Origin of the sequence: Chitinophaga niabensis (assembly GCF_039545795.1) — a bacterium.
Taxonomy (GTDB): Bacteria; Bacteroidota; Bacteroidia; order Chitinophagales; family Chitinophagaceae; genus Chitinophaga; species Chitinophaga niabensis_B.
The window spans coordinates 1,792,818-1,908,160 of sequence record NZ_CP154260.1 but is presented as its reverse complement, the minus strand read 5'-3'; the positions used below and the strand labels follow the sequence as shown (position 1 = coordinate 1,908,160).

Genomic DNA, 115,343 nt, shown 5'->3' with positions numbered 1-115,343 from the left:
AGCAACCATCTCTTTCTTCTCAATACCACTCTTAACAATCTGCCATATTCTTCTTTAACAACTTCAAGAAAGTACTCGAACTTCAAATTCATCCTTCCCCAAATACTTTTTGCAGACAAATGTTCCAGTTTACCGAATCTGCTTGCCAGCAAAGGTGTGATGGTAAATGATACAAAGAGGCTCATCAGTGTTGAAAAAACAACAACGAGAGAAAATTCCCGTAAAACTGATCCAATCATACCGCCTGCTAATGCCAATGGCAGAAACACCACCACATCCACCAATGTGATAGCTAAGGCTGTAAAACCAATCTCATTTCGCCCTTCCAATGCTGCCTTTCCCCTACCGGCCCCCATCTCCATATGGCGATAAATATTCTCCAGAACCACAATTGAATCGTCCACAAGGATTCCCACTACTAAAGACATGGCCATTAACGTCATTAGATTCAGGGAAAATCCCAGCAGGTACATGGCGATAAATGTAGGGATGATAGAAGATGGAAGAGCGATCAGCACAAATGTTGCACTTCTGATACTATGGAGGAAAGCCAGCATCACAATACCTACAATTATTACAGCCAAAAACAGATCGAACATCACTGCATCAGCTGCATGCAATGTATACACACTCTGATCCGAGGAAACATTAAATTTCAGTTTCTGCCCCTGGTATTGTTTCTCCAACTTATTAAAACACTTCTTTACCCGCTCGCTCACTGCCACCGCATTTGCATCGCTCTGCTTAATGATTTGAATGCCAATTGATGGTATCCCATCTATGTGGTTGATGGCGATAGGCTTTGCTGCCCCATCTGACACATCAGCAACATCGCCTAATTTTATGGCGCCCAGCGTGGGGTGCTGCAAAATGATCAGATTACGAAGCTCCCCGATCGAATCCACATTTGCATTGTATCGGATGGAAAGCTGTCTGTTTGTTGTTTCAATGCTCCCGGCAGGAAATGAAAGGTTTGCATTACCGATAGCATTTGTCACCTGCCCAATGGAAAGCCCATAAGCCAAAAGCCTGTCCTGCATTACATCAACCTGGATCTCTCTTTTTTCCCCTCCGATAATGTTAACCTGCCCCACTCCGGGAACGTTTTGTAATACAGGGCGCAACTGGTTATCGACCAGGTCAAAAGCTTTCCGGGGAGGCAGATCTCCCGTAACGCCGGCCTTAATAACCGGAGTTTCGTCCAGGTTAACCTTACTTACCCTCGGCTTTTCAGCATCAGGTGGTAACTCACTGATAATTTGATCGGCTTTTCGCTGAACATCACGTTCTGCCTTATCAACATCAGTTCCTGGCCTGAAAGAAATTGTAATTATTGAAAGATTTCCCTGGGAAGTTGAACTAATCTGATCCAGGCCCTCAACCGAGGAAACCGCATCTTCAAGTTTTTTTGTAACATTGATCTGAACTTCAGCAGCTGCCGCCCCCGGGTAGATGGTGCTGATAGAAACTGTAGGAACCTCAATTTTAGGCAGGAGATTGTAGTTTAAACTCAGGTACGACTGAATTCCAAACAGGATCAGTACTGTAAAGATCACAATAAGCAACAGGGGCCGTTTTATGGCGATTTCAGTAATTGACATACCTCTTATTCTTTGTTAGTAACCTTAATTAAAGCACTGTCCTTCAGGTTAACCTGACCAGCAGTAACAACCTCCTCCCTGTCTTCCAAACCGCCCAGTACCTCTAGTTCCTCCCCGTAATTTTTACCTACACTGATCTTCCGCAGGATAGCTTTGCCATTTATCACCACATAAACAGCCGCATTGGAAGTACTTTCGATGAGGGCCTCCCGCGAAACAAGTAATACTTTCCGCCCGGTTTTCTTTGAGAAGTCAGCATTAACAAATGTACCTGCACGCAGCAGCATGGATTTATCATTAGGGGCAGTAACCTCCACCTGATAGTTGAATGCCTCATTAGCCTGAGGACTAATGAAAGTCACTACCCCGGAAATAATCCTTTCCGGATAGACATCTGTGGTGATGGCAATTTTCTGGCCTTTCGCCACTTTGTAAACTTCGTCCTCCGTCAGATTTACCTGTACCTTCAGCGATGACATATTCACTATGGAGGCTACTTCTGTTCCGGCTGCTATGAATACACCCTGTTCAACCGGCCTGGAAGCAATAACACCATCATCCGGCGCTTTAATACTCGCATCGGCTATCTGTTTTCGTATCTGTTGAACAAGATTTAGCGCGTCATTATAGCTTTGTTGCATACCCTCCACCTTTTCAAGGGTAGCGGCCTTTCCTTCCAATAGTTCCCTGTAATTATTAAGATCCCGTTCCAACTTTACAACATTCGTCTCGGCCTTTTGCAAGTCGAGCGCAAGCAATCTGCTATCAACAATAGCGAGCAACTGGCCTTTCTTTACATGATCTCCCAGGCTGAACATCACGCTCTGTAGCTGGCCGCCGGAAGCAGATAACACCCTGGACGCTCTTAAAGGCGCCAGTGTGCCAGTTTTCACCAGGCGTTCCAGCATGATCTCCGACCTCACAGCGGAAGTAGTGACAGGTATGCGGATGTCCCCAATTTTAGGAGGTGATTTTTTCTCCGCAATTTTGCTTTTATTGTATGCCAGCTTGACCACAATGGCAATTAGCATTGCAGTGATAACCAGTATCAATATGATCCTTCTTTTCATCTCAGTTAAAGAGAATTTAAAAATGTTTTCAATGTACCCGCGGCTTTCTCAAGATCAACCCGGGCCTGGTAGTAACTATAGATAGCGTTCAGATAATTATTTTGCGCTGACTGGAGGGAATTCCGGGTAATTAACCAGTCGTTCAGATCAGTGGTGCCCTTCTGAAATTGAAGATCTGTTATCTTAAATACTGATTCGGCCAGGTCCATATTTCGTTTATCATTTTCCATATTGGTCCGGGCCTGTGTCACTTTCGTCTGCGCATTTTCGAATTCAACGCTGAACTTACTTTCAGAAAGCTTCAGGCGCTCCTCTGCATTGATCCGGTTCACCATGGCCTGCTTATGCCTGGCATTACGTTTATAGAAGTCTAATATTGGGATCGTGAGTTTTAAGCCGACTGCAGAGTATGGCAATAATTCATCATAGGCTCCTCCCAATTTGTCGCCAAATCCAACAGCGCCATAACGCACATATCCTGTTAATTTGGGAAGCCCCTCGGCCTTAATGCGAGCCTGTTCTATCTCTAATAATCTAATATTAGCGGATGATACCCGATAGTCGATCCGGGCTGCCGGAGAAAACCTGGCCAGCGAATCTTCAGTACCAACCAGCGGCGCCACAGCAGCTACCAGATCAACCTGAAGTTTATCATCGATGGGATATCCCATCTCGAATTTCAACTGATTTTCCGCCAATTGAAAATTACTTTCAGCTACCCTGATCTGCGACATGGTGTTATTGAAATCCACGGACACCTTATCAAGGTCTTTCTGTAATACAATACCTTTTTCCACCTGCAACCGGTAGATCTCCATCTGTCGTTCATAGGTCTTACTGTTAAACTGCAACAGCAGAATCTGTTGCCGGTAAACCAGTAATTGAAAATAGGCAGCGCTGATATTGTAGATAATTGATTCCTGACCCTGCTGAATGTTAAGATCAGCCAGTTCCCTGTTGAATTTATTTGCTTTGAGTCCCGTCAGTAATGACTGATCGTATAATACCTGGTCGAGTTGTGCAACGGCATTCGAAGTAAATTTTTGTGTAAGGGACACCTTGATTTCATTCGGCCCGAGAACTCCGGCAGGAATAACATTTTGCTGCAATTTGAGATTGTTGTCCAACATTGAGGTGAGACTCGCTTTTGGAAGATAATCTGCAAGCATCTCCCTGGCTTTAGCATCTGCAGCGATCTTCTGATTAGCGTAGATTCTGGCATTCCGGTTATTCTGCAGACCATACTCTATGCAATGCTTCAATGTCCAGCCCTCCTGGGCCTCAGCTTTGACATATACGCAAAAGATGAATAGTATTAGAAAATTTTTAGTCATACATTCTAACTTAATCCTTCGTCTGTAAAAGGATCTCTGATAAAATGCTGCTAAAATAGCTTATAGGGGAACGGCTAAAATTCATTTTATACCAAACCGGCTGTTTTTTATACAAAAGAAGGTATTGGGGAGTTTACCTGTTCGCAATCTTTTTGGTCACAAATTCATTGAAAAAGAAATCCCTGTAAATACTTCCGATAGGGATTTCGTTTGTACCTATGTACACCGTGTTATTATCCACTGAATCGATATGTTTAACATTGATGACATAGGATTTGCTTACTCTTACAAACATATCTTTGGGTAGCTGATCATAGATTGTTTTGATGTTCATCGCCGTAACTACTTTCTGATTTTCGCTGTGCATCACAACATAATCTTTTAAACCCTGAATAAAAAGTATGTTATTGAAATAGACTTTAAAAATCCTCCGGTCTGCTTTCACAAAGAAAAAATCGTCTGCTACCTGTTCGATATTGTTATCAGCATAATCTGCCTTGAATAATTTGGCGTAGGTCCGGGCCTTTTCAACAGCCTTTTTAAAACGCTCTAATTTTACGGGTTTTATCAGGTAGTCAATCGCATCTACTTCGTAGCTGTCGGTAGCAAATTCAGAATAAGCGGTGGTAAAGATCACAAATGTTTCTTTCGGAATGGTCCGGGCAAATTCAATTCCGTTAATTCCCGGCATTTGTATATCAAGAAAGATTAATTCAACTGTATTTTTTTCTATAAAATCTGCGGCGCTTTCGGGGCTGTTGAACGAACCGGTCAGATCTAAACCATCAGTTTGGTTGATCAACATCTCTATGGCTTCCCTCGCCAATGGTTCATCATCTATAATTATACAAGTCATAGCTTTATAGTTAAAGTTACGCAATACCTTTCCGGGTCATCTTCGATATTCAGACTATGTGTTGCCGGGAACAAAAGTTCCAGTCTTCGTTTGACATTTGCTAACCCCAATCCGCCTGTATTATTAACGGATCTAAGCATTGGTTTGGAGTTGATGCATCTGAAGAAAAGTTCATCGTTCCTGACATCAAAATACAGGTTTACATAAGACGATTTTGTTGCATCATTGTTGTGCTTCACAGCATTTTCCACAAACGAAATGAACAGCAAAGGGGGAATCTGCACCCCGCTCAGATCTCCTTCTTTAGAAATCAGGAACTCAAAACTATCCCGCCTTATTTTCTCCAAATTTAAAAAATCTTCCAGGAAACGAATATCCGAAGTCAGCAACACCTTATCTCTTGCACTGTCATAAAGCTGATAGCGAAGCAAATCACTCAGTTTCATTAAAACCTGAGAGGCTTTTTCGGGATCTTTCTTCGTTAGAACATTGGCATTGTTTAGCATATTAAACAAAAAATGCGGATTGATCTGGTTTTTCAATTGTTCCAGTTCTGCATATGTTTTCGACCGTTCCAACTCGTAGATCAATTGCCTGTCCATCATTCCCTTCTGAAACAGTTTTACGGAAGATGAAGCCGCTAGCAGCAGCACGGTAAAGAAAGAGAAAAGCGGGATATTCAGCTCGTTTTGTTCATTGATAGGATTGAAAAAATAACCACAAACAGCCATTACAACAAGAATGCTGATCACAGATAAAAAGTATTTAATATTCTTATTCTTAAACAAAAGCTTTGGCACCAGCACGTACATATTTACATAGAATAATATAATGAAATATACAAATAACGCTACCGGGTGGGCAATTACGGAAGTACTGTTGTACAACACAGCACCTATGAAAACAATGAGCAGCAGATGCCGGAATATCCTGCGGTCAGGTGAGATGAGAAAGCGAAAAAGCACGTTTTCGCTAATAAACTGTTGATGGGTAAAATCATTCATTTATAAAATGTGTATAGAACAAATATACCGCTTAAAGCTATGGCCTGACCTGCTTTTTATACGAAAGTCCGTGCTTTTTATACGAAAGCGGAAGCATTATAAAAACGCATAAAACAAAAAATATATTTGGTAGTACCCCCACATACTTTGCTATAAAAGATACCCCATTTGGTATAATTAAGAAAAAGGCGGTTATCCGAAGGAATAGTTTTGTGTTCAAACTGCAATTGTTAAATCTATTTTTTCAAGATGAGATACAAGATCATTTATACACTACTGTTAATAACCATGTCATTCGGGGCCTATTCACAGCAGAAAGTCACATTAAGCGGAACAATCACCATGAAAACAAGCACCGAAACAATAATCGGCGCAAGCGTTTTCATTCCTGAAGTAAAAGCTTCAGCAGTAACCAATGCGTATGGTTTCTATTCTATCACCCTGCCTAAAGGAGAATATACGATCGTTATCAGCTATATAGGGTTTGAGAGTATTGAGGAACATATCATTTTGACAGGAAATAGCAGGAAGGATTTTTCGATGCTTGAAAAAAGTAAAACTTTAGATGAAGTAGTGATAAAATCCAATAGCTCAGCAAGCAACATCCAAAAACCGGAAATGAGTGTGAATAAACTCTCCATCGCCACCGTCAAAAAGATGCCGGCAGTTATGGGTGAGGTGGATATTTTGAAAGCCATTCTGCAACTTCCGGGAGTCTCCACTGCACAGGAAGGAGCAACAGGCTTTAACGTCAGGGGCGGTTCGGTTGACGGTAATCTGGTATTGTTAGATGAAGCCGTTGTTTATAACACTTCACACCTGTTCGGCTTTTTCTCCGTTTTTAATGCTGATGTGATCAAAGATCTGAAATTGTATAAAGGTGGAATACCTGCTAATTTCGGTGGGCGCACCTCCTCTGTTCTGGATATTTATCAAAAAGAAGGGAATAACAAAGAATATCACATAACGGGTGGAATTGGAGCGGTTTCAAGCAGATTACTGGCAGAAGGTCCTATTGTAAAAGATAAAGGTTCGTTTGTGGTTGCCGGCCGTACTTCTTATGCTCATTTACTTATGAAATTGGCGGACAATGACAATTCTGTTTCCTTTTATGATTTGAATGCCAAACTGAATTACAAGATCAATGACAATAACAGGATCTTCCTTTCCGGATATTTCGGTAAGGACAAAATGGATTTCAGTAATTTTTTCAGCAACAACTATTCAAACTCATTCTTTAATCTTCGCTGGAATCATACTTTTTCCGAGAAACTTTTTTCTAATGCATCGGTCATTTACAGTAAGTACGATTATGGCCTGAAGATAAAATTTGTTGGTATTGACTGGACATCGGACATCCGTAATTATAATCTGAAGTACAATTTCAGCCATAACCTGTCTGATAAACTGGTTTTGAATTATGGCATCAACTCCATCTACTACCAATTCAACCCCGGTACAATAAAACCTATGGATGCTAAATCGCCGATCAATGCAGACCAGCTCGAAAAAAAATATGCCTGGGAAAATGCATTGTATATCAGTGCCGATCACAAACTCACGGACAAAATATCGTTGAATTACGGACTGCGGTATAGCAATTTCCAACGGTTGGGAGAACAGAATGTAAATAATTATGCCAATGATCAGGCAGTGATCTTCAACCCCGAGTTACAAATTTATGAGGAAGGAACGCCTACCAGTGTAACACATTACAATAAAAACAAAAAGATTATTGGTTTTGGAAATCTAGAACCTCGTTTGGCAGTTTCCTATACTATAAATGACAACCAATCCATTAAGGCGGGTTATAACCGGATGAGCCAGTATATCCATTTGATTTCCAACACAGCGTCCGTTTCTCCACTCGACATCTGGGCACCGAGCGACCAATATCTGAAACCCGAAATTCTTGACCAGGTTGCATTGGGCTATTTCAGAAATTTCCGCAATGGAAAATACTCTTTGGAAACAGAAGCCTTTTACAAGAAAACTAAAAACAAAGCAGATTACATTGACGGTGCTGAATTGATTGCCCACAAAGCCATAGAACAGGTACTGCTAAACGGGGAGGCAAGGGCTTACGGACTTGAGCTGATGCTGAAGAAAAATACCGGAAAACTCACAGGCTGGCTTTCTTATACCCTTTCCAAAGCAGAGCAACGCACACCGGGAAGGAACGCAGAAGAACCTGGTATTAACAACGGCGAATGGTATCGTGCCAATTACGACAAAACGCATAACCTTTCACTCACCGCCGCTTATCAACTGACGAAAAAATGGAGTTTTGGCGGCATTTTCACTTACCAGACGGGGAAAGCTGCCACCTATCCCATCGGTAAATATCAGTACCAGGGAATTACGGTTGCCAACTACGGAGAGCGAAATATTAATTCACTTCCGGCTTATCATCATTTGGACCTATCCGCAACCTATATACGAAAACCTGACAGTAAAAAAAGGTGGAAAGGTGAATGGGTGTTCAGTCTTTACAATGTTTACAACAGAAGCAACGCCGCATCTATGATGTTCGAGCAAAACAGGGAAACAGGCTTGAGCGAAGCAAAGAGGATATCGATCTTCAGCATCATTCCGGGTGTGACTTACAATTTCAAATTTTAATGCTAACAATACAAAAATGAAAAATACACTTAAATACCTGATTGTCTCATCCTGTTTTTTTATACTGTCTTGCACAAAAGTAGTGGATGTGGACCTGGAAACAGCTGAACCGAAACTGGTAATTGACGCATCGATTGATTGGGTAAAGGGAACGACAGGCAATGAGCAGAAGATCAAACTCTCCACTACAACGGGATATTACAGTACCGAATTCCCAACAGTTTCAGGAGCGGATATAGTGATAACAAATTCAGAAAACACTGTTTTTCGTTTTACAGAAAACCCCGGAACAGGAGAATATATCTGTTCCAATTTCCTTCCGGTTATCGGGGAAACTTATACATTAAAAGTAGTTTTAAATGGGGAAACCTATACCGCAACCGAAACTTGTATAGGTGTGCCGCATATTGAAAATAATATTGAACAGAATAATGCCGGCGGATTTGGAGGTAATGAAGTGGAAATCAAATATTACTACCAGGATAATGGCAATGAGGAAAACCACTATCTCCATCGTATCCTGTCGCCTGTATCAAAGTATCCGGATTATAAAGCTAAAGATGACAAGAACAGTCAGGGCAAGCTGATGCAGGAATATTTTTCTGACGAAGATCTGGATTCCGGAGATCTGATAAACATCAGGCTGTATGGAATTTCCAGGAGATATTATGATTATTTCAGAAAACTGTTAGCAGCATCCGGGGCTGGTAACGGCCCGTTTCAAACAGCACCAGGTTCGGTGAGAGGAAATATCATCAATCAGGCCCATTTCGAAAACTTCGCTTATGGATATTTCAGATTATCGGAAGTGGACGTAAAGGATTATACGATACATTAATATGGGCAATGTTCCTATACTTGCCTGGGTAGTTCAGATCAGTCTTATTTTGTCTCAATGACGAAAGCTTTCAATTCGGCCATCTTGCCATCGCGAAATCGCCAAACGTCACAGTAAGCGTAATTGACTGTTTTCCCGTCTTCGTTCTTCAAACTGATCTTACCAACCGCCGTAACAAAGTCACCTTCTGCAATCAAATGTTCAACCATGAATTTGGGCGGCTCTGCGTACGTTGTTGCCATATACTGCCTGACAGCTTCCTTCCCTCGTAAGGTCCTGTCGCCAACAAATGTCCACTCCGTATCCTCTGTGCAGAAAAGCAGGAATCCCTCATTGTTTCCCTCTGTGATGGCAGCATTTGCTTTTTCGAGTATTGCTTTATTATTCATGATTCATCGTGCTTTTCTCAACATGGGGCGTAAAACAGGCGAACTGCCGGATTGAATTTCGCCGATAACCTCGAAACCATGCCGCTGATATAATGAAATATTCCTGGGATTTGAAGATTCGAGATATGCGATTGATCCGTCACGGTCAACAGCCTTGAGCGCTTCCGTCATCAGTGCAGAACCTATCCCCCCACCCTGATGCGCCGGATCCACACCTATCATGGGCAAATACCAGTGCGGTTCGGTTGGATGATATTTTTCCATTTGCTCAAAAATTCGCTGCATATCCTCTTTTATATCATCATTGGTGTTCTCATCGAACAACCTCTTTAAGGATTCTTCATCAGATTTGGCACCTGGCGGCAGCCATAAAGCAGCGCCGGTAAAGCCATTGGCAAGGTAAGCCGTGCCCTTCCCGAACGCGCTTCCGCCGAAAGCCTTTGTTATTGAGGAGAAAGTTGCCAGATATTTTGCGGGGTCCGGCAGGGACCATCTGGCCATGGGGTCAACGCTGAATGCCAACGTTAATACACCAATGGCGCCGTTTTCATCTTGTGCCAAAGCTGTTTTTACTGTCATATCAGTTGATTTGAACTGATCTATTCAGTACAAGCTTTGGGCCAAATCGTTTTAGATGCCGATTCCAGCATATTCTATTCTTGTATGCGATAGGATGCTTAACCAGTAGCGTGCTAAACTATGCTTTATTAGCCCTAACGCAGGCCCGTTCGATTAAGATACTGTTCAAGTGTCTGGTATTCTGCCCAATCCAGGTCAGCAGGCAGGTTATCAACTATAAGTTTATAAGCGGTTGGAGCATCTCCTTTGCCGATACAATTATGCACCCCCTTTCCATAATCGTCCCTCGCCATTTCTTCTGTTCGTACTTCAATTATTTTGTCCTGAATTTTTGCTCTTAGCAGATCGTTTTTCAGATCATTGCCATAATTTCCAATATGTCTACTTAATCCAAAGTCCCATAACTGATGAAAAGTCATGAGCTTTGTAATTGTAGAATTATCTTTGAGCAGTTCGATAAATTCATTCTCAGTTTTTGTGTTACCATACACCAGATGCTGCCAATGCCATTTAATATATTGCTGACTGCTTATTTCAATCTGTTTTCTCTTCTCCGGAAATAGAACTGATGGAATTTCCTTTTCAATAAAGCCGCTATTTTCTCTGATATCGTTCCATAAATAAGCCGCATTTGTTGCAGCAGGTATATCCTTAAGAAGTTGTGTGTGCCAGCAAATTCCGTTTTCCCAAAAGTCAATACTGATTGAGCCGTCTGCAAGCCCTGTAATTATCTGGGATTGCCTATTCTTGTCAGAGATCAAAAAGCCATTTTCTAAAGGAAGCCTTGAATTAAGTCTTGTAAGTTCGTTTTGAATAATTAAGGCCTTATCAGGTGGGGCAATCATTTTTCTGAAATGATCCAAACCATCCTTCCATGTCCATTTTGTTTTTTTAGAGATATCCATAGCAAAGTGGGTAGCTAAGTTTATGGCTAATTACGATATAAAAACGGGAAATTAAAACGTATTAGCACAAATTTCACAGCAAATGAACTTTATATTTCTAGACGACCACTTGGTTCTATTTATAAATGATAATAATTCCGGTACAGGTAAGAGGAAAATCAATCGAACGTAAGAGACCTTCAGCGTCTGAAAGATGGAAAAACTCTCATTTATTTCAAACAATAGCTCCATCTACATTCAAAAAGTAATTGACCTCAAGGAATTTCGTAGTGCTTTCTTCATCCTTTTTCAATTTCAGTTCCTTTAAGACCCCAGCTACTTTAATTTGCTGTTCCGGTAGTTTTTCTTCTCCTCTGGCATGGGCAATCAGAAAGGTCTCAGCTGATATTTCATCCCTTATTTCATAAATATCGTATTTATCAATAATGGGGACCGGAACAAAAGTCATCGCCTTCCCGGTGCTGATCGGAATCAATATAAATCCGTTAAGATCTGATTTGGATTCCCGCATTTTGGGAAATCCGGTGATGATTGCATTGGAGGAAATGACGCCACGATCATTGGCTTCAGAAGGCAATAGTTCCTGGGCCTTATACTTTTGATAACTGCGTTGCAGGTTACTGTCCAATTTTGAAATTAATTCAGCTTTAGCTGCTGGGTCCAGTGCTGAAATGGACAATTCCAGGAAGAGTATCATTTTTTGCTTTTCATTAAATAGTCCTCCGACTTTTCCTACTTCAGCGGGAGAAATTATCCCATCTTCTGCCTGCGTAAGGATGTTGTAAAAGCGTCCACCATTATCCAGCGAAACTATTGCTTCATTAATACCTGTATAGGGTTTGATTTGTTGCATTCTTTTGATTTCAGTTTGATATAAGTTATAGATTCAGTCCTGTAAAAACAAATTTTTTCGTATTTGACCTGAAACGAAAAAGCCCTACCAGTATGAACTGATAAGGCTTTGCGAAGTGACCCCCCTGGGGCTCGAACCCAGGACCTACTGATTAAGAGTCAGTAGCTCTAACCAACTGAGCTAGGGAGTCAAAAAAACCCACAGCATTTTCGCTACGGGTGTGCAAATGTAATAAAAAAATAAAATTAAACAGGCAATATTCTATACGCACAATGCCTCGCTCCTTCTATCGCATGATCCAATCTTTCAACAGTAGCCCATTCTTTAAAGATCTGCTGAAAGGTCTGCAATTCCACTTTACAGATATCATGGCAGGCATTCGCCGCCGCACAGATCGGGCAGTGATTCTCAATCATCAGGAATCCATCCCCCTCGGCCCTATATTCCGCCAGGTACCCATCCGAAGACCGCAAAGCCGTAAATTTCCGCACCTTGCCCTCCAGCCCTTCTTCCAGCCTGATAATGTCATAGTAACGTAAAAGTGCTTTGTGCTCCCGGGCGGAGATCACATTTCCCAAAGCCTCATCTCCCAATACATCCCGGATGGTATTGATCAGCTGCACTGTCAATTCAGCATGGGTATCCGGGAAACGGCGGTTCCCCCGGTCGGACAGGCTCCATATTAAAGATGGGCGGCCTACTCCCTTGGAGCTGGACTCAAAAGCTACCCAACCCTCCTCCGCCAGCCGCTGTAGCTGCTGACGTGCCCCCTCGCCGGTAATTCCCAGCTCCTGAGCAATGCCATTTGTTGAAAGCGGCCCTTTGGTCTTGAGCAGCAACAACATACGGTCAGATGAAGAGGTATGATATGCCTTGTAGTTTTCCAAGTTTTTACTTGCTTTATTAGCAAATATCGTAACTTTGCGGAGATTTCAATGCATGTATTTGGTTACCATAGCTGAAATTCCCTCCTTATATTGATAATATACCGCTTCGGACGACCTATCTTTGCAGTATCATCTCACATAAAAAGGGGAATTCTGAACGATTTTGAAGAATAAATTGATAGAGAAGCAAAATATATGAACGCAGAACAAGACATATTGCAGGAACTGGCAGGCCGCGATTACGAGTTCGGTTTTGAGACGCAGATCGAAATGGATATTGCACCTCCGGGCCTGAGCGAAGAGATCGTACGCTTCATTTCTGCCAAAAAACAGGAGCCCGAGTGGCTGCTGGAATGGCGGTTAAAAGGTTATCAGCTGTACCAGAAACTGACTATGCCCACCTGGCAGAACTTTAAACTCCCTGAAATTGATTTTCAGAGTGTTTCCTATTATGCCGCACCTAAAAAGCAGGTGAAATATGAAAGTCTGGATGAAGTAGACCCTGAACTCCTCCGTACTTTTGAAAAGCTGGGTATTCCACTGGAAGAACAAAAACTCCTTTCCGGTGTTGCCGTGGACGCTGTATTTGACAGTGTATCCGTAGCCACCACTTTCAAGAAACAACTGAACGAACTGGGCATTATCTTCTGCTCCTTCAGCGAAGCTGTTAAGGAACACCCTGAACTGGTGAAGAAATACCTCGGTACAGTAGTCCCTCAATCAGACAATATTTACGCCGCCCTGAACTGCGCAGTCTTTTCAGACGGCTCCTTTGTATATATTCCAAAAGGCGTGCGCTGCCCGATGGAACTTTCCACTTACTTCCGTATCAATGCCAAAAACACCGGTCAGTTTGAGCGTACGCTCATTGTGGCAGATGAAGGCAGTTATGTAAGTTACCTGGAAGGTTGTACAGCACCTATGCGTGACGAGAATCAACTCCACGCAGCGGTGGTAGAACTCATTGCTATGGATAACGCAGAGATCAAGTACTCTACCGTTCAGAACTGGTACCCAGGTGATAAAGACGGTAAAGGCGGCATCTACAACTTCGTTACCAAACGCGGTATCTGTAAAGGTCATCATTCCAAGATCTCCTGGACCCAGGTGGAAACCGGTTCTGCGATCACATGGAAGTATCCGGGTGTAATTTTACAGGGAGACTACTCCATTGGTGAATTCTATTCTGTTGCCGTAACTGCTAACAAACAAGTAGCAGATACAGGCACCAAAATGGTACACATTGGTAAGAATACCAAAAGCCGTATCATTTCCAAAGGTATCTCCGCAGGCCACGGTCACAATACTTACCGCGGTCTTGTAAAAGTAGGCCCTAACGCAGCCAGCGCCCGTAACTTCACACAATGTGATTCCCTGCTGATCGGTGATCGTTGCGGAGCACATACTTTCCCCTACATCGAGTCAAAGAACAACACGGCGATGGTGGAACACGAAGCCACTACCTCCAAGATCGGGGAAGACCAGGTGTTTTACCTGAACCAACGTGGAATTGACAGCGAACAGGCAGTGAATATGATCGTTAACGGATACGCAAAAGAAGTTCTTAACCAGCTCCCCATGGAATTTGCCGTGGAAGCGCAAAAATTATTATCCATTACCCTGGAAGGTAGTGTTGGATAACATAAACGACAAAGAAATGCTTAATATTAACAATCTGCATGCGGCAGTAGAAGGAAATGCTATACTGAAAGGCATTAATCTGAATGTGAAAGCGGGCGAAGTACACGCTATCATGGGGCCTAACGGTTCCGGTAAAAGCTCTCTCGCATCTGTACTCGCTGGCCGCGAAGCTTATGAAGTAACAGAAGGTTCTGTGGATTTCGATGGTAAAGACCTGCTGGACATGAGTCCTGAGGTACGCGCACGTGAAGGTCTCTTCCTTGCCTTCCAGTACCCGGTAGAAATACCCGGTGTTTCAAACATCAACTTCCTGAAAACAGCGGTGAACGAGATCCGCGCTTACCATGGCCAACCGCCCATGCAAGCCAAAGCGTTCCTGGACATGCTGAAGTCCAAACAAAAGCTGATGGAATTTGACGCCAACCTGATGAACCGCTCCCTCAACGAAGGTTTCTCCGGTGGTGAAAAGAAACGTAACGACATCTTTCAAATGGCTATGCTGGAACCTAAGCTGGCTATCATGGATGAAACGGATTCAGGTCTTGATATCGATGCCCTCCGCATCGTATCTGCAGGGGTGAACAAACTCCGCAATAAAGACACTGCTTTCATCATCATCACCCACTACCAGCGTTTACTGGAGTACATTGTTCCGGATTTTGTACACGTACTGTACAACGGTCGTATCGTGAAATCAGGCACCAAAGAACTGGCCCTGGAACTCGAAGAAAAAGGCTACGACTGGCTGAAAGAAGACATCCGTTTAGAAGAACCGGTACAATAGGTAAAAACAACATGACGACCATCGCATCTAACATATCATTAATTGACCAGCTGCCGGAACAGTTCTCTGAACTGAGCAGCAAAGCACAATGGCTGGATGACAGGAAAGCTGCCTTTGCACGCTTCCAGGCCCTGGGCGGATTCCCTACAGTTAAAACGGAGGATTGGAAATACACCAATGTTACGCCTTACCTGAAAAGCGGTATCAGCCTTCAGTTACCGGCCGCTCCTGCCCTTTCTGCAGAACAACTGGAAGCCACCGGCCTCCTGCTGCCGGATACTTACCGCGTAGTATTGCTGAACGGCGTGCTGCAACCGCAATTCTCTCAACTGCCTCCCGCTGCACAGGTAACGGTTTGCAAAATGAGCGAAGCGGCCAACGAATCTGCCTTCATTCAATACTTCAATAAAAGCAAGAAACTGGAAGAACATCACTTTGCACAACTCAATACTGCATTGTTCAATGATGGTCTTTTTATTGAAGCAAAAGCCAAAGTGCTGGTAGAACAACCCATTCATGTTATTCACCTCTATCACAATACAGGCAACCTGTTCGTACAACCCCGCCATCTGTGGGTAGTGCAGCCGGGTGCTCATTTACAGGTCATAGAATCCGCCGCAGGTCTGAACCTCGCAGGCAGTGTATTTGTGAACAGTGTGATAGAAGCCGTAACATCTGAACGTGCACAGCTGGATCACTACCAGTTACAAACAGGCTGCCAGCAAACCCGCGCCATTAATCAAACACTGGTGCAGCAACATGGCAAAAGCCTTTACAACAATTATACTTTCACTTTGTGTGAAGCAGACCTTGTTCGTAATAACCTGAACATCTCCCTGGACGCGGAACGTACAGAAACACATCTCTACGGGTTCTACATCGCCACCGGTAATCAGCTGGTAGATAACCATACCTCTGTTGATCACCGCATGCCGCATTGCGAAAGCAATGAACTGTACCGTGGTGTGATGATGGACAAAGCAACCGGCGTGTTCAATGGCAAGATCTATGTACACGAAGACGCACAGAAAACCAACGCTTTTCAGCAGAACAATAACCTGGTGATCAGTCCTACTGCCAACATTTACACCAAACCGCAACTGGAAATATTTGCGGATGATGTGAAATGCAGCCACGGTACTACCATCGGCCAGGTGAGCGATGAAGCGCTTTTCTACCTGAAGGCACGCGGTATTGGTGATGAAACTGCCCGCATTATGCTGGTGAAAGCCTTCGCCTTTGATATCACGGCCCAGGTTAAAATACCTGCCGTACGCAAACAGGTGGAGCTTTTAGCTTCAAAATACCTCGCTGCTGCGGTGAACAACTAAAAACCGCGATCAAATGGAAACCACCGCAACGCAAAATATTATCTGGCCGGATGTGGAGTTGATCAGGAACGAATTTCCGATCCTTCAGCAGACTGTGAATGGCAACCCGCTTGTGTATCTGGATAATGGGGCTACTACCCAAAAGCCCGTGCAGGTGATCCGTTCCATGCAGGAATATTATACCGGCTACAACAGTAATGTACACCGCGGTGTACATACCCTCAGCCAGAAAGCTACTTCCGCTTATGAAGCTGCCCGCCACCAGGTGGCCAGCTTCATTGGCGCTGATCATACTGAAGTTATCTTCACAAAAGGTACCACAGATGCCATCAACCTGGTGGCAGCAGGTTTCCGCAAAGAATTCCTGAACGAAGGGGATGAAGTGATCATCTCCACCATGGAGCATCACTCCAATATCGTTCCCTGGCAACTGGCCTGTGAAGAAAAGAAAGCGCACCTCAAAGTGATCCCTATCACGGATAAAGGTGAGCTGGAAATGGATGTATTTGAGTCTATGCTCAATCCCCGCGTGAAGATCGTAGCCGTTACCTGGATCTCCAACTCCCTCGGTACCATCAACCCGGTAAAAGACATCATCAGGCTGGCACATGCACAGGGTATCCCTGTATTGCTGGATGCGGCCCAGGCTGCACCACATATCCAGATCAGGGTGCGCGACCTGGATGTTGATTTCCTCGCTTTATCCGGTCATAAAATATACGGCCCTACCGGCATCGGTATCCTTTATGGTAAAGAAAGCTGGCTGCATAAACTGCCGCCTTACCAGGGTGGTGGAGACATGATCAAACATGTTACTTTCGCCAAAACCACTTATGCTGATATTCCGCTGAAGTTTGAAGCCGGTACACCTGCCATCTGCGAAGCAATTGGTTTAGGTGCTGCCATGGCATATGTAACACAGCTGGGGATCCATAAGATCCAGGCATATGAGCATCAGCTCACCAGGTATGCCATCGAACAACTCAGCACCATTCCGCAACTGCGTTTCATTGGAGAAGCCAAACACCGCGCAGCCGCTATTTCCTTCCTGATCGGCGACCACCACCCTTCCGATGTGGGTGTACTGCTGGACCAGCAGGGAATTGCCGTACGCACAGGCCATCACTGTACACAGCCACTAATGGAAAGATTCAATATTCCCGGCACCGTGAGAGCTTCTCTCGCTGTGTACAACACCACGGAAGAAATAGACCGCCTTGTGCAAGGTGTGCGTAAAGCCGTAACTTTGCTGGGATAATTTAAAACCCGGAATATGACTATCAAAGAGCAACAGGACAGGATCATAGAAGACTTCGAAGTGTTTGGAGACTGGATGGAGAAATATGAATACATCATCCAGCTGGGAAAAGACCTGCCGCTCATTGACCCGAAGTATAAAACAGACGATAACCTGATCCGTGGCTGCCAGAGTAAAGTATGGCTGCATGCAGAATTACAGGATGGCAAACTGGTATTCTCTGCAGACAGTGATGCCGTGATCACCAAAGGCCTTGTAGGACTGGTGATACAGGTACTCAGCAACCAAACGCCGAAAGACATCGCAGAAGCAGAGATCTATTTCATAGATGCCATCGGCCTTACCAGCCATCTCTCCCCTACCCGTTCCAACGGCTTGCTGTCCATGCTGAAACAGATCAAACTGTATGCTATAGGATACCAGGCTAAATCAATTCAAAACTGACGTTATCATGGAAACAATAACACTCAGAGACCAGGTGGAAGAAGCGTTACACACAGTGTACGATCCTGAGATCCCCGTGAATATATACGACCTGGGCCTTGTGTACTCAATAGATGTGGCTGATGGAAATGTAGTGGTGATCATGACCCTCACCGCCCCCGGATGCCCTGTGGCAGGAAGTATTATGCAGGAAGTGAATGATAAGATCATGGCTATTCCCGGCGTTACCAATGCAGACGTACGCCTTACTTTTGATCCGCCATGGACAAAAGATATGATGAGCGAAGAAGCGAAACTTGAATTAGGATTCCTCTAATTTCCTTTATGGCAGAAGATCTCAGCATTATTAAAGGCACAAAGGAAAGCCAATACCAATCCCTTCTCCCACAGATCAAAGCACTGATCACCGGTGAACCGGACCTCATTGCTAACCTCGCCAATATTGCAGGCGCACTGAAAGAACAGTTCGGCTGGTTATGGGTAGGTTTTTATCTCGTAAAACAGGATGAACTGGTGTTAGGCCCTTTCCAGGGACCGGTAGCGTGTACACGTATCCGTAAAGGGAAAGGTGTTTGCGGTGCCAGCTGGGCAGAGGCACAAACCCTGATCGTGCCGGATGTAGAGGCTTTTCCGGGGCATATTGCCTGTAGCAGTTTATCACGGTCTGAGATTGTGGTGCCGATATTGCAGAATGGAATAGTTACCGGTGTATTGGATGTGGATAGTATTGAACTGAATGAGTTTGATGAAACAGATAAGCAGTATCTGGAAGAGATTGTTTCCTGGATCCAATAAAAAAGCCCCCAGGCTATACCACCTGAAGGCTTTTTTATAATATGTCTTACTGCTTCCTCACTACTTCTGGTATGCTTCAAAACGAAGTCATAGGAATCGACTTCCTCTCTGTTGCAGGCTTCGCAGATGTACCCTTAGCCAATATCCCCTCTGCCTCCTTTTGCGCCTCAGGACTAAAGCCCGTAAACCTTGTAATGATATTTCCCTGCGGATCGATCATATACATGGTGGGAATACCTGAAAACTGGAACATCTCCATCGTTTTATCCTTATCATCACTCAACAACTGCATCCAGCTCATCTTTTCTTCTTCCATTGCTTTCCTCCAGGCTTTTTTATCTGTATCGATAGAGATGCTCACTACCTCCAATCCCTTCTCCTTGTATTGCGTGTACAACTCCTTCACTCTTGGAATTGCCTGACGGCAGGGACCACACCAGCTGGCCCAGAAATCTACCAGTACATATTTGCCTTTGTATTGCTCCAGGCCTTGTAATTTACCCAGGTCATCAGGATAAGCGATGGTAGGAACAGGCTGTCCTGCTTTGAGTTTCATGGCTTGTGCCTTGTTCTTCAGGATGGTGGTTTTCATTTCCTTCGCTTCTGTTAACCAGGGATATTTTGCAATCAGGTTATCCAGTTTGGTTAATACGGCTGCGTATTTCTCTCCGTCTTCCGTACCTGCCATACCACGCAGGGCATAGATCAATACCGGGCGGTCCTTATAGATCTCCATGAGCAGTTCTTCGCGCATTCTGGCGTCTTCTCTCATGGGGTTATAACGCTTGCGGGTTTTGAGGTAACTGATCCAGGCGGAATCGCCTTTTTCATCCTTGTATTTTTTAGCGTAGTACTCTTCATTCAATTCATCTACCATGCGGAGGTAACCATTGGTATTGTTCAATTCTATCTGGTTGATGAAATTGTTGTCAGAAGAGCCTTTTACAAGATAGAAGTGCGGGATCTTCATTTTCATCTTCGCAGTATCGTATCCGCGGGAATCAACAGTTACATCAGCATCGCTCCAGAAGCTGATATGGTCCCATTGCATGATGTTCAGTTTATAGATACCGGGATGATCCTGTTTGATCTTAAAAGAATAGGTAAGGTCGGCTCCGAGAACGGCAGAATCCACTACCACAGCTTTGCCTGTACCATTATCGCGGGAGAGCCAGATCTTTCTGAAACGCTCTTCCGGCGCGGCAAACTTTACACTCCCTTTTACGGTGATCTGTTTCGGGAGGGCCGTTTTCTGTGTTTGTGCCATCAGGGCCATTGGGCTCATCAGGGCTGCCACAACTACTAATTTTTTCATTGTTTAGGTTGGTTGTTGATTAAATGAAACGATTATACCAAAGTAAACAGATCTGCATTCCATCCCATTAAAATAGTACGTACAGGCATTCTGAATGTACGTTCCGGCACCCTGCAAGTATGAAAAAAAACACTCCTGTAATCGCCCAAACTCCGCGTGGATACTGTAACTTACGGGGCTAATGCTCAGCAGCAAACCATACCGTTATCTCGTACACCTGGCCATCTGGATGGCGCTGGTAATGCTCTATATTTCCCCGCAGCTCCGGGCAAATTTCAGTTCTTCTTTTGGTATGCAATGGATATTGGTAAGATACATCGGTTATGGGTTTATCAATTTCCAGTTGTTCTACCTGCTTGTATTTGTAGTATTCCCCTTAAAGGGCAAAAAGGCGATCGTTGCAGTTGTTGCTACGCTGCTTGCTTTCTGCCTGATCAAATATGGTGTTGGGCTCATCTTCGCTGATATTGTATTACAGAAAGCTATAGCCCTGATAGGTATAAAGAAAACCTACTTATCCTTCTTCGCCTATTCACGTATAGCCCTGCAAACCAGCCTGCTGGTTACTTTTGTAGCATATGCTTATTACATCTTCATCAACTGGCGCTCGAGCGATAAAAACAGTCGTGAGCTGGAAAAGGCCGTAGCAGATGTTTCCCGGCAGTATGAGCGGATGCATTTATCCTCGCAGTTATTATTACGCAAACTAAAGGCATTGGAGGATGTATTGAAGGTGGAAGAGAAAAGAGATCAGGAAGGTGTTGAATGTATCCTGCAATTATCAGAACTGTTGCGGTATATGTTGTACGATAAATCTGTTCAACGGGAGAAGGCCAGCCTGCAAAGGGAACTGCATTTTTATGATATCTACTTAAAGCTGCATAACCGCCTCTTTCCGCAACAGGTGATCAGCTTGCAGATCAATGGCAGCACAGCCGGTTTCAGTATAGAACCCTTGCTATTACAATCTGCCACAGAACAACTCTTACAACAACAATCCTCCCCGGCTCCTATCATGGTGGAACTAAATATTCAATCTGATTCCTTATCCCTGAAGGCAAAACATAAAGCCTTTAAAACACCCTTATATCCTGAATTAGCCTGATGCCCGCACGCTTTACATATCGTCCCTTTGTACTCCTCGCGATCTGGATGACGCTGATGTATGGGATGACCATTTTAGGTAATCCAGGTCCTCTTACAACTTACATTCATATTAACAACGGCCTGTTCGGTTTTATTAGCTTCTTTCTGTTCTATGTTACTATTATATGGCCTATCCCGGTATTCCTCCGTAACAGGAACTGGTGGGCTTTGCTGGCTAAATTGATCCCGCTGATCCTGGTCTTTATTCTGTTTAAATATTTCATAGCGCATTTCTTCTTCCGGGAAGAGGTATTACTGATGGGCACAAGGGGCAATGCCAAAGTGTACAGAACTTTCGGCCAGTTCTTCTTCAATGGGCTCTGGAGCAATACCCTGGTAGTGCTGGCCGCTGTTGCTTACGTGCTCTTCTTTTCCTGGCTGGAAGAAGATAAACGCAGGAAGAACTTAGACCAGCAAAAACAGCAGGCAGAATTTGCCTTCCTGAAAATGCAACTCAACACCCACTTCCTGATGAACAGTCTGAACAGCATTTATTCGCTGGCGTTGGTACGTTCGCCACAGGTAGTGGATGCCACACACACCCTTTCAGATATACTGGAATACATGGTAGCGCAACCGCCTGTTACCAGCTACCGCAGTAAACTGGTGGATGAGATCCGTTACCTGGAAGATTATATCGCATTGCAACGCTTACGGACCGGCTGTGATGAATGCATCCGCCTCACCATAACCGGGGACCCGCAAGCTTATGAAATAGCGCCTTTGTTGCTGGTGCCCTTTGTGGAGAATGCATTCAAACACGGGATCGCTAACCAGGCAGCAAAGCCTGTTACCATTGATATCACCTGTAATGAAGAGGAATTACAGTTCGCTGTATTCAATTTCAAATCAGGTGCCCGGAAAGATAAAACGGGAGGCATTGGCCTGCACAATGTGCGCAAGCGGCTGGACCTTGTCTATCCCGGCCGGTACCAATTAACCGTACAGGATAACGATGCGGATTATTATTGTAAATTGAGCATACGCTGGTAAACAACGTGAATATGGCTATACAATGTATTGTGGTAGATGATGAACCGCTCGCCGTACAGGTGATCGAAGCATTTATTTCCAAAATGCCGGAACTGCAGCTGCAACGCAGCTTCTCCAATCCGCTGGAAGCATTGGCCTACCTGAAACAGGAACCATCTGTAAAACTTGTGTTCCTGGACATCCAGATGCCGGAACTCACCGGCGTGGAATTCATGCAGTTATTACAGAACCAGGTGGATGTGGTGATCATCTCTGCCTACGATGAATATGCGCTGGATGGCTTCCAGTATGAAGCCACAGACTATCTCCTCAAACCCGTGTCGTTCGATCGTTTTGTGAAGGCCGTGCAAAAGGTGGTGAATAAACAACCGAAAGATATCTCCCTTGTACAAAATGAATTCATCTTCATCCGTACAGACAAACGTATTGTGCGGGTGAACCTCAGCGAGATCTTATTCATTGAAGCCTTACGCAATTACGTGGCTATACAAACGGTCAGTCAAAAAATCCTTACCCTGCAGAACCTGCGCGGGATCGAGGAAATACTGCCACCTCAGAAGTTCATCCGTGTGCATAAATCATTTATCACTGCTATTGATAAGATTGATAGTGTGGAAAGGCAGCGCATTTTTATAGGGGCACATACGATACCCATTGGGGATACTTACGTGAAGCAATTCTTTGAAGCCATCAAACTGGGATAAAAAAAGCGGGCTGGTTAACCAGCCCGCTCTGCTATAAAAAATTATTTCTTCCAGACATTATTCAGGGTGTTGGCATCCGGCAAGGTCTTATCCGGATCTACATCCACACTCGCCACCTTGCTGCCGGCTTTAATGGGATAACGGAAACGCCATAAGGACCCGGTCTGCCAGATCTCTACCGGCAAGTTCACACGTTTGCTGGTACCATCCTCTTCTTTGATCTCTACTGTCACCGGCATCGGCAATTGCTCCAGGCATTCAATGGAAATGATAGCCGTGGTATCATTGTGATACACAACTTCCCTTGCTGCCAGGTCTACTTTCCAGTTGTTGATGATCCAACCGCGCCAGAACCAGTCCAGGCTCTCTCCGCTGCTGTTTTCTATAGCACGGAAGAAATCCCATTGGGTAGGATGTTTGAAAGCCCAGTTATCAATATAATAGCGGAATGCTTTATCGAAACGTTCTTCTCCCAATACTACTTCCCGCAGCAGGTCCATTCCCATCGCAGGTTTGTAATAAGCCAGGATACCCAGGCTGCCGCCTCTGATAACATCAGCGCGGTGATAGATGGTGCTCGCAGAATCGTAATACATCATGCGGCTTGCGGCATGGCGGTTCGGTTTACCTTTATCAGCAAATTCGCCACCATTGAATGCTTTCTCTGCAAGACCGTTAATGAAAGTATTAAAGCCTTCATCCATCCAGGCAAAACGTCTTTCGTTGCTGCCCACGATCATGGGGAACCAGTTATGACCAAATTCATGACTTGTTACACCCCACAGGCCGCCTTTCTGAGAACGTGCGGAACAGAAAACGATACCGGGATATTCCATTCCACCTACAATACCCGCTACGTTCACGGCTGTAGGATAAGTATATGGATACCATTTTTCAGAATAATGTTCAATGCAGCCTTTCACAAATTCCGTAGACCGGCGCCATGCAGAATCGCCGGCACTCTCTACAGGATATACGCTCATAGCCAGTGATTTTTTGCCACCGGGCAGATTGATACGTGCAGCATCCCAGATAAAAGCAGGAGAAGAAGCCCAGGCCACATCGCGGGTATTGGTGCATTTGAACTTCCAGGTAAGGCGTTCTTTGGCAGGGCGGGTAGATGCATCCGTGATCTCATTTACATCGCGCAGCATCACCGTTTTATCACTCTGCTCTGCTTTCTTCCAGCGTTGCAGTTGCGTAGGCGTTAATACTTCTGCCGGGTTCAGCAAAGCACCGGAACCCACTACAATATGATTAGCAGGCGCATTGATGCTGTACTCTATATTCCCGTATTCCAGGTAAAACTCTCCCTGGCCAAGGTATGGCAGGGTGTTCCAGCCTATCACGTTATCAAATACACACATGCGGGGATACCACTGTGCGATCTCATATACTTTACCATTTTTGGTTTTGAGGATCCCCATCCGGTCTGTGCCGTATTCAGGAATGTTAAAGGAGAACTTTACTTTTAACTGGATCACACCACCGTTAGCTTTCAAAGCCTGCGGCAGTTCAACCCGCATGCGGGTATCCACTACTTCATGTTCTGCTTTTTGCTCTTTGCCTAAAGCTACAATAGACACCCCGTCAATTGTATAACCGCCATTGAAATTGCGGTTTGCCCAACGGCCTCCGGCAACCGGCGTAACGGCTACACCACGGGATGCTTCGTTGTAAATGTTCTGATCCAGTTGCAGCCAAAGGAAAGGCAGGTTCTCCGGGCTATTGTTCTTGTAAGTGATCAGCACGGTACCAGCAACATTGTCCTTCACATCATCAAAGGTCACATCGATCTTGTAATCGGCTGAGTTCTGCCAATATTTACTGCCGGGTCTGCCACTTGCTGTGCGGACCTCATCTCCGTTGGCTTCATAAAATACGGGCTCAAAGGCTTTGTAAGCATTGAATCTGGAGGCGCTTTGCTGCGCTGATACTGCCATTGGCAGGCATAGCCATCCAAGGAGGACAGCTAACACTGGGTATTGTCGCTGAAATGCAGGCATAGAATTGTTTGATTATAATCGGGGTAATCTAGCAATAATATTCCGCTTTTTAAAGCCACATTGGATGAACGGATCAATCCGCCCGGAGGCTCCTTGCCGGATTAGCCAGGGCCGCCCGCATGGCATGATAGCCCACGGTGGCCAATGTGATCACTACCGCCAGCAATCCTGCCGCAGCAAACATCCACCAGCTCAAGGAGATACGGTAGGCAAAGTCCTTCAGCCATACCTGCATACTCCACCAGGCGATGGGTATAGCCATCACTGCGGCGATCATTACCAGTTTTAAGAAATCCCTGCTCAACATGCCGGTGATACTGGCCACGGAAGCACCCAGTACTTTGCGGATACCGATCTCTTTGGTCCTTTGCTCTGCTGTAAAGGCAGCCAGGCCAAACAAACCCAGGCAGGCAATGAAAATAGCCAGCAAGGTGAATAGCAGGAACACTTTGCTTTGTGTTCGCTCCGCGAAATATTGACGGGAAAAATTCTCATCCAGGAAATGTACTTCCAGGGGATATGTTTTTTCGAATTGGGCATACACTTTTTCAAGGTGCTGCAATCCTTCCGGGATATGCGCTTTATTCAAACGCACAAACAGGTTATCTTCCATGGCCGTGAACGCAGGCAGCATAATAGCCATGGGAGCTATTTTATGTTGAAGGGAATAAATGTGAAAGTCTTTCACCACTCCTATGATCCGGCGTTCCCGTATAGTATCTGCTTCATATTGTACCCGTTTTCCGATAGGATCTTTCAGCCCCATTTCCTTTACCATGGTTTCATTCACCAACATGGTAGTATATTTCTCTCCCGGAATGGCAGGGTCAAAGTTCCTTCCTGCCACCAGTTTAAGCCCCATAACAGGCGCAAAATCCGCATCTGCATAATAGCTCTGGGTGATCAGTGATCCGTGCTCAAACTTTCCGTCTTTCTCTGCTTTAAAACCATTTGCACCGATGTTGTTGTTGCCGATAGGATTGCTGGCGGCGGATACACTTTCTATATAAGGGCTCTTCTTCAGTTCAGCCTTGATAGCAGACACCCTTTCCCGTAGCCGCATATCGTTCAGGTGAAAGCTCAGGATCTGGTCCTTCGCAAAACCGAGATCTTTTTTATTGACATATTCCATCTGCAGCCATGTAACAATAGACACAGCAATTAAAATGATGGCCACTACGAATTGGAAGGATACCAATACCTTCCTGAAAGCTGCATTCCCTGTGCTATTGCCCTGCTTACCTTTCAGCGCATTAATGGTTTTGAAGCGGGACATAAAGATGGCCGGATAAGAACCTGCCAGGAAACCTGCCGCTACAGAAAACACCAGGAGTAATAACAACGTGTAACCTATGCCGTATTGCCAGAGCGATAAGGATTTACCGGCTATTTTATTGAATACAGGCAATGCCAGCGTAGTAACAATTGCCGCCAGCAGCGCCGCCAGTAAAGTGAGGATAATGGATTCTACCAGGAACATGCCCGCTACCTGGCCCTGTACAGACCCTAATGTTTTACGCACGCCCACTTCCTTTACCCTTACAGAAGAGCGGGCGGTGGAAATGTTCATGTAGTTGATGCAGGCGATCAATAATATCAGTATGGCTACGGTAGCAAAGATGTACACACTCCGTTTATTTCCGTTCGTACCTAATTCATAATTAAGGTGGGAATTCAGATGTATGTCCCGCAGCGGCTGCAGGCTCATTTTAAAGGTCACGCCCTCTCCCATGTCTCCTTTCATGTATTGCTCATAGAAAGCCTGGCTTTTGTTGCTGATCTTTTCTGCATCTGCGCCGGGTTGTAACAGGAGGTAGGTATAGATGCTGAAATTGTCCCATTTAGAGCTAAAGTCCTTCGGCAGGGTGCGTAATGCCGTAAAATGAAAATGTGTATTATGCGGCACATCTTCCATCACGCCGGTTACCAGGTCTACATCTTTATCACCATTCCAGGTTACGTTTTTACCCAATGCCGCTGCCGGATCACCGAACAACTTTGCCGCAAGGCTTTTGGTTAATACAATAGCATTCGGGGCCTTCAATGCTGTGGCAGGATCGCCGGCAATGAAAGGGAAAGTGAAAACCTGGAAAACATTGCTATCCGCTAAAAGCGCTTCACCCGGCTCAACGCTTTTATCTCCGGCGCTTAGCAAACTGCCTCCGCCCTCCGGCACGATCCTTGTCTGCGCTAATACTTCAGGAAAGTTGTTTTGCAATGCAGGTCCCTGTGGTACAGAGGAAGAAGCCACATTAAGCTCCCCTCCTTCCCAGCTGGCCGCATTCACCACCCTGTATATATTTTCACCCTTTTCATGAAAGCGGTCGTAACTCAGTTCGTCCCCTACATGCAGGAGGATGATCCAACAGGCAGCAAGACCAATGACCAGTCCTGCCAGGTTAATACCGGTATAGGTACGATGTTTCCAGAGATGGCGAAGTGCTATTTTCAGATGATTGCGGAACATGGGATTTAGATTTGGTTTTTGCAGGCCATTATCATACCAACGCTAACTTCGGTTGATAATCAGTATATTACATAAAAGGCACTGTTCATTACAGCACAATGGCTGTCCGTTATTGAACAGGCACAAAATAAACATTTTGGACTTACACTCAGGATATCCATATTCACTGATCCGGCATGGCCTGCCTTTCAATTACCCCAAACTGGAAAACGATCTTCGTGCATCCGTGGTGGTGATCGGGGGAGGCATTTCAGGCGCTTTGATGGCCCATGCACTGGTGCGGGAAGGAATAACCTGTGTGGTATTAGATGCCCGGACTGTGGGGCTGGGAAGCACCAGCGCCAGCACTTCTCTTTTACAATATGAAATAGACGTGCCCCTTACGGAATTAAAAGAGAAAGTAGGTGTTGCACATGCAGAAAGGGCCTATGCCGCCTGTGCAAGGTCTATCGACAAACTGGAGAAGATAACCAAAAGAGTGAATGCACCATATTTTGAAAGGAAACATAGTTTATACCTCGCCTCTTTTAAGAAAGACCTTCCTAAACTGGAAGCAGAATACAAAGCCCGCAAAGCCATGGGCCTGGATGTGATGTTCTGGGACCCCGGCATGCTGAAAGACCTGCTGGGGCTGGATGCCCCTGCTGCCATATATTCCCGCACCGCTGCCCAGACAGATGCCTATAGCCTCACACATGCCCTTCATCAGTATAACCTGGAAAAGGGTGCTGCCGTGTACGACAGAACGCTGGTGCAGGATATCAGTTTTCCTAAGAACGGCGTAAGGCTTACTACCGAAGAAGGCCATACGGTACTGGCCGATCATCTTGTAATAGCCACGGGGTATGAAACCCTTCAATATCTCCCTGCCGGCATTGTTGATCTGCATGCCACTTATGCCGTAGCCAGTGAACACCATGAAAAAGGGCCCTTATGGTATGAAGACTGCCTGATCTGGGAAATGAAAGACCCCTATCTCTATCTTCGTACCACACCTGAACACCGTATTATTGTAGGTGGCCGGGATGAAAAGTTCTACAATCCCACCAAAAGGGATAAACTCCTGCCGGCAAAGGCCAGGCAGCTGCAGCAGGATTTCAGTAAACATTTCCCGCATATTCCTTTCAAACCTGAATTCAAATGGACGGGTACCTTTGGCAGTACGCAGGATGGACTGCCTTATATTGGCACCTACGCTAAAATGCCCCATACCTTCTTTGCACTGGGTTTTGGCGGTAACGGCATTACCTTCAGCCAGATAGCCGCAGAGATCGTTTGCGATCAGATCAGGGGCAAACAACACCCGGATGCGGACGTTTTCTCCTTTGCCCGCTATAAGGGATAAAATGCGTAAATTTGTACCCTTAAAATTGATGCGTATGAAGATCGATATCTGGTCTGATGTAGCATGCCCGTTCTGCTATATCGGAAAAAGACACCTGGAGGCGGCACTGGAGCAATTCCCTCATAAGAACGATGTAGAAGTGACCTGGCATAACTTTGAACTGGACCCGAATGCGGCCAGGGATAATAAGGAAGACCAATACACTTTACTGGCCCGCAAATACGGGATGTCCCGCGAGCAGGCTATTGAAAATACAGACAGAGTAGCAGCATCCGGAGAAAAAGCCGGCCTTGCTTTTGCGTTCGACAAAGTAATTCCTACCAATACATTTGATGCACACCGCCTGATCCAGTTTGCGGCGCAGCATGGTAAACAGGATGAAATGGAAGAACGTTTGTTCAGCGCCTATTTCATGGAAGGAAAACATATCAGCAACAAGGAAACCCTCCTGGCTATTGCCAAAGAACTTGGGCTGGATGCTACAGAAGTGCTGAACAGTGATGCCTATACAAAGGAAGTGAGGAAAGATGAAGCAGATGCACAATCACTGGGGATCCGTGGTGTGCCGTTCTTTGTGTTTGACATGAAGTATGCTGTATCCGGCGCACAGCCTGTAGATGCCTTTACACAGACCCTGCAAAAGGTATGGGAAGAAGCACATCCTCCGGTGGAACTGATCCAGACCGGCGATAAAGGTGCTACCTGTGATGATGGTTCATGTACAGTGTAAATACCCTTTCACTGCATAAATAAAAAAGGCTTTTAAAAGAGTTATAGCTCTTTTAAAAGCCTTTTCCTATTTACCGAAAAACACTTTAGAAATTATACCCGGCTTTCAAGCCAAAGAAACCAATATTTCCGTTTTTGATCCAGGTCTCATACTTGGCCATTACATCTAAGCCCAACACACGGATACCAACACCCGGTGCAAGGATAAAAGCAGCCCCTGAATCATCTCCCGTATAGGTAGAAGCCCCGCTTTCCAGTTTCACATAGAGGATAGATACCAGCTGGTATTTGATACCCAGCCTTACCGGCACTGCAGAAACAGCAGAGATCTTATTATTCAGAGCATCCCGCTGACCACCAAACCGCATATACCCAACTGAACCTGTTACACCAAAACCCTTGATCAGTTTAATGTCTGCCCCAAGGCCTACACCATAACCGGTATTATGCGTTTTACTGAGATCTCCCACAGGGAAACCGGCTTCAACATAAGGACCAAGACTGAAACGTTTTAATTGTGCATGGCTTGCCAAACTGCAAATTAGCAGTAGCGCAATGAGCGCGGAGAATTTGTTTTTCATTTCAGGATATTTGTGAGGTTATGTTACTGATTACGAATGTATTACTTATTTGCAACACCCCCTAAACAAATTATCTGCTGATCCTCCCCTTTTCACTTTCAATCCCGCTTTTGCGATTGCGGTTCGCCTTTACATCTTTATCCCCGAAGCGATAGGTCATGGTAAGGGTCACAGCACGGTTGTCGTTATAATCAATGGTATTGATCCGCACATTCCTGTAGTCTGAGATATTGCCCATCTGCATCGTGCGGAAGAGATCCGTGATATTCAGTTTCAGGTCCATTTTCTTTTCCAGGATGCTGCGCTGGAAAGCAAGATTAACACCCCAGTAATCTTTCATCTCCTGTAAACCGGAAGATACGCGGGAAGAATAATTGAAAGCACTTTGTATGGTACATACCCTGGGAATGGTAAATGTATTGATGGTACTGAAAAAGAAACCGGGCGTTGATCTTTGCAACGCAACGGTATCGAAATTATACCGGATATAACCTCCCTGTAAAGAAGTTTGATTGCTCCACCAGCTATTGATCCTGCTGCTGTAAGAAATGCCCGCAAAATACCATTCGGAGAAAGAGAGATTGCTGTAGGAACTGTAGAGCACCTTGCTCTGAGGGTTCTGCTCATAGACTTCGGACACAACTCCATTGTAACGCATATAGGATAAGGTGGTGAAAAGCTTTCCTTTAAACACATGATTCAGTTCAACAGCATGCGCCATTTCAGGCCCAAGGTCAGGATTGCCACGGAAGTAAGCATATTTGCTTTCAAAGATGAGGAAAGGGTTCACAGCAGCGTAAGAAGGCCGGTTAATGCTCTTCCTGTAAGAAAAGGAGAACTGCTGATCGTCATTCAGGGTATATTGCAATGCCACATTCGGGAAAAGGCGGGTGTAGTTCTTCGAAAATGCCTCGTCGGAAGTAAGTGAATGCCCTTTGGTACGGGTATTTTCCAAACGTAATCCAGCCTGCAGGCCCCATTTTTTCCAGTCTTTTGCATAGTTCACATATCCTGCGTTGATCCATTCCCGGTAGATGAAGTGATTGGATTTTCCTGCATCCGGTACCCAGCCGGCAGATGTTTCCTCTTCCCAGCGTGTATCCGTATCTGTTTTAACGAAGATGGTTTTGAGGCCGGCCTCCCAATGCGGCTGCCTGTAATCCGCAGACAGGGACCGGATACCTATCTGCTGAGGAGAGTTATGACGAAGGAGATAAGCCGGGGCTGCATCTGAACGCGTATCGAAGGATTGACGGGAACGGGTATTGAACGTATAATAATCCCCGTTAATGGTCAGTTCTTTACCGGTACTATCCAGTTTAGTAGTAAAATAAGCATTGAAGGCCGGTGTAAAGAAACCGCCGGTTCCATGGTTATCAGCCACCAGGGAAGAATCCGGCCGGGAGGATTTACTGTAGAAAAGAGAATGCTGGCTGCTGGAAGTTTGCTTTTGGTTATACATGCCATTCAGCGTGAAACCCAGAGAGCTTCTTTTACTGATGGTATAATCCAGCCCGCTGCGGAAGTTATGGCTTTCTGTAGTGTTCAGGGCGGCCCCATTTCCCAGGATACTGAATTCAGGGGTATTCCTTTCACTGGCAGATTGCCGGGAACGTGTGCTGTAACTCAGATCATATCCGCCATAAACATTCAGTTTTTTTGCGCGGTAGTTCAGGAATACGGATTCATTGGTGCGGAAATGATCACCATAACCCATTCCCACCGTTACATTACCATTTGTGCCCAGTCCCTTTTCCTTTTTCATTTTGATATTGATCATGGCGCCGCCTGCTGCATCGTACTTTGCAGAGGGGTTGCTAACCAGTTCTATCTTATCTATGTTCTGCCCCTGTGTTCCGCTGAGCAATGCTTTTAATGCTGCTGTATTCAGATAGGAAGGCCTGCCTTCCAGGTACACAACCACCGGTTTACCATTATAGGTGATCCTGCCGTTTTGATCTACCTGCACACCCGGGGCCATTTGTAAAACTTCCAGTACATTGCTGCCTGCCGCCAGGGGGCTGTTGGCCATGTTCAGGATCATTTTGCCGGCTTTCATTTCAACGAAAGCCTTCTGGCCTTGAATAGTTACACCTTTCAGTGCAACAGTATCCTGCTTTTGAGCGATGGCCATATGAGTGATGAGGATCAGGGAGAGGAATAAAAAGTTCTTTTTCATATTTTCGGTTTTATGACACAAAGAAAGGATGCCGGCCCGGAGCGGTAAAGCAGGTTTCGATCAGCAGGGAGGCTTATTCGCTGAAACAGGAAAGGTTTCATTTCATCGATAAAAAACTGTTTTTGTCGATAATGGGGAGCAGGGAAAAAGATGACCCATTAATTTACAGGTATGAAAAACAAGGCAAAGTTCCCTTACATCTATGAGGCTGTTATATGGCTGATGTATGTAGTGATCTACAAGTACGATTACTATGTGGATAGTATCCACATCTCCGGCACGCCGCGCGGGTATTTCCCTTATCAGATCTTTATTCTTTTTGCCATTGCCACTTCCCTGTATATGATCCTTTACTATCGCTGGCTGGCTCCCATGCTCATCAGGCGGAAAAAGTACTGGCTGTTTGCACTGATGGTGATTGTTTTCTTCGGTTATATCTCCAAAGTGAACTATATGATCTGGTATCAGCTCTTTGATCTGCTGAACCAGGACCCTAAGCTGAACCCTTATTTTGCCTGGCAGAAAATGATGTCCATAGAAAGGTTAAAACATCTGCTGGCCGGCTGGGACCTTCGCATACTGGCTACGGACTTTGTAACCTTCACCTCCGTTTTCCTCATGCGTTACGCATATGAAACGGAAGAAAAGAAACACCAGCTGGAAACAGATAATCTTGTGTTACAGTTAAATTCCCTGAAGGCACAGCTGCATCCGCACTTCCTGTTCAATACCCTGAACAGCCTGTATGGCATGAGCCTGGTGCAATCCCCTGAAACGCCTGCTTTCATTCTCCGTTTAAGTGATATGCTGCGATTTGTGTTGTATGACTGCCAGCAGAACAAAGTATTGCTGTCCAAGGATGTAGAATTTCTGCTCAACTATATTGAAATGGAAAAGAAACGGTATCCTGATGCGGATATCAGTTTCCGGACAGCTATTCCTGAAGGGGACGAAACGATCGCCCCGCTGTTGCTGATCAATTTTATAGAGAACAGTTTTAAACATGGCGCACACCGGGTCAGGGAAAATGGTTTTGTGCGGGGTGAATTGTATTTACAGAACAACATGCTGGTATTCATATTGGAAAATGATATCCTGGACAGTACGCCTGCTGCCCATCCATACAGCGGGATCGGGATTGAAAATGTGAAGAAGCGGCTGGCATTGTACTATCCCGGGCAACATGATCTGCAGATAGAAAACAATGGACAGCTTTTCCGGGTAACACTTCGTATTCAATTAAACAACAACTTATGATCAGGTGCATGATAGTGGATGATGAGCCCATAGCACATCAGATCCTGGAACAGTACATCCTGCAAACGGAAGGTCTTACACTGGTAGCTAAAAGCCGTAATGCCATGGAGGCCTTTGCTAAACTGGAGCAGCAGGAAATAGATCTCCTGTTCCTGGACATTGAAATGCCGCTGGTAAAAGGAACTACTTTCCTTAAAACGCTCAGCCATCCGCCTAAAGTGATCTTCACCACTGCTTATGCGGAACATGCCGTGGAAGGGTTTGAATTAAATGCAGTGGACTATCTGCTCAAACCTTTTTCCTACGAGCGTTTCGCCAAAGCCGTTGCCAAACTGAAACCTGTTGTGGAAAAAGCAGCGCCTGAAACCACCTACCTGGTGATCAAAGAGAAGGATGCTTTGATGAAGATCGCACATACAGATATACTGTACATTGAAGCAGCAAAAGATTATATGAAGGTGCATACGGCAGACAGGCAGTACCTGGTGCATCAAACCATGAAAAACCTGGAAAGCGCTCTGCCTGCAGGGCAATTCATTCGTACGCATAAATCATACATTGTAGCATTGGCGCAGATCAAGCTGGTTAAAACAGACAGCCTGCTTTTGGCGAATCAGGTAAGCATTCCTGTTAGTCCTAATTACAAGGAGGCAGTGGTGGGTAGTTTCAAAAGGAAATAGTAACTTCCTGTTAATGAAACATCTTGTCTTATTCGTATTATCCTATTGCATCTGTTATCCTGTACTATCCCAGGAAACCTCCGCCTGGCAATATTATAAAGAGATCAGGCTTAACACTTCCCCCAACGGCGCCAACGTAAGCGGCGACGTAAAGGACTTCCCCCTGGCCGTTACCCTCACCACGCAAAACTTCGATTTCTCACAGGCAAAAGCCAATGGTGCGGATATCCGTTTTTCCAATGGCAATACCTTTCTCCCCCATAGCATTGAATGGTGGGACCCTGTAAACAAAAAAGCCCTGGTATGGGTAAAGGTGCCGGTTGTAAAAGGTAACAATGCCACACAAGCTATCTATATGCATTGGGGGAATGAACAGGCTGCTGATGAAGATCGCGGCAAAGAGATCTTCGCCGGTAAAGACGGCTTTGTTGGGGTATGGCATTTGAATGAGCCCGGCAATACTTTACCGGAAGGTTATAAAGATGCTACGGATAATGCAGCAGATGCCACCGGTGTAAACATGAAGCCATGGACGGCTACAGATGGCATCATTGGTAAAGCACAGCAATTCAATTACGAAGATCAGCAATGGATCAAAGTAGATTCCGATAAACGCAAACTCTTTGACCTTACACGGAAGCTTACTTTTTCCATCTGGGCAAAAGCCCGCAGTTATGCCAATAAAGGTGATGAAGCCAAACGGATAGGCCCCGGTTATGAAACCATGTTTGCGAAAGGCGATAATTCATGGCGTTTGCAGAAGTTCGGGCCAAGGTACTGGCATAAACCTGCGGCAGAATTGATAGAGATCTGCGTGGAGCAGCAACCCAAAGGAGACCTCTGCGTGGTAGGTAAAACGGATATGGTCACCGGCAAATGGTTTCACCTTACCGGCGTGCACGATTATCCTTATGTAAAACTCTACGTAAACGGGGTGCTGGATAAGGTGGAGAAGTTTGAAGTGGAATGGAAGTCGGACGATCATCCTGTTGGTATCGGCAACCAAAGTCAGTTCCCGGACAAAGGGCGTTTTTGGGATGGGTTGCTGGATGAAGCCAGGGTTTTAAAAGTAGTGAAGGATGAAAACTGGATAAAACTGGACTACGAAAGCCAGCGGGAAGGATCTGTACTACTCCTGTTCGGAAAAACACAGAAAAGGCGTTAACATATGGAAAATTTTATGTAATTTATAGAAACGATTGCCCCTGAGGGCAACACCAAAATCTAAATCCATGTATACATGCTGCCAGCCCACAAATACGGCTGGCAGTCTGGTTTAGTTGAAAATAGAAAAACACCACCTTACCTCATAAAAAAAGCCGGATCGAAACCCGGCTTTCCTACTCGTTGACCATCCTGCTTATTTCTTTTTCCTGGAACGCTTCTCGGCAATGATCCCGTTAAAAGAGATCGGCTGCCGGTTGGTGCTGGTCACCTGCAAAGAGGCATAACCATCTTCAGAAACAGACAGGAAGAATTGCTGTACATCCCGTACGTCTTTCGGTTTGATGGTAATATCCCATCCCCCTTTCTTACCCGGTGCTTCTGTATATTCAAAATTTTTGGAAATGAACTGTATACCACCCCTTGAAGGATCGATGGGCGCGGCATAAGCACGGCCGAAATAAGGCAGGTAAGAATTCACGGTATCTTTGGAAACAGAGACGTCATACCCTTCTCCCCCTATCTGCCGCGTACGGCCTGACATAGGGAAAACAGTCTGCGCCTGGAACTGGTAGTTCCGGCTGCTGATGAGTTCTTTTATCTTCTTTGCTTTTTCGGATTCTTTTGGCTTTACGGCGGTCTGAGCAAATGATCCAACGCCCAGCACTAAAAGTAACAACAGGACCGGTATAGTTTTGATGTACTTCATATGATTGGATTTATTCCATTTTTGCCTTATAAAACAAAACGCAGGCCACAAATGTTCCCTGTAATTCCCAAATAATAATTATTTTGTTAAAATTCCAGTTATGAACAGCAAATGCATTTTATTGTCTTTCCTGCTCCTCTCTTTCATGGGAGCTAACGCCCAGAACTTCAAGCCTCTATTCAACGGAAAAGACCTCAGCGGATGGTATTCCTTTATTAAATCGAAGGGAAAGGATAATGACGTGGACAAAGTGTTTTCCGTACAGGACGGCATGTTGTATATTACCGGCAAAGAGTTCGGTTATATCGCTACCGAAAAAACCTATAGCGACTTTCACCTGGTGGTGGAATTCAAATGGGGTAATAACAAATGGCCTCCCCGGGAAAAAGCAGTGCGGGATAATGGCATCTTATACCATACCGTGGGTAACGACAAAGTATGGCCCCGTGCCGTGGAATGCCAGATCCAGGAAAAGGATTGCGGCGATTTCTGGCTGATAGACAGTGTTACAGCCATCATAGATGGTGTACGCTCTCCTGCTACAAAAAACACCCACATTGTAAAGAAAAAGGATGCAGAAAAACCCACCGGGGAATGGAACCGTATAGAAGTGATCTCCCTGAAAGGAAAATGCACGCATATTGTAAATGGCGTGATCGTAAATGAAGCAGAAGATGCCAGTGTACGCTCAGGAAAGATCGCTATTCAAAGTGAAGGGGCGGATATCTATTACCGAAAGATAGAACTGAAGGTTTTGTAGTGACAGAAATTTAATTATATTTATATATATCATATCCAAAAACACTGTACACTATGACTCCATTCACATTGTTAGCTATTGCAGCAGCTGCCTTTTTTGTTGCACACGTTTTATTGCTATTCACCTCATTCGGAAAGAATGGTTACAACAAGACCAAATATTTCTGGTCGCACCTCACCCTCTGGATCTGCGGAGCTTTGGTCTTTACCATGGCATTGCTTTTTGCAGGAAAAGGAGAATCAGACATTATTGATGTATTTGACACCCCGGTAAAACGCTGGCTGATCATTGTGGTAGTACTGGTATTATCCGCAGTAGCGCACACGATAGTGAAACTACTGGTGATGCCGCGTTACCAGTCCAGGTGATCTACATCGCCTTTTTCATGGGCGTTGCATGCTGTACCATGGAAGGAATGCCTCGTTTTTGCATTTGTTTTTCAGCCCAGCAACTCAGCAACTCAATGAAAGGGATTAATTCTTTCGCTTCCCCGGTGAGAAGGTATTCAACCCGGGGAAGTACTTCCTGGTAAACCGTTCTTTGAACCAGGCCATCTTCCTCCAATTCCCGCAGGGCCTGTGTGAGCATTTTAGGGGTTATTCCCTGCACATACCGCTTCAGTTCACCATACCGCATCACCTTATCCTTCAGCGCCCAGATAATGCGCCCTTTGTATTTTCCGCCAATGCGCTGGAAAGCATAATCCACTGAACAGATTCCTTCATTTGTCATTGTTCCCGTTTTATCAAAGATACGATAATGTATATTGCAGCTATGTCCGTGCAACGTAAGATCATTCACATAGACATGGATGCATTTTATGCATCTGTAGAGCAGCGCGACAATCCGGAGTACCGTGGAAAAGCCATTGCAGTGGGAGGTTCTCCGGAAGGACGGGGTGGCGTGGTGGCCACCTGTAGTTATGAAGCCCGGAAATTTGGTGTGCGTTCTGCCATGCCTTCCAAAAGAGCGCTGCAATTATGCCCGCATCTCATTTTTGTAAGGCCACGTTTTGCCGCTTACAAAGAAGTATCCCAAAGCGTACGTGAGATCTTCAGCAGGTATACAGACCTCATAGAACCCCTCTCCCTCGATGAAGCTTACCTGGATGTTACGGAAGATAAACAGCAGATCGGTTCCGCTATTGCCATTGCACAACAGATCAAACAGGCGATCAGGGATGAACTGCAGCTTACTGCTTCTGCAGGTGTATCCATCAATAAATTCGTGGCCAAAATAGCTTCGGATATGCAGAAGCCGGATGGCCTTACTTTCATTGCACCCTCGCAGGTGGAATCGTTTATGGAGAATTTGCCGGTAGAGAAATTCTTTGGCGTGGGGAAAGTAACGGCGGATAAAATGAAAGGGATGAACCTGCATACGGGCAAGGACCTCAAGAAACTCACAGAGAATGAACTGGTGCAATACTTCGGCAAATCCGGCCGCTTTTATTACAAGATCGTAAGGGGCATAGACGACAGAGCAGTGGAGCCACACCGGGAAACTAAATCCGTGGGGGCAGAAGACACTTTTGCCTACGATCTCACCCTCATAGAAGAAATGAATACAGAATTGGATAAAATAGCGGTAACGGTGGCCAACAGGCTGGAACGGTACCAGCTGAAAGGCAGAACAGTTACCCTGAAGATCAAATACAGCGATTTTAAACAGATCACCCGGAACCAGTCCTTAGCCCAGGGGATCAATGATCTGCCCACTATTTCGGCTATTGCCAAACAGTTGTTACTGAAAACAGAGCCGGAGGATAAGAAGATCAGGTTGCTGGGGATCACATTATCTAATTTTGGAGAGGAACATCCCCCCGAAACAGCGCAATTGAGTCTTTTTTGAGTTTATCCTTGCTTCATCCTAGCTTCAAAGTAGCTTAAACCCGCTCTGGGAAGCAACATGAAGCTAGGATGAAGCAAGGATGAAGCTACCATAGCGGTTCTATGAAATCTATTTAACATAATTAAAAGAACAGCACTCAGCCGAGCCCCTTCCTGCCGTACAAGTGAGTGACACAACGGCGGCCAGGTCAGCGATCAACAGCCCGGTCACATAAAAAAACGGCACCTGGTGAAAGCGCCGTTCTTCTACTTAATATTTTGCAGCCTGTCCCGCTTTGGGAATAGACTTCTGAATGAATTCCCTTAGATGTTCGTTACTGGTGGCGAGGTCATCTTTACGCAGATACATCATGTGCCCGCTGCGGTAGCCTTCCCAGGAAAGGCGGTCTTTCAGTTTACCGCTTGGGTCCATTTGCCACATGCTGTATTTCGCATTGAAATAATCACAGGCGCCATCGTAATAACCGCTCTGGATCAGTACGTGCAGGTAAGGGTTCTGCGCCATGGCCTGCCTTAAATTCTCTCCTGTTTTGTTACCTGTATTATCCCATGGAAATACAGGGCCGAACATGTAATACTTCAGGTCTGTTTTATAGTTCAGTTCTTCTCTCAGGTACATATTGATAGCCGGTGTGAAAGAGTGCAGCCAGGAAGTTAATTCCGCATTGAAATCTACATTCTGCCCTGCATCTTTACGATCAATACCCAGGTAGCGGGAATCCAGCCTGCCCACAGTATAACCACGCTCACGCAGCAGTTCCTTCCAGAAGAAACCAGTGGGGATATCCAGGTTATTCTGCAGTACCGCTTTCTCAGAAATACCTGCATAGCGGGCTACTTTAGCGGCGATCTCTTTCCTGCGGGCATCGCTGATAAAACCACCTTCTGCCAATGCAGGGATATAGTCTTTGATGGTAAATGCTTCCACTTCCTGTAACATCACTGGCAGGTCTTTCTGCTGCAGGTCTGCCGGTAAGGCTTTATGGTACCATGCAGTAGCTGCATAATATGGTAAACGGAGTGCAGCGGCCATAGGACCATCTCTTTCAATGCCTAATTCTGTAGGCGATACCAGTACTACGCCATTTACATAGATCCACTGGGAGTTCTGTAATTCCAGTGCCAGTCCTGATACACGGGTGGTGCCATAACTTTCGCCCACAAGGTATTTGGGGGAAGCCCAGCGTTTATAACGGGTAATGAATGTATTGATCCATTCTGCGAGGTAACGTACATCCTGGTTCACACCAAAGAACTTACTGCCTTGCACATCTTTATTGGCCATTCTTGAAAAGCCCGTGTTCACAGGGTCTACGTATACAATATCCGCCACGTCCAGGATAGAATGTGCATTGTCTTTCAGGCCATAGGGCTGTACGGGATATCCTTCATCATCTATCTTGAGGATGCGCGGGCCGGTATAACCGATCTGCATCCATACGGAGGCTGTGCCGGGGCCGCCATTGAAAGAAAATACCAATGGGCGGGCATTACGGTCTGCTACGTTTGATCTTTCGAAGTAAGTGTAGAAAACGCCTGCGATCACTTTTCCATCATCGTCCCAAACAGGGATGGTACCGGCAGTAACTTTGTAAGGTACTACCTGGCCTTTGATGGTTACCTGGTGAGCGGTAGTAACGCCGGCATCCATGTTCAGGTTGCGGCTGGCGCCTCCTTTTGAGAATTTACCATCGGCTGTGTCTGTGGCCGGGGTTTTCTGAGCGTATAGGCTGGTGCAGCCGAGCAATAAGGCTGCCGTTAGGATACTTTTCATATTTTAAACATAGGTATTTCTATGAAAATATCCGATTTTTTGTGATAGTTGGGGAAGTTATTGCCAGCTTGTGTGTATAAGCATTTGTTTGGGATCCGGAAAAACACTGTCCGGTAGTTCTGAGCGGATTACACTGATAGCACGGACCTCGTAAGCATAGTCCCGATGGTCCACCCGCATACCTAAGTAGTAAGCTTTCATCAATTTGTACATCACATCAAAGTAATAAACCTTCGAGTGCTTATACCACTCTGGATTGGTAGCAATTTCCGGTGAGTAGATATATGTTTTGGTCGAGAATTTATACTTCATGATCAACCGGTTGCAGACATAACCCAGGATCGTATCTGTATTATACTCCAGCCGGGTATCCAACAGGAAGTTTCCTGCCTCGGTCAGCACATCTCCCGGATCTTCGTAGACGGAATCATCCCCGGCCAGCCTGGTATAATATTTATTGAGGTGAGGATTGAAATAAGAATAATCTATCGTGGAGCTATCCATAATTGACATAAAGCTGCCTTCTTTGAATAAAACCCTCAGGCTGTCTTTAGGCCCCAAAGCCCTCATCCCAACGGCTCTTGCACTATCCATATCTTTCGAGTCCCATTCTAAAAGCTTATAGGTAATGCTGCCTTCAAAATCAGTAGTCAGTTCTTTTTCTACTTTAGGTGCTGGCTGGCATCCCACAAATAACAGGATGCACAGCAGGGATATCATTAATTTCATAGTGCCCCAAGATACTATTACTTCGTCATAAACGTCCAGGTCACCTTTTTATCATAACCAAAAGGTTTGCCGTTTGCAGGAGCGCTCATGGACCTGTTAGCACTCTTTAACTCCACTTTTGAAAACGCTCCTTTCTCAAAGTTGAAAGTAGTACCATCATCGTCATACAAAGTAAATGTACCCGGTGCTGTACCATATACCCTTACTTCCAGCGGCAACACCTCTCCTGCTTTCGGCGCCTGCCTGCGGGCGGGAACCATAGGGATCAGACCTCCGTCGCGAACGAATAAAGGAATTTTCTCCAGTTCTGCCTGTACCGTGATCACCTGGTTCTCTCCTGCGAGTTTACCGGTATAGAAATCATACCATTTACCGGCAGGCAGGTATACTTTGCGGCTTTTTTCTCCTGCGAATACGGGTGCTACCAGAAGATTATCTCCCATCATGTATTGGTCCTTCAGATCAGACTTTGTTTTTGCCTCATAAGGGTTCAATGTAGCATCCAGTTTACCGGCCGTGATCTGTGGCGCATAAGCAAAACCATCTACCAGGTTCATGGAACGGAAAGGAGGTTTGCCTTCAAAGTGATATTGTGCAAAAGTAGAATAGAGATAAGGCAGCAGGCGCATACGCAAAGTGGCCACTTCCTGTACCGCTTTTTCCACTTCGGGGAAAGACCATGGTTTAGTGCCATCCGCCCATGCATTCAGCATAGCCATGGGGGAAAAACATACAGACTGCATCCTTCTCACCCATTCTTCAGCAGATTTGGAAGCACGTACTTCCGGCGTCCATAACACACCAATAAAGCTGCTGTTCACCAATGCCGTAATGAAATCAGGATGGGAATAATAATCGTTGTAGATCACATAGGGCAGATTACTGGCGCCTGCATTAGAAGCACGTACCAGGCCATATGTACGCTGGTTTGTTTCACGGTACCATTCATCCGTCATCTTCTGCATTTGCAGGCCATAGATCTGGCGCATCTGTTCAGCGGAGGTACCGGAAGGGAAAGTAGCTACATCCGGCCATAACCATTTATCATATCCATCGTTCTCATCCATTTTGTACCCGCTAACGCCAAGGGATATATGGTTTTTTATGAAATGTTCTTTGAAGATATTACGCGCTTCAGGAATAGTAAAGTCTGTTACGATACCATTCCAAACAGTATGTGTACCGGAAAAGGGTTTCACTTTTGGATACAGTGAACTCGTGGGCGACACATAAGGGTTCAGCCAGAGATTAGCCCTGATGCCTTTCTGCAGCAGGCTGTTGATGAAACCCTTTGGATCAGGGAAACGTTTAGCGTCCCACTCAAAAGTGCAGGGATAAGCCATAGAATGCCATCCCGGCTCTACGCCAATAAAATCCAAGGGGAAATTATGTGCTTCAAATTCGTTGGCCTCCCGGAGGATATCACTTTGTGAATATAAGGTGGGTACACGTTGTGTAAAGCCCAGTCCCCATTTGGGAGGCAGGTATCCGCCACCATTGAAGAGGTTGTACCGTTGTACGGCATTCATAGCCGTAGGGCCGCCGAAGATGTAGATGTCCACACCGGAAGCTGGCACCAGGATCTCCACTGCATCTGAGTAAGGAGAGGAATCCCAGTTCTTATTGGTGTTGCGGTCCAGCAGTTCAGGAGGGTTCTTTGTGTCCACTCTTACTGCGGTACCTGCATATACAGTAATATAACGGGCTGCATCGATCAATACGCCATAACCACGGGAAGACACATAAAAAGGTACCGGTGCATGGGTACGGCCATTGTCTGTTCCGCCATAATGGTCCATGTGCAGCTGGCTCACGCGGCCACGCTGGGCAACGGTTTTAAAGTTCAGGCCCAGGCCGAACAGTTCTTCTTCTTTTACCAGCGGAAACTTCAGGTAAACCTTACCATCCACCACCCTGCTGGTGATCTCATCTTTTGCCAGGGGGAAGGGTGCAGTTGGTAATTGCTGCAAGGCACTTTTTGCGGGCGTGGCATTGGCCACACTCAGCAAAGTGATCTTTTCCGGCACGCCGGCCGTAGCTTTCCAGATACCTGGTTCTACTTCTTTCCATTGCAATTGCGCGTTTGCATGGCTTGCAAACAAACTCAAACCTACCAGGAGGACGAATGATCTCAACATAATTTTCATATTCGTGGAAACAATGGGGCAAAAGTTAGCAAGAATTTCCACGAAACCTATGTTTTGGGAATATTCAGGTATGAAACGTTAAAATACTGTTGTTCGCGGCCATGGCTACCCGGTAAAACTCATACCCTTTTTCTGCCCTTTCCGGCGGGCAAGACCGGAAGAATATGCACCCGGGATCTTTCTTTGAATGATGCCACGGATGATATTCCGTACAAAAGGAATACCTGATAAACGGGTGGCCATTTTGAGGCCGCCACTCAGAAAAGAGAATGCATAAGGGTCTGTGAACAAACGTTGATAAGCAGGGCGGCCATATTCCAATGCGCGGAATAAAGCCATGTATTGCGCCGTTTTACTGGCTGCGGTTGCTTTCATTTATATTTTGGTGCTGTTGACGGGTTGTTTTACATCAGGGTTCACCTGGTAACTCAGCACTTCACCACTTTCCAGTAATTCCACGATCCGGTAGCCGGTATAAGGTGTTCCCCAGTTGCCACCGATATGGGCATCCCAGAAATAGTGTTTACCATTTTTCTCTTTCACACTATCCTCTATATGATCATGACCATGGAATACACCCTTTAAGTTCTGTTGTGCGGAGAACATCTCTATCAGTTCCGGACAATCGATACCATGCTCCGTCCACTTGATGGGCGTGATATGCATGAACACAAAGAGTTGTTTTTTGTGTTTGTATTTTTCGAGCTGTTCTTTCGTCCAGTTGAGATCAGGGCAGATATATTTTCCTTTGATGTCTGCTGTGTTCAGGATCAGGAAGGCCGTATCATCTACTTCAAATGCATGATGCCAGGCAATGCCCCAGGTCTGTTGCCAGATCTCCTCCTCTACCATATCATGGTTACCGTGTGAAACGTAATAGGGCATAGATAATCCATCCCAGGCAGCTTTTACTTCCGGCAGGAATTTATTGTCATCGTGGAACAGGTCTCCATTGATCACAGAGAAATCAATTCCCCGGCGGCTTTGTTCTTTATTCAGCCAGCCAACCATTTTTTTGTGGTTATCAAAATAGGTGGTTTTCGGCTGGCCGTAGTGGCCATCTGAAGCCAGGGCAAAACGCAGTTTCACCTTGCGTTTTTCAGGCAGTATAAAACTGTCTGCAGCAAAAGATTGCAGTGTATTGCCGGCACCGATCAATACGATGCCCTTCAGTGTGTTCTTGAGGAAGGTTCTCCGGGTAAGCATAGGGTTTAAAGTTAATTAACTTTTTAATTCCCCGGGAGGATATCCGAAATGTCTTTTAAAGGCTTTGGTGAAATTATGCGCCTCGCTGTAGCCGAGGTCGAATGCAAGGTCTCCTATGGTAATGCCGCCATCCAGCAGGAGGCGTTTAGCATGGTTCATTTTCAGTTCATTCAGGTATCCGAACACCGTTGTGCCGAAAAGTTCCTTAAAGCCCTTTTTCAGCTTAAAATCATTCAAACCGGCGGCCCGGGCTACCTGTTGCAGGCTGATGGCCTCAAACATATTCAGTTTAACGAACTGCCGGGCGTTATGCAGTTTATCGATATCTGCGGGTTTGATCATGAGGGGCTTCCGGCCCATGTAGTTTTCCGCCTGTTCTGCCTGCAGCATAAAAAGCTCCATGATCCGGGACTCAAAATAGAGTTCCCGCAGGTGACCGGTATAACTGCAATTGAACATATCCAGAAGCACGGCTTTCTGGCGGGAGGAAATAGGCAATGGATAAGGAGAAAGAGCAGCCGGCAAGCCTTTTTGCATCTTATCGGCCAGGCGCTGAAGGCAGTCCAGCTCATTGGACAACAGCCGTTCAAAGAAGGGCAGCTCCAGTTCAATGCCTAAGTTGTGGTTGAAGGGGGATTCTACAAGGTAATAACCATCGAAATGGGGTTTATAGCCCATTACATGCTGGTTGGAATTGAGCCGTAACGCCTCTCCCGCTGTGGAATAAGCTCCGCTGATGCCTTCTATGGAAAAATACATGCCCACGCTGGGGTTGTTATCCTGTTCCACATAGCGGACAGGCTTTTGCTGGCGGCTTTTAGCAGTGAATACATGAGCGTTCTTTAACCGGAGTTCTAATATAGAGATATGCGCTTCTGCGCCTCTGTCGTCCACATATAAAACTTCAGGCAGCATTGTATTACTCATAAGTTCAAATTTATGCATTGGCTTTAGCACCGCAAAGCACCAGTTGACCAATGCCGGTCATCATTTTTCAAATGCGTTTAAGCAAAGGAACAGGGAGCGGATGACAGCCTTATGTCAGTAGTATGTTCTTATTTTTTTGAGTAGCGGTTATACTTCTTTAACAGACGTATGATTTCCGTATGCGGCAGGGCGTAGATCACATTGCCGTTAATACCCGTCATGGTTTCAGCAGCTACCAGTACATTGAGAATGGCTTCTTCTGTAGCTTCCGCGGTAGCATAAAACAATTCATTTATCAGGTCGTTGGGTAACATATTCAGCTTGCGGAATTCTTCCCGGTGGGAGGCTTCGGGATTTGCGGTGGAAAAGGCCAGGAAAATATCGCCGGAGGAGTTTTCTCCTGCCCCGCCTACTCTGCCAATACCTAATGGCACCCGTTTTGCCAAACGGTTTAGCTGATGCGGCAGCAAGGGCGCATCTGTAGCTACGATCACAATAATGGAACCCGTTCCTGCAGGCGGTTCTCCAAATTTAAACTTCGGCCTATAGCCCTTTATTTCTTCGCCAACAGGTACACCTGCAATGGTCAGCTCATTTTTTCCGCCATGGTTTGCCTGCACCAATACACCCACCGTATAAGTGGAATCCCCGATCTTCACCAGCCGGGAAGCAGTACCTGTACCTCCTTTGAAACCGTGACACATCATACCGGTACCGCCTCCTGTATTGCCTTCTTTCACTTTGCCTGACCTTGCGGAATCCAGCGCCTGGAACACATGTTCCTTCTTCACATGCATACCATTAATGTCGTTCATCATACCATCGTATGTTTCAGCTACTACCGGCAATGCCCAGAAAAGGTCTGTGGTTTGATTGATCGTATAAAAATGCTGGTGTTTGTATTGCCATGCTATCACGGCATCCCGCACCACGCCTACTGAGTGTGTATTGGTAATGGTGATAGGCCCTTCCAGGAAACCAGATTCCGTGATCCAGGTTGTGCCGGTCATTTCCCCGTTTCCATTCAGGGCATACCAACCGGCAAATACGGGATCATATTTTTTACCGCGGGGCAAAATAGCTGTAACTCCTGTACGTACGGGGCCTTTCCCTACTTTTAAAACACCTTCTCCTTCAATGAGTGTAACAATACCAACCTCTACTCCCTTCACATCCGTTATGGCGTTAAAAGCTCCCGGCCTGCCTTTTAAAGGAATACCAAGATCACGGGCACGGACGGTTTGTGTAAAAGCAGGAATAGCAGCGGACATGCAGCAGGCAAGCATGACAATGGAACATAATTTCATATGGATCCGGGTTAAGTGTTATGGAAAGATAAAGCATCTGGCAAAATAACGCATCATATGAAAGATAATGCGTCCAGCTGTTTGCGGTAGTCGAACTGGAGGTCTTCATGCTGGGCCTCAATGGCCTTTTCTATTTTGCGGAGCTGCTGGAGGTAAATATTGTTCAGTTGTACGCTGTAATCGATCTGCAGGCCGGAGCGGCGCATCTTTTCACAAAAGAAAAGCAGTAGTTCTATCTCTGCCTGTTTTGACCCGGTGAACCGGATCTGTTTGGTGGTGAAACGGAGGATCTTCCGCAGTGTTTTTTTGGCGTGGTATAAGTGGGTGGTGGTTAAACCGTCAAATTCAATGCTGATATGTTCTTTCACGGAGGCAATATAGCCATCCAGGCTATGTGCTTCAAACAACAGGTAGGTTAACAGTTCTTTACTGTCTTTTTTGAACTTGGCAAGGCGCAGGCATAGTTCCACCAGCTCTGCCGGTGGCAGGCTGCCTAATTCCTTTTTCAGTTCCGTGATGGTGGCTGTTTTCATTCTCCCTCGTAAAAGTCTATCAGGCTGCCAAAATACGCTTCATTCCAACCTTCCACAATGTTGTCGTAATCTTCATCGGGGATGTTGGAATGTTTCAGTTCTGCGGAGGTACCTTTTTTATGAGGATGTAAAATGATGGTAACAATAGAAGGTTCTTCCTGGTCGAAATACCATTGCTGCACAATCTTTCTGCCTTTTTCGAACTCCAGGTTCTTACCGGAGATGCTGCCTTCCCACAGGGAGAATTCAGAGCCGGGTTCTGTACTCATTTCTGCTTCTTCGCCGGTCCATAACTGAATAGTGGCGGGCAGCGTCAATGCCAGGTACACCTCTTCGGGAGGTGCTGTAATAATAAAATGCTTTTTGTAATCCTTCATAAGGCGCAAATCTACCTAAAAAATCATGCTTCTGCTATCAGCTGAATACCTGTTTTGGTAAAAGTGATCTTTTGCTGTTTGTATAAATTACCGATGGTCATTTTGAAGGTTTTCTTACTCATACCAAAGAAGGTAACGATCTCTTCAGGGTCCGATTTATCATGGTAAGGGAGGTAACCGTTGTTTTCATGCAGCAGGCGGAGGATCCGGGAGGATTCGTCTTCCACCTTCTTAAAACCAGCCTGGCCGGGCACTACATCTATCCTGTTCTCTGACTTAATGGCTTTTACAAATCCTTTCAGCTTATCGCCGATATCGTAGGGTTTGAACTGGTCTGCAAAATGCAACACACCGGTGTGCTGTTTGTTGATGATGGTTACAAAACCAATATCGCTGCGGCGGTAAATGATCAGGTCAACCACGTCCTTTTCCTTTACGGTAAGGGTTTCGTTGCTGAGATATTGGTCTATTTTCTCTGTAGCGGCCACACGCCCCGTCATTTCATCGATATAGATCTTTACGAGGTATTCCTGGCCTGTACGCATTTTGCTGAGCTGCTGGGAAAGCGGAACAAAAAGGTCTTTTACCAGGCCCCAGTCCAGGAATGCGCCCTGTGCGGTGACATCTACTGCTTTGAGGAGCACGATATCCCCTGCTACGCCATAAGGCCTGTCTGTTGTGGCGATCAGGCGGTTTTCGGAGTCGTGGTACAGGAATACTTCTATTTCATCGTCTACACGGGTTCCTTTAGGCACATACCTCTTAGGAAGCAGTATTTCCAGGTTGTCCCCTCCATCCAGAAACACCCCGAAATCCGTTTCCTTCTTTACTTTCAGATGATTGTATGCGCCTATGCTGATCATGCTTTTTTCGCGAAGGTACAATAAAAAAAACCGATGAAATGGCACATATACCGTATTTACACATTCGTAAATTGATAATCTTCAATTTAAATTATATTAACGAGTGGTTAATTAGGTGTAATAGATATTTAGTATTATCTTCGCAACCATATTTTTATAATACAATACACAAATGGAACAAAAATTCACCGGAACTGTAAAGTTCTTCAATGAGACAAAAGGTTTTGGCTTCATCAAGCATGATGAATCTTCTAAAGAAACTTTTGTACACGTAAATGGTCTCGTTCACGAGATCCAGCAAGATGACCGCGTAGAGTTCGAATTGCAGGAAGGAAGAAAAGGCATGAATGCTGTAAATGTTAGACGTATTGATTAAGCTTGCTTAATATCGTTTTACAGGGCTGGTCTCAGGACCGGCCCTTTTTATTTACAGGAACCGCTTCAAATCTCCCCTGTTGAAGATCCATTCCGGGGTGAGGAGTTCTCCCTGACCAGCTGCTTCATACCAGGGGCTTTGCCCGGAAGCCGGATTCCGGAGGATATGGATGTCCTGCGCAGGCATATAACTTTGTGCCAGCAGGAAGATCTTCTGCCCTGTTTTATTGACTGCTACGTCCATTACAATTACGGCGTGGCCCGGGGAACCTCCCTGGATAAATACATCACCCGGCAATATATTATTTACTGACTGTAGTTCCCTGCTGAGGGACAGTGTGCCTGCGTAAGAGAATACAAACTCCAGGTATTGCCCGAAAACGGCCCTGTTCTCTGCTGCTGTTGCTATGCGGCTGCGTTTTAGTTTTCCGTTGCGGAGTATAAAACGGTCTCCTTTTGTCCAGCCCGCATAGTCCATTACTGTACCGTCTGTTGCTTTGAATTTTATCTTATTGAGTTCTCTGTTAGCATAACAGTATTCTGCGTAGAGGCGCATAACGGCATCGGCGCATTGCTGGAGGTCTTTTTTTCCTACGGAAATGTCCAGCACCGCGAATTGGGCAGACTGGTTGGCTTTTTTGTTGCCGTTGTAGAGGTAAACGGTGTTTTCCTTTTTAAGGGCAACCTTCCGGAGCCAGGCGCCAAAGGTTCCTTCCTGTTGCGGGATGCGGGAGTAGCCGGCTGGTAATGGGAGATCTTGTACTGTTTGAGCAGAGAGCGTGTGTACAGAAAAGAGGGCTGCGATCAGGATGTATTTTTTCAAAGGAAGCAGTTTTACAACCAGATGCAATCCCTTCTTTTTTCCATAAAAAACGCTACCTTAATCCCGTCAACCAATTCAGTTATGAAACATACGCTAACACTATCCGCAAAAGAATTAGCGGACTCATTGTTATTGACCTGGCTTAAGGCTCCCTGCAACCTGCTCGCATCTGTTAAGAACCGTATTACATTAACCCTGTTCTGCGGGGGATTCAGTTTCCTTTTCATGTACATCTTTTCCCCCTTTAACATGAACCAATGGTACGAAGGTGGCCCGCAAAGCGTAACAGGCGTTTTTGGCATCTTTGCACTCTGCGGTATGGCCGGATTGACCATCTCCCAATTCCTGCTGATCCGTTTAAAAGGCCCCAGGCCCCTTACACATATACAATTCATGGCCTGGTTCCTCGGAGAGGCTATGCTGATCGCGGTAATCGTGAACATTGTGAATGTATCCATTCACGACTACCTCCAATATTCCTGGTCGGAATACACAGATACATTGAGGTATGCTTTCGGCGTAATGATCCTCCCCTATTCCATGGCACTGGGCTGGTTTTATGCAGCGCAGCTAAAGAGCAAAACAACGGAAAAAGAAAAAGAAACAGCTCTGCACATCCGGGATGAATATGATAAACTCAGCCTTAGCCTCGCGCCTTCCAATTTATTATTACTGAAAGCAGAAGATAACTACGTACATATTTTTTATCTCAACGGATCGGTAGTTAAAAAAGAGCTGATCAGAAGCTCTCTCAAAAAACTGGAACCCCAGCTTTCCGGTTTAGGTTTTTCCCGATCGCACCGTTCTTATATGGTGAACTTATCCAGGGTGATCCTTTTTAAGAAAAATGCCAAAGGCCATTACCTGCTGATAGATGGATTGGAGGATGTGACCATTCCGGTATCCACTTCTTATCTCTCCGATTTCGTGCAGCGGTTTACCCCGGCCTGCTGATTTTCACCCCGCAGATTCCCTTCTTCACCCCAAAGCCCCGCTGAACGTAGGGCAAGACCTCCTATTTGCCTAATATCGCCTTACCACAATTACCCTGCCCATGCATAAACTGATGCTACTCTCTATCTGCTCTATGCTCACTGCGCTCAGCTCACTGCAAGCGCAGGAGGTGATCTCCGGAACCATCCGGAACAGTGTTACAAAAGAAGTGATACCTGCGGTTTCCGTAGTGGCAAAAAACACCCCCAACGGAGATTATTCGAATGACCAGGGGCATTTCCGTTTCACCACGAAATCGAAGCTTCCTGTTACGCTCGTTTTTTCCTCCCTGGGATTTAAAACAAAAGAAATTGAAATATCCTCTGCCAAACCCTTGCAAGTTGAATTAACACCCACCACCATCCTGGGAACGGAGGTGGTGGTATCGGCCAGCAGGAATGTGCAGCGCAAAATAGAATCGCCGGTAACGATTGAAAGGATCGATAATAAGGACATCATCAACTCCCCCCAGACCAATTATTACAACATGCTCCAGGGATTGAAAGGTGTAGATATCACTACTTCCAGTCTCACCTTCACCACCATCACCACCCGCGGTTTCAATACCAGTGGCAACACCAATTTCACACAGATCGTGGATGGGATGGATAACTCTGCACCCGGCCTTAACTTTCCCCTGGGCGCCGCCATTGGCTTAACGGAACTGGATGTGGACAACCTGGAAGTATTATCCGGCGCCTCCTCCGCACTGTATGGTTCCCGCGGATTGAACGGTACGCTTGTGATGACAGGTAAAGATCCTTTCAAATACCAGGGCCTCAGCGTACAGATCACCCAGGGCGTGAACCATATTAAAAAAGGCAAAGGCAATGATCCTATGGGGCCGCAACCTTATTACGACTGGACGCTCCGCTGGGCGAAAAAGGTAAATGAGAAACTGGCCTTCAAATTCAACATACAATACACCCTGGCTAAAGAATGGATGGCCAGTGATACTTCCAATACCAACGGCCCCGGCTCACGATATACAGATCCTAATTACAACGGGGTGAACTCCTATGGCAGCAAAACCTCGGTAGACATCAATCCCTTTCTGCAGGCAGCCCTGGCTGGAGATCCTTCCCTGGCCCCTGTCATAGATCCGCTGCTGGAGAAACCATCCAACTACGTATCCCGCACCGGTTATGCGGAATATGGTTATTTAAGTGATGAGGCGAAACTGCTGAAGCTGAATGCGGAAGTACGTTATAAAATAAAACCCAAACTGGAAGCCATCATTTCAGGTACATACGGAAAGGGCAATTCCGTATATAGTAATGATACCCGCTATGCCCTCACCAATTTCCGGCTGGGGCAATACCGGGTAGAACTGAAAGCAGAACACTGGTTCCTCAGAGGTTATACCTCCCGGGAAAACTCTGGTAACACGGTTATTGCCAGCCCCACAGCGCAGTTGCTGAACGAAGCCTGGAAGCCCAGCTTCAATCCCGCCACCATGGATGGCTGGTATCCTCAATATACCGGTGCATTATTGCAAGCCCTCGCCACGGGCAGTTCGCTGAACGATGCGCACCTGGCCGCCAGGAGTTTCGCAGACCAGGGCAGGCCCGCTGCCGGCAGCCCTCAGTTTAACCGGTTAAAAGACAGTATTTCGGGCATACCTACTTCCCAGGGCGGCACACTCTTCCAGGACAGGAGTAAATTATACAATGCAGAATTCCAGTATAATCTTTCTCATTTTATTAAGGTGATAGATGTGATCGCAGGGCTGAACTACCGCCTGTTCCGGCTGGATTCAAAAGGCACGCTGTTCCCGGATACAGATGGGCCCATAGATGTAGCGGAGTACAGTGCTTATGCCCACCTGGCCAAAAAACTGATCGATAATAAACTGAGATTGGGTGCGGCTTTCCGTTATGATAAAAACACCCTGTTCAGTAAACCCAGGATCACCTCCCGCCTGTCCGGCGTGGTGGAAGTGGCCAAAGAGCACTTCCTGCGTTTCTCCTATCAAAATGCTTACAGTTTCCCCTCCAATATCCAGTCCCTGCAAAGCACGCTGGTGGATTATAACAGTTTTGCCTCCGGCGGCTCCGCCAGACTGCTGTATGGAGAATATGAATTCGATAAATACCCGGCTTATACTTTAACCAGCGTGCAGGAATACCAACAGAGCAACGATCCTTCCAAACTAAAGAAGTTCCAGCTGAGTGATATCAAACCGCAGTCGGTAGACGCTTTTGAGCTGGGTTATTCTGCCCTGATCTCCAATGTGGTATTGATAGATGTTTTGGGTTATTATTCCACCTGGAAGAATTTCATCGGGTATGTGAATGTGGCCAATACGCCCGGAACGGAAGATGTGACGGCTTTTAAGGACAGGAGTAAATATATTGCCTATAATATTGCCTACAATGGTGCAGAAACTGTCAACACTTATGGCTATGCAGCGAGTGTAAGCGTTGATCTTTCCCGTAACTTTGGTGCAAAGGCGAACTTCTCTTCAGACTTCTTAAAGAACAGGAATAATAGTCAGATCAATAATTTCAACACCCCGAACTGGAAATTCAACGTAGAATTCGGCAACAGCGGATTCGGCAAACAACAGAAGCTCTCTTTCAATACCAGCCTGCGGTATAAGCCGGCTTACTTCTATTCAATCGGATTCGGCAGCGGTACTATCCCTGCTAATGTGGTGCTGGATGCACAGTTCAGTTACAAACTGATCAAAGCGCATTCAAAGATCAAAATAGGTGCAACGAACCTGACCAACAGGTATTACTATACAGGTTTTGGCAGCCCGGCTATCGGAGGGGTCTATTATGTCACTTTTGCTTACAATGTATTCTAAAACACACGTTATATGAAAAGGTATCTATCCATACTGATTGTTATCCTGGCCGCTGCCTGTTCAGCTCCCAAAGCTCCGGGAGATTATAAAACCGTGCTGAGCTTTGGCCCCGGGGAAGAGGCTAAGATCCTGGAAGCCTTCCTGTCGCTGACAGACAGCAGCAGTATTGAACTGAAAGAAGGACTGTACAAATTCGATAACCTGAGCCTGGTGCAATTGAAACACATCAGCATCAAAGGTGCAGGGCCGGATAAAACCATCTTTGACTTCTCGGGCCAAACACAAGGTGGTGAAGGTATCAGGGTATCAGAGGTAAAGGACTTCTCCATTTCCGGTATCACCTTAAGGGAATCCAAAGGAGACCTGCTGAAAATAAATAAAAGTGAAAACGTACGTATTACAGACCTGCATACCGTATGGAAGGCCATGGACTCCAGCAATGGCGGTTACGGTATCTACCCTGTGTTATGTAACGATGTGGTGATTGAAAACTGTTATGCTGAAGGCGCATCTGATGCGGGCATCTATGTAGGGCAAACCAATAAAGCTGTAGTAAAGAAATGTAAGGCTTATAAAAATGTAGCCGGCTGCGAAATAGAGAACACTACCAATGCAGAAGTATTCGACAATGAATTCTATGGCAACACTTCCGGTTTCCTGATCTTTGACCTGCCGGACCTTTCCCAGCGCGGCGGGCATGTAAAAGCTTACAACAATTATATACACGATAATAACGAAAGGAACTTTGCCAAATCAGGAAGTTTCGGTACCACCTGGGGAGTGGGCAATGCAGCACCGGGCAGCGGCGTGATCATCCAGGCCACTTCTGATATTGAGCTGTATAATAACCGCATCATTAATAATAATTCCAGTGCCATCATTATCGTATCCGGATTCTTTGTGGACAGTAAGGCGGGTGAAAAGATCAAAGCCAGCTACTTCCCTGTTTCAAAGAACATCTCCATACATGATAACACCCTGGAAATGGGGCCTAGTTTCCCGGAACCGGTATTTGCACACCATACCGGCAAGATACTCGTAGCCATTGAACAGCAATTGAATCAGCAGGATACTTCACGTAAGGGGGCACGCATCCCTTTGATCCTGTATGATGGCATTTCTACGAATGTGATCACGAACGAACAAAAAATAAATCCGGATTCCATCTGCATCAAACAGACAGGCAGTAATCTTTTTGTGAATGCGGATGCATTGAACATAGGTACAAAAAACTGGCGTCTGGGTACGGACATGACGGCATTTAGTTGTAAATAGAAAAGCGGAATGAAGCGATTGATCCTTATCAGTATGGTATTATGGGGTTGCGGTCAACCTCAGCAGCCTAAACAGGCTTTCGAATTTAAAGAGAAATTATCCGATTACGGTTTCTTTACAGGAGAACTGAAAACACTTACCGCAGCCGCCGGTGTGCAGCATTACGAACTCAGCACACCGCTGTTCACGGATTATGCTTTGAAGGACCGTTTTATTGTACTGCCTGCAGGAAAGAGCATGCAATACAGGGATTCCGGTACTTTGGAATTCCCGGACTCTACCTTCATCATTAAGAACTTCTCATATAACGATACGGCACATATTAAAACACTGATCGAAACCCGCTTGCTGTTTAAAGACCCCTTTGATCAACGCTGGAAGGTGATGAACTACCTCTGGAATGCTGAACAAACGGAAGCGGTTAAGTGGATCACCGGCAAGAAAGTTCCCATCACCCTGCTGGACGATCAACAGCAAAAGGTTTCCACCGTATACCAGGTGCCGAATACCAATGATTGCAAAAGATGCCATTCCAACAACGGGCAACTACTGCCTATCGGGCCTAAGGCCCGCAATCTCCATCCGCATTTACAACAATGGGTGACCAATGGCTCCCTGAAAGGAATGCCTGCGCTTACCCAGGTGCCGGTATTGCCGGACTGGAAAGATAGTGTGCACTATACAGTAGCACAACGGGCACGCGCCTACCTGGATGTAAACTGTGCACATTGCCATACCAAAGGCGGAGATGCCTATAATACCGGTTTATTCCTTGAATACGAACAAACTGATCCTGCACATCTCGGCTTCCTGAAAGGCCCTGTATCTGCCGGTGGCGGGGCAGGCGGACTGGATTACGACATCCTTCCCGGAAACGCAGACCGTTCTATCCTTGCTTATAGGATGAACAGTACAGAGCCTGGTACGGCTATGCCTGAGTTAGCCAGAACATTAATTCATAAGGAAGGAGTTGCACTGATCAGAACATGGATAGATCAATTGCCACGAAATCAGTAATTTCGGGTAATTTCTTTCCTAACATGCAGCAACTACTCATTGATTTCACAGGCCATATGCCTGATGGCCTACAGATCGATTCGGCTTTGTCGTTTAAGCCGTTCATGTCTTTCCTGCGAAAAAGGATAAAAGAAGAAAAAACGGTGAAGGCAGACTTCTTCAAAAGTGTATTGGAGAAGTTTGAAGCCGCCAGGCTGCCCGATGAACTGAGCATAGAACAATTCTATGCGAATGCCCATCTGCTGGAGTATTTCTATGCCACGGTATCTCCCATGGCCGCTGCAGAAGAAAACACCCTGTGGGCACTCTGGGTACCGGTGCAGCCTATCATCATCTATGGCACGGAAGCCTTTTATACAGTGCTCCAAAGCCGTAAAACTGCCTTGCATAATAAAAGCTTAGAAGATTATAAGAAAGAAAGGATAGACATGGTCTACTCCTACATCCTGAAAAAGTTCTATAATTACCATTCGCCTTTAAAACACGAACAATACAACGCCTACCAGAACGAAGAAACCGGGCTGTTCCAATACTACACCGTTCATATCAATACAGATTTTATTGAAGCTACTGCCAAAGGCCCTTTACCGGAACTTAATTTCGGCAAACTGCATGCGCACATAGCAGAGAACACCAGTTCTCAATACCTGGAAGACATCTTACCGCTTGATCTCTTTCAGTTCAGAGGCATCTCCGTTTCCACGATACAGGACGTAACAGCCGAAAAAGCCATCGATAATATCACCAAGATCAGGCTGACCCGTACTGCCGAAACAGATGATGTAGTGTATAAGAACGTGATCCAGTCTCTCAAAACACTGGTATGCAGCAGTAAGATTGAGTTCGACCTGTTCCCTTTTGTGCGGGTGAACGGCAAAATGGTGTACGGCTTCGGGCGTGGTGGTACAGGCATACTGTATAAAACCTGGGGAGATGAAACGCTCAGCCCTGAATCCTTTCAGCGCCAGGCATCTCACTATGCAGCAAATCCCAACTCCTTTTTTTCACCGGATGTGGCAAAGGAAAACATCCGGGAATTCAGCTTCCTGCAAACCTTCGTGAATGACGGGGTACGCTCTCTTGCTTTGATCCCTGTATTCCACAATGGTGTACTGGCAGGTGTACTGGCCATGCATACCTGGGCGCCGGACAGCTTTGATGAAAAAACATTCGCGAAGCTGGAACCTGCTATCCCTGCTATTGCACAACTGATGCAGATCTATATAGATGAATTCAATCTTGAAATTGAAAACATCATCAAGGAAAAATTCACCTCCATTCAGCCGGCTGTGCAGTGGAAGTTCAATGAGATAGCCTGGGAATACCTCTATCGCAGAAAGAAAGATGCGTCCATTACAGAAACGGCGCCTATCCGCTTTACGAATGTATATCCGCTTTATGGTGCTATAGACATCCGTAATTCTACGGTAGAAAGGAACCTGGCCATCCAGGCAGACCTTGAACATCAGCTCACACAACTCCTTGGCCTCTTCACGGAAGCCCAGGCGGTTCAGCGCTCTTCCCTGCTGGATGGGATGGTGTTCACCTGTAAAACGTGGCTGCAGAAAGTAGCGGGAGAACAACTCACTACTACAGAAGAAGGTGATATCACCTATTTCCTGCAGGCGGAATCTGTAGAATACCTGCAGCACCTTTCCCGCCAGGAACCGAAGTTGAAAGAACGGATTGACAGCTATATAAAAACCATAGCAGAAGTAACGGACTCCAACAAACAGGCGCTGGACCATTCCATGACCTTATTAAACAACACCATTAATAATTACCTGGAATCAGAACAGGAGCAATTGCAAAAAGGATATCCCTGCTATTTTGAGAAATTCAGAACGGATGGGATGGAATATGATATTTACATCGGGCAATCCATAGCGCCGGACCTGCCTTTTTCTCACTTTCACCTGAAGAGCATCCGGTTATGGCAGCTGACCTCTATGGCGGCTATTGCCCGCATAACAAGGGCGCTGTTGCCTTCCATGCCTAAGCCCCTGCGTACAACACAGCTGATCTTCCTGCATAACAATACCATTGATATCAGTTTCAGAACAGATGAAAGGAAGTTTGATGTGGAAGGTGCTTATAATATCCGTTATGAGATGATCAAAAAGCGGATCGATAAAGTGCATATCAGGGACACGGAGGAAAGGCTGACGCAGCCGGACAAAATAGCGCTGATCTATTTCAATGATAAGGATGTGGAAGATTACCTGCCATATATCTATTACCTGCAGGAAGAAAAGGTGCTGGATGCGGAAATAGAGGAACTGAAGCTGGAAGATCTGCAGGGGTTAACGGGGTTAAAGGCTTTGCGGGTAACGGTATTGCCGGAGTAAAAAGGGTATGGTGTTAAAGAAATAAAGCATGCCCACTTGAACAATAAAGCATAATACCGCAACGATACTATAAAGAAACAGGGCTGTCTCTTCTCAGAAACAGCCCTTCTCAGAAACAGCCCTGTTTTGTTTATTTCTCAGGCACCAGTACAGCTCTGAAATAATCAGCGCCACCCAGGTACTTCTGTGCAGCAGTTTTAACGCTCTCAGGTGTTACCTGCTCAAGACGTTCATTCTGTTTCAGCACACTTAAAGGATCTTCGTTATTACGGAATTTAGAACTGAGGTAAGACAACCAGAAGTTGTTCTCTCTCAGGCTCACTTCCATAGACCTTTTGCTTTCTGCTTTGAATTTCTCCACGTCTACCGCAGTTGCACCTTCTTTCTTGATCTTCTCAATTTCATCCAGCGCAGCAGCGATCAGCTTTTCAACATTGGCAGTAGCACAGCTGAAAGAGATCGTGAGGTTGTAGTATGGGCTCGGCAGTTTCTCATAGGAAACACCTACATTCGGACTGTACACTCCACTCTCCTTCTCACGTAAACGCTCCAGCACTTTAAACTCCAGGATATCACTCAATGCACTCAGCTGCAGGTTGTTCTCTGGTGAAAACTGGTAGTCGTGGTGGAAGTAGAGTTTCACCTGTGCTTTATCTTCAATACCTTTCTTTACAGTTCTTTCCACTTTACCGCTCAATGGCTTAATACCACGGTCGATGTATTTTTCAGGGCGATTGGCCGCAGGTAAACCTCCCAGATAAGTTTCCAGTAAAGGTTTGATCTTATCCACTTCAAAGTTTCCTACAAACACAAAGGTTTGTCCGCTGGCATCAGCGAAACGGTCTTTATAGAAAGCAAAGGATTTATCCAGGGAAATAGCATCCAGTTCTGCTGCTGTTGGTTTCTTTTCACGTATGCTGTTGGAAGAGAGTACCGCATTGATCGTATCGCCATAAACGCTTTCCGGGTTATCATCTGCATTCTGCAGCATCACTTTATAATCGTCCAGGTTCTGTTTGAAAACAACAGGATCTTTACGGGGATTGGTTGCCCTCGCATACACCAGTTGCAATGCTGTTTCCAGGTCTTTAGGAGAAGCAGAACCGCTGAAGCCCTGGTAGAGATCACTGATGTAAGCACCGGCGTTGGCGGTAGAACCTGCCAGCAGTTTCCTCAACTGGGTGTTATCAAATTCACCGATACCATCAGAGGGAATGTTGCCCGCATAGTTTACGAGCATATACTCCTTATCGTCTGCCAGGGAAGTACCGCCCTGTGCAAAGGAAGTGAAGAGGATCTGATCGTTCTTGAAAGTGGTAGGCTTCAGGTATACTTTTACGCCATTGGATAACGTGAGTTTAGTAACATCGATCCCTTCGATCTTTTCTTCGCTCACTACTTTACCGGCTACCGGTTTTTTCTCCAGCAGTGGCTTATCCACTTTATTCTCTACATAAGCAGTAACGCCTTTACCGGCTTCTTTAACAGCAGCCAGCAATTGTGCTTCTGTTGGTAATTTTGCTTTCTCTTTTTCAGGTGCCTGTACAATGATCATCATGTTTTCAGGTTTGATCATTTCCTTCGCTTTTTTGTTCACATCTTCCAGTGTGATCTCAGCCAGTAAACGTTTCACCATTTCATAACGGTAAGTAGCGTCAGGGATAGGGCTGCCTTGCAGGAAGTTGCTGAGATAAGCCTGTACATAAGCGTTGGAAGCTGTTTTATCTTTCTCTTTGAAAGACTTTTCATTACCTGCTTCCAGGTTCTTCTTAACGATGTCCAGTTCAGAAGCGGTAAAGCCGAACTGGCTCATACGTTCTGCTTCCGTCATCATACCGGTAAGTGCTTTAGCCAGTTCATCGCCGGATTTGGCAACAGCTACTACAGAAGCAGCTTCCAGGCCGGGGATCAGGCCTCCCTGGTATGCGCCGTAAGAAAATTGACCTTCCACGAAAGGCGCTGTGCCTTTTTGTTTCAGTTCGTTGATGCGGCTGCCCACCATGGAATTGATCATGCCATTAATGATACCGGTTTTCACTTCTGCAGTTGTTTTACCTACAGAGCCGCGATGACGGATCATTACAACCGCCACATTATAAGGGAATTCCTTGTCTGTTACGATCTTCACCAGCGGGTCCTTGTTATCAGGCATATCATACTTGATAACCGGTTTAGGATTGGCCGGGTTCTTCAGCGCACTGAAGTTTTCTTTGATCATCGCTTCCACTTCTGCCACATTAAAATCACCTACTGCAATAACACCCTGCAGGTTCGGACGGTACCAGTCTTTATAGAACTGTTTGATCTCGTTGTGTTTAAAGTTCTGGATAATATCCAGTTTACCGATAGGGATGCGTTCTGCGTAACGGGAACCTTTCAGCAATACCGGCAGCAGTTCTTTCTGAATACGGGATTGCGCATTCTTACCCCGCTGACGGTCTTCTTCCACGATCACACCTCTTTCATTGTCAATTTCACTATCCTCCATGCTTACATATCCTGCCCAGTTAGCCAGGATCTTAAAGCCGTTCCTGAACAGTGCGGCGCTATCTGTAGGGATAGGCAGCTGGTATACTGTTTGATCAAAAGCTGTAAAGGCGTTCAGGTCTGCCCCAAACTTCACACCGGCCTTTTGCAGGTAGTTGATCAGTTCATTTTTGGGAAAGTCTTTTGTACCGTTAAAGGCCATGTGCTCAGTGAAGTGAGCCAGCCCTTGCTGTGCATCGGTTTCCATCAGGGAACCTGCTTTTAAGGCCATATAGAGCACAGCCCTGTTCTTAGGCTCCGTGTTCTTACGGATATAGTAGGTGAGGCCGTTGGCCAGTTTACCGATCTTTACATCGGGATCGTTAGGGATCACATCCCCTGTTTTCTTTACTGCTGGCGCAGCTTTTTTCTGTGCCAGGGCGGGTTGTTCCCATAAAGAAAAAACGCTTGTGGTAGCAAGCGCAAGCAATAGAACTCTTCTTTTCATATACTGAAATGGTGGTTTGGGGGTAAATATAAGGTAAAATGCCGTACCAGCACAAAACTGGTACGGCAAGGGGGGATCATTTTACACCATTCCCCTTCACCAGGGCGAAAGCTTTATTACCGTCAATGATCCTGCAGATGGTATTGACGGTGGTGGCAGACCGCAACCCGTCTGCCGGCGTTTTTAAAACATAATCTACCAACTGATCTAGTGTGGAGGTGGCCACGTGCATCCTTGTGTCCGAAGAGGCATAATAAATGAATACCTGCCCGTCCTCATCTGCTATCCAGCCATTGGAAAATACCACATTGGATACATCTCCTATGCGCTCCTCACCCTCCGGGGCCAGGAAATATCCTGCTGGTTTATGGGTTACCCTGGCCAGGTCCTCCAGGTCCGTCATGAATAAGTACAGCACATAACGCAGGCCTGCAGCGGTATTGCGCACACCATGCGCCAGGTGCAGCCAGCCATGTGCTGTTTTAATGGGTGCAGGGCCCAGGCCGTTCTTCGTTTCGTAAACGGTATGATATACTTTAGGGTCCAGGATCTTTTCTTCATCAATCACCGGGTGCGTGATGTCTTTACAAACACCAAATCCAATGCCCCCGCCTGTGCCCGCTTCAATAAAACCATCCTGCGGGCGGGTATAGAAAGCATATTGCCCGTTCACAAATTCCTGGTGTAATACCACATTCCTTTGCTGGGGAGAGGGTGTTTTCAGATCGGGCAGTCGTTCCCAGTGTAACAGATCCTTTGTGCGAGCAATGCCACAGGCGGCAATGGCGGCACTCTGGTCAAAGGGGGCTGCGGCAGGATCTTTTCTTTCCGTGCAGAACAGTCCGTAAATGTAGCCATCCTCATGAGCGGTCAGGCGGATATCGTAAATATTCCCATCCGGATCATCCGTTTCAGGAATGAAACAGGGATATTCCCGGAACCTGAAATGATCAATGCCATTATCACTCTCCGCGATGGCAAAGAAGGATTTGCGGTCCACTCCTTCCACCCTTGCCATCAGCAGGTATTTACCTTTCCACTTGATAGCGCCGGAATTAAATACACCATTGATGCCAAACCTTTCCATCAGGTAAGGATTGGTATCCGGGTTCAGATCATAACGCCATGTCAGTCTTGTATGCGCCGCAGTTAACACCGGGTGTTTATACCGTGTAAAGATCCCATTCCCATCAGGCAGTGGCTCATTCTTACGGTTAATTAATGCTTCATAGGCTCTCTCCAGGCGATTTAAACGCTCCGTAAATTCTTTCATATCTAATTCTGGTTATTTATCGTCCTTAGTATCCCGGATTGTTTACGGTGATCTCTTTATTACCTGCAATCTCTTCCTGAGCAATAGGATATAACTTCTGAAACTCCAGTCTGTCGCGACCAGCAGCTTTCATTGTTGGTATCCAGATGCCCCAGCGGATCAGGTCCCAGCGGCGCTGGAATTCACCATAGAGTTCTTTCCTTCTTTCATCCCTGATGCGTTGACGGAAATCTTCTTTGGAAAGATTACGCGTCCAGGGAAGCAGGTTGGCACGCACACGTACTTCGTCTGCTGCATCGTAAGCCAGGCCGGTGGGGCCATTCACTTCGTTCTCTGCTTCCGCTAACAATAACAGTACATCTGCATAACGGATGATGATGGGGTTGTTGCCATTTTCATCTTTTGCCTGTGCATTGGGATCCGTATATTTTTTGGAGTATAAACGTGGGGAAGCAAAGATCTCTTTCCCGCCGAAGGTGTAAGTATCCTGTCCATAACCGGCGCCACCGCCATATTCACTTCCCCAGGTGCCGCCTGATTTAAACACAGCACCTGCCGGCAGGCGGCTTACATAGTAATAATCTTCGTTGGTATTATTCTTCCAGCTGTCCCATATAGCAGTACCAAAAGCCACGCGGTTATCGTTGGGTTCAAACTTATTGAACAGATCTATGCGCATACTCACATAACCACCACTGCCACCGCCACTGTATCTTCCCTGCGGGGAAAAATAACCGGGCAGTTCAGAACCCTGGTTGGGAGAATGTGTGGCAGGAATAGCAAAGAGTATTTCATCACTGTTATCCTGTTCTGCTTCATTGAAATTCTTCATGTAGTTCATTTCCAGTTTTGGATAACCGGAAGCTTTCGCCATATCCCTTACGGCTTTGGCAGCAGTAATGGCTTCTGTATAATAATTGGTTTGTTTCAGTTCATCGCCAGCCATGTGCATGTATACTTTCGCCAGCAGGCCCAGTGCTGCGGCTTTGGTAGGGCGGCCACGATCTGCAGTGGTGTATTTACCAGTGGTATAATTTTCAGGCAACACCGCTGCGGCTGCTTTCAGGTCTGCTTCCGCCTGTTTGTATACATCCGCAACCGGGCTGCGTGCAATGTTCTTGGATTGCTCAGGCGTGTATGCTTCCGTACGGATCGGTGCGGCGCCATATCTTCTTACGATCTCGAAATAACAGAAGCCACGGATAAATAAAGCTTCCGCTTTGATCCTGTCTATCATGGCCGCATCGCCTGTTACCTGGGCTGCATATTTCAATACCAGGTTAGCGCGTTGTACGGCATAATAGTAACCTTTCCAGGGACGTTGTATATACCACTCTCCACGCTGGTTACCAGTGTAACCGCCTGCCAGCCAGTTATCCAGCAGCAGGTCATCATCTTCACCCAGTACAGAATACCAGGCCGGGGAGATCCACATATCCCAGGTCATCAGGTTTTTGTATACACCATTTACTCCCTGCAGCAGGTCTTTATCTGTTTTATAGAAATTCTCAGGGTCTTTAAAATCGAATACTTCTATTTCTAATGCTTTCTTACAGGAGCTGGCAATTAAAAATATTAAAATGGCTATAGTCAGTAACTTTTTCATGTTGGCAGTTTTAGAAAGTAACATTAAGGCCTACGGTTAATGTGCGGGATTGCGGGTAACTACCCAGGTCCACACCACGCATATTCGCATTCTCAAAGGCGCTTACTTCAGGATCGTATCCTGAATAATTGGTGAACGTAAACAGGTTGATGGCATTCAGGTAAAGCCGCAGGTTGGATACACCTTTGATCTTTGGGAAAGTATATCCCAGCTGAATGTTCTTCACGCGCACATAGGAACCGTCTTCCAGGAACTGGCCGGAGAAACGGCTGGCTGTTGTATTCGCCTGGTTAGCCTGTATAATGCTATTGCCGGTGCCTGCTCCTTTCCATCTTCTGTCATATACTTCCTGCGGAATGTTGGCGCTGCCGTTGAGTGTATGAAAGTTCATGAGATTGGTATTGAGCACATCATTGCCCTGCACGCCGGAGATCAGTATGCTCAGGTCAAAATTCCTGTAGCTGATATTAGAGGTGAAGCCCCAGTTAAAATCAGGGTTCACATCTCCTATCTGCTGGCGATCCAGGTCGTTCAGCTGTTTATCGTTATTGAGATCCTTATACCTGGTCTGCCCGATCTTTGCATCCAGTTGTACGGCTTTGAAGGCATCTACTTCTGCCTGGTTCTGGAAAATACCATCTTCCACAAATCCCCAAACCGCACCGATAGGTAAACCTACTTTTTGGATGAAAGGCCGTGCATCCAGCCCATAACCTGCTCCTAACCTGTCTGCAAACTGTTCCTGTAACTCACCCAGGTCTGTTATCTCATTGCGGTTGAAAGAAATATTACCTGCCACATTCCACTTGAAATCACCTGTGAAGATGCTGCTACCCAGTTCCAGCTCCAGTCCTTTATTCATTACGTTACCGGAGTTCACGGTTACGGTATTATAACCGGTACTGGGTGGTTGTGTGATCTGTTGCAGCAGATCTCTTGTTTTACGTTGATAGATATTCACTGAGAAATTAAACCTGTCGTGGAAAGAGGCATCCAGCCCAAGGTTGTATTGAGACGTGGTTTCCCATTTCAGGTCTTTGTTGGGCAGGGTGGTTTCATCCACCGCAGCAATCACGGCATTGTTCATATTGGCAATAACGCCGGATAATTTTGCACGCACGCTATAGGGCGATACGGCCTGGTTACCGGATTCACCATAACTGGCGCGGAGTTTCAGGTCTGAGAAAATATTCGCTTCTTTGATGAAAGGTTCTTCGCTTAAACGCCATGCCAGTGCAACAGAAGAGAAGCCCTGCCACTTCTTGGCCAGGCGGGAAGAACCGTCTGCGCGATACGTATAGGTGAAGAGGTATTTATCTGCATAACTGTAATTGGCGCGGGCTATAAAGGATGCCAGCTGCCATTGTGAGCGGCCGGTTAAAGTAGGTGCCGTGGAGAGCCCGGAGAACAGATCGTTATAACCGAGTTTATCGTCTGCAAAATCGCGGGTTTCAGAAGTACGGTAACGGCTGGTGCTTTTCTCATAAGAGAACCCACCCAGGAAATCAAAACGGTGTTTGGCGATTTCCTGCCGGTAAGTGAGCAGGTTTTCTGTGAGCAGGCTGTAATAACTGCTATTGCTCACCAGGGCTTTACCATTGGTGGCACGGCCTTCACTTACCGTACGCGGGAAATAGGTTTCGTTCAACTGTTCAAAATAGTTAGCGCCCAGGCGGGTCTGGAACATCAGTCCTTTTACAATATCCACATATGCATTGAAGCCGCCGAAACCGGAAGTAATGGTTTGCAGGCTTTTCACTTCATCTGTATAACGAATGGGACTGGCGCCAAAACGGTCAAACATATCCTGTGATACCTCCCGGTCGTTGAGGTAGTCTATTTTTATAATATTCCCGTTTGCATCTGTTCTGTAATATGGAATAGGAGAATAATTCAGGGCAGACCTTACGATACCTCCTTCCCTTCCGCCGGTGGTGGCAGCCGTACGTACGAGTGCATTGGTAGAACGGGATACAGAGAGATTGGTAGATGTTTTCACTCTTTCGTTCACCTGGTTATCCAGGTTTAAGCGCAAACCGCCCCGTTTAAACTGTGAGCCTTTGATAGCACCTTCCTGGGCCAGGTAATTCCCCATCACCGCATAGGTGTTTTTGTCCGTTCCACCGGAAACACCCAATTCATAATCCTGCAGATATGCGTTACGGTAAATAACATCCTGCCAGTTCACACCTTCTCCAAAATTCTCCCTGATCTGGTCTGGTGAAAGCTTTCCGTTCATGCCGCTATAAGGCAGGTCTGCAGGTGCAAACCCTGCATTGGTGTATGCTTCATTAAGGTACTGTGCATATTCGTAGGCATTGAGCATGTCCAGCTTTTTGGTAATGGTAGAAATGCCCTGAGAAGTATTGAAGGTGATCTTACCTTTACCTGCACGCCCTTTTTTAGTAGTGATCAATACCACACCGTTCGCACCACGGGAACCATAGATAGCTGTGGCGGAAGCATCTTTTAATACTTCAATGGATTCAATATCACCGGGAGAAATGATAGACAGCGCATTGGTATTGGTACGCATAATATGATTCTCTTCCCTGGGCCCTGATTCTTTCAGAGAAGCCCTTGCATTCGCAACAGGCACCCCATCTATTACATACAGGGGTTCTGTGCTCCCCAGCAAGGAACTGGCACCGCGGATCTGTATACTGATGCCACCACCCGGGGCCGCATCGTTCTGTGTAACGGCTACTCCGGCCAGGCGGCCCTGCAGGCCCTGTTCCAATGAGTTAACCGCAGATTTGCTCAGCTGGTCCCCTTTAATGGAAGCAACTGTTCCCGTGAGGTCACGCTTCCTCACAATGCCATAACCGATCACTACCACATCCGTAAGGTTGGTGGCAGCGGACTTTAAAATGATGTTGATGGAACTGCGTTGCTGTACGGCTATCTCCTGTGTTTCATAACCGGTAAAACTAACCTGCAGTATGGCAGCATCCGGTACAGACAGGGAGTAATTCCCCTTTGCATCTGTTACAGTAGCAATGGTGGAATTCTTAACACGAATGGTTGCGCCAGGGAGCCCTCCGCTCGTTTCATCCTTCACTGTACCTGAAACAACTCTCTGCTGAGCGGATAGGGATGTTCCCAGCAGCAATAGGAAAATGCTGAAAATAGCACCGTGGAGTAAAAGAAATTTCATAACGAGAATTATTTGAACCAAAACTAAATTTAAAACAGATGCACTTATAGTACTTTCTTATCCCTTCATTTGTAAATTCAGACTTAACTACTACAAAAGCCCTGTTATTATCTTTTTTTGAGAAAAAGTCTACTTAATACTTTTTTATCTAGTAAATTCGGATAATTGAATGCCCGTTATGAAAAATGATATCTTCCGGGAGATCACCCCGTTGACACAGCACGACTGCTTCATGATCTTTTCCCGTACAAAGGATAAGTTCGACTTCCCGCTGCATTACCATGAGGAACTGGAGCTGAACCTGATCCTGAATGCTCCCGGTGCACAACGCATTGTAGGAGATCATATAGACAGTATTACCGATCTTGAACTGGTATTGGTAGGGTCTAACCTGAACCATGGCTGGTTCACGCATGAATGTAAAAGCAAGGCGATCACAGAAGTGACCATTCAGTTTCATAAGGACCTGATAGATGATAAACTGCTGCGTAAGAACCAGCTCCGTTTCATGCGGAGCATGTTTGAAAGCGCTGCCAACGGCATCCTCTTTTCTCCTGAAACCATTAAACAGCTAAGCCCCCGTTTGCTGACACTCAACCAAAAGAATGGCTTTGATTCCGTACTGGAATTAATGTCTATCCTGCACGACCTGTCTATATCGCGGAACATGCGCACTTTATCAGACAGTTCTTTTCAGAAAGGAATGGTCAATCATAACAGCCGGCGTATTGAAAAGGCTTTTGAATACATGAACAACAACTACGATAAGGAAGTGAACCTGGGAGATATCGCCAAGCTCACGAACATGACGGAAGTATCTTTCAGCCGCTTCATTAAGAAATGCACCGGTGTAAGTTTCATAGACAGCCTGAACGAAATAAGATTAGGCCATGCCTGCCGGATGCTGGTGAATACGCGGTATTCTATTGCAGAGATCTCTTACAAATGCGGCTTTCATAATATCTCTAATTTCAACCGTATCTTTAAAAAGAAAAAAGGCTGTACACCGAAGGGCTTCAGGGAAAGCCTTTCCGGCACCAGGACATTCATATAGCGCATGAAGCAAATACCGATCAGGCATATTAAAGCAGCAGGCTCCACAGAAAGTTTTAGCATAAGGGAGATAGGTGACATGGTGCAGGAGTTGCACAGGCATGATTTCTTTTACCTGCTGGTTTTAAAGAAGGGAAAAGGCACGCATGCGATAGACTTTATTCCCTATGAAGTGAGCGATAACACAGTGTTCTTTATGCGGCCTGGACAGGTACATGAGCTTACGCTGAAAGCAGGAAGCAAAGGTTACCTGATGGCATTTAAAGCCGGCTTTCATACTACAAAAAGCACAACAAATTATTATCAGCCAAATTCTGAAAGCTTTTACAAACTGCTTTCCGTATTGAAGGATATCTTCCGTGAATACACTGATCAACAGGAAGGCTACCAAAAGGTGATCAAAGCAAACCTTGAAATTCTCTTTATAATACTGCTCCGCCTGCATGGTAAAAGCAATGCCGCCACTTATGAACAGGAGCGGCTGGAGGAATTCTTATCATTACTGGAAACACATATCGCTGGACACAAGCAGGCCTCTCAATATGCAGCGATGTTACACCTCTCCCCCTATCAACTGAACGCCATCACCAAAGCAACGTTGGGCAAAACATGTTCTGAACTGATCAATGAACATATCATCCTGGAATCCAAAAGATGCCTGCTGGCTACAACGGAGCAGGTGAACCAGATAGCCTGGCACCTGGGGTATGAAGACGTTTCCTACTTTATCAGGTTCTTCAAAAAACATACTGGATATTCCCCGGAAGCATTTAGGCAGAAATGCCGTTAAACTGCGTAATTGTCCTATCTCTTACATTCCCTCCGCAGCTACCTTTGATCCATGAAACAGATATGGAACGAAAGATATAAGGACCAGGAATTTGCCTATGGCAAAACACCCAATTTATTCTTTAAAGAATGGCTGCCAAAGTTTGAGACAGGCACCATACTGATGCCGGCAGACGGAGAAGGCCGTAATGGTGTATTTGCAGCACAACTGGGCTGGAAGGTAACTTCATTTGACCTCAGTGAGGAAGGGCAATCCAAGGCGCTGCAATTAGCCAGGGAGCGCTACGTTTCGCTGGAGTATATTGTTGGCGACCTGGAACAACTGGCGTTCAAAGAGGAAACATTCGATGCTATCGGGTTGATCTATGCGCATTTTCCGGGGAACCAGAAATCCGCCTTTCACCGTAAACTGCATACCTGGCTCAAACCGGGCGGCATTATTATTTTTGAGGCCTTCAGCAAACAGCACTTACAATATGTGAAATCTGATCCCAGGGTGGGAGGCCCAAAAGATATTCATCAACTGTATTCAAAAGAAGAGATAAGCGCTGATTTTAAGCACTATGAAACCGTGTTGTTAGCGGAAGAGGAAATACTTCTGAATGAAGGGAAATTTCATATCGGTAAGGGTTCCGTGATCAGGTTCATAGGAAAGAAAAAAGCCTCCCGGTAATACCGGGAGGCTGGCTGTTATGGTTTGATCACCACTAGTGCAGGATTATATAATTTCTTATGCACATCATAGAAAGAGGAAACGGGATTTTTGATCACCTTTCTGTCGTAGGTCATCAACCCGTTGATCTCCACTTCCACGTCTGTGGTTTGTGTATACACTGCTGCTGAAAGCCCCTGCCGTATCAGATCTGCCAGGCGGTCTGTAAAGGTGCTGTACCTTTTAAACAGTTCTTCCGGCGTTTTAAAGCTCTGATAACCCCAGTTATCTTTCTGCTGCCATACATGGCCATCTACCGGTAAACCCAGTCCGCCGAACTCTCCCAGCACGATGGCTTGTTTGGCGCCATAGATATCAGGTTGCGGCATAGCCGGTTCAGGATAATTATGCAGGTCGATGATGTGGCCGGTGAGCACAAAGTTACCACCGCTGGCGCTGTTCACGAGGCGGGAAGGATCTTTCTGCATCGTCCACTCTGTGATCTCTGCTGTTTTAAACTGCCCCCATGCTTCATTGAAAGGTACCCATACTACAATGGAAGGAACGTTATGCAGCGCATCCATGATCGCATTCCATTCCTCACGGTAAGCTCTTTCAGATTCGTTGCTGCGTTTCTGATCTGTGCCTTTGCCAATAATACCCGGCCTTGGCTCCCAACGGTTGCCAAGATCGCCGCTGGGCATATCCTGCCAAACCAGCATGCCCAGTTTATCGCAATGATAATACCAGCGTGCAGGTTCAACTTTAATGTGTTTACGGATCATATTAAAGCCCATCTCTTTCGTTTTCTCCACATCAAATTTCAGGGCTTCATCTGTTGGTGCGGTATATAAACCATCAGGCCACCAGCCCTGATCCAGCGGGCCGTACTGGAACACAAACTTATTGTTGAGCAGCATGCGCAGGGTACCGTTGTTATCCTTACCGAGGGAAGTTTTACGCATCGCGAAATAACTTCGCGCTTCATCTACCGGTTTTTCTTTCCTTACAATTGCATAACGCAGGTCATAGAGGAAGGGATCTTCAGGAGACCATAACTTCATGTTAGGGATCTTCAGCACTGCAGTAGCGCCGGGTTCCACGGATTCTTCAGAGATCATATCTGTTCCGTTCCATACAGAAACCCTTACTTTATCACCGGGCACAGGGTTTACAACTGTTGTGCTTACTGTGAGCGTTTGCTGATCAATGTCCGGCGTTTGTTTGGTAGTGGCAATGTACGTAACAGGTACTGATTCCAGCCATACTGTTTGCCAGATACCGGTTACAGGTGTGTACCAGATCCCTTCCGGTTTGCGTACCTGTTTACCTCTTGGTTGCGGACCCTGGTCTGTAGGGTCCCATACGCGCACTACCATTTCCTGTGTTTTGGCTTTCTTCAGGAAACCGGTGATATCAAAAGAGAAAGGATCAAAACCACCGCGGTGGCTGCCCACTTCCTGTCCGTTGATGTATAAGGTCATCTGCCAGTCTACTGCACCAAAATGGAGGATCGTTCTGTTCCCTTTTTTGAAAGCAGGCATGGTAAAAGAAGTGTGATACCAGAGCAGGCTGTCTTTCCCTACTGTTTTGCCTACGCCGGACATGGCTGATTCAATGGCAAAAGGTACCAGGATCTTTCCCTGGTAAGCTGCAGGCAGCGATGCGCTCCTGGGTGTGATCACATAATCCCACAAGCCGTTCATGCTCTTCCAGCTTTCACGTACAAATTGCGGGCGCGGATATTCCGGCAATACAGAATCAGGTGTAACCTGCTCACTCCAGGGAGTAGTGATCTTCCCTGGTACTACTTTCCAATCCTGCGCCTGCGCAAAGGAAGAGGTCAATAATAAGAGCGTGAATAATTTTTTCATTTAGCGTTTAATTTATCTATAGTTCTGAATCGCGGTATGCGGTGAAAGGTAAGGTAATTGGCTTCATGGAAACTATTGGCATCAAAGGCCGTACGGGATAAGAAGATAATATCATCTCCCTCAAACTGCCAGTCCACATAACCAAAACCATGCTTTTCATGATCTGTGTGCTGTAATACAATCTCTCTCAGGTCCCAGGTAAGCAGATCAGGTGAGCTGCACAAAGCCTGTGTGTTACGTACTTTATCCAGCTGAATGATATGCCGGTATGCGGGTGGTACATAGTTGGCAATGGTCCAGTACAACTGAGAAACAGCATCGTAACGGATGCTGAACTTTTTGCTGCCTCCCGGGAAAGGGATGAACCTGTCAAACGCCACTGTACTGCCATCTTCACTGACCTTTATAATCGCTGCATGTTCCTGTTCTTTATCGTTGGGCCGGTGCAGCCTCAGCATGTTCCACATCTCTCCTTCCCTGGTAGCCACTGCATTCCCTTCCAGCCAGCCGGTACTATCCAGCAGATGATTGGAATGTTTCCAGCTGGAAGACTTCAGCAGGTCTGCATTTTCATCTGCACTGAACACGCTGGCCCCTAGCATGGCAGCCCATTGTTCAGCAGGGCCGGTAGCAACTTCCACACCGCGCCATAATCTTCCTTTATGTACCGCAACAGGCACAGGAGCTGTATGAAAACGGCCTTCCCTGATAAGGTGCCTGTCCGTCCAGTTACTGCCATGATCAGCAGAGCGGCGGATCACCAGGTTGCCGTAATGTTTATCCGTTCCTATCATGTACAGGGCGCCATGGTGTACAAAAAGATTAGACCAGAACTGGCCTTTCAGTTCTGCCGTTTGCACCCAGCTAACACCTTTGTCTGCAGAGCGGTAAACCTTCACCACCGGGGTTTCATGTTCCGCGGAAGCAGGTCCAAAAAGGTCGTGGGACGCCACATAATCTCCACCAGGTAATATACAGATCGAAGGAGAACCAATATAACGGCCTGTGGATGGCGGACTATGGAATATTATTACACCCGGAGGATTCATCTGCCGGGAAAATAATAATTTATAAAACAATTTTCATCTTTATATCTTTAATGGTATTAAAAACCGCGTTATTCAATATGAAAACAATCTTTGCTGCCGTTGTATTCACCCTCTGTTCCGCAAATATTTTTGCGCAAACTAAAAATCTCTTCAATGGTAAAGACCTCAGTGGCTGGCATATAGATGTGCCTGCCATGGATAAGGACTCCAGTGTAAAAACACCCTTTATTGTACGGGATGGCAACCTGGTTAGTCTTGCCAAACCACAGGGCCATATTATCACGGATGCTGTTTACCAGAACTACCGGCTGGAAGTGGAATACCGTTTCCCTGCCAAACCAGGCAACTGTGGTGTACTGGTACATGCATCCACTCCCCGTGTGTTGTATGCCATGTTCCCCAAATCCATCGAATGCCAGCTGATGCATAAGAACGCAGGCGATTTCTGGTGTATCGGGGAAGATATCGCCGTACCGGATATGGAAACACGCCGCGGACCCAAAGAAAAATGGGGCGCTGTGGATGGTAAAGAGAGAAGGATCAAAAACCTCACGGACGATTCAGAAAAACCACTGGGTGAATGGAATAAGATGACGGTAGAATGTGTGGGAAATGTGGTGAAAGTATGGGTGAACGGAGATATGGTGAACGAAGGTTCCAACTGTACCGCTTCTAAAGGCCAGATAGCTTTACAGGCTGAAGGTTCAGAAGTGGAGTTCCGTAAGGTGGCTTTAACGCCGATCAAAAAGATCACGAAGTAAGGCCGGGATGTTATTCGTCCATGCCGCCATCATTGCTGCCGGTTTTACTGCTGTTGGCTACCATGGCAGAGATGGTATTGATCTCTTCTTTTGTAAAATAACGCCACTTTCCGGGTGGCAGGTCTTTTAAAGTAATATTCATGATACGGGTGCGGCGAAGCGCTTCCACATTATAACCAAGCGCTTCGCACATCCGCCTGATCTGGCGGTTGAGGCCCTGGGTAAGGATAATACGGAAACGGTTGGTACCTTCCTGCTGCACGAAACACTTTTGCGTCACTACGCCCATAATCTTCACCCCGCTGCGCATGGCTTTGATAAACTCCAGGTTTACCGGTTTATCTACGGTAACCATGTATTCTTTCTCGTGCTGATTACCAGCCCTTAAGATCTTATTTACGATATCCCCATCGTTGGTGAGGAATATGAGCCCTTCGGATAATTTATCCAGCCGCCCGATCGGGAAGATCCGGGAGGAGTAATTCACATAATCGATGATATTGGATTTATCCTTGGTATCTGTGGTGCAGGTAATGCCTTTGGGTTTGTTCAGCGCCATGTAAATAGTGGCTTTCTTTTTCTTCAGCGGCTCACCATCCACTTCCACCACATCCCCATCCTTTACACGGTTCCCTTTGGAAGCAATGTTATCATTAATGGTCACGCGGCCCTGCTCAATGTATTTATCTGCTTCCCTTCTGCTGCAAAAGCCGGTATCGCTGATGTATTTATTTACGCTTATATCCATTTCGCTGCAAAATTACTTAAACCTTCATAACATTTAAATACTATTAAATTCTAATACAAATTGCGTATTTTGCCAGAGTGCCAATGTATTATATTCTTTTACCGTTCATTTATTTACTATCCTGGATACCGTTTCCCTTGTTTTATGGGGTTTCTGACCTGATGTTTGTGATGATCTATTATGTTTTCGGCTACCGGAAAAAGGTGGTAGGGCAAAACCTGCGCAATGCTTTTCCTGAAAAGTCCGAAAAGGAGATCAGAGCAATAATGCGGCGGTTTTACCGTTCTTTCTGCGATGTGCTCCTGGAAACATTCAAAACACTGACTATTTCGGAGCGATCTGCCATTAAGCGATGCCAATTGACGCCTGAGGCACTACAGCTGTTTAACCGCTATGCGGATGAAAACAAGAGTATCATTATTGTGATGGGGCATTTTGGCAACTGGGAATGGGCAGGCAATACCTTCAGCCTGCAATGCCGCCACCATCTTTACGTAGTCTATCATCCACTGTCCAACAAACATTTCAACGGCCTTATTTACCGGATGCGCACCAGGTTCGGCACCGGGCTGATTGCCATGAAAGACACCTTCCGGGAAATGGTACAGCACAAAGCAGAATTAGATGCCACTGCTTTTATTGCTGATCAGACGCCTGCGCCGGACAGCGCTTTCTGGCTCACTTTCCTGAACCAGGACACGCCGGTGTTCCAGGGAACGGAAAAGATAGCCCGGAAAATGAATTACCCGGTAGTATATGCCAGGGTGGAACGTTTAAAACGGGGATATTACGAGATCTCTGCAGAAACCCTGTTTGATGAACCGGGAAAAACAGCAGAGGGAGAAATAACAGCAGCGCATACACGCGCATTGGAAAAAGACATTCAACACCAGCCGGAAAGCTGGCTGTGGAGCCACAGAAGGTGGAAACACAAACGACCTGAGATCACTAAATAATCATATAGCTACAACTGCCTAATAATGCGAACTGGAAAACAATTGATCCTGGCAACGAAGCCGTTTGCCCGGGACGTGACATGGAAAAGCTGGTATTACACGCTTACGACAGCAATCATCCTGGCGGGTTTGCTTACCGCTGTTTACATCAACGAAACACTGCCTTTTTTACGTATTGCCTGCAGCATTTTATGCGGGCTTGTTATAGTAAGGATGTTTGTGATCTATCATGATCATCAGCATCATGCCATCCTGCACAGATCACTGCCGGCAGACATCCTCTTCACCCTCTTTGGTATTTTTGTGCTGGCGCCTACCAGTATCTGGAAGCGTTCGCATGACCATCATCACAACCATAACTCCAAGCTATTCAGTGCCAGCATAGGCTCCTATCCTATTATGACGAAGGAGAAATTTGAAGGGTCTACCGCAGCAGAGCAACGCGCTTATCTTGCAGTGAGGCATCCGCTCACCATCCTGTTCGGTTACCTGAGCATGTTCGTGTACGGCATGTGTGTGCGCTCTTTCCTTTGCAGCCCGCTGAAGCATTGGGATTCTATCCTGGCCCTTGTATTACATATCGGCGTTGGGGTGTTCATTTTCCTGAACCTGGGCTGGACTGGCTGGTTATTACTACAGTTCCTCCCCTTTTTTATTGCCTGTGCTATTGGTGCTTATCTTTTTTATGCACAACATAATTTCCCCGGCGTTACTTTCAACGAAAAAGAAGAATGGTGCCATGATAATGCAGCCATGGCTTCTTCCAGCTATATGCTCATGAGCCCTTTCTGGAAATGGGTGACCGGCAATATCGGTTATCATCATATCCATCACCTGAATGCGCGCGTGCCTTTTTACCGTTTACCGGAGGCAATGGCTAACATCCCTGAACTGCAGCAAGCCAAAACCACTACCCTGCATCCACGGGAAATATGGGCCTGCCTGCGCCTGAAAGTATGGCATCCTGAAAAGAATGAAATGGTCCCACTATAAAAAAGGCTCCCCTTACAGGGAGCCTTTTTCTTTATTCCGGGATCTTGTCCAGCGGAGGTACATTTTTTTCATACCCCACATATCCTTTGTTCTGGTTGATCACCCCATAGGTGTTCGCAGCAATAGGATTGGATGGAATGGGCCACAATACATGAAAGGCACTCATCGTGTATTTATCACCGTGATTGGTAACTATACCTGTTCTGTAGAAAACATTCTTTTCTATCACACGGTCATAAAAGAAATTGTTGTCTGAGAAATTATCCAGGCTATAGGTTTTACCATTGTAGGCAGGTTTGCCGGTTTTCGCAAACAGGAAGGCGATGCGTGTGAGCTCTGTTTTACGTGGTTCTTCAAAGTACAATTCCCTGGCTCTTTCATCGAGGATGGTGCCAATGTTCACGGATGCTGCAGCAATAGGGTCGCAGCCTGCGCGTGTTCTCACGGCATTGATATCATTGGCAGCCAGGCCCAGGTTGTCTTTCCAGTAATAAGCTTCTGCTCTCAACAGATAAGTTTCTGCCAGCCGGAAAATGTACCAGTCTGTATGCCCGCCCTGCATGGGCGCATTCTCCGTATCAGGAATAAAGATCTTATAGTGCGGCCATCCGAACCAGCAGCGGATAGTATCTGTACATAACAGACCACCGTTGGCATTCCTTAACTGTAATGGTTTTAAATAATAGGGATCGTTGGAAGAGAGTAGTCCAGGATCGTTATACACCAGGTCTTCCATGTTCATCCAGTTACCCGGGGCATGACGCAGGTCCTTAGGGTCCGTCCAGATCTCATAATTGCTGTAGGGTGTTGGCCTGCATCTGCCGATGCCTCTGCCGTAGAGGTTGCTGAGCACTACCGGCGGATTGGTATTATCGTTTGTACCTTTTTTACCGGAAGGTGTGTTGATGTTCGTTCCCCACAAAGGTACTGCCTGCCGCATGATGCGCATGCCACCATCATAACCGCCATCTCCGAAACGGTCTATCACCATAAAAATGCCTTCTTTATTTTCACCCAGTGATTTATTCTCCGGGCGGTGCAGGTCCCAGATCACGTTCTTTTTTGTAGCACCGAAAGGCACTTTCATGAGGCTATAAGCACCGCCATTGATCAGGGCATTGGCAGATTCAATGGCTTCATCAAATTTACCCAGTGCCAGGTTCACTTTTGTGAGCAGGTGTAACACCGCACCTTTTGTTACTTCTCCCCTCGCTACGTTATCCGTGAGCCATCCTTTGGCAGAGTCCAGGTCCTTTTTGATATACTCCAGTATCACTTCGCGTTTGGTAGAAGTATAATCCAGTTTGGGTTCTGTTGTTTCCTTCATAATAGCAGGTACATCACCAAACTGTTGTGTAAGGCGGTAATAGCGCATGGCACGATGAAAATATGCAGAGCCAAGGATGGCATTCCTTTCCGCACGGCTGGCATAGGTAGCATTGTCTATCCGCCCGATCACCGTGTTCGCATATTTGATACCCAGGTAACCTTCACTATAATAATAGTAGATCCGGGCACGGTCTGCATTATTCAGATTAGCACCGTCCGGTGTGATGAGCAGGTTGAGGTCTTGCGGCGGGCCGGATTTATCTGTTACGCCTTCCACCGTTACTTCAGAGAATAACATTTCTGTGAGGATGGGAGGATTGTCTCCATAGTATTCGATCCGGGCATTGCGGGCGCAGGATACCAGCGCCGCACGCATAGCGGCAGCATCCACATACGTTACATCAGGATCGTATGTAGAAAGTTGTTTTGGTTTCAGCCAGTCTTTACCGCAACTGATAGTGAGTGCAGCCATTGATACCAGTAATATTGTATATCGCATAACAGTTTTTTTTAGAGAGTGATATTGATGCCCAGGGAATAGTTACGTGCCGGCGGATTGTTGTTGCCATAAATATATTCTGCATCCCAGAACGTCCAGCCGGGTTGATATACGCCTACATTGTTCACGTTCCCGTAGATCTTCACGCCATCCAGACCGGCTTTGTTTGCCATCTTTGCCGGTAATGAATAACCCAGTGAAATAGTGCTCAGGCGGATAAAGGAAGTATTCCGGTATACGTCGAATACAGCACTGCCATTGCTGGAAAAGAGGCGGGCATAATCGTTGGTTGGATTCTCCGGAGTCCAGTAAGGTAAACGGTAGGAGTTCTGACGATCTATGAAACCGGAGTTATTCTTGGGCAGGTTATTGGGCCCCAATGTTCCCCAGTTAGAGTAGAGCATGAAAGAGAAGTCGAAGTTTCTGTAGGAGAAATCATTCCGCAGGGTCCATTGAAAACGGGGTGATCTGAAACCCAGGAACTGGCGGTCCGCATCAGAGAACTTGCCATCCTTGTTTACATCCTCCAGTTTAAAGTCGCCTGGTTTAACACCGAATTTGGCAGCTTCTGCCGCTTCGGCCACCTGCCATACACCCAGTACTCTCAGGTCCCATATTTCATCCAGGTCATGCCCTATGAACCATTTATTCGCAGGGTCATCCCTTTCTTCCCGGCCGATCACTTTGCCTGTTGCATCTTTGATATCCACTTCTCCATAAAGATGTTTGATCTTATTCCTGTTCAGCGTAAAGTTCAGATTGGTGTTCCATTTGAAACTATTGCTGCGGATGTTTGCACTGTTGAGGCTGATCTCAAATCCTTTGTTCTCCACTTCGCCCAGGTTATCCATTACCGTGAGGAAACCGCTGTGAATGGGCAGGCCGCGGAGGATCAAAAGGTCTGTTGTGTTTTTCTTGTACACATCGACAGAACCGGTGAGGCGGTCCCGGAACACGCTGAAATCAAGCCCTACGTTGTAGGAAGTGCTCTTCTCCCATTTGAGATTTGGGTTTTGCAGGCGGCCTACATATAACTGGGAAACCAGCTGCACCTGGCCATTCTGCTGCACGTACTGGTATTTACCGGAAGTAAGGTCAGACAAAGCGAGGTAACGGCCGATATCGCGGTTACCGTTCACACCCCAGGAGAGCCTGAGTTTACCATAATCCAGCCAGTCCAGTTGCACAAACTTTTCTTTCGTGAACACCCAGCTCAGGGCAAGCGCAGGAAAGCTGGCTCTTGGATTACGCTGGCCGAATGCGGAGTAACCATCCCGGCGGATAGAGGCCGTTAAAAGATATTTACCACGGAAGCCGTAGTTCAGCCTCCCCATCAATGCATCTCCCGTACTCACAGAATCCGAACTGGAGATCACCGGTTTAATACCTGAGCCGATATTATGCCAGCCTAAGTTATCATTGGGATCAAATCCTTCATTATCCATCTGGTTACGCCAGGACTGGAATTTTTCTGCATTGAAAAGAAAGGTAGCATCAAACTCATGATCGCCGAATGTTTTATTCCAGCGCAATAAATTATCGATCTGCCAGTTGTAGATCGTTTGCTCCCTGCGGGTAGCCACACCTTTACGTGCGGCATAACGGAAGTCTTTTGCAGAGATGCTGTTGAAGTAACGGTTAAAATCAAAGTTGGGTGAAAAGTTGGTCTGATAGGAAAAACCAAAAGGCAGATCCCCTTTCAGGTATAATGAACCAAAGAGCGTATTGGTTTTATCCATCCGGTTGGTGTAGGTATTTTCGAGGAAAGGATTGAGGTTGTTTCCCACATCGTCATTTGGGCTATCCCGCAGGGTTTTACCATCATCCTTGTATTTTTCGCCGTAGGGAGAAGCATTCACCATCTGGCCCCAGGTAACAGGTACCTGGCTTTCATCACGGTCAGCAAACTGCATATTGATACCCACCGTTGCAAACTTTGCCGCTTTTGCTTCTACGTTGATGCGTGTACGGAAGGTTTTGAATTTATCACCTACAATGATACCTTCGTTGTTCACATAACCTGCGGAGATGTAGTAGGAAATATCTTCTTTTTTACCGGCGATGCTTATGGTATGATCCTGCCGGAAAGCATGATGGAACATCTGGCTGTACCAGTCAGTGGTTTTACCCGCTTTGTAGTTCTTCACCTCTACCGGTAATATTTTCAGGCGGTTCAGCCAGATATCCACCGGATCACCCTGGGAGTTATCATAGGCCTTCCATTGGTCCACCGTGATATTGGAAGGCAGTGCACGGGGATCATCAAACTGATAGGGTTTGGCATTTGCGTTTACACTGTACATCACATCCCTTCTCCATCTTACAAAACCGGGACCATCGTACAATGGTTCATCCATGGCTAAAGTGGATACGCCTACATTGGTGTTGAAGGTAATAGTAGGTTTGGAACGCGTACCGCGTTTTGTATTGATAAGGATCACTCCTTTGGCAGATTTGGCACCATATACCGCTGCGGCACTGGCATCTTTCAACACGTCAATGGTTTGGATATCGTTCGGGTTGATATCGCTGAGCTGACCGGGATAGATCACACCATCCAGTACGATCAGCGGTGTTGTGCCTGCATTGATAGACGACTTACCACGGATGGTAAGGTCCCCGCCACCTTTGGCGGAATTGGATGCAGTAACGTTCAGGCCGGGAACATTGGCCCTGAGCAGGTCCTGCACATTGGCAGGATTCTCGTTTTCAAGCGCAGTGGCCTTTACCTGCGACACGGCACCGGTGACATCACTTTTCTTCCTGGTGCCATACCCTACCACTACCAGCTGATCCAATTCAGTAGTATTATCCTGTAGTATAACATTATAGGAAGCAGCAGCACCTACGGTTAATTTCTGTGTCTGGTAGCCGATAAAGGAGAAAACGAGCACCGCATTTTCAGGTGCATTCAATTTGAAGCGTCCTTCAGCATCTGAAGTGGTGCCTGTGGTGGTTCCCTGTATAACAACCGTAACGCCGGGAACAGGTCTGCCGGTTTTATCTCTGATAATGCCGTTCAGGGGTTTTGTTTGGGCAAAGGTGGTAACGCAGAAGAGCATGAACATCATTGCGAGTGCGCAACAGGCTATTATCAGCCTGCTCCTGATGCTAATCGTCATGTTGGATCAGTTTAGTTTGATTTAGAAATTGGTATTTTCTGTACGGTGGAATGACTGTTGTTAGGTCCTTCTTTAACGCGAAATTCTACAACCAATTTACCATTTGCAATCGATTCTATCCCCTGGCCGCTATGCGCAAAACCTATTACAACGATTGAAATGGTTTATTACAACGTTTTCTTTATTTCCGGATTATTTTAGTATTATGGACTGACTAATGCTTTTTACATGAAAAGAGGGGTAACCATTAAGGATATAGCCAAAAAATTAAACATGTCTGTATCCACGGTTTCAAAGGCCTTGAATAACGATGCTACCATCAGTATTTATACCAGTGAACGGGTAAAGAAACTGGCAAAGGAACTTAACTATATTCCCAACGAAGCGGCGAGGCACTTTAAGCTGAGTAAAACATTTACTATAGGGCTGATCATACCTGATCTGCTGGACCAATATTATGTACTGGCTGTGAACGGTGTGGAAGAAGAAGCAGAAAAGAAGGATTACAACGTGATCCTTTCACAGTCTCATGAAGATGCACAGAAGGAAGAGAAGATTGTGGATGTGATGATCCGTAACCGGGTGGATGGGGTGATTGTATCTGTTACCAAAAATACGGTGGACATGCAGCCATTTCAGAAGTTCCTGTCTATGGGTATTCCCGTAGTATGCATTGGCCGTGAGCCAAAGGGTGTGGTGTTCGATTATGTATCTTCCAACAATGAGGAAGGTGCGTTGGAAGCTACCCAGTTCCTGATAGACAGGGGGCATACCCGTATTGCACATATTATGGGCCCGGAATCCATGCGTACCAGTCAGGCACGTTTTGCAGGCTACAAACAGGCGCTGCTGAAAAACCTGCTCCCTTTCGATACCGCTTTAGTGCAGGAGGTAGATCTTACCCCTGCTTCCACTTTTGAGGCCATGCGCCAACTCATGGAACAGGCAGCTCCTCCTACTGCCATTTTTACTTTTAAGAACTATATCACCATCCAGGCGATCGACTTTTTAAAGAGCCATTACCCGGATAAAGTAGATATCATTGAATTTACGGGCTTTGGCAACCTGCCTTTGCTGCAGCATCTTGATCACCGGCCGCTGGCTGCCATTGAAGAAAGCTCTTTTGAAATGGGCAGTGAGGCAGCGCGCATCCTGTTTGAAAGGATGGATGAGGAAGATACGGAGGAGCCGGTGGCTTACATTAAAAAGCAATTCCCCTGTAAGCTGGTGATCTATTGAATGTTTGTTAATATTAATATAAAATCAGCCATTTTATGGAATAGGCATATTTCTTTCATCATAAATAAAGTAGCTTAAAGAAGCTGATCTTTTGATGAAAAAAAGCTTATCCCTCCTCCTCCCTTTATTCCTGTTTTTGTGCAACCCCGGTGTGTATGCACAAAACCATAACCGCATGAATGGCTATGTGGTGGACTCTGCCAAAACCGCCATTAAAGATGCCAATGTAATACTGATCGGCGATAAAGACACGCTCCATACCACTACCGATCAGGATGGATATTTCAGTTTCACAAAAGTAAAAGGCGAATCTTTCTTACTAAAGATTAGCATTACCGGGTACCAGGACTTTACCGCCAATTATTCTTTTGGCGATAAAAAAGTATTGAAAATCAAACACATCCAACTGAAACCGGATGTGCACATGCTGAAAGAGGTGGTGATAAAGGGCAAACCCAACCCCATAAGGATTATGCAGGATACCATTGAGTATAATGCTGCCGCCTACCAGGTGCTGGATGGCGATAATGTGGCAGACCTGCTGAAACAGCTCCCCGGCCTGGAGGTGGACGATGGATATAACGTTACCACTATGGGTAAGGGCATGTACAAACTGCGGGTGAACGGCAAGGATTTCTTTACTAATAATATAAAAGATTTTATCGCCAGGCTGCCGGCGGGTATTGTAGCAAAGATCCAGGTAATTGATGATTATGGTGATCAGGCCAACTTTACCGGTATTAAAACGGCGGAACCTATTAAGTTATTAAACATCGTTACGAAACCGGGCATGAACAGTGGCAGCTTTGGCAATGCGGGTATCAATGGCGGAACTAATAACCAGTTTGGAATTGGCGGAAACGTTAACCTATGGAAAGATACTAAGCAAAGCAGTGGCGAGCTGGGCTACAATACTTCAAATAACGGGGCAGGAACAGCACGGTCTATGACAGGCGGGATATCTCATGCGGATGAGATCAGCAAAAATATGCGTTATGGCATTAACTATAACCTGGGGAACAACAGGAGTGCATTTGCCAACGAGCAGGCCATTGAAACCCTAAATCCATTGGGCACCTTCTACCAGAAAACCCTTAGTAATGGTGAAAGCAGCAGCAACAGTCATAACTTCAACGGTAATTTTTCCTATAAGAATAAAAAGTTCTTTCTCGATGGTAATGTAATGGTATCTTATAATAATACCGAAAACATCAGTTCTTCAGTAAACAACCAATGGGGAGTGATCAAACAAGACCTGGAGAATATTAATCAATCGGTCAATAAGTCACCTTCGATCAATGCCGGCCTCAATTTCTCTAAGATCTTAAAAAATAAAAAGAGCAGTCTGTCCGGCAATTTCAGCATTTCCAGTTCTTCCAATCAATCTGATCAGTTCATCAGCACCAACACGCGGTATTACGATAAAACTACGGAGCTTTTAGTGAAAGACTCTTTGCTGAACAGGAACCTCTTTACAGATAATAACAACCAGAGCTTCAATTTGGGGTTTAGTTACAGTCTTGGTTTAAAAAGGCCGAAGGATACCCTGGCCAGGCAACATTTAAACCTGAGCTATAACCTGTCCGTTGGCAAAAACACCAGCAGGGTACAAACGTTTGTGATAGACCAGCTGAGTAAACTGCCTGCATTTGTAGATTCGCTAAGTACAGATTATGCTTCGGTATCTGTTAACCAGGCTATCAGTTTAACTTACGGGTATTCCAGTAATAAGATGCGCTACAATTTTGGGGTTAGCGCCAGTCCCACTTTGCTGACCAGCGATTACGTTCACCTGGGGCGAAAGATCAGGAACAATAACCTGAATTATTCTCCCCGCATTAACCTGAGCAAAACTTTTTCCAAAAGCAAAACCATCACACTTAATTACAGTGGCAGTAACAGGAACCCAAGCATCAACCAGCTCCAACCCGTCCGGAATACTGAAAACCTGCAGAATATTGTGATCGGCAATCCTAACCTGAGGCCCTCGTTTAGCCACAATGTTAACACCAGCTTCAATTATGTAAATGCCAAAACAGGTATCTCATTACAAACCGGGCTAAACTTCAGTACTGTTCAGAACGAAATTGTTACCAATGTGGTGCTTATACAGGATACTTTAAACAGTTTAAAGCAGGAAACCCGATTCGAAAACACCAATGGGAATTTCAGGATGGGCAGCAACTATGCTTTAAATATACCGCTCAAAAAAAATAAATATTCCATTTCCTATTCCGGTGGGCTCGAAACATCGAACAGGGCGGTTTTTATTAATAATAACAAGCGGTTTAGCAAGGGCATCAATATATCCCAGCAGTTGAATACGATGTTTACTTCAAAAAAGATATCAGCGGGTGCCAGGTTATCCTACAGGTTCAGCTCCAACAATAATGTGCAAAACGAGAACCCGATTGTGGATGTGCTGGGGCAGGTGAACGGTGCTGTTTTTTACCATACACATAATTACCAGGCAGATCTGAACAGTTCTTTAAGATTGAAAATGTTCACATTCAATACCAGGGTTAACTATAGCTTCAGTATGAACAATGGCGTCGGAGTTAGTGATAACTTTAAAAATGTTCAAAGGCTTGGCCTGTCTCTTTCAACTATGGGGCGGATAAAAAAGACCTGGTACATAGATCTTAAAACCTCCAAAACCATCAATACAGGTTACGCCCTGTCCAATACCAACCCTTTTATCGTTAGTGCCAGTTTGAGCAAAAAATTCCTGAAAGATCAGTCGTTAAGCTTTTCTATCAGTGGCAATGACCTGTTAAACCAGGGGAATAACCTGGAGCGGATCATCTCTGGCAGTTCAATTGTAGACAGGCGTACAAACCAGGCGACCAGGGTATTTACTGCCAGGCTGAGTTACAATATTTCGAAATTTGGCGGTAAGAGCTTCCGGGTTGATCCGGATTAATGCAGCTGACCTTGCCGCGCAGCAGAGGGCGGAGTTTTTTCTTTTTTGAGAAGAATGTTTTGCTTTTTGAGAAAAGAGCATTCACTTCATCATAAAAGACCTGATCTTCACTTCCCCTTCCAGTATCCGGGAAATAGGGCAGTTTTTTGCAATGCTCAGCAGTTTCTTTTTTTGTTCTGCATCGGCGGTGTTATCGGGGAAAGAGATATCCCTGTCAATAACCGTATGTGTGCCATCCTCTTTCTTTTCCTGGAACATATTGGCATTCACCTTTATTTCCGGGATCTCCCAGCCTTTGCGCTCAATGTACATCCGCAGGGTCACCAGGGTGCAGGTGACCAGGGAGGACAATAGCAGGGTGTAGGGATCAGGACCCTGATCTTCTCCGCCGGAGCTGGGTGGTTCATCTGCAATGAATCTTCCATTACGCCATTTGATGGTACACTGGTATTTAGCTGTTCCGATAGTTCCGCGAACAGGCAAGGCTAATTTATACTGCATAAGCTCAAAGGTTGGTTACGGAAGGATCCACAATACGTTTCCATTCCGGGTGCCTCTTAATATAGGCCACTACCAATGGGCAGAGCGGTACCAGGGAAAGATGATTGGTTTCAATATAGGCCAGTGTTTTTTCAATAATAGCAGTAGCGGCGCCTTTCCCTTCCAGTTCCGGAGGTACTTCTGTATGGAGTAATGTAATGCGCTCAGGCGTCTGGCGGTAAACAATGATCGCCTTATAGCCGTCCACTTCCATTTCAAAGCGGTGCGCTCCCGTATTATTTACCAGCGGCAGGGCAATGTATTCATCTTTCATATTGAAAATTTAGTTACTTTCCACGAGTTTTTTGATCTCCACGAGGATAGGGTCCCAACCTATTCCATCGTTATAGGCTTCTTTGTACCTGCGTTCTCCGTCTTCCACTTTGGCATAATCTCCCTGGGTAACGGTGAAGGTGGTCTGCCCCTTATTTTCTTCCAGGCTGTAGGTAACAGTGATGCAACGCTCCGGCGTGTCTGTGATAGCAGGGTTATTGGGATCGATGGCAGTATAGGCCAGGTATTTACCCGGTTGAATATCCACGATCACCCCGGTTACCGCTACCAGGTCTATACCATCAAAATTGCCCTTCCATTCCAGGGTACTCCCCTTCTTCCAGTCTGATACCGTTTCACAACCGAACATGTATTGTTTGGTTTTAGCAGGGTTCACAAGAGCATCCCATACTTTGGCGGCAGGTGCATCAATAATGATGTCGTTAATTACAACTAATGAAGTGCTCATAATGTTTTTATTTTGACACAAAAATACCCTGCCCCGAAAAAAGGGGATTGCATATTACGGATTATTTCTAACGGAATTGGGTGTAATACCGAATTTGGTCTTAAAAGCATTATTGAAATGCTGCGGGGTGGCATAACCCAACTCATAGGAGATCTCCGCGGCGGTTTTGGAAGTATCCCGCAAGTATTGATGCGCCAGGTGAAGCCTTTGCTCCGTAAGATAGCCAAATACAGTATTGGAAAAGGTTTCTTTAAAACCCCGTTTTAGTTTGTATTCATTCAGGCCCACGGTTCGGGCAATTTCAGAGAGATTGGGCGGGTCTGCTACGCGTTCATTGATCAGGTCCCTCACGGCAATGATCTTTTCTTTATCCGTTTTGCTCTTTACAAAAAGCTCCTTTTTTTCCATGGCCACGTTATACGCTTCCGCACAGAGTACCAGCAGCTCTATACTTTTGGAAAGGAGGAAGAGCTTTTTAAGGTCTCCCCCGTATTTGCAATGAATGATCTGCTGGAGCACCTGCTGGATAGGGGCATCAATGGCACCCCAGTGTTCTGAGAGCATTACACTCTTTTCTGCCAGGATATCTTCTGCAAAACGTTTCAGGCAGTCGTTGGCATTCTGGGTGAACTTCACAAAGAGTTCCCGCGGGAACTGGATACCGAATACTTCTACTTCCAGCGTTCTGTTCCAGACCTCAATATCAAATCCTTTGGAGTACATGATATTGTGGTGCCCGCCGATGAGGTCGTAGGTTTGATCCAGTTGTTTATAGCTGAAACTGTAATTCCCCTTCATACCAAAATGGAAGCGCACCATATCCGTTTCGCTGCTGCCTTTGTGAGAGGTGAGCTTATTATACCGGGTGATGGAATGCCCTACAAGGATATCATCACAATGCCAGATCATACGGGTCATTGTGCCATATTCGGTGGTGGTGATTTCCGGTTGTTCCATGATGCGGCAAAGATCGGGAATATTATAAGGCCCGGAAAATTCCCGGGCCTTTTCTTTTAGCGATTGAAGGGATATTCATTCACCCACCTGAATCCCCGGTTCACGAGGCGGAAATTCCGGTGATCATATTTTTTAAAGCGGTAATAGAGCGAATCGTTGGATAAAGTGAGGTACACGGAATCTGCTTTATAATTCAGTACCGTTTTATGCAGGGTATCTGTGTTACTAAATACCGTAACTGTTTTCAAGGTAGTGTCCAGCACAAAGTTATACGGCTTGATCGTATCATTCATCAGTTTTACCGTGGCCCTCTTTTCAAACTGGATGATCAGCTGCCGCCAGCGGGTAGTATCTGTTGTGAGTGGCGGAATGGTATCATTGTTACGAACAAGTAATTCTGTATTGTAAATACCATATAAAGGTGGTTTAGGACGTTTGTCGCCATAAGCCGCCTGCCCTCTTATGCCATTTTCAACCTGGCTGATGAGGATGTATGCAATGAACAGGACTTTTATCACAATGGCTGTAATGCGCATCCAGCGTTTAGGCAGGAAGGAATAATAAACCCGTGGCTCTGCGGGTTTGTTCAGGAGAAAAACGTTCAGTAAACGCTGCACATCCGGCGCCATCAGGAATAGGGACATCAGCAGCAACATAGAAGAGAATAGTTTCACCGGTACATCGAAGCAAAAATTGATGGCTACAATGTTCACGGCAACGAAGGCGCATAATATAGCCCCCAGCAGTGTTGTTCTGCGGAAGAGGAGGAATGCACCTGCAACCACTTCAGACCAGCCGGTGAATGCGCTGAAAGCACTCGAATAACCTACATAGGACCATGCCAGGCCCATAGGCGATTTATCCCCGAAAGGCTGCACCAGTTGTGAGAGATAAGGGAAAGGCATTTGCAGATGGAACACTTTGGCAAAGCCGTAAGAGAACATCATACCCGCGAGGTAATAACGGATCAGTACTCTCAGCCAGTGATAGGCCATATGATAACTCTTCCGCCGCCTGTCCAGCAAAGACCAGATAATGGCGATCAGCAGGGCCAGCGTTACGTAACTGAGCAGTAATACATAATCATAAGTGGTATCACCACTGCCATTGGTAAAAATGGTGATGGGCGGAAGATGCAGGAAATGCGTGCCGATCCATGGAATCACCTTATGCCATAACAGTGAATATCCGTAAGACAGGTACGGTACCTCCGTGAGCGGAAAGGGAAAAGTATATAAGATGAAAAAGGCGAAGAAGAACCGGAAAGAAATTTTTTGTACAGGGCTCCAGGGATGCGTTGGGTATACAGGCATTTGATTAAATTTAGTGAATGGGTAGTTCCGCTTATGAATATACTTTAAAAAAATAATCCATGAAAAAATTAATGGCAGACAGCAAACATGAATATCAATGACTTAGTGTTTTTTTTCAGGATGGAGGTAACAATTGTTCCCGGTTGGTTATCTACTCCTGAAAACAAAAACACACTATATGAAAAAGCTGATCCTTTCCATCGCCGTTATTTCCGCTGTAGGTATCACCTCCTGCCGGAAAGACAAACAGGTAACGAATGATTTTTCTGACCTGGGCACTATGGCTGCTTTCTTTGAAGCTTATGCTCCTAAAGCAGAATCCTTCACCCTCGATGCCGGTGTTGGCGGAACCATCACCACCAGCAAAGGCACAAAGATCAAGTTTCCCGCTAACGTATTTCTCGATGCCAATAACAATGTAGTGAGCGGGAACATTAAAGTGCATGTTAAAGACATTCTGAAACCCAGCGACATGATCCTGGGAGATAAACCAACCATGGATGCCAAAGGCGGTTTCCTGCGCTCCTTCGGAGAGCTGATCGTGAAAGCTGATAAGAACGGTGCTGAACTGGGCATTAAGAAAGACTCCGCGCAGGTGGTAGTACCATTGGGTATAAGAGAAGCACAGGGCCAGAGCAACAAAATTCCGATCTGGGAGGGAGACACTACCGTTTCTTATACCACTACCGGTTACAATCACGTGAATGCTTCCAGCAGCGTAACTTCCAGTATCAAAATACCTAAAGGCGTTTCCTGGATAGATATGGGTACTACGGCCACCTCCAACCCTACAGGTACCGAATCTACCTTTATGCTGGATGCCCTGGGTCAGTGGCGGAACTGTGATGCACTCCTGAATAATGGCGGTACAAGGGTAACAGTACTGGGTTACTTCACCGTTAACTATAATGAGCAAACCAGCGCCAACTACACCGGCAAAGAACCTACAATGCTCTTCTTCAAGCAAAAGAACCAGAATACGCTCATTAAACTGTACAATGTGATTGTGAATGCACCAGCCGGTAAAGAAGGGTTACTGAGCTATCAGCAATCATTCACCGTGGGTATGGAAGGTACTTTCCTGGCCATCTCTTCCAAAAACGGAAAGTTCTACGCACACATGAAAGATGTGACCATCCCCGCTCCTAACGGTACAGATAATTATGTAGGGATCGATTTTATACCACAGGAAGTATCTGAGGCAGCCTTAATTGGCCTGATCAATCAAATGAATAGCAAATAGTATAACATAGCCCCTTAAATTGAAGAAGCCGTCCCGGTACATCGGGACGGCTTCTTTTATGCTGAGAGGTAACAAACCAGGCCCTCTGTTGATCTTTATATGTGATCAAAAACATGAAAGATGAAACGTTTACTACTTCTACTGTTCTTTATAGCCGGCACGGCTTCTGCACAACATAAATTCACGCAATTTTCCCTCAGGGGCGGCCTTGATCTTGGCCATAAATACAATATGCCCTCTACCGTTAAAATGCCGCTGGCAGGCTTTAATGCAGGCTTCAGCGCGGATAAGTACTGGAGCTTCTGGGGTATTGGTATAGACGTTGACGCTTACGCCAATAAAGCTGCCAGCTACGATTCCACTGGTTTAAACGCTACCGGTTATACATTTTCCGCCACAAAAATGCAACGATACTTTGCGGGCATAGGACCTTCATTTAAACTCCAGACCCAAAAGCTGGTGGTGGAACTGAACCTGCGGGGAGGCATTTCTTATGCAGAGGGGTCCGCCATTAAGGCGGACGCCGTTTTTGCAGGACCGTTGAATATGTCTATGTTCAACCATGCAGGTTATAGTAAAAAGCTATATGGCGCGGCAAAAGCACAGGCCAGGGTTAATTATTATTTCACACCCAAATGGGCAGTACATGCCGGGGCTTACTATCTCTATCATATCAATAGTGAGGAAGCCTATTCCTATTCGGAGATCATTGCATTGCCTAACAATGTGAACTATGTGAAAGACATTACCTCCGTTTCTTCCTATGGCGTTTTTGCGGGCCTGAGTTACCGCATCTTCCCTGTTAAGAAGAAGAATAAGCAAACGCCCCCTCCTGCCGCGGTTCCTTTGAAAGACATACAGGTATATGTAAAAGACGAGCTAACGGGGCAGCCGCTGCCTGATGCCACCGTTGCACTGTTCAATGCAGCGGGCAAAATAGCGGAAGCTGCTACAGATAAAAATGGCAAAGTGCTATTCCCTCAAACAATGCAACAGGATTATACCGTAAAAGCCAGTCTGAACGACATTGCTGCCACCTACGGCACTGTGGACAAAGAGCAATATACTGCCGGTGACATCGTGGTTTCGTTAACACATAATGATCCCCGGTTCACATTGGTAGGTAAAGCGGTGAATAAAACTTCCGGAGCGGCGGAAGGTGATGTGAACGTTACGCTCACCAACGAAACTAAAAGCAGTGTGCGCCAGGCCTCTTCCAAAGCGGGTTCAGGAGAATTCCGTTTTCAGCTGGAGGCCGGCTCTGAGTTCAACGTAGCGGGTAAAAAGAAAAACTACCTCTCCAATATTGAGAAGGTCAGCACCAAAGGCCTGAACAGAAGCCAGGTTTTGTATGTGCAGCTGGAATTAGGCGTGGAAGAAGCGGTGGAAGGTAAAGAGATCAGGCTGGAAAAGATCTATTATGATCTGGACAGGTCAGACCTTCGCCCTGAAGCAAGTTCCGATCTTAAAAAGCTGATCCTCTTTCTGCGGGATAATCCTGCAGTGCGTATTGAATTATCTGCGCATACAGATGCAAGGGGCAGTGATGCACATAACCTGAAGCTTTCGCAGGCAAGGGCGCAAAGTGTGGTAGATTACCTGGTGAGGAATGGTATTAGTAAAGGCAGAATGGTGGCAAAAGGATATGGAGAAATGAAACCAGTGAATACCTGTACGGATTGTACGGAAGCGGAGCATCAGCAGAACAGGAGAACGGAGATAAAAGTGTTGTAAGGCTTTACCAGCTGCCGGGTAAAACGATGAGGCGTTTCTCCTTTGTTTTAAAGTGTACCTGGCCGGATGCTTCAAGCATTTCCAGTAAGCCGGAAAGAGGGACATCCCGTAAGGTGTCTGCAGATAGTAACACATCGGAGAAATCGCCTTCCCATTCCACATCCATGTTATACCAGCGTGCCGCCTGATTGATAACACTGGCAGCGTTGCGGTTAAAGAACCGGAACTTTCCGTTCTTCCAGGCAATCTCCTCTTCCACATTGGCATTCCTTACCTGCACCCTGCGCGTGGGATAATGCACCACCGCCTGTTCCCCGGGCCGGATGATATGCGCTAATCCCAGGGCATTGAGCTTCACGGAGCCGGACACCATGGTGGTGGTTTGCTGCGGTTCGCCGGTGTAAGACAGCACGTTAAAACTGGTGCCTATTGCCTCTACTACTGTTTCTCCTGCTTTTACCCGGAAGGGCCTCAGGGTATCTTCCGCTACTTCAAAAAAGGCTTCGCCGGTAAGTACCACTTCCCGGCTTGGGCCGCTGAATACGGTGGGGAATGTGAGGGAAGATCCGGCATTCAGGGTGATGTGTGAACCATCCGGCAAACTGAGCTGGTAAATGCCGCCACGGGGAGTGGCAATGGTGTTGGAAACAATTTCCTTTACCCCGGATGGCGGTACTTTGTATTCCAGCATAATATCTCCGGATTTGAGCACTTCTATTCCTCCCTGAACGGTAAGAAGGCCATCTCTGCGATTGAGCAGCTCAATGGCGGAACCATCCGAAAGGATCAGCGTGGCTTTGTTGCTGCCGGGTTTGATCAGCTGCCGGTTATGCAGTTCCTCTATTCTTTGCTGCGCTTTGTAACGTGAATACCAGTAGCACGAGATACACAAAATGACTATTGCAACGGCAGCGAAAAGGAATAGTATTTTCTGCCGGGAGGGCATTTTGCCCGGGATCGCCCCGGCGATGCGGCTTTCCAGCTGCCCGAACGTCTGGCGGCTGCGGGGGGATGGTTCAGCTGGTTTATCATTCCAGTTGGAAACGCGGCTTTCTAAATGTTCAAATACCTGGCCGTTGCCGGAAAGCAGCGGTAACGAGGTCTGATTACTGCTCCAGTTGGAGATGCGGCTATGTAGCTCCTCCAGTACCTGGCGGTTGCGGGCCGGAGGAACACCGTATGCGAGAGACAGGTAGGAAAATTCGTGGTCTGGCTGGCTTTTCCGCAGGGAAGTGTTTTCATCTTCATCATCGTCAAAATCATCGTCCTCCTCTTCTTCATCGTAAAAACTATCTTTCGCTACCTGGTGCTGGTGTATAAGTATTGTTTCTCCCTGTTGCCGCTCTTCTGTTTCAGGGTCATCATCTTCAGGATCATCATATGCAGGATCCTCTTCCACCTGTACCGGCACAGGCACATCTTCCATCTCCTCCTGTTCGGCCATCCCTTCTTCTTTCAGCATAAAAGGATTCACAACAAACATCCCTCCCATCAACTGGCGCGGCTCATACAACCGACTCAACCTCGCCAGCTCCATTTGCTCGGAAGCTGTAAGGTTGTTAGCCAGATATTTTTGAACCAGATTGCTATAATGCTGTTCCATTGGAAAGTTGACCTATTAAAGATTGTGTCAATCCCCTAGTCAGTCCAAAATTTCTATGCAATACTTTCACGGTCTAGTTGATGCTTACGGGTTAGGTTATATTAAAAATCCCCCGGTATAGATTTTGATCCTAAATCTAATATTATTGTCAGACAAAATAATAATTTATATGTGATATTAATCCAATTGGAACGACTTCTGATATTCCAGCGGGCTTTTTCCCGTTACCTGCTTAAAACACTTATGGAAATTGGAGAAATTATTAAAGCCACTTTCAAAACATATCCGCTTGTTATTCAGGCGGCTTTCCATCAATAACTTGCAGGCATGCCCTACTCTAAGCTCCATCAGGAAGCGGGAAAATGTTTTTTTCGTTTTCGACTTAAAGAAGCGGCAAAAAGAGTTGGGACTGATACAGGCCACCGCCGCTATCTCCTCCAGGTCTATCTTCCTGGTGAAATGCATCTGGGAATAACGGTATACGTTATTGATCCGGTCCATTTCATCCTTATCCGGGGAGATCATACTGTCTGAAAGAAATTCCAGGTCCTCAGCGCGGGAGATCACATGTAAAAGATTGAGCAGCAATATGAGTTTTTCTGTAGCTCCGGCGCTCAGCATGCGGCTGAGCATATCTGCGGCCTGTTTGCCGGTATCCCCTTTTATCACAATTCCCTTTCTGGCTTTTTGGAGCAGGGAACGGATATGTGCATTTTCATGGAGGCGCAGGAAAGTTTCGCCCCAGAAATCTTCCCTGAAATGCAGCAGCGTAGCCCTGGTCGCGTCTTCTTCACTGCGTTTCCAGTAATGAGGTACATCTGCGCCGATCATGAGCACATCGCCGGGCTGGAAGCCGGATACATGTTTGCCGATAAAATGCAGACCTTTCCCTTCTTCGACATGAACGATCTCCACCTCCGCATGGGTGTGGAACTGTGTATAGTAGTAAGGTATTACATCCTGCCGGATGCTGAATGAGTGCATCTCTCCCAACGACATTCCTTTCATAAATACAGGTTGGAACTATTAATTGAATATGTGAGGGGGGGGAGATTGTAAATGTAGGGAAAACATTTAGAATTACAAATGCGGGAAAGAAAAACCCGCAGGCAAGACTACCTGCGGGGATACATTGTTTACAAAGAAAAATACTTGATACAATATGTTGGATACCGGGTTCCGGCCTTAGCTGTTATATTGAAACTATCTTGATATAAAGACGCCTTAGCATGTATAAAGTTGCCTCTGTGAAGCACATTCAATTTCGCCTGCAATAAAAAACTATTCCGGATGCCATAGAATGCTCATATTGGCAATCTGTTCCATTATATTAGCATTTATATGCCGCTCAGGGAGATCATATCAGCAAACCGGGAAAACATTGCCTTTATTGTGGGCAATGGTATTAATCGTTACCCAGGAAATCCAAAGGCCATTTCCTGGGACCACCTGTTATTACAGCTATGGAAGAAGTTCTCCCCTGAAAACTTTGAGCAGATACCCCAGGGACTTAGCATGACGGAGTTTTACGACCTGCTGGACATACAGGGATCAACGGCCAATTACGCTATTCAGAAAGAAGCGGCCAGGTTGCTGGGAGACTGGTCTTTCCAACCACATCATAAAAGCTTTATCACCAAAGCCCGGGAAATGGGCAGCCCGGTACTGACCACTAATTTCGACCTGGTCTTGCCCAGGTCGCTGGACCTGCAGCAATACTTCACGGATAAAAAAGGTTTCTCCGATTTCTACCCCTGGAGCACTTATTATGGGGATCAGCAATTGAAAAGCCCCACGGCCGGCTTTGGCATCTGGTATATCAATGGTTTTGTACGGTATCCCCGCAGCATCCGGCTGGGCCTCTCCCATTATATGGGTTGCGTGGAACGTGCCCGCAGCCTTATGAGCCGGGGGCTATATGCACATAAACACTGGAAAGGAAAACAAACCTGGCTGGAGATCCTGTTAAACAAGCCCCTTTGCATCTTTGGTCTTTCCATGGAAGAAAATGAAGTATTTATCCGCTGGCTGCTGATAGAAAGAGCGAAGTACTTTAAAAAATTCCCCGACAGGAAAAAGGAAGGATGGTATGTGATGCCGCGTACAGAAACGCCAAATGCCCGCAGTGCGGGCAAGGCGTTGTTCCTGAAAAGTACAGGATTAAAAGTGATTGAGGTTAACAGTTACGATGAGATCTACAGGGATCCCTGGGGTTAAGGCATTACCTGTATTCGAATGTTGACGTTACATCGTTATCTGTCTCGTCAGCGAATTTCGTTACTGATTTTGTGGGGAATCCATCTGCACCATAAGTGTAAGTGACCGTACTGGAAAAGTCAGGCCCGCCTCCAACGTATTTAAAGTCCATCGTCAGCATTTCATTGGGGGAGAATAATTCAAATGCAATACTGGGAACCAGGGCATACTTCATCAGGAAACCGCTGTAAGGCGATTTCTTATTGCCATAGGTGAGTGTAACGTTCACTTCTCCCGCATCTCCTTCTGAAGTTAGTTTGGTGAAATTCGCACCGGTGTAGAACAGCTTGTAAGTAGTTTCCATCTCTCCCTCCTCTGTATGGGTAATGGAATGGATCTGGGTAACTTTTCCGTTAGCGAGGGTGTACTGGTAGTTTTCTGTTGCGTACAGCGCGCCTTCTGCATACATCTTATGGATACCGGCCTGGGGCTCACCTGCGGCGTTGTAGGTGAATTCATATACATCATTGTCCTTATCCTGCCGGAGGCTGATCTTTGAGATAAAGCCTTTGTCGTTGTACGTGAATTCCCTTGTTTCTAAACCATCTTCCCTGTTAGATGATATGATGCGGTTCTGCGCATCGTAGGTGACGTTGTACACAGTGGTAACGCCCGCTTCTACGGATACTACTTTTTTGAGGAACTTTTTACTGTTATCCGGGGCTGGGTTGTCCTTATCCTTGCAGGCGGACAAAAATGTGATGAGGGTAACAAAAAGAAATACTGATTTTTTCATTGTACTTGAAATGTTTTCCGCAAAGCTATATGGCGGGGAAGGATCTCAGATGTTACAATATCATCAAATGTTTATTCTGTTGGTTGAAATGGTGATTTTGGGGTTTAAATGAATGATCACGGCAAATGGACATTTACCGTGATCATCATTTTTTAAATTAATTCAACCAAAACGGATTTTGAGCCAGGTTGGGGTTCTTGTCAATCTCTGATTGGGGAACAGGAAACCAGTAGTTCTTTTTACTGAACCTGCGTCTTTGATATACGGTCCGCTTGAAAAAAGCCTGGGGATCATTTTCATCATCGCTGAGTTGCGAGCCGTTATAGTTCATGCCGTAGAAGTTACCATCGAGTGTTGCTTCACCAATTTTCCAGCGACGGATATCATTCCAGCGCAGCCCTTCATTATTCAGTTCTACGCGGCGTTCCCTCCTGATGGCCTCCCGTACTTCCGCCTGTCCGGCAAGTGGAATTTGTCCGGCACCTGTACCATAGCCCGGTAAACCGGCCCTTTCCCTCACACGGTTGAGATAGGTAAATATCTCAGTATTATTGGGGTCTGCTTCGTTGAGCGCTTCTGCGTAATTAAGGTAAGCTTCTCCAAGCCGGTAGAGGATACCAGGGCGGTAGGGGTTTGCACCTGTCCGTGGATCAAAGGCCGGGTGCACTTTCTTTCTCAGCAGGTAACCATTCTGAGGTGCATCGTGCGTAGGGCCACCGTCCCATTCCCGTTGCATAAAGCGGGTGGTGCGGCCTTCCCGGCGGAACCATGCCCGGTTATACAGTACGGATACATAAAACCGTGCTTCGCGGTTGCAGTACATGTTGTAGGTCCCTGCCAGCGTTACCTGTCCTTCCTTACCTGCCTGATCCCCCTGCGCTTCCAGCCATTTTGTGTTGCGTACTTCGGGCAGGGTGGAGAATCCTTTTTCCACATAACCGGAAGAGGGGTCTGTAATAGGGCGTCCGTTATTCATAAAAAAGGCATCCACGAGCGATTGCGTAATACCCATTCCGCCGTTACCTCCCGTACCTCTTGGCTGGGCATGTTTGTCGTATTCCCAGTGGTTCGCGACTGGCCGTGCAAAAAGTATTTCTTTGTTCTGATTTCCTTTTGCGAACATCATGTTCTGATATGACATGAACGGATCGATAGCACCATCCTTGTTAAATTCAATGTACAGTTGATGCCCTGCCGAATGGGCTGCATCAAGGAGTTCCTTGCAGGCATTTTTTGCACGCACCCATTTCTCCGGATCATAGGTACCGTTATATAATTCTTCCTGTTTGTTGTTTTTAAATCCCTTATAATCGGGGTTGCCGTTCACCAGCGGGCTGGCAGCAAATAACAGCATCCTCGCCCTCACCGCCAGGCACATGATGGAAGTGGCGCGCCCGTATTTGCTGGGAATATTATAGGAAGCAGGTAGTTTGCCAGATACCTCTTTCAGTTCTTTATCTATCCAGTCAATCATCCTGTCAAAGGGGATCTGCGCCTGCATCAGTTCTTCTTCCGTTGCGTTTGTAGGTATGATCCCGGCATTGAAGGGAACCACGCCGTACGCTTCCGTCAGCAGCCAGTAATAATAAGCTATCAGGAACCGTGCTTCGTTCTTCAGGAGCTCTACTTCTTCTTCCGTCACTTTTTGCACAGGATTGGCCTTTACCCTGCCGATGAAAATATAGGCAGAGCGGATGCGCTGCTGCAGGACCGTCCAGTAATTCGGATCCCAGGAGGTGGTAGGGTTCCAGTTCCCGGTTTGCCTGCCTATTACGGTCCAGCCGAATTGTTCCCAACCTGTTGAAGGCGCCATATCGTCCGACAGGGGATCGTATGCAATACTTCTTGCAAAGCCCCAGTAAGGATCGGGAACGCTGGCATAAATACCGGCCAGCCAATCTTCCGTTCTCGTTTTATCATTGAATATCATGTCGAGCGTCAGCAGGTCTTCCGGTGATTTGTCCAGGAACTTTTCGCAGGAATTGAATAACAGCAGCAAGGGCAGCAGGAATATGTAGATCAGTTTTTTCATAATTTGACGTGTGTTTAGTGGAACTTAGAAATTTGCATTCAATCCAACGGACAACGATTTCATGATCGGGTACCTGAAACCATTAGATGAACCCAGTTCCGGGTCCCACAGGTCGAAGGAGGAAAGAACGAAAAGATTGTTGCCCCTGATAAAAAGGCGTGCATTATCCATTTTTACTTTGCCAAAGTGATAGGTGCGGAAATTATACCCCAGTTCAAGGTTCCTGAGCCGGATCATGCTCATGTCTCTCAGCCACCATGTGGAAGCCTGTGTGTTGTTAGCATGCACGGAGTTGGAAAGCCGCGGCCAGAAAACATCCTGCCTTGGGTTTTCCTTTGTCCAGCGGTCCTCTACGTTTGCATAAATATTTCCCAGGGCTCCGCTGCCGGAACCCGGAATAAAGTAGGTAGTGCCTTCACCGATCACGCGTTGTGTTTTAGCATTGCCCTGGAAAAAAAGTCCAATATCAAACTGCCTGTACCGCGCATTCAATCCGAATCCATATACGATCTGGGGATCTACGGTGCCGCCAATTGCAGTGCGGTCAAAATCGTTGATGAAGCCATCACCGTTGAGATCCTTGTATTTGATGTCTCCGGGGCGCACAAGGCCGTAAGTGTGTGCGGGGATGGACTTGTTCAGCACACCGTTATCCACATCCTCGAAATCCGCTTCGGAAAACAGCCCCTCTGCTACCAGGCCAAATATTTGCCCTACAGGTTTGCCTGTAGATGAACGATTGGTACCAATTACGGTAGCCGGCTCATCCTGTTCCAGTATTTTGTTGACAGCATAGGTAAGGTTACCTCTTACTGACAGGAAAAAGTTGGAATTGAACTGTCTTTTAATGTCAAGAGACATATCCAATCCCCTGTTGTTCACTTTCCCGAAGTTTGCCCAGGGGGTTTGGATAAAACCTGCAGAACCAGGGATCGTTTTGCGCTGCATGAATATGTCGCGGCGTAACTCATCAAACAGGTCAACCCGCAGCTCTATGCTGTTGAACAAGCCCAGTTCTATACCTACATTGGTTTTGGTTACCGTTTCCCAGGTTAGGTTTTCAACGCCGTAATCTCCTTCTCTTCTGCCAGCCCGGCCGTAATCCGCGTCAATCCCCCAGCTATAACCATCCGTATCGCCGATGGTGGTGATATAAGCAAAGCGGCGGCCATCTATCCTGTCGTTTCCTACCAGGCCATAGGAACCTCTCACTTTTAACTTCGAGATCGTGTTATTGAAACGTTTCATAAATGGCTCCTCGCTGATGAGCCAGCCAATGGCTACAGAGGGAAAGAAACCAAAGCGGCGGCCTCTGGCGAAGTTTTCTGAGCCGTTATACCCAAAGTTGAACTCTGCGATATACCGGTGATCGAAGGCATAAGAGAAACGCCCTGCAATGCCCTGATTCCTGAAAGGAAGCCGGTCTCCATTATCATAGTTCCGCTGATTGTAAAGGAATAACGCGTCTGTATAGTGACGGCCGAAGTTACGGCTATAGTTCAGGGACGCTTCCAGGTACACACTTTTATCTCCCCATTCAGACCCGGTGGAATAGCCCAGGAATTGTTCGCCGTATTTGTAGATGACAAGATCCAGCGAACCATCAGGCAGCCTGGCTGTGGCGGGATTGTAGTAGTCCGGCGTTTTGCTGCGTCTTACACTGTTACCTGAATAACGGTCGAATGAAAATTTGACATTCGCTTTTAGTCCTTCTGTAAGCGCATCCAGGTTTTGCTCGATAGCGAACAGGGATTCCAGTTTGCTGGTGCTGGACCGGTCGTAGCCGGTTTGGGTGGCAAGGGCCCAGGGGTTTGAGCGTTCCGGCGTAACAGGAATTTCTCCGGAAGAGTAGCGGGCAGGATGCACGTACGGCGGTATTTCAAATGCCCTGCTGAACAGGTCATCGATGGACTGGGGCGCCCTGTTCCCATCCTGCAGATACCCCCCCAGGTTAACCCGCATCAGGGTTGAAGGCGTGAGTTTCAGATCGATGTTGGTGCGCATATTATACCGCTTCAATTTGAGCGATGAGTTCCAGCTTTGCGTTTCATCTCTGCTCATAATGCCGTTCTCCCCATAATAGGAACCCACAAAGGCATAACGCAGAAAATCACTGCCGCCGGATACAGTCAGGTTTACCCTGGTGTTAGATGCATGGTTGTTGGTGATGGCATCCAGCCAGTTAACATCGGGGTATAGGTCCGGATCCACCTTGTTGCGGATATTGTCTATCTGCTCCTGCGTGTAAGGTATCTGTCCGCCAGATTCCCTGGCAATGCCGTTCAATACTTCCAGGTAATCCGCGGCGCCCAGGAAATCCGGTATCTTCACCGGTTGTGTGAATCCCTGCTCCATGCGTATATTCATGGCAGGCTTTCCAATATGCCCTCTTTTGGTATTGATGATGATAACGCCATTTGCGCCACGTACGCCATATACAGCACTGGCAGCAGCATCTTTCAGGATGGAGAAAGATTCAATTTCTGCAGGGTCTATATTGTTCAGCGACCGCTCCACTCCGTCAACCAATACCAGTGGACTACGGCTTCCCGCAAACGTGGAAATCCCCCGGATCCAGAAACTCGCATTGTCATAACCCGGCTCACCGCTGCGTTGCGTTGCAATAATGCCGGAAAGCTGCCCGGCCAGATTGCTGCTGAGCGAGCGGCTGGTGCTCATCTGCAGTTCCTCAGGCTGGATAGTAGTGATAGCGCCTACAACGGAATACTTTTTTTGCGTTCCAAACCCCACCACTACGGCTTCATCCAGCTGTTTCGCCGCATCCTGAAGTGTAATGTTGATGATACTTCTGCCCTCAACAGGTATTACGCTCTCCGCATACCTCATCATTTTAAATAACAGTGTGCCCCCGGCATCCGCCATGATCTCATATGCGCCGGTTGCGTTTGTAACCTGGGCGTTTTCTGTGCCCATTTCCTGTACCAGCACACCCGGCAGCAGCGTTCCCCGGCTATCCTTCACGATACCTTTGATCCTGATCTTCTCAGCACCTGGCGCCGAAGCCGATGCCCTGGTGAGGAGCACATTTTTACCATTTACCTGGCTGGTCAGCCGCAGGCTGTCCAGCACACTTTTTACCGTGGCATTCCTGAATGACTGGTGAATTTTTATGTTGTTGCCGTTTATTTGCTTAGGATCATATACAAACTGGAAAGCCGATTTTTGCTGGATCTCATCCAGTACTTCGACCACTGTTCGCCCACCTCCTTTAAGGGAAATACGTACTTCATCAATCTGTTGCGCATGGCAGGGTAGCGCCATAGCACCCGACAACAGGAAGACGGCAAAAAACACCATCACCGGTACAAATATGCGCCGGTGTAAAATTTTTCTCTTTTGGTTGCATCTCATAACTGACGTGGAGTTTTTATTTGAATTTAGTATTGATACATTTTTTGCAGAGCAATGGCCGGACTTATGTTTGCAGGCAAAGCAAAGCCCTCAGCAATGCCTGCGCATGCTGTCATTTTTTTTTCGCTTATTTTTTTTGTTAAAGTTGCTTTCTGCTGATTACGATCTGGTTGTTTTTGTATGTATATTCCAAACTATGAAGCGCACATACCATTTTCAAAATGTTATCAATTCCCAATTCCTTTTCAAAGTTGCCGGTAAACTGTAGCTCTCCATTCACACCCGGTTTCAGCGCTATTTCCTTATTATAAACCCTGGATAACGTTTCTACCACTTCATTCAGGGTATTACCCCGGAAAGCCACTGTACCTTTCAGCCAGGCGTCTGCATTCTCTTCGTTTGTCCGTGAAAAAAGCCGGCTGTCTTTATTGTATATAAGTTGCTGACCGGCACTGAACAAACCCAGTTGCTGATCAGCCTTGCTTATCGCCACCTTTCCCGTTAAAACAGCCACTTTCGTTTCTATGTTGCTGCTATAGGCATTGATGTTAAAGGAAGTTCCCAGCACCTTCACCAATACGCTGTCTTCCGACAAGACGCTGAACGGCAGCTTTTCGGACTTCGAAACAGAGAAAAAAGCTTCGCCTTTCAGGAAAACGCTCCTTTCCTCCGACAGAAATGATTCCGGCACCTTTAGTGCACTGCTGGCATTCAATGTAACCTCAGACCCGTCTGGCAACCGGATATGGCGCGTTTCGCCTTTGCCGGTACTATAAACCGTCATAGAAAGCCGGCTGCCTTTGAAAGAGCGGTAAACGCCAATAGTGGAGAAAACTAAGATCAAAACTGCAGCCGCGATGCCCAGCCTGCGCCAGCGGTTGCGGATTGGGATCACTCTTGGCATTTCAGTATCAGACAGTTGCATCTCCAGCGTTTTCAGGGAAGGCAGATCCATGCGATCTATGATATCTCCAACCTCATCAAACAATTCTTCCGCATCTGCTTCATCAGCAGCCTCATACCACTGGACCAACAGATCTCTTTCTTCCTTTGTGGAATTACCCTTTTTTATTTTTTCGAGAATGGCATATAGCCTTGATCTATTCATCTGGATCTATTCATTTGGCAGCGATATAATAACTAATACGTTCTACTGTGAGCTATCCCCCCTCTGTTTGCATTTTTTTTATTGAGACAGGGTGCTGAAGAACAAAAGGCAAACCGGCAACTGGTATCCGGCCTTTTCGGTAAGATAGGTTCTGAGATATTGCAGCGCTCTTGCCATATGTCTTTCAACGGCTTTGGGGGTAATATTCAACGCAGCTGCTATTTCTGCATAGGTAAGGTGTTCATAACGGCTCATCCTGAAAATCACTTGTTTGTCAGGGGGGAGTTTTTTTACGGCTTCTTCCAGCAGGTTCCGCAGTTCGCTGTCTAATACCCGATCCATCGTTTTGTTTTCCACCTGGTCTGCTGCCTGCAAATTTTTTTCGTGTTTATTTCTTACGGCAATTTTCCGGAAATAGTCCTGGAGAAGATTTTTCGCGATGCGGCGGGTATAGCTTTTAAGCGAATTTTCCGGGTTTAGGGATGCGCGGGATTCCCAAACTCTTGCAAAAGTTTCCTGGGACAGGTCTTGCGCTACTTCCCTGGATTTGGAAAAGAAAAGAAGCAAAACAAAGATGCGGTCGAAATACGCAACGTAAAAATTATCAAATGCCTTCCTGTCTCCATTTTTAATGGAAATCAGGTCACTATTATAGAGCTGGGACTTGTTCATGTGTTACATGGTACGGGTGCTGGCGGCTGACACTTCCTGTTATTCGTGCTGTCAGGCAGCGTAAACATACAAAAATATCTACATAATCTGCTATCAGGAAAGTGCGCTTTTACTATGCTTTTGATACGGGATTGATACGGGTTTGATACGGGATTACTACGGGATTACTACGGGATTGCTACGGGATTGCTATGCTTTTTTGGGAAATCCCAATAAACCGGATGTATGCTATCCCTTATTTTTGCCATATGGCAAAGCAAACCGGCCCGATAAAGATCAGAGGTACCATTGATAACATTTGTTTTTATAAAACGAAGGATGGTTACTATGCCCGTTTGAAAAGCTCCTTAACCGGCAAACGCGTAAAGAAAGATCCCCGGTTCAAAAGAACCATGGCGTATGCCGGTATGCTGGTGATCGCATCCAGACTGGCTTCCCGTTGCTACCGCAGCCTGCCGGAAGAAAACAGGGTGCATGAAATGTACCGGGCTTTGACAGGCATGGCTATGCAGATGTTGAAAGTGGGAATGGAGGCGGAAGAGATTGCCGTGCACCTCGAAGGTGTGTATAAAAAAGAAGAAGAAAAGATCCCGCTTTCCAAACCGGGGATGTATGTGGACCAGCACGGAAAACTGATCTTTACAGATAACAAACCCTTCTATTTATCCTGTTCAAAAGCGAACACCGTACGGGTTAAAACCGGACAACCGAAGCATCAATACCCATTGATAATCAACGCCATTACCACTGGCATTCCCTTTGTGCCCAACTAGCCATGCTGAAAAACTACCTTATCGTCGCGTGCAGGAATATATGGCGCAACTTAGGTTATGTATCCCTTAATGTCATGGGACTAACGTTAAGCATTGCTTCCTGCCTGGTCATCTTCTTAATTACGAAGAACGAGTTAAGTTACGATGCCTGGCACAGGAAGGCAGACCGTACCTACAGGGTAACCATGAATGCACTTGACTTCAACCCCAGTGTTTCCATGGCCGTTACCCCTGCCCTGCGTACTGATTTTCCGGAGCTGGAAGACGTAAGCCAGGTATGGTACCAGCCTGAAGGTATTGTGAAGATCGGCGATACCCGTTATGTAGAAAAAGGATATTCCTTTGCAGACCCGGCCTTCCTCCGGACATTTGATCATCAATGGCTGGCCGGTGATCCTAAGACTGCTCTCAGTGCTCCGGGCAGCGTTGTACTGACAGAAAGCATTGCCCGGAAATACTTCGGCAAAGAAGATCCTATGGGCCAGGTGATGGAGGTAGATGGTGAAAAAGGATTGAAGGTAACAGGATTGATCAAAGACCTCCCGGGTAATACCCACTTCCCTTTTACATTCCTCATTTCATGTGAAACGATCGCGAAAGACATCGCAGGAGTGAAACACTTCTACCAGATCATGAATGCGAATACCTATATCGTGCTGCCGGAACATTACGATATTGCAAAGCTCAACAGCAGGTTACCTGCTTTTATTGCCAGGAACTGGGGCAACGATATTGCGAAAGAAGCGAAGCTGGTGATGCAGCCGCTGAAAGAGATCCATTTTGATCAGCGTTACCTGAGCGGCATTACGCCTACCACTTCCCGCAATACTTACCGAGCATTGGGCATAGTTGCTTTACTGATCATCGTTACTGCCTGTATCAATTTCGTGAACCTGGCTACGGCACAGGCTATCAAACGCGCCAAAGAAGTAGGTGTGCGTAAAGCTCTCGGTGCTAACCGCCCTCAGCTGATCCGTCAGTTCATGGGAGAAACGAGCTTTTTGGTATTGCTGGCCGTGATCATCGGCTGCCTTGTTGCTTACCTGGTACTGCCCAATGCAGCACAATGGCTGGATGTAAAGATCAGTGCAACACAGTTATTCCAGCCGGGTGTAATTGGATTATTACTGGCCATAACGGCCCTGATCATTCTGTCGGCAGGTTTGTATCCTGCTTTTGTGCAATCTTCATTCCGGCCTGTTGACTCTCTGAAAAACGGCGTTGCAGCCATTTCCGGAAGAGGGCTTACACTACGCAAAGGACTGGTGTTTGTTCAATTCACTATTTCACAGATACTGATAGTGGGTACCCTGGTAGTAGCCGCGCAAATGGATTATTTCAAGAACCGTGACCTGGGTTTTAATAAAGAAGCAGTGATATCATTTGGCATACCGGAAAATACTAAAAAGGATGTATTGCGGGAGCAGTTACAGGCTAATTCCGGTGTGAAAGCCATCAGTTTGTCTTCCGGAGCACCTTCCTATAATAGTAATTATGCACCCTTCACCTGCCCGGAAAGAGGCATTACAAAAGATGATGTAACAGAGATCAAGAGCGTGGATGAACATTTCATGGATATGTTCGATATCAAACTACTTGCAGGAGAAAAGATCCGTAAAAATAATCCCCAGGACACCACGCGTTACATAGTAGTGAACGAAACCCTGATCCATAAGCTGGGCATACATCGCCCGGAAGAAGCGGTTGGTATGTATATCAGGGCCGCAGGGCGCCAATGTACCATACTGGGTGTTGTGCAGGATTTCCAGAGTGAATCCAAACATAAGGACAGAAGGCCCTGCATCCTTCGTTATATGCCACAGGGCTTCTTTACAGCCAGTGTAAAACTGCAACCTGCGGATATGCGCAACACGATCAACCGCATAGAAAGTGAATGGTCTGCCCTTTTCCCGGAAAGTGTTTTCCGGTATGAATTCCTGGATGATCATATTGCCTCCCTCTACAAACAGGAACAAAAGGTATATACGGCTTTTCGTTTATTCTCTTCGCTGGCTATCCTTATCGGTTGCCTCGGCTTATACGGGCTGGTGGCCTTCGCTGCCCTTCAGCGGAGGAAAGAAGTAGGTATCCGTAAAGTGATGGGCGCTTCGCTGGCGAATATCATTGTGCTGTTTGCAAAAGAATTCTTTGTACTGATCATCATTGCTTTTGTTGTAGCTGCCCCCGTTGCCTACTTTATTATGCGCAGCTGGCTGGAAACCTATGCTTACCAGGTGAGCATAGGCGGAGGCATCTTTATAGTGGCGATCGCAGTTTCTTTCATTATTGCAGCGGTTACCATTGCGCATCAGTCGTTGAAAGCAGCGTTTGCCAATCCCCTGAAAAGTTTAAGAGCAGAATAAATAAAAGGAGGCATACCGTACTGTGGAGTGCCCCAAAAAGTGTCTAACTTATTGGGGGCATATCAACCGGTATGCCTCTTTCTTTAATCGTGTAATTTCTTCTTTCTCAGGTAAGCCAGTAATTCCACGGGCCTGTCTGTTTGTATCACGTTGGCACCGTGTTCTATCACCCAGCCCCAGTTGGCATCCGGGTTATGAATAGCCAGTTCATCTGTATGCCCCGCACACAATTCATCCCAGAGGGTATTGATCCAAACGGTGATACCCTGTTGCCGGATAACAGGCAACGCTTTTAACAGCACCGGAGAATCTTCTTTATCATAGATCACTTCAAACGCAACGGGCTTGAAATCCTTCATAAACCCTTTTACATATTCATCCGGGTTTGCTGCGGTTTTGCCGTAGATGTTATAATCCATGGGCCATACCATGGGCATATAGATAATGCTGTCCATAATGGCGCCATGTTTCTTCCGCAGTTCTTCCAGCGTTTCATTGCCTTTGAAGATCCCCTGCCGGAGGGTGCCTGTTTTCTTCAGCACGGCGTAGGTTTCTTCCAGGCATTCCCATGCTTTATCCAGGTTGAGCAATACAGGTTTGCCTTTTACAAACAGCATCGCTTCTTCCAGTGTGGCTATTTTTTCCCGTACCGCAGCACCATGGCCCTGGCGGAGGGAAAGTGTTTTTAGGGAATCCAGTGTCCAGTCCGCCACCTTTCCTTTTCCTGTGGTCGTTCTGTCCAGCGTTTTATCATGGATCAATACCAGCTGGCCGTCTTTGGTTTTGCGTACATCTATTTCCACAATATCAATTCCCATTTTAATACTCCGGTCTATGGCATTGATGGAGTTTTCCGGCGCATTCCGCCAGTCTCCCCGGTGTGCTACAGTGAGTATATAATCCGGGGAGGGATGTTGCAGGCGTTGCAGGATGCGTTCGCTGCTTTGCTGGGCATAACCATTGATGCCTGCTCCTGCGAGGATAAAAAAGCCTAAGATCAGTTTCTTCATATATTTCGTTTAATGATAACCCGGGTTTTGTTTAATGGAAGGATCTGTATTGATCTGCCCGATAGGGATCGGGAATAAAAGATGGTGCTGATCAACCGTAATGGGCACACCACTGTTTTTGAACCAGTCGTTCATGACGGTGAGGGCAGTACCGGTGCGCAGGAGATCGAACCAGCGATGCCCCTCTCCTATCAGCTCCAGTTTCCTTTCCATGTCTATGGCTGCACGCAGACCTGCCTGGCTGGTGGCCGTTGTATTCAGGAGGCCGGCCCTCACTCTTACTTCGTTCAGGTAATCATCTGCCGTTCCCGGATCATTCAATTCGTTCTCCACTTCCGCCATCATGAGCAATACATCTGCATAACGCAATACCACAAAGTCGCTGCCTCCATCTGCGATCACGGTGCTGGGCTTTTTCAGTTTGTTGCAGAAAGGAATACCCGTGGAGGCCAAACCTACATAGGCGGCTTTACGGGTATCTGTGGCGGTGTACATGTTATACAACTGCCTTACCGGGAGGTTATGCCCCTTGGCGCCGCTCACTGTGGCAGAGGGACTGAACTGCTGGTACATACTGCTGCCTTCCGAGTTACCATTAATACCGGAGGAGAACTGCACGGCAAAAATGATTTCTTTGTTGTTCTCATTGCTGAGGGAAAAGATATCGTTAGGGTTTGCCAGCAGACCGTGTTTTTTGGAATCTATTACAGCCTTCAGGTATTTCTTTGCATTCGTGTAATCCTTTAAAGTAAGGTATACTTTGCCTAACAGCGCCTGGGCGGCTGTTTTAACCACTTTGCCTGCCTGTGTGGAGTTAAGAGGTAAGGAATCCACGGCTTCCGTAAGATCCTTTTTGACCTGGTCATATACCGTTTCCTTTGGTGTACGGCCTTGCCCGAAATAAGCATTCACATCTGTGGTTTCTTTTGTTACCAGTGGCACATCTCCATATAATCTTACGAGATTGAAATAAAGCAGTGCGCGGATGAACCTCATTTCTCCTGCGCGTGCCCTTTTCACCGAGTCTACCCGGTAAGTGATATTCCCGATCCTGTTCAGTACAATATTGGCTTTTTGGATACCCTTGTAAGAATCCTTCCAGTTACCGGCAATGATATCGTTGGAAGCGATGGTATTGAACAGGTCCAGTTCCCCGTACATACCACCATCATTTAAAGGCACTTCATCAAAAGTATTATCAGAAGGTATTTCGGCCAATGCAGGCAGATACAGGCCATATAAACCGTTGTACTGCAGGTTGGCATATACGGCGTTCACATATTCTTCCACTTCTGTTTCATTCCGGAGGAATACACTTACATCTTTAGAGGTAACAGGGTCCTGGTCCAGCTCTTTAGTACAGGAAGCCAGTATCGTTAACAGGCCGATGGTTATAGCTATGTTTTTCATCTGTTCTTGATTTAAAAGGTTACGTTAAGGCCCAGCACATAAGAACGGGCAACCGGGTAATTGGAAATGGCTTGTCCGCTCGTCAATACATTATCCGTTGTAGCATCCGGATTGTAACCACGGTATTTTGTAATGGTGAAAAGGTTGTTGCCGGTTACATATACAGCCGCAGCGGACATCCCGATCCTGGACAAGAGGGTCCGGGGAAGGTTGTAAGACAGCTGTACATTGCGCAACCGCAGATAGTCCGCATCCTGGTAAAAGATACTCGAGGTACGGGCAGATTTCCGGGCGGTGGAGAAGTTGCCCATATTGGGCTGCCCCAGGAATCCATTGGGGTTATTCACCGGATGATAACGGTTCCTGAAATAGTATTTACTGGGTACGGCAAAGCCCTCTCCTGCTTCATCCAGGGTAGATAACTGCCTGTCGTAGATCTTTCTCCCGGCAACACCATTTAGTGAAAAACTGAGCGTGAGGTTCTGCCATGAGAAGTTATTGGTGAATCCGTAAGTAAGTTTAGGGAAATAAGTGCCGAAGGCGATCATGTCATTTGCATCGATGATACCGTCTTTCTTAACATCTTCTACAATGTAATCCCCTACTATAGTTCCGGAGAGGTGTGGCGTTTTATTGATCTCGTCCTGCGATTTGAAGATCCCTGTTACATTGTACCCATACAGTTCCGCCACGGGGCCACCTACCTTTGTGTAGAAGTTACTTTCCGTACCGCTGATGATCTGCGTCTGACCGGGCGCAAGTGCTTTTACTTCATTCTTATTAGCGGCGATGTTACCGGAGAAGTTCCACTTCACGTTGCCTAAGGGCACATCTCCTGAAATAGTTACCTCAATGCCACTGTTCTTTACCTTACCTATGTTCTGGGTGGAAGAACTGAAACCTGATTGTTCGGGCACCGGTACATCCAGGAGCAGATCGGTGGTAAGCGTATTATAGTAATCCAGGGTTACATTAAACCTGTTGAAAAGGCCCAGATCGAATCCCAGGTTGGTGGAAGTTTTTGTTTCCCAGGAGAGGTTACCATTGGCAGTACTGGAAGCCGCAAATCCTGAAAAGAGGGTGTTGCCATATACGTAGTTATAGGCGGATCCTCCGCTTACCAGCGCTTTAGAATCATAGGAGCCTATCTGATTATTACCGGCTTTGCCCCAGGTAGCCCTCAGTTTGGCGAAAGTAACCACGCTGGAAGAAGGGAAGAATTTTTCTTCGCTGGCTATCCAGCCCGCCGTTACAGAGGGGAATGAGCCCCATTTATTATTTTTTCCAAAGCGGGAGGAACCATCTTTACGGATAGTAGCAGAAACAATGTATTTATCCGCAAAAGAATATTGCAGGCGGGAGAGATAAGAGATCTGTACCCAGGTGTATTTTGATGTGGTCACCGCAAAGGAGCTGGCGCCGCCAATATTGGTGATATTATCGTCAGGAATACCCGAGCCTGTTATATCTGTAGTAGTACCGGATTGTTTCTGGAAAGTATATCCTGCCAGTACATTGAGGTCGTGTTTACGAAACCTGCGGGCATAATTGATAGTGTTTTCCATTAAGTAGTTAATGGAAGATCCATTCTGTTCTGTTGCGGAAGCGGGTTTGGGTGCTGCGGTTCTGTATGCTCCCACATCCGATGGATTGAACATGGAAAAATAGTTACTCCTGTAATCCGCACCGGCCATAAATTTAAGTTTCAGCCCCTGCAGCAGCTCGTAGGAAAGGAAGGTATTACCGAAGGTGCGGAAAAAGTTCCTTACATTGCTGATCTTCTTTGCCAGCGCTACTGTGTTTTCTCCCAATGCACCATCTTCCGGCGTATTGGCAATGATCTGTTTACTGATAGCCAGTGAACCATCCGCATTATACGGACTGAAAAAGGGATACATAATATTTGTAGCACCTATAGGGTCAGTATTGTTATTACCATTGTTAGTAAAGTAATTGTTGATACTGTAGGAAGGATTCAGGGTAATGCCAAAGTCAAGTTTGGGGGATACTTTCGATTCCACTTTTAAGGTGCCGCTATATCGCTTTAACCCGTTCCCTATTACCAGTCCATCCTGTTTGAAATAGTTACCGGAGAAATAGTAGTTCGTTTTCTGCGTACCGCCGGATACCGCAAGGCTATAGTTGTCCATCTTCCCTTTCCTGAAAGTTTCATTCAGCCAGTTGGTATTGGTAAGGCCGGGTGTTTTATCCAGCCAGGGCTGGATGTAGTTCAATCTTAATTCTCTCAGGGAAGCGCCTTTGGAAATACGGGTAGCCCTGTCGTCCGTTTCGCGTCTGTTGGCGGGGTTCTTGGAAACATATCCCCAGTCCCTCGCTTCGGTAAAATACTGCGCTGCTTCATAAGCATCTGCATATTCCACATTATCTGCTCTTTCCTGTACACCCGTATAGATATCCAGGGATACTTTCATTTTTTCATTCCGGCCTTTCTTTGTAGTGATAAGGATTACACCATTCGCTGCCCTGGAGCCGTAAATAGCTGCGGACGCGGGATCTTTCAAGATATCAATGGTTTCAATATCGCCGGGATTAATGGAGTTAAAGGAAGTACCTTCTGATAAAGGGAAACCATCCACTACCACCAAAGGGTCCCTTCCGGCAGTGAGCGTGCCTACGCCCCTTATCACAATCTGCGGATCAGTACCGGGTTGTGCGGAAGCATCGTTGATCATTACACCTGATGCCTTACCTGCCAGTTGCGTGGCAAAACTGCTGGAAGAGTAAGTGCCCAGTTCCTTAGACGATACTCTCGATACGGCGCCTGTCAGGTATTTTTTCTGCAGCGTACCATATCCTATCACCATTACTTCATTCAGGGAAGAAGAAGCTACCTTCATCCTTACAAGTAAAGTATTATCCTCCCCTGCTTTGATCTGAAAGCCCGGAATCAGCTGTGGCTCATATCCCACATAGGTGAAAGTGAAAATGTATTTACTGCCTGCAGCCAAACGGTTCAGTTCATACATCCCCTTTTCGCCCGTTACTGTGATAATAGGTTTTTCGTTACTGTTCTCCGGTTGCAGGCTCACGGACACACCCACCAGCGGGAGCCCTTCCTCATTCTGCACCACACCTCTCACTGTTGCTGTCTGTGCCATTACAATTACTTGCAACAGCAACAGGGCGATAATAGTTAGTTGTAAAATTTTACGGATCATATAAATATTAATTGGTTTGGGCAATAGTTTTCCTCACGCAGCATTTTGCTGCATGTGTACGGTTGGTATAACCGGGTAATTATTTTTTAATAATGATCTTTTCTTCCTCCTGTAGTATGGAGAGATTGTTTAATCCTGCTATAACGGAAAGGATGTTTTGCAGACTGTCTGTTTCTGCAAATGTACCGGTGAATACCAGCCCCTTCATTTCCGTAGCATTGCTGACGATCCTTACATTGTATCTTGCGCTCAATTTATTAAATACCTGTTGCAGCGGTGTTTGCCTGAATACCAGGCCTTCTGTGTGTTCATGCTCCTTTTCATCTTTTCCGCTGACTTCACTCTGTTTTTCTGCGATATCGATATTGATCTGCTGCCCGGGTTTGAGATACACATCCTTCATGATAAAACTTTTATCTGTGGAGCGTACCATCACTTTTCCTTCATATAACCTTACATCCACTTTCTGCTCTAATGTGCTCACCATAAAGCGGGTACCCAGTGCTATGGTGGCAATACCATTTGCATATACCGTAAAGGGCCTTTGCGGATCTCCCACAACGGTGAACATGGCTTTTCCTGTCAGGCTGATGTTCCGCTGTGTATTATCAAAAGGTTCATAATATGAGATAATACTGTTTGCCTGGAGGGCGATTACAGAACTATCCGGTAACAGGATGGTCTTAGGCACATTGCCTGTGTTGGCCACTTGCTTTAACTGTATGCCTGCTTTTATGGCAGATGCCTGCTGTACCTGCTGTGTGCCGGTATTCCTGAATAAGGTCACTGCCAGCCAGCCTGCCCCGGCTATCAGCAAAATGGTTGCTGCATAACGCATCCATCCAAAGGATGATACGTTCTTTACAGGTGCTTTCCGCTGCCTGATCTGCTGCAGCAATTCCAATGACCGTTCCGGGGAAAGACTGGTTGTATTTTCTTCCAGGTCTTTTTCATACCGCTGCGCTAACCATTCTTTCAACCCTGCCTCATCTGTTGATAACAGCTTCAGCAGTTGCTGCTTTTCTTCTGATGTGGCTGTGCCATCCCAATACTTTCCTATAAGTGATTGTAGTTGCTCCATAGTTCTACCCTAAAATGTCAGGAATGATGAAAATGGGGATGCTTTCAGTGTTACCAAATCGTTAAGGCCATCAGGAATGGAGGTACAGGTTGATGAAATACAGGCCCACAAAGGATATACCTGTATTATTTTCAAGAATGTGTTTACGGATGAAGATAGAGGAGGTTTTTACATAATCGCGTACGGATTCCACGGAGATCTCCAGCATGGCCGCAGCTTCTTCATAACTTTTGCCTTCTACCCGGCATAACTGAAAGGCGGTTCTTTTACGGGGCGGTAAGAGTTCCATTACACTGGTGATAATGGAGAGTTTTTGCTGATAGTTGTCTTCAAGGTCTGTATCCTCATCCGGGAATTCATATTGTTCCTCAGATAATAAGGTGATGTTTTCCTTTACGGACCTGCGCAGGTATTCCAGGGCTTTGAAATAGCTGGTGGTGAACAGCCAGCCGCTAACGGATTGCTGGGGTGTGAGTTTAAAGCGACTTTCCCAGAGGGTGATAAAAACATCCTGCAGAATATCTTCTGCTTTATGCTGCTGTTTTACCAATCGTAAGATATTAGCAAAAATAGCCTGATGATATTGGTGATACACAGCTTCAAATGCGGCATCATCACTATTGTTCAGTTGAGCAATCAAGATGCTATTTGCTGTTCCGGTCGCTGACATAATCAAAAACTAAAGTAATAAAGGTATAATGGAATGTCAGCCGGTCAATATTATTAAAATGTAAACTTCAGTTGTTTGGCGAGGAATACCCCGGTGGCAGAGATCTTATCCTGAACAAGCTGCGTGGGTGTGCCTTCAAATATTACCTTACCGCCTTCCTTGCCTGCACCCGGTCCCATATCTATCACCCAATCCGCCTGGCTCACCACATCCAGGTTGTGTTCAATGACGATCAATGTGCTGCCATTGTCCACCAGTTTGTTGAGTATACCCATCAATCTGTCCACATCACTCATGTGCAGGCCGGTGGTGGGTTCGTCCAGCACATAGATCTGGCCGGTATTTTCCAGTTCTGCGGCTAACTTGATACGCTGCCGTTCCCCGCCCGATAAAGAACTGAGGGGCTGGCCCAGTGTAATATAATCCAGGCCTACTTCATACAACTTCTGTAATACCGGTTGAATATCCGGCTCCTGGAAGAAATCCTTTGCATCTGCTACGGTGAGCTTCAATACTTCCCAGATATTCTTTCCTCTCAGCTGGTATTTCAGCACTTCTTCCCTGTATCGTTTACCGTTACAGGATTCGCAGATACTGGTGATGGGATCCATAAAAGCCAGGTCTATTGTTACCGAACCAATTCCCCTGCATTCCGGGCAGGCACCTCCCCCATTGTAACTGAATAAGGAATTGCTCACCCTGTTCTTTTTTGCAAAGAGGTTTCTGATGACATCAAAGATGCCGGTGTAAGTAGCCGGATTAGAACGTTTAGAGCCTGATATAGCCGATTGATCAATACAAAGGGTCTCAGGATATATTTTTGGCAAAACGCCGTTAATCAGGCTGCTTTTACCGGATCCCGCCACACCTGTTACCACCGTCATTACCCCTTTGGGTATTTTCACGTTCACGTGCTGAAGGTTATGCAGTGTAGCGTTCTTTATCTGCAGGTAGCCATTGGGAGTTCGGG

94 protein-coding genes and 1 tRNA gene (2 of these 95 cut by a window edge) are annotated in these 115,343 nt (G+C 46.2%); 39 read left to right on the top strand and 56 right to left on the bottom strand.

Annotated features, from left to right (window positions below):
- From AAHN97_RS07705 to AAHN97_RS07685, 5 genes are all read right to left on the bottom strand, one after another.
- Nucleotides 1-1,601: the 5' portion of an efflux RND transporter permease subunit gene (locus AAHN97_RS07705; protein ID WP_343306983.1), read on the bottom strand. It extends 1,492 nt beyond the left edge of the window; 1,601 of the gene's 3,093 nt are visible here — the first part of the coding sequence; the start codon lies at nucleotides 1,599-1,601; the stop codon falls past the left edge of the window.
- Between the two features lie 5 nt (nucleotides 1,602-1,606).
- Entirely contained in the window at nucleotides 1,607-2,671 is a 1,065-nt protein-coding gene (locus AAHN97_RS07700) for an efflux RND transporter periplasmic adaptor subunit (RefSeq protein WP_343306982.1), read from the bottom strand.
- Nucleotides 2,672-2,676: 5 nt separating this feature from the next.
- Nucleotides 2,677-4,005, bottom strand: a complete 1,329-nt coding sequence (locus AAHN97_RS07695; RefSeq protein ID WP_343306981.1) for a TolC family protein — start codon at nucleotides 4,003-4,005, stop codon at nucleotides 2,677-2,679.
- 133 nt (nucleotides 4,006-4,138) lie between these two features.
- Nucleotides 4,139-4,861, bottom strand: a complete 723-nt coding sequence (locus AAHN97_RS07690; protein ID WP_343306980.1) for a LytR/AlgR family response regulator transcription factor — start codon at nucleotides 4,859-4,861, stop codon at nucleotides 4,139-4,141.
- Nucleotides 4,858-5,613, bottom strand: coding sequence for a sensor histidine kinase (locus AAHN97_RS07685; RefSeq protein ID WP_343306979.1), 756 nt, complete (start codon nucleotides 5,611-5,613; stop codon nucleotides 4,858-4,860). The genes AAHN97_RS07690 and AAHN97_RS07685 overlap by 4 nt, the downstream gene beginning before the upstream one ends.
- Before the next feature lie 501 nt (nucleotides 5,614-6,114).
- Here AAHN97_RS07685 and AAHN97_RS07680 point away from each other — a divergent pair.
- The gene (locus AAHN97_RS07680; RefSeq protein WP_343306978.1) at nucleotides 6,115-8,487 is read left to right on the top strand and encodes a TonB-dependent receptor; all 2,373 of its coding nucleotides are present in this window, start codon (nucleotides 6,115-6,117) and stop codon (nucleotides 8,485-8,487) included.
- Between the two features lie 16 nt (nucleotides 8,488-8,503).
- Nucleotides 8,504-9,325 (top strand): DUF4249 domain-containing protein, encoded by an 822-nt coding sequence (locus tag AAHN97_RS07675; protein ID WP_343306977.1) that lies wholly within the window; start codon nucleotides 8,504-8,506, stop codon nucleotides 9,323-9,325.
- A gap of 44 nt (nucleotides 9,326-9,369) precedes the next feature.
- Here the strand turns inward: AAHN97_RS07675 and AAHN97_RS07670 are convergent, their stop codons facing one another.
- The 6 genes from AAHN97_RS07670 to AAHN97_RS07645 all read right to left on the bottom strand — a co-directional run bounded on the left by AAHN97_RS07670 (nucleotide 9,370) and on the right by AAHN97_RS07645 (nucleotide 12,938).
- On the bottom strand, nucleotides 9,370-9,714 hold the full coding sequence (locus tag AAHN97_RS07670; protein ID WP_343306976.1) for a nuclear transport factor 2 family protein: 345 nt from the start codon (nucleotides 9,712-9,714) through the stop codon (nucleotides 9,370-9,372).
- Between the two features lie 3 nt (nucleotides 9,715-9,717).
- Nucleotides 9,718-10,293, bottom strand: a complete 576-nt coding sequence (locus tag AAHN97_RS07665) for a GNAT family N-acetyltransferase (protein WP_343306975.1) — start codon at nucleotides 10,291-10,293, stop codon at nucleotides 9,718-9,720.
- 134 nt (nucleotides 10,294-10,427) lie between these two features.
- Nucleotides 10,428-11,198 (bottom strand): hypothetical protein, encoded by a 771-nt coding sequence (locus AAHN97_RS07660; protein ID WP_343306974.1) that lies wholly within the window; start codon nucleotides 11,196-11,198, stop codon nucleotides 10,428-10,430.
- A 214-nt stretch (nucleotides 11,199-11,412) separates the two neighbouring features.
- Nucleotides 11,413-12,051, bottom strand: coding sequence for a hypothetical protein (locus tag AAHN97_RS07655; protein ID WP_343306973.1), 639 nt, complete (start codon nucleotides 12,049-12,051; stop codon nucleotides 11,413-11,415).
- 116 nt (nucleotides 12,052-12,167) lie between these two features.
- Nucleotides 12,168-12,241: transfer RNA gene (locus AAHN97_RS07650), tRNA-Lys, on the bottom strand.
- Between the two features lie 55 nt (nucleotides 12,242-12,296).
- Nucleotides 12,297-12,938 carry a helix-turn-helix transcriptional regulator gene (locus AAHN97_RS07645; protein WP_343306972.1) on the bottom strand — a complete coding sequence of 214 codons (642 nt, stop codon included), beginning with the start codon at nucleotides 12,936-12,938 and terminating at the stop codon, nucleotides 12,297-12,299.
- Nucleotides 12,939-13,133: 195 nt separating this feature from the next.
- Here AAHN97_RS07645 and sufB point away from each other — a divergent pair, with 195 nt between their 5' ends.
- The 7 genes from sufB to AAHN97_RS07610 are packed head-to-tail and all read left to right on the top strand — an operon-like array spanning nucleotide 13,134 to nucleotide 19,191.
- Nucleotides 13,134-14,579: a Fe-S cluster assembly protein SufB gene (sufB, locus tag AAHN97_RS07640; RefSeq protein WP_343306971.1), complete on the top strand. Its 1,446-nt coding sequence runs from the start codon at nucleotides 13,134-13,136 to the stop codon at nucleotides 14,577-14,579.
- A gap of 16 nt (nucleotides 14,580-14,595) precedes the next feature.
- Nucleotides 14,596-15,363, top strand: coding sequence for a Fe-S cluster assembly ATPase SufC (gene sufC, locus AAHN97_RS07635; protein WP_074240424.1), 768 nt, complete (start codon nucleotides 14,596-14,598; stop codon nucleotides 15,361-15,363).
- 11 nt (nucleotides 15,364-15,374) lie between these two features.
- The gene (gene sufD / locus AAHN97_RS07630; protein ID WP_343306970.1) at nucleotides 15,375-16,694 is read left to right on the top strand and encodes a Fe-S cluster assembly protein SufD; all 1,320 of its coding nucleotides are present in this window, start codon (nucleotides 15,375-15,377) and stop codon (nucleotides 16,692-16,694) included.
- Between the two features lie 13 nt (nucleotides 16,695-16,707).
- Nucleotides 16,708-17,952, top strand: a complete 1,245-nt coding sequence (locus tag AAHN97_RS07625) for an aminotransferase class V-fold PLP-dependent enzyme (RefSeq protein ID WP_343306969.1) — start codon at nucleotides 16,708-16,710, stop codon at nucleotides 17,950-17,952.
- Nucleotides 17,953-17,967: 15 nt separating this feature from the next.
- Nucleotides 17,968-18,396: a SufE family protein gene (locus tag AAHN97_RS07620; protein WP_343306968.1), complete on the top strand. Its 429-nt coding sequence runs from the start codon at nucleotides 17,968-17,970 to the stop codon at nucleotides 18,394-18,396.
- A gap of 7 nt (nucleotides 18,397-18,403) precedes the next feature.
- Entirely contained in the window at nucleotides 18,404-18,712 is a 309-nt protein-coding gene (locus tag AAHN97_RS07615) for a DUF59 domain-containing protein (protein ID WP_074237963.1), read from the top strand.
- An 8-nt stretch (nucleotides 18,713-18,720) separates the two neighbouring features.
- Nucleotides 18,721-19,191, top strand: coding sequence for a GAF domain-containing protein (locus AAHN97_RS07610; RefSeq protein WP_343306967.1), 471 nt, complete (start codon nucleotides 18,721-18,723; stop codon nucleotides 19,189-19,191).
- 76 nt (nucleotides 19,192-19,267) lie between these two features.
- On the opposite strand, the gene AAHN97_RS07605 is transcribed toward AAHN97_RS07610, so the two are convergent.
- Nucleotides 19,268-20,506 carry a TlpA family protein disulfide reductase gene (locus AAHN97_RS07605; protein ID WP_343306966.1) on the bottom strand — a complete coding sequence of 413 codons (1,239 nt, stop codon included), beginning with the start codon at nucleotides 20,504-20,506 and terminating at the stop codon, nucleotides 19,268-19,270.
- Nucleotides 20,507-20,687: 181 nt separating this feature from the next.
- On the opposite strand from AAHN97_RS07605, the gene AAHN97_RS07600 reads away from it, so the two are divergent.
- Genes AAHN97_RS07600 through AAHN97_RS07590 form a run of 3 tightly spaced genes read left to right on the top strand, consistent with a single transcriptional unit; the run spans nucleotide 20,688 to nucleotide 23,349 of the window.
- A complete protein-coding gene (locus AAHN97_RS07600; RefSeq protein ID WP_343306965.1) occupies nucleotides 20,688-21,611 on the top strand; it encodes a hypothetical protein in 924 nt (307 codons plus the stop codon).
- The gene (locus tag AAHN97_RS07595; protein ID WP_343306964.1) at nucleotides 21,611-22,645 is read left to right on the top strand and encodes a sensor histidine kinase; all 1,035 of its coding nucleotides are present in this window, start codon (nucleotides 21,611-21,613) and stop codon (nucleotides 22,643-22,645) included. Before AAHN97_RS07600 ends, AAHN97_RS07595 begins: the two co-directional genes overlap by 1 nt.
- An 11-nt stretch (nucleotides 22,646-22,656) precedes the next feature.
- On the top strand, nucleotides 22,657-23,349 hold the full coding sequence (locus AAHN97_RS07590) for a LytR/AlgR family response regulator transcription factor (protein ID WP_343306963.1): 693 nt from the start codon (nucleotides 22,657-22,659) through the stop codon (nucleotides 23,347-23,349).
- A 41-nt stretch (nucleotides 23,350-23,390) separates the two neighbouring features.
- On the opposite strand, the gene AAHN97_RS07585 is transcribed toward AAHN97_RS07590, so the two are convergent.
- Both AAHN97_RS07585 and AAHN97_RS07580 read right to left on the bottom strand, forming a co-directional pair.
- Complete coding sequence (locus AAHN97_RS07585) at nucleotides 23,391-25,292, bottom strand: M1 family metallopeptidase (protein ID WP_343306962.1); 1,902 nt, start codon at nucleotides 25,290-25,292, stop codon at nucleotides 23,391-23,393.
- A gap of 136 nt (nucleotides 25,293-25,428) precedes the next feature.
- Nucleotides 25,429-27,822: an ABC transporter permease gene (locus tag AAHN97_RS07580; protein WP_343306961.1), complete on the bottom strand. Its 2,394-nt coding sequence runs from the start codon at nucleotides 27,820-27,822 to the stop codon at nucleotides 25,429-25,431.
- A 136-nt stretch (nucleotides 27,823-27,958) separates the two neighbouring features.
- Between AAHN97_RS07580 and AAHN97_RS07575 the strand changes: the two genes are divergently transcribed.
- Nucleotides 27,959-29,167 carry an NAD(P)/FAD-dependent oxidoreductase gene (locus tag AAHN97_RS07575; RefSeq protein ID WP_343306960.1) on the top strand — a complete coding sequence of 403 codons (1,209 nt, stop codon included), beginning with the start codon at nucleotides 27,959-27,961 and terminating at the stop codon, nucleotides 29,165-29,167.
- A 34-nt stretch (nucleotides 29,168-29,201) separates the two neighbouring features.
- Nucleotides 29,202-29,897, top strand: coding sequence for a DsbA family oxidoreductase (locus tag AAHN97_RS07570; RefSeq protein ID WP_343306959.1), 696 nt, complete (start codon nucleotides 29,202-29,204; stop codon nucleotides 29,895-29,897).
- 85 nt (nucleotides 29,898-29,982) lie between these two features.
- Here the strand turns inward: AAHN97_RS07570 and AAHN97_RS07565 are convergent, their stop codons facing one another.
- Nucleotides 29,983-30,477: an outer membrane beta-barrel protein gene (locus tag AAHN97_RS07565; RefSeq protein ID WP_343306958.1), complete on the bottom strand. Its 495-nt coding sequence runs from the start codon at nucleotides 30,475-30,477 to the stop codon at nucleotides 29,983-29,985.
- 70 nt (nucleotides 30,478-30,547) lie between these two features.
- Entirely contained in the window at nucleotides 30,548-32,656 is a 2,109-nt protein-coding gene (locus AAHN97_RS07560; RefSeq protein ID WP_343306957.1) for a TonB-dependent receptor domain-containing protein, read from the bottom strand.
- Between the two features lie 171 nt (nucleotides 32,657-32,827).
- On the opposite strand from AAHN97_RS07560, the gene AAHN97_RS07555 reads away from it, so the two are divergent.
- The 3 genes from AAHN97_RS07555 to AAHN97_RS07545 are packed head-to-tail and all read left to right on the top strand — an operon-like array spanning nucleotide 32,828 to nucleotide 35,758.
- Nucleotides 32,828-33,913, top strand: coding sequence for a sensor histidine kinase (locus AAHN97_RS07555; RefSeq protein WP_343306956.1), 1,086 nt, complete (start codon nucleotides 32,828-32,830; stop codon nucleotides 33,911-33,913).
- Nucleotides 33,910-34,593 (top strand): LytR/AlgR family response regulator transcription factor, encoded by a 684-nt coding sequence (locus AAHN97_RS07550; RefSeq protein ID WP_343306955.1) that lies wholly within the window; start codon nucleotides 33,910-33,912, stop codon nucleotides 34,591-34,593. Before AAHN97_RS07555 ends, AAHN97_RS07550 begins: the two co-directional genes overlap by 4 nt.
- Before the next feature lie 13 nt (nucleotides 34,594-34,606).
- A complete protein-coding gene (locus AAHN97_RS07545) occupies nucleotides 34,607-35,758 on the top strand; it encodes a DUF2341 domain-containing protein (protein ID WP_343306954.1) in 1,152 nt (383 codons plus the stop codon).
- A gap of 195 nt (nucleotides 35,759-35,953) precedes the next feature.
- On the opposite strand, the gene AAHN97_RS07540 is transcribed toward AAHN97_RS07545, so the two are convergent.
- Entirely contained in the window at nucleotides 35,954-36,466 is a 513-nt protein-coding gene (locus AAHN97_RS07540) for a DUF4251 domain-containing protein (protein WP_343306953.1), read from the bottom strand.
- Nucleotides 36,467-36,566: 100 nt separating this feature from the next.
- On the opposite strand from AAHN97_RS07540, the gene AAHN97_RS07535 reads away from it, so the two are divergent.
- Entirely contained in the window at nucleotides 36,567-37,226 is a 660-nt protein-coding gene (locus AAHN97_RS07535; protein WP_343306952.1) for a 3-keto-disaccharide hydrolase, read from the top strand.
- Nucleotides 37,227-37,279: 53 nt separating this feature from the next.
- Complete coding sequence (locus AAHN97_RS07530; protein ID WP_343306951.1) at nucleotides 37,280-37,594, top strand: hypothetical protein; 315 nt, start codon at nucleotides 37,280-37,282, stop codon at nucleotides 37,592-37,594.
- Between the two features lies 1 nt (nucleotide 37,595).
- On the opposite strand, the gene AAHN97_RS07525 is transcribed toward AAHN97_RS07530, so the two are convergent.
- Nucleotides 37,596-37,958, bottom strand: a complete 363-nt coding sequence (locus AAHN97_RS07525) for a winged helix-turn-helix transcriptional regulator (protein WP_343306950.1) — start codon at nucleotides 37,956-37,958, stop codon at nucleotides 37,596-37,598.
- A gap of 42 nt (nucleotides 37,959-38,000) precedes the next feature.
- On the opposite strand from AAHN97_RS07525, the gene dinB reads away from it, so the two are divergent.
- A complete protein-coding gene (gene dinB, locus AAHN97_RS07520; RefSeq protein ID WP_343306949.1) occupies nucleotides 38,001-39,077 on the top strand; it encodes a DNA polymerase IV in 1,077 nt (358 codons plus the stop codon).
- A 249-nt stretch (nucleotides 39,078-39,326) separates the two neighbouring features.
- On the opposite strand, the gene AAHN97_RS07515 is transcribed toward dinB, so the two are convergent.
- From AAHN97_RS07515 to AAHN97_RS07470, 10 genes are all read right to left on the bottom strand, one after another.
- Nucleotides 39,327-40,850: a S10 family peptidase gene (locus AAHN97_RS07515; protein WP_343306948.1), complete on the bottom strand. Its 1,524-nt coding sequence runs from the start codon at nucleotides 40,848-40,850 to the stop codon at nucleotides 39,327-39,329.
- Nucleotides 40,851-40,907: 57 nt separating this feature from the next.
- Entirely contained in the window at nucleotides 40,908-41,579 is a 672-nt protein-coding gene (locus tag AAHN97_RS07510) for a hypothetical protein (protein ID WP_343306947.1), read from the bottom strand.
- 17 nt (nucleotides 41,580-41,596) lie between these two features.
- Nucleotides 41,597-43,717 carry a TIM-barrel domain-containing protein gene (locus AAHN97_RS07505; RefSeq protein ID WP_343306946.1) on the bottom strand — a complete coding sequence of 707 codons (2,121 nt, stop codon included), beginning with the start codon at nucleotides 43,715-43,717 and terminating at the stop codon, nucleotides 41,597-41,599.
- Between the two features lie 114 nt (nucleotides 43,718-43,831).
- Nucleotides 43,832-44,101, bottom strand: coding sequence for a hypothetical protein (locus AAHN97_RS07500; protein WP_343306945.1), 270 nt, complete (start codon nucleotides 44,099-44,101; stop codon nucleotides 43,832-43,834).
- Nucleotides 44,102-44,932, bottom strand: a complete 831-nt coding sequence (locus tag AAHN97_RS07495) for a metallophosphoesterase family protein (RefSeq protein WP_343306944.1) — start codon at nucleotides 44,930-44,932, stop codon at nucleotides 44,102-44,104.
- 15 nt (nucleotides 44,933-44,947) lie between these two features.
- On the bottom strand, nucleotides 44,948-45,859 hold the full coding sequence (locus tag AAHN97_RS07490) for a helix-turn-helix transcriptional regulator (RefSeq protein ID WP_343306943.1): 912 nt from the start codon (nucleotides 45,857-45,859) through the stop codon (nucleotides 44,948-44,950).
- A 128-nt stretch (nucleotides 45,860-45,987) separates the two neighbouring features.
- Nucleotides 45,988-47,166, bottom strand: a complete 1,179-nt coding sequence (locus tag AAHN97_RS07485) for a P1 family peptidase (RefSeq protein WP_343306942.1) — start codon at nucleotides 47,164-47,166, stop codon at nucleotides 45,988-45,990.
- A 53-nt stretch (nucleotides 47,167-47,219) separates the two neighbouring features.
- Entirely contained in the window at nucleotides 47,220-47,699 is a 480-nt protein-coding gene (locus AAHN97_RS07480; RefSeq protein WP_343306941.1) for a hypothetical protein, read from the bottom strand.
- Nucleotides 47,696-48,076 (bottom strand): SRPBCC domain-containing protein, encoded by a 381-nt coding sequence (locus tag AAHN97_RS07475; RefSeq protein ID WP_343306940.1) that lies wholly within the window; start codon nucleotides 48,074-48,076, stop codon nucleotides 47,696-47,698. The genes AAHN97_RS07480 and AAHN97_RS07475 overlap by 4 nt, the downstream gene beginning before the upstream one ends.
- A gap of 23 nt (nucleotides 48,077-48,099) precedes the next feature.
- Complete coding sequence (locus AAHN97_RS07470) at nucleotides 48,100-48,939, bottom strand: CvfB family protein (RefSeq protein WP_343306939.1); 840 nt, start codon at nucleotides 48,937-48,939, stop codon at nucleotides 48,100-48,102.
- Nucleotides 48,940-49,111: 172 nt separating this feature from the next.
- On the opposite strand from AAHN97_RS07470, the gene AAHN97_RS07465 reads away from it, so the two are divergent.
- On the top strand, nucleotides 49,112-49,315 hold the full coding sequence (locus tag AAHN97_RS07465) for a cold-shock protein (protein ID WP_074237919.1): 204 nt from the start codon (nucleotides 49,112-49,114) through the stop codon (nucleotides 49,313-49,315).
- 51 nt (nucleotides 49,316-49,366) lie between these two features.
- Here the strand turns inward: AAHN97_RS07465 and AAHN97_RS07460 are convergent, their stop codons facing one another.
- The gene (locus AAHN97_RS07460) at nucleotides 49,367-50,137 is read right to left on the bottom strand and encodes a DUF4846 domain-containing protein (protein WP_343306938.1); all 771 of its coding nucleotides are present in this window, start codon (nucleotides 50,135-50,137) and stop codon (nucleotides 49,367-49,369) included.
- An 81-nt stretch (nucleotides 50,138-50,218) separates the two neighbouring features.
- Between AAHN97_RS07460 and AAHN97_RS07455 the strand changes: the two genes are divergently transcribed.
- From AAHN97_RS07455 to AAHN97_RS07435, 5 genes are all read left to right on the top strand, one after another.
- Nucleotides 50,219-51,091, top strand: a complete 873-nt coding sequence (locus tag AAHN97_RS07455; protein ID WP_343306937.1) for a LytR/AlgR family response regulator transcription factor — start codon at nucleotides 50,219-50,221, stop codon at nucleotides 51,089-51,091.
- Between the two features lie 100 nt (nucleotides 51,092-51,191).
- Nucleotides 51,192-53,942, top strand: coding sequence for a TonB-dependent receptor (locus AAHN97_RS07450; protein ID WP_343306936.1), 2,751 nt, complete (start codon nucleotides 51,192-51,194; stop codon nucleotides 53,940-53,942).
- A 12-nt stretch (nucleotides 53,943-53,954) separates the two neighbouring features.
- Entirely contained in the window at nucleotides 53,955-55,217 is a 1,263-nt protein-coding gene (locus tag AAHN97_RS07445; protein ID WP_343306935.1) for a parallel beta-helix domain-containing protein, read from the top strand.
- A gap of 9 nt (nucleotides 55,218-55,226) precedes the next feature.
- Entirely contained in the window at nucleotides 55,227-56,234 is a 1,008-nt protein-coding gene (locus AAHN97_RS07440; RefSeq protein ID WP_343306934.1) for an SO2930 family diheme c-type cytochrome, read from the top strand.
- A 23-nt stretch (nucleotides 56,235-56,257) separates the two neighbouring features.
- Nucleotides 56,258-58,582, top strand: a complete 2,325-nt coding sequence (locus AAHN97_RS07435; RefSeq protein ID WP_343306933.1) for a GAF domain-containing protein — start codon at nucleotides 56,258-56,260, stop codon at nucleotides 58,580-58,582.
- Between the two features lie 130 nt (nucleotides 58,583-58,712).
- Here the strand turns inward: AAHN97_RS07435 and AAHN97_RS07430 are convergent, their stop codons facing one another.
- The 4 genes from AAHN97_RS07430 to AAHN97_RS07415 form a co-directional block, all read right to left on the bottom strand.
- Complete coding sequence (locus tag AAHN97_RS07430; RefSeq protein ID WP_343306932.1) at nucleotides 58,713-61,556, bottom strand: M16 family metallopeptidase; 2,844 nt, start codon at nucleotides 61,554-61,556, stop codon at nucleotides 58,713-58,715.
- 76 nt (nucleotides 61,557-61,632) lie between these two features.
- A complete protein-coding gene (locus AAHN97_RS07425; RefSeq protein ID WP_343306931.1) occupies nucleotides 61,633-62,829 on the bottom strand; it encodes a glycoside hydrolase family 130 protein in 1,197 nt (398 codons plus the stop codon).
- Nucleotides 62,830-62,854: 25 nt separating this feature from the next.
- On the bottom strand, nucleotides 62,855-64,435 hold the full coding sequence (locus AAHN97_RS07420; RefSeq protein WP_343306930.1) for a RagB/SusD family nutrient uptake outer membrane protein: 1,581 nt from the start codon (nucleotides 64,433-64,435) through the stop codon (nucleotides 62,855-62,857).
- Between the two features lie 10 nt (nucleotides 64,436-64,445).
- The gene (locus AAHN97_RS07415; protein WP_343306929.1) at nucleotides 64,446-67,592 is read right to left on the bottom strand and encodes a SusC/RagA family TonB-linked outer membrane protein; all 3,147 of its coding nucleotides are present in this window, start codon (nucleotides 67,590-67,592) and stop codon (nucleotides 64,446-64,448) included.
- Nucleotides 67,593-67,770: 178 nt separating this feature from the next.
- On the opposite strand from AAHN97_RS07415, the gene AAHN97_RS07410 reads away from it, so the two are divergent.
- The 3 genes from AAHN97_RS07410 to AAHN97_RS07400 are packed head-to-tail and all read left to right on the top strand — an operon-like array spanning nucleotide 67,771 to nucleotide 70,107.
- Nucleotides 67,771-68,646, top strand: coding sequence for an AraC family transcriptional regulator (locus AAHN97_RS07410; RefSeq protein WP_343306928.1), 876 nt, complete (start codon nucleotides 67,771-67,773; stop codon nucleotides 68,644-68,646).
- Between the two features lie 3 nt (nucleotides 68,647-68,649).
- On the top strand, nucleotides 68,650-69,435 hold the full coding sequence (locus tag AAHN97_RS07405) for an AraC family transcriptional regulator (RefSeq protein ID WP_343306927.1): 786 nt from the start codon (nucleotides 68,650-68,652) through the stop codon (nucleotides 69,433-69,435).
- Nucleotides 69,436-69,486: 51 nt separating this feature from the next.
- Nucleotides 69,487-70,107, top strand: coding sequence for a class I SAM-dependent methyltransferase (locus AAHN97_RS07400; protein WP_343306926.1), 621 nt, complete (start codon nucleotides 69,487-69,489; stop codon nucleotides 70,105-70,107).
- Between the two features lie 17 nt (nucleotides 70,108-70,124).
- Here the strand turns inward: AAHN97_RS07400 and AAHN97_RS07395 are convergent, their stop codons facing one another.
- A complete protein-coding gene (locus tag AAHN97_RS07395; RefSeq protein ID WP_343306925.1) occupies nucleotides 70,125-71,960 on the bottom strand; it encodes a glycoside hydrolase family 2 protein in 1,836 nt (611 codons plus the stop codon).
- Complete coding sequence (locus tag AAHN97_RS07390) at nucleotides 71,957-73,009, bottom strand: sialidase family protein (protein ID WP_343306924.1); 1,053 nt, start codon at nucleotides 73,007-73,009, stop codon at nucleotides 71,957-71,959. Before AAHN97_RS07390 ends, AAHN97_RS07395 begins: the two co-directional genes overlap by 4 nt.
- Before the next feature lie 77 nt (nucleotides 73,010-73,086).
- Between AAHN97_RS07390 and AAHN97_RS07385 the strand changes: the two genes are divergently transcribed.
- A complete protein-coding gene (locus AAHN97_RS07385; RefSeq protein WP_343306923.1) occupies nucleotides 73,087-73,770 on the top strand; it encodes a 3-keto-disaccharide hydrolase in 684 nt (227 codons plus the stop codon).
- A 10-nt stretch (nucleotides 73,771-73,780) separates the two neighbouring features.
- On the opposite strand, the gene rluF is transcribed toward AAHN97_RS07385, so the two are convergent.
- Nucleotides 73,781-74,518 carry a 23S rRNA pseudouridine(2604) synthase RluF gene (rluF, locus tag AAHN97_RS07380; protein ID WP_343306922.1) on the bottom strand — a complete coding sequence of 246 codons (738 nt, stop codon included), beginning with the start codon at nucleotides 74,516-74,518 and terminating at the stop codon, nucleotides 73,781-73,783.
- 83 nt (nucleotides 74,519-74,601) lie between these two features.
- Between rluF and AAHN97_RS07375 the strand changes: the two genes are divergently transcribed.
- Nucleotides 74,602-75,474 (top strand): lysophospholipid acyltransferase family protein, encoded by an 873-nt coding sequence (locus tag AAHN97_RS07375; RefSeq protein ID WP_343306921.1) that lies wholly within the window; start codon nucleotides 74,602-74,604, stop codon nucleotides 75,472-75,474.
- A gap of 24 nt (nucleotides 75,475-75,498) precedes the next feature.
- Entirely contained in the window at nucleotides 75,499-76,467 is a 969-nt protein-coding gene (locus AAHN97_RS07370) for a fatty acid desaturase family protein (RefSeq protein WP_343306920.1), read from the top strand.
- A gap of 31 nt (nucleotides 76,468-76,498) precedes the next feature.
- On the opposite strand, the gene AAHN97_RS07365 is transcribed toward AAHN97_RS07370, so the two are convergent.
- Nucleotides 76,499-78,295: a RagB/SusD family nutrient uptake outer membrane protein gene (locus AAHN97_RS07365; RefSeq protein WP_343306919.1), complete on the bottom strand. Its 1,797-nt coding sequence runs from the start codon at nucleotides 78,293-78,295 to the stop codon at nucleotides 76,499-76,501.
- 11 nt (nucleotides 78,296-78,306) lie between these two features.
- Complete coding sequence (locus AAHN97_RS07360; RefSeq protein WP_343306918.1) at nucleotides 78,307-81,417, bottom strand: SusC/RagA family TonB-linked outer membrane protein; 3,111 nt, start codon at nucleotides 81,415-81,417, stop codon at nucleotides 78,307-78,309.
- Nucleotides 81,418-81,645: 228 nt separating this feature from the next.
- Here AAHN97_RS07360 and AAHN97_RS07355 point away from each other — a divergent pair, with 228 nt between their 5' ends.
- Both AAHN97_RS07355 and AAHN97_RS07350 read left to right on the top strand, forming a co-directional pair.
- Nucleotides 81,646-82,656 (top strand): LacI family DNA-binding transcriptional regulator, encoded by a 1,011-nt coding sequence (locus AAHN97_RS07355; RefSeq protein WP_343306917.1) that lies wholly within the window; start codon nucleotides 81,646-81,648, stop codon nucleotides 82,654-82,656.
- 94 nt (nucleotides 82,657-82,750) lie between these two features.
- Nucleotides 82,751-85,579 carry an outer membrane beta-barrel protein gene (locus AAHN97_RS07350; RefSeq protein ID WP_343306916.1) on the top strand — a complete coding sequence of 943 codons (2,829 nt, stop codon included), beginning with the start codon at nucleotides 82,751-82,753 and terminating at the stop codon, nucleotides 85,577-85,579.
- A gap of 81 nt (nucleotides 85,580-85,660) precedes the next feature.
- On the opposite strand, the gene AAHN97_RS07345 is transcribed toward AAHN97_RS07350, so the two are convergent.
- Genes AAHN97_RS07345 through AAHN97_RS07325 form a run of 5 tightly spaced genes read right to left on the bottom strand, consistent with a single transcriptional unit; the run spans nucleotide 85,661 to nucleotide 89,131 of the window.
- Entirely contained in the window at nucleotides 85,661-86,080 is a 420-nt protein-coding gene (locus AAHN97_RS07345) for an OsmC family protein (RefSeq protein WP_343306915.1), read from the bottom strand.
- Nucleotides 86,081-86,084: 4 nt separating this feature from the next.
- On the bottom strand, nucleotides 86,085-86,393 hold the full coding sequence (locus AAHN97_RS07340) for a GNAT family N-acetyltransferase (RefSeq protein WP_343306914.1): 309 nt from the start codon (nucleotides 86,391-86,393) through the stop codon (nucleotides 86,085-86,087).
- Between the two features lie 9 nt (nucleotides 86,394-86,402).
- Nucleotides 86,403-86,861, bottom strand: a complete 459-nt coding sequence (locus tag AAHN97_RS07335; protein WP_343306913.1) for an SRPBCC domain-containing protein — start codon at nucleotides 86,859-86,861, stop codon at nucleotides 86,403-86,405.
- A 54-nt stretch (nucleotides 86,862-86,915) separates the two neighbouring features.
- Nucleotides 86,916-87,818: a helix-turn-helix domain-containing protein gene (locus tag AAHN97_RS07330; protein ID WP_343306912.1), complete on the bottom strand. Its 903-nt coding sequence runs from the start codon at nucleotides 87,816-87,818 to the stop codon at nucleotides 86,916-86,918.
- Nucleotides 87,819-87,874: 56 nt separating this feature from the next.
- The gene (locus AAHN97_RS07325) at nucleotides 87,875-89,131 is read right to left on the bottom strand and encodes a DoxX family protein (RefSeq protein ID WP_343306911.1); all 1,257 of its coding nucleotides are present in this window, start codon (nucleotides 89,129-89,131) and stop codon (nucleotides 87,875-87,877) included.
- Nucleotides 89,132-89,309: 178 nt separating this feature from the next.
- Here AAHN97_RS07325 and AAHN97_RS07320 point away from each other — a divergent pair, with 178 nt between their 5' ends.
- Both AAHN97_RS07320 and AAHN97_RS07315 read left to right on the top strand, forming a co-directional pair.
- The gene (locus tag AAHN97_RS07320; RefSeq protein WP_343306910.1) at nucleotides 89,310-90,374 is read left to right on the top strand and encodes a hypothetical protein; all 1,065 of its coding nucleotides are present in this window, start codon (nucleotides 89,310-89,312) and stop codon (nucleotides 90,372-90,374) included.
- Between the two features lie 120 nt (nucleotides 90,375-90,494).
- Nucleotides 90,495-92,108 (top strand): OmpA family protein, encoded by a 1,614-nt coding sequence (locus AAHN97_RS07315; RefSeq protein ID WP_343306909.1) that lies wholly within the window; start codon nucleotides 90,495-90,497, stop codon nucleotides 92,106-92,108.
- Nucleotides 92,109-92,112: 4 nt separating this feature from the next.
- On the opposite strand, the gene AAHN97_RS07310 is transcribed toward AAHN97_RS07315, so the two are convergent.
- Both AAHN97_RS07310 and AAHN97_RS07305 read right to left on the bottom strand, forming a co-directional pair.
- Complete coding sequence (locus tag AAHN97_RS07310; protein ID WP_343306908.1) at nucleotides 92,113-93,711, bottom strand: FecR family protein; 1,599 nt, start codon at nucleotides 93,709-93,711, stop codon at nucleotides 92,113-92,115.
- A 177-nt stretch (nucleotides 93,712-93,888) separates the two neighbouring features.
- Nucleotides 93,889-94,719 carry an AraC family transcriptional regulator gene (locus tag AAHN97_RS07305; protein WP_343306907.1) on the bottom strand — a complete coding sequence of 277 codons (831 nt, stop codon included), beginning with the start codon at nucleotides 94,717-94,719 and terminating at the stop codon, nucleotides 93,889-93,891.
- A 333-nt stretch (nucleotides 94,720-95,052) separates the two neighbouring features.
- Between AAHN97_RS07305 and AAHN97_RS07300 the strand changes: the two genes are divergently transcribed.
- Nucleotides 95,053-95,928, top strand: a complete 876-nt coding sequence (locus AAHN97_RS07300; protein ID WP_343306906.1) for an SIR2 family protein — start codon at nucleotides 95,053-95,055, stop codon at nucleotides 95,926-95,928.
- A gap of 4 nt (nucleotides 95,929-95,932) precedes the next feature.
- Here AAHN97_RS07300 and AAHN97_RS07295 read toward each other — a convergent pair whose 3' ends face one another.
- From AAHN97_RS07295 to AAHN97_RS07275, 5 genes are all read right to left on the bottom strand, one after another.
- Nucleotides 95,933-96,703 carry a hypothetical protein gene (locus tag AAHN97_RS07295; RefSeq protein WP_343306905.1) on the bottom strand — a complete coding sequence of 257 codons (771 nt, stop codon included), beginning with the start codon at nucleotides 96,701-96,703 and terminating at the stop codon, nucleotides 95,933-95,935.
- A gap of 157 nt (nucleotides 96,704-96,860) precedes the next feature.
- On the bottom strand, nucleotides 96,861-98,735 hold the full coding sequence (locus tag AAHN97_RS07290; protein ID WP_343306904.1) for a RagB/SusD family nutrient uptake outer membrane protein: 1,875 nt from the start codon (nucleotides 98,733-98,735) through the stop codon (nucleotides 96,861-96,863).
- Between the two features lie 24 nt (nucleotides 98,736-98,759).
- Nucleotides 98,760-102,107: a SusC/RagA family TonB-linked outer membrane protein gene (locus AAHN97_RS07285; RefSeq protein WP_343306903.1), complete on the bottom strand. Its 3,348-nt coding sequence runs from the start codon at nucleotides 102,105-102,107 to the stop codon at nucleotides 98,760-98,762.
- Between the two features lie 139 nt (nucleotides 102,108-102,246).
- Nucleotides 102,247-103,215 carry a FecR family protein gene (locus AAHN97_RS07280; protein ID WP_343306902.1) on the bottom strand — a complete coding sequence of 323 codons (969 nt, stop codon included), beginning with the start codon at nucleotides 103,213-103,215 and terminating at the stop codon, nucleotides 102,247-102,249.
- Between the two features lie 78 nt (nucleotides 103,216-103,293).
- On the bottom strand, nucleotides 103,294-103,887 hold the full coding sequence (locus AAHN97_RS07275) for an RNA polymerase sigma factor (protein WP_343306901.1): 594 nt from the start codon (nucleotides 103,885-103,887) through the stop codon (nucleotides 103,294-103,296).
- A 248-nt stretch (nucleotides 103,888-104,135) separates the two neighbouring features.
- Here AAHN97_RS07275 and AAHN97_RS07270 point away from each other — a divergent pair, with 248 nt between their 5' ends.
- A complete protein-coding gene (locus AAHN97_RS07270) occupies nucleotides 104,136-104,660 on the top strand; it encodes a hypothetical protein (RefSeq protein WP_343306900.1) in 525 nt (174 codons plus the stop codon).
- A 74-nt stretch (nucleotides 104,661-104,734) separates the two neighbouring features.
- Entirely contained in the window at nucleotides 104,735-107,023 is a 2,289-nt protein-coding gene (locus AAHN97_RS07265) for an ABC transporter permease (protein ID WP_343306899.1), read from the top strand.
- An 83-nt stretch (nucleotides 107,024-107,106) separates the two neighbouring features.
- On the opposite strand, the gene AAHN97_RS07260 is transcribed toward AAHN97_RS07265, so the two are convergent.
- From AAHN97_RS07260 to AAHN97_RS07235, 6 genes are all read right to left on the bottom strand, one after another.
- On the bottom strand, nucleotides 107,107-108,033 hold the full coding sequence (locus AAHN97_RS07260; RefSeq protein WP_343306898.1) for a glycerophosphodiester phosphodiesterase family protein: 927 nt from the start codon (nucleotides 108,031-108,033) through the stop codon (nucleotides 107,107-107,109).
- Nucleotides 108,034-108,042: 9 nt separating this feature from the next.
- Nucleotides 108,043-109,443, bottom strand: coding sequence for a RagB/SusD family nutrient uptake outer membrane protein (locus AAHN97_RS07255; protein ID WP_343306897.1), 1,401 nt, complete (start codon nucleotides 109,441-109,443; stop codon nucleotides 108,043-108,045).
- An 11-nt stretch (nucleotides 109,444-109,454) separates the two neighbouring features.
- A complete protein-coding gene (locus AAHN97_RS07250; RefSeq protein WP_343306896.1) occupies nucleotides 109,455-112,622 on the bottom strand; it encodes a SusC/RagA family TonB-linked outer membrane protein in 3,168 nt (1,055 codons plus the stop codon).
- Between the two features lie 79 nt (nucleotides 112,623-112,701).
- On the bottom strand, nucleotides 112,702-113,703 hold the full coding sequence (locus AAHN97_RS07245) for a FecR family protein (RefSeq protein WP_343306895.1): 1,002 nt from the start codon (nucleotides 113,701-113,703) through the stop codon (nucleotides 112,702-112,704).
- A 70-nt stretch (nucleotides 113,704-113,773) separates the two neighbouring features.
- Nucleotides 113,774-114,373 carry an RNA polymerase sigma factor gene (locus tag AAHN97_RS07240; RefSeq protein WP_343306894.1) on the bottom strand — a complete coding sequence of 200 codons (600 nt, stop codon included), beginning with the start codon at nucleotides 114,371-114,373 and terminating at the stop codon, nucleotides 113,774-113,776.
- Between the two features lie 53 nt (nucleotides 114,374-114,426).
- Nucleotides 114,427-115,343, bottom strand: partial view of an excinuclease ABC subunit UvrA gene (locus tag AAHN97_RS07235; protein WP_343306893.1) — the final stretch only. It continues 1,336 nt past the right edge of the window; only the last 917 of its 2,253 coding nucleotides appear in the window; its start codon lies off the right edge, out of view; it ends in the stop codon at nucleotides 114,427-114,429.

What these genes read in the sequence shown, in the direction of transcription:
- AAHN97_RS07310 (WP_343306908.1), bottom strand. Translation starts at nt 93,711, where the DNA reads ATGGAACAGCATTATAGCAATCTGGTTCAAAAATATCTGGCTAACAAC.
- AAHN97_RS07545 (WP_343306954.1), top strand. Translation starts at nt 34,607, where the DNA reads ATGAAACATCTTGTCTTATTCGTATTATCCTATTGCATCTGTTATCCT.
- rluF (WP_343306922.1), bottom strand. Translation starts at nt 74,518, where the DNA reads ATGGATATAAGCGTAAATAAATACATCAGCGATACCGGCTTTTGCAGC.
- AAHN97_RS07605 (WP_343306966.1), bottom strand. Translation starts at nt 20,506, where the DNA reads ATGAAAAAATTAGTAGTTGTGGCAGCCCTGATGAGCCCAATGGCCCTG.
- AAHN97_RS07250 (WP_343306896.1), bottom strand. Translation starts at nt 112,622, where the DNA reads ATGATCCGTAAAATTTTACAACTAACTATTATCGCCCTGTTGCTGTTG.
- AAHN97_RS07700 (WP_343306982.1), bottom strand. Translation starts at nt 2,671, where the DNA reads ATGAAAAGAAGGATCATATTGATACTGGTTATCACTGCAATGCTAATT.
- AAHN97_RS07475 (WP_343306940.1), bottom strand. Translation starts at nt 48,076, where the DNA reads ATGAAGGATTACAAAAAGCATTTTATTATTACAGCACCTCCCGAAGAG.
- AAHN97_RS07480 (WP_343306941.1), bottom strand. Translation starts at nt 47,699, where the DNA reads ATGAAAACAGCCACCATCACGGAACTGAAAAAGGAATTAGGCAGCCTG.
- AAHN97_RS07495 (WP_343306944.1), bottom strand. Translation starts at nt 44,932, where the DNA reads ATGCTTACCCGGAGAACCTTCCTCAAGAACACACTGAAGGGCATCGTA.
- AAHN97_RS07355 (WP_343306917.1), top strand. Translation starts at nt 81,646, where the DNA reads ATGAAAAGAGGGGTAACCATTAAGGATATAGCCAAAAAATTAAACATG.
- AAHN97_RS07610 (WP_343306967.1), top strand. Translation starts at nt 18,721, where the DNA reads ATGGCAGAAGATCTCAGCATTATTAAAGGCACAAAGGAAAGCCAATAC.
- AAHN97_RS07485 (WP_343306942.1), bottom strand. Translation starts at nt 47,166, where the DNA reads ATGAAATTATGTTCCATTGTCATGCTTGCCTGCTGCATGTCCGCTGCT.
- sufB (WP_343306971.1), top strand. Translation starts at nt 13,134, where the DNA reads ATGAACGCAGAACAAGACATATTGCAGGAACTGGCAGGCCGCGATTAC.
- AAHN97_RS07350 (WP_343306916.1), top strand. Translation starts at nt 82,751, where the DNA reads ATGAAAAAAAGCTTATCCCTCCTCCTCCCTTTATTCCTGTTTTTGTGC.
- AAHN97_RS07370 (WP_343306920.1), top strand. Translation starts at nt 75,499, where the DNA reads ATGCGAACTGGAAAACAATTGATCCTGGCAACGAAGCCGTTTGCCCGG.
- AAHN97_RS07280 (WP_343306902.1), bottom strand. Translation starts at nt 103,215, where the DNA reads ATGAATAGATCAAGGCTATATGCCATTCTCGAAAAAATAAAAAAGGGT.
- AAHN97_RS07305 (WP_343306907.1), bottom strand. Translation starts at nt 94,719, where the DNA reads ATGAAAGGAATGTCGTTGGGAGAGATGCACTCATTCAGCATCCGGCAG.
- AAHN97_RS07420 (WP_343306930.1), bottom strand. Translation starts at nt 64,435, where the DNA reads ATGAAAAAGTTACTGACTATAGCCATTTTAATATTTTTAATTGCCAGC.
- AAHN97_RS07285 (WP_343306903.1), bottom strand. Translation starts at nt 102,107, where the DNA reads ATGAGATGCAACCAAAAGAGAAAAATTTTACACCGGCGCATATTTGTA.
- AAHN97_RS07540 (WP_343306953.1), bottom strand. Translation starts at nt 36,466, where the DNA reads ATGAAGTACATCAAAACTATACCGGTCCTGTTGTTACTTTTAGTGCTG.
- AAHN97_RS07330 (WP_343306912.1), bottom strand. Translation starts at nt 87,818, where the DNA reads ATGGAACAACCGGAAATCACCACCACCGAATATGGCACAATGACCCGT.
- AAHN97_RS07515 (WP_343306948.1), bottom strand. Translation starts at nt 40,850, where the DNA reads ATGAAAAGTATCCTAACGGCAGCCTTATTGCTCGGCTGCACCAGCCTA.
- AAHN97_RS07570 (WP_343306959.1), top strand. Translation starts at nt 29,202, where the DNA reads ATGAAGATCGATATCTGGTCTGATGTAGCATGCCCGTTCTGCTATATC.
- AAHN97_RS07675 (WP_343306977.1), top strand. Translation starts at nt 8,504, where the DNA reads ATGAAAAATACACTTAAATACCTGATTGTCTCATCCTGTTTTTTTATA.
- AAHN97_RS07465 (WP_074237919.1), top strand. Translation starts at nt 49,112, where the DNA reads ATGGAACAAAAATTCACCGGAACTGTAAAGTTCTTCAATGAGACAAAA.
- AAHN97_RS07625 (WP_343306969.1), top strand. Translation starts at nt 16,708, where the DNA reads ATGGAAACCACCGCAACGCAAAATATTATCTGGCCGGATGTGGAGTTG.
- AAHN97_RS07470 (WP_343306939.1), bottom strand. Translation starts at nt 48,939, where the DNA reads ATGATCAGCATAGGCGCATACAATCATCTGAAAGTAAAGAAGGAAACG.
- AAHN97_RS07295 (WP_343306905.1), bottom strand. Translation starts at nt 96,703, where the DNA reads ATGAAAAAATCAGTATTTCTTTTTGTTACCCTCATCACATTTTTGTCC.
- AAHN97_RS07505 (WP_343306946.1), bottom strand. Translation starts at nt 43,717, where the DNA reads ATGTTGAGATCATTCGTCCTCCTGGTAGGTTTGAGTTTGTTTGCAAGC.
- AAHN97_RS07680 (WP_343306978.1), top strand. Translation starts at nt 6,115, where the DNA reads ATGAGATACAAGATCATTTATACACTACTGTTAATAACCATGTCATTC.
- AAHN97_RS07240 (WP_343306894.1), bottom strand. Translation starts at nt 114,373, where the DNA reads ATGTCAGCGACCGGAACAGCAAATAGCATCTTGATTGCTCAACTGAAC.
- AAHN97_RS07270 (WP_343306900.1), top strand. Translation starts at nt 104,136, where the DNA reads ATGGCAAAGCAAACCGGCCCGATAAAGATCAGAGGTACCATTGATAAC.
- AAHN97_RS07345 (WP_343306915.1), bottom strand. Translation starts at nt 86,080, where the DNA reads ATGCAGTATAAATTAGCCTTGCCTGTTCGCGGAACTATCGGAACAGCT.
- AAHN97_RS07490 (WP_343306943.1), bottom strand. Translation starts at nt 45,859, where the DNA reads ATGAGTAATACAATGCTGCCTGAAGTTTTATATGTGGACGACAGAGGC.
- AAHN97_RS07425 (WP_343306931.1), bottom strand. Translation starts at nt 62,829, where the DNA reads ATGAAAGAATTTACGGAGCGTTTAAATCGCCTGGAGAGAGCCTATGAA.
- AAHN97_RS07620 (WP_343306968.1), top strand. Translation starts at nt 17,968, where the DNA reads ATGACTATCAAAGAGCAACAGGACAGGATCATAGAAGACTTCGAAGTG.
- dinB (WP_343306949.1), top strand. Translation starts at nt 38,001, where the DNA reads ATGTCCGTGCAACGTAAGATCATTCACATAGACATGGATGCATTTTAT.
- sufD (WP_343306970.1), top strand. Translation starts at nt 15,375, where the DNA reads ATGACGACCATCGCATCTAACATATCATTAATTGACCAGCTGCCGGAA.
- AAHN97_RS07365 (WP_343306919.1), bottom strand. Translation starts at nt 78,295, where the DNA reads ATGCGATATACAATATTACTGGTATCAATGGCTGCACTCACTATCAGT.
- AAHN97_RS07560 (WP_343306957.1), bottom strand. Translation starts at nt 32,656, where the DNA reads ATGAAAAAGAACTTTTTATTCCTCTCCCTGATCCTCATCACTCATATG.
- AAHN97_RS07580 (WP_343306961.1), bottom strand. Translation starts at nt 27,822, where the DNA reads ATGTTCCGCAATCATCTGAAAATAGCACTTCGCCATCTCTGGAAACAT.
- AAHN97_RS07455 (WP_343306937.1), top strand. Translation starts at nt 50,219, where the DNA reads ATGAAACATACGCTAACACTATCCGCAAAAGAATTAGCGGACTCATTG.
- AAHN97_RS07290 (WP_343306904.1), bottom strand. Translation starts at nt 98,735, where the DNA reads ATGAAAAAACTGATCTACATATTCCTGCTGCCCTTGCTGCTGTTATTC.
- AAHN97_RS07410 (WP_343306928.1), top strand. Translation starts at nt 67,771, where the DNA reads ATGAAAAATGATATCTTCCGGGAGATCACCCCGTTGACACAGCACGAC.
- AAHN97_RS07660 (WP_343306974.1), bottom strand. Translation starts at nt 11,198, where the DNA reads ATGGATATCTCTAAAAAAACAAAATGGACATGGAAGGATGGTTTGGAT.
- AAHN97_RS07360 (WP_343306918.1), bottom strand. Translation starts at nt 81,417, where the DNA reads ATGACGATTAGCATCAGGAGCAGGCTGATAATAGCCTGTTGCGCACTC.
- AAHN97_RS07690 (WP_343306980.1), bottom strand. Translation starts at nt 4,861, where the DNA reads ATGACTTGTATAATTATAGATGATGAACCATTGGCGAGGGAAGCCATA.
- AAHN97_RS07525 (WP_343306950.1), bottom strand. Translation starts at nt 37,958, where the DNA reads ATGACAAATGAAGGAATCTGTTCAGTGGATTATGCTTTCCAGCGCATT.
- AAHN97_RS07500 (WP_343306945.1), bottom strand. Translation starts at nt 44,101, where the DNA reads ATGAAAGCAACCGCAGCCAGTAAAACGGCGCAATACATGGCTTTATTC.
- AAHN97_RS07585 (WP_343306962.1), bottom strand. Translation starts at nt 25,292, where the DNA reads ATGGCAGTATCAGCGCAGCAAAGCGCCTCCAGATTCAATGCTTACAAA.
- AAHN97_RS07325 (WP_343306911.1), bottom strand. Translation starts at nt 89,131, where the DNA reads ATGCCTGTATACCCAACGCATCCCTGGAGCCCTGTACAAAAAATTTCT.
- AAHN97_RS07530 (WP_343306951.1), top strand. Translation starts at nt 37,280, where the DNA reads ATGACTCCATTCACATTGTTAGCTATTGCAGCAGCTGCCTTTTTTGTT.
- AAHN97_RS07510 (WP_343306947.1), bottom strand. Translation starts at nt 41,579, where the DNA reads ATGAAATTAATGATATCCCTGCTGTGCATCCTGTTATTTGTGGGATGC.
- AAHN97_RS07430 (WP_343306932.1), bottom strand. Translation starts at nt 61,556, where the DNA reads ATGAAAAGAAGAGTTCTATTGCTTGCGCTTGCTACCACAAGCGTTTTT.
- AAHN97_RS07665 (WP_343306975.1), bottom strand. Translation starts at nt 10,293, where the DNA reads ATGACAGTAAAAACAGCTTTGGCACAAGATGAAAACGGCGCCATTGGT.
- AAHN97_RS07655 (WP_343306973.1), bottom strand. Translation starts at nt 12,051, where the DNA reads ATGCAACAAATCAAACCCTATACAGGTATTAATGAAGCAATAGTTTCG.
- AAHN97_RS07450 (WP_343306936.1), top strand. Translation starts at nt 51,192, where the DNA reads ATGCATAAACTGATGCTACTCTCTATCTGCTCTATGCTCACTGCGCTC.
- AAHN97_RS07275 (WP_343306901.1), bottom strand. Translation starts at nt 103,887, where the DNA reads ATGAACAAGTCCCAGCTCTATAATAGTGACCTGATTTCCATTAAAAAT.
- AAHN97_RS07415 (WP_343306929.1), bottom strand. Translation starts at nt 67,592, where the DNA reads ATGAAATTTCTTTTACTCCACGGTGCTATTTTCAGCATTTTCCTATTG.
- AAHN97_RS07395 (WP_343306925.1), bottom strand. Translation starts at nt 71,960, where the DNA reads ATGAAAAAATTATTCACGCTCTTATTATTGACCTCTTCCTTTGCGCAG.
- AAHN97_RS07315 (WP_343306909.1), top strand. Translation starts at nt 90,495, where the DNA reads ATGAAACGTTTACTACTTCTACTGTTCTTTATAGCCGGCACGGCTTCT.
- AAHN97_RS07600 (WP_343306965.1), top strand. Translation starts at nt 20,688, where the DNA reads ATGCTCAGCAGCAAACCATACCGTTATCTCGTACACCTGGCCATCTGG.
- AAHN97_RS07445 (WP_343306935.1), top strand. Translation starts at nt 53,955, where the DNA reads ATGAAAAGGTATCTATCCATACTGATTGTTATCCTGGCCGCTGCCTGT.
- AAHN97_RS07695 (WP_343306981.1), bottom strand. Translation starts at nt 4,005, where the DNA reads ATGACTAAAAATTTTCTAATACTATTCATCTTTTGCGTATATGTCAAA.
- AAHN97_RS07615 (WP_074237963.1), top strand. Translation starts at nt 18,404, where the DNA reads ATGGAAACAATAACACTCAGAGACCAGGTGGAAGAAGCGTTACACACA.
- AAHN97_RS07255 (WP_343306897.1), bottom strand. Translation starts at nt 109,443, where the DNA reads ATGAAAAACATAGCTATAACCATCGGCCTGTTAACGATACTGGCTTCC.
- AAHN97_RS07590 (WP_343306963.1), top strand. Translation starts at nt 22,657, where the DNA reads ATGGCTATACAATGTATTGTGGTAGATGATGAACCGCTCGCCGTACAG.
- AAHN97_RS07335 (WP_343306913.1), bottom strand. Translation starts at nt 86,861, where the DNA reads ATGAGCACTTCATTAGTTGTAATTAACGACATCATTATTGATGCACCT.
- AAHN97_RS07670 (WP_343306976.1), bottom strand. Translation starts at nt 9,714, where the DNA reads ATGAATAATAAAGCAATACTCGAAAAAGCAAATGCTGCCATCACAGAG.
- AAHN97_RS07265 (WP_343306899.1), top strand. Translation starts at nt 104,735, where the DNA reads ATGGGACTAACGTTAAGCATTGCTTCCTGCCTGGTCATCTTCTTAATT.
- AAHN97_RS07565 (WP_343306958.1), bottom strand. Translation starts at nt 30,477, where the DNA reads ATGAAAAACAAATTCTCCGCGCTCATTGCGCTACTGCTAATTTGCAGT.
- AAHN97_RS07340 (WP_343306914.1), bottom strand. Translation starts at nt 86,393, where the DNA reads ATGAAAGATGAATACATTGCCCTGCCGCTGGTAAATAATACGGGAGCG.
- AAHN97_RS07550 (WP_343306955.1), top strand. Translation starts at nt 33,910, where the DNA reads ATGATCAGGTGCATGATAGTGGATGATGAGCCCATAGCACATCAGATC.
- AAHN97_RS07245 (WP_343306895.1), bottom strand. Translation starts at nt 113,703, where the DNA reads ATGGAGCAACTACAATCACTTATAGGAAAGTATTGGGATGGCACAGCC.
- AAHN97_RS07260 (WP_343306898.1), bottom strand. Translation starts at nt 108,033, where the DNA reads ATGAAGAAACTGATCTTAGGCTTTTTTATCCTCGCAGGAGCAGGCATC.
- AAHN97_RS07320 (WP_343306910.1), top strand. Translation starts at nt 89,310, where the DNA reads ATGAAAAAGCTGATCCTTTCCATCGCCGTTATTTCCGCTGTAGGTATC.
- AAHN97_RS07555 (WP_343306956.1), top strand. Translation starts at nt 32,828, where the DNA reads ATGAAAAACAAGGCAAAGTTCCCTTACATCTATGAGGCTGTTATATGG.
- AAHN97_RS07300 (WP_343306906.1), top strand. Translation starts at nt 95,053, where the DNA reads ATGCCGCTCAGGGAGATCATATCAGCAAACCGGGAAAACATTGCCTTT.
- sufC (WP_074240424.1), top strand. Translation starts at nt 14,596, where the DNA reads ATGCTTAATATTAACAATCTGCATGCGGCAGTAGAAGGAAATGCTATA.
- AAHN97_RS07405 (WP_343306927.1), top strand. Translation starts at nt 68,650, where the DNA reads ATGAAGCAAATACCGATCAGGCATATTAAAGCAGCAGGCTCCACAGAA.
- AAHN97_RS07400 (WP_343306926.1), top strand. Translation starts at nt 69,487, where the DNA reads ATGAAACAGATATGGAACGAAAGATATAAGGACCAGGAATTTGCCTAT.
- AAHN97_RS07375 (WP_343306921.1), top strand. Translation starts at nt 74,602, where the DNA reads ATGTATTATATTCTTTTACCGTTCATTTATTTACTATCCTGGATACCG.
- AAHN97_RS07595 (WP_343306964.1), top strand. Translation starts at nt 21,611, where the DNA reads ATGCCCGCACGCTTTACATATCGTCCCTTTGTACTCCTCGCGATCTGG.
- AAHN97_RS07440 (WP_343306934.1), top strand. Translation starts at nt 55,227, where the DNA reads ATGAAGCGATTGATCCTTATCAGTATGGTATTATGGGGTTGCGGTCAA.
- AAHN97_RS07435 (WP_343306933.1), top strand. Translation starts at nt 56,258, where the DNA reads ATGCAGCAACTACTCATTGATTTCACAGGCCATATGCCTGATGGCCTA.
- AAHN97_RS07385 (WP_343306923.1), top strand. Translation starts at nt 73,087, where the DNA reads ATGAAAACAATCTTTGCTGCCGTTGTATTCACCCTCTGTTCCGCAAAT.
- AAHN97_RS07390 (WP_343306924.1), bottom strand. Translation starts at nt 73,009, where the DNA reads ATGAATCCTCCGGGTGTAATAATATTCCATAGTCCGCCATCCACAGGC.
- AAHN97_RS07535 (WP_343306952.1), top strand. Translation starts at nt 36,567, where the DNA reads ATGAACAGCAAATGCATTTTATTGTCTTTCCTGCTCCTCTCTTTCATG.